Here is a 103,934-nt window from a genome sequence, read left to right as displayed (position 1 = left end):
CTCTATAACCACCACATTCCTCAGAGAGCACTACACCACAAAGCGCCTATAGCAGCAATGAAGGAGTGGCAGGTCGAACGACCTGAGCTGTTTACGCAAGCTATAGTCAATCAGACGGAACCCGACACATAATAAAAGTGATTATAAGTTCAAAAAGCACCCGTTGAATGCATTTGGTTTTCTGAGGATTGCAAGGCACTTTTTTAATGATTATGAGTTTGAACCACATAAAGTTGATGAGTTTACTTCAGTCATAGTTAAAAGAGATTCTAGCATCACTAGGGGTAAGTTTAATTTTTATCTCCGAGAAAATATAGCGACTGTGAAAAGATTTAAAGAGGTTTATGAGCAGCACAACCCTGAGAGCTATCTAACGCCTTATGATATTATTTGCTTATGTTTGTATGCTGGAGATCCTGAAAGCTTTGGGAATTTACTTACACAGATGGTCCGTGACAGTTTCGATGAGTGGAAGGAGTCAGGACAGTAAATTGCTCTTTCTTTGATGTAGAATCTACCGAAGTTAGATGCTTTCATAATTTGTGAGGTTTTTGATAAGTGGAGATGGCGTTTTGAATTAAGGGGGGGATCCGATAGCCGATTCTGAAAGTTAGCCTTTGGTGCTTAGCTAATTTTATGAATTTACTCGCATGGCAATCGTTAGCTTGGTATGGAGAGTCTGTAGTGGCAACGAGCATCAAGCTATACAGATCAGAAATTACTGGCAATAAAATTTCGTGCTATTTTATGAATCGCCCTCGTAGAGGGCGATTTTTGGGATGTTAATGTATGCTATGACAAATTACAGACGCGAATATTGATCAGCTCAACCCTTATACAACTGATTGAAGCCTTTGACGCTGAAACCCTTCAGGAATTGATCGCCAATCTTCAGGACAGGCACGCTGCGAAAGCCGGTCTTGGCGAATTCCTTCTGTCCTGCCGGTGATTTGACATCCACCAGGCGGAAGCCGATCTTCTGCTGCTCCAGATACTGCTTGGCTGTCTTGCAGTGGGGGCAGTTGGCCATGCTGTAGAGAGACACCCGTTTCATTGCTGTTGCTCCCGTGTTGATCGTTCCCGCGCGTAGCAGGCACCTGGCCTGAGATGATGGTGGGCAATGATAGCAGTCAGCTTTAGTGCCCTGAAAATCAGCCCTTGCGCGGGATATGACTCATCGCATGTTCCGCCAGTGCCGTGATGGTCAGGCTGGGATTGACGCCCAGGTTGGCGGCGAGCATCGAGCTGTCGCAGATCAGCATGTTGCGGTAATGGAAGACGCGATTCTGGCCATCGCAGACGCCGTCCTCGGGGGAGGCTGCCATGGCCGCGCCGCCCATGCAGTGCGCCGTGGTCGGGATGTTGAAGAGTATCTCGGGGATGCTGCTGCCGGGGATGGCGCCGATGGCCTCTGCGCCACGCGTGACGAAATCATTCGCCTCGGGAATGAAGGTCGGGATGCGCTTGCCCTCGGTGACCAGCGCCTTGCGTAGCGGCCAGTACCACAGGCGTTTGAGCGTCATGTTGAGGTGGCCATCCGCTGTCTGCATACACAGAAAGATGATCGTCTCCTTCGCGAAGCCCCACGGCAGCTGGAATTTCAGCGCGCGGCGCGGATTGGCCGCCACCACCTTCGCCATGGCCTTAAGCCACGAGAAGGGGCGTGTCCAGCCGGGCTTGCCCCTGGCCATCGCGGTGAACAGCAGCCCCATGAAATCGGAGCCCGCCGGATAGCGCGTGGCTTCGATATGGGTGTGCTCATCGATATGAATGCCGGAGCCGATGGCGATGCCCTTGGACATGTCATCGTGGCTGTCCGGCATGCGACAGCTGATCAGCGACTCCGCATTGGTGCGCACCCGCTTGCCCAGCGCGTTCGAGAGGTTCGGCAATGAGCCCTTGTCCCTGAGGTGGAACAGCAACTCCTGGGTGCCGAGCGACGAGCCCGCGAAGACGATGGACTGACAGGTGACACGGCGCTTGCCCAAGCCAAGATAGAGGCCGGCGAAGGTGGAGGGCACCGTCGTCACCGCATAGCCATCGGCCCCATCCGCCTTGCCATTGAGCGGCACGACATCGATCACCTTGGTCTCGGCGTGCACCTGGGCACCGTGCTTCTCGGCCAGGTACAGATAGTTCTTGTCGAGACTGTTCTTTGCGCCATGTCGGCAGCCCATCATGCAGCCCCCGCAGCCGATGCAGCTTTTCCGTTCAGGCCCTTCGCCAGCGAAGTAGGGGTCTGGATGCGCGCTACCAGCGGCTGGCGTGGCGCTTTCTCCCTCGGGGCCGAAGAAGATGCCGACCTCGGTGGGGTACCAGGTGTCTTCGCAGCCGGCGACTTCCGCCATGCGTTTCAGGTGGTGATCCGCCGGCGCGATGATCCGATTGGTCGTCACGCCGAGCATCTGCTTCGCCGTGGCGTAGTGCGCCGGCATCACCGCATGCCAGTCGTTGAGTCCCGCCCACTGGCCGTTGTCCCACACCCTGTCGGGCGGCACCAGCAGCGTCTGCGCATAGGTGATGGAGCCGCCGCCCACCGCGTTGCCATGCAGCACGATGACATGGCGGAAGAAGCTCATGGTGAAGAAGCCGCGCAGGCCCAGCATCGGCCGCCACAACCAGCGGCTCAGACGCCAGTTGGAGCGTGGCATGTTGTCCGGTGACCAGCGCTTGCCCTGTTCCATGACCGCCACGCGATAGCCTTTCTCGGTCAGGCGATGCGCGCATACCGAGCCGCCAAAGCCCGAGCCCACGATCAGGTAGTCGTGGTCGTGGCCGTGCTTGTAGCCATGGCCGTGCTCTTGTGGCGCAGCGGTACTGGCGTGGCGATCAGCGGTAGTCATCAGTAGTCACCAATGGTCATCGATAGCGCTTGAGCTGTTGCGCGAGCAGATCAACGAAGCCTTGGCGGTCGATATCGAACAGCACCTTGGCGTTGTGCGGTTTGCCGGTGAGCTGATAGCGGTCCACCACCGTCATGCCCTGGGTATGCTCGCCCTGTGTCTCGACCCCGACCCAGCACTCCACCGTGGTGAACAGCTCCGGCGCCAGCAGCCAGGTGATGGTGCAGGGATCATGCAATGGCGCGCCGTTGAAGCCCCACTTCGGATCGCGATGGTAAATCATGAAGAAGTCGAGCAGCTCCGCGACACACTGGGCGACGGGATTGTCGATGGTGCGGATGCGCGCGATGTCCTCATCCATGATCTGCGCCTGATGGGTGACATCCAGCCCGCACATGACGATGGGCAGGCCGGACTTGAACACCATGTCGGCGGCTTCGGGGTCGACGAAGATGTTGAACTCGGCGGCGGGCGTCCAGTTGCCGACACCGGCGGCGCCGCCCATCAGCACGATGCTGTCGATGCGCGGGTGCAGCTCAGGGTAGGCTGAGAGAAACAGCGCGATGTTGGTCAGCGGCCGGAGGGCACCAGCGTGACCTTCTGCTCACAGGCGCGGACCTTCTCGGCCATCAGCTCGATGGCGCTCTGGGTGGCAGGGGCAAAGCCGGGCTCTGGCAATTCAGGGCCATCCAGGCCACTTTCGCCATGCACGTTGTCGGCGATGATCAGCTCGCGCGCCAATGGCTTGGGCGCACCGCCCGCCACCGGGATATCATGGCGGCCCAGCAGGGTGAGCACCCGCAATGCGTTGTTGAGCGTCTTGTCGGGCGTCTGATTGCCGGCGCTGGTGGTGACGGCGAGTACGTCGAGCGCGTCTGAGCTGAGGGCCAGAATCAGCGAGATGGCATCGTCGTGGCCGGGATCGCAATCGAGAATGATGGGGCGCGGCATGCAGCAGTCCTTGTCGTGAGTCGTCTTGTTGTCGTGACCTGCTTCAATCAGCCTTTCCTTTATGCCTGAACGCAAAACGACACGCCATCCTGACCATTGGCGTGTCGTCTGTCTGTTCATGGCATTCGTGTCTGGTGCAAGCGCCCGGTGTCAGCGCTTGGTGTCAGCGCGTGGCAGATCAATCCGTCTGCTTGGCGCGCGCCTCATTGAGCATCTGTACCAGCACTTCCACCGGCTGTGCGCCGGGCACGTAGTACTGGCCGACGATGGTGCTGGGCACCGACTGGATACCGGCGTTGCGCAGCGCCTCCTGCTGGGCGGCGACTTCCTGCTCGCCCGCGTCGGAATCGAGGAAGGCCAGCGCCTGCTCGATGCTCAGGTCATCATCGTGCTGGCTTGCGATCTCGGCCAGTACCTGCCGGTCACCCACGTCCTTGCCATCGTGGAAGTAGGCGCTGAAGAGGGCTTCCAGCAATGGGCGCTCCGCCAGGCCCCTGGATTGCTGGCGCCAGACGATACGCTGGGCATCAGTGGAGTTGGGGGTGCGCTCCATCAGAGCATGACGGAAGGTGACGCCACTCTGCGCGCCGGCCTGGGCCACCTGGGCATCCAGTTCCGCGCCGCGCTCGACACTGCCGAACTTCTGCGCGCGGTAGTCGGCCCGCAGCATGCCTTCACGTGGCACCCACGGATTGAGCTGGAAGGGCAGGTAGTTCACGCGCACATCATCCTTGAAGTCGAGCTGCGCGATGGCGTCATCGAGATGGCGCTTGCCGATCCAGCACCAGGGGCAGACCACGTCGTAGGCGATCTGGATATCGAGCTGTGACATGGGGATTCTCCTGCTGATCTTTCATGCGCTCTTCACTACAGCGTGAAGGGCGCTGTGAGAGCACGTCGGAATGATTTTGAGCAATCGCTCATCAGTGTCCTGCCATCCTAGCGATTCGGGGCGCGGGACGCTAGCGAAAACGCCCTGACCGATCATGCGACATGACCGGGCAGGGCGTTCGGGTTCAGTGCTTGCTTGTCAGCGTCTGGCGCTTCGGGGATTGCTGTTTCAGCTCAGTGCCTTGCGCAGATCCGCCAGGGCGCGGATGTCGTCCGGGCCGGTGCGGCAGCAGCCACCGATGGCCGTGGCGCCGGCGGCCAGCCAGCGCGGTGTCCAGCCGGCGAGATCATGATCGTGATCAAAGCTGTGGCCATCAGAATCTACCGAAACGGCGCAGGCGGCAGACCAGGTCTTGGTGACCGGGTCATAGACCTCGCCGGAGTTCGGGTAGATGACGATGTCCTTGTCGGTCTCGCCTCTAATCTCACGCACCAGCGATTCGATGTGCTCAAGCGCGGTGCAGTTGACGCCGATGGCGACCACCTGCTCGCAGTCGGCGATGGCGCGCACGGCGTCACGGATCGGCGTGCCGTCGCTCAATTCGGTGGCGTTGCGCGCGCTGAAGGCGATCCAGGCACGCGCCGTGGGGAAGTCATCGCGCAGCAGGTTACACACGGCCTGGGCTTCCTCGGCACAGGGCAGCGTCTCGACGGCGAGCACGTCCGGCTTGGCATCCAGCAGCGTGGCGAGGCGGGCACGGTGGAAGTCGCGCAGGCCGGCGCGGTCCAGCGCGTAGCCGCCACGGTATTCGCTGCCATCGGCGAGCCAGGCGCCATAGGGGCCGACGGAGGCCGCGACCAGCGGTGGGCAGTCCAGGCGCTCCGGATGGGCGGCCAGATAGTCGCTGCGGGCCTGCGCGGCCAGGGTCACGGAGCGCTGGATCAAGGCGCTGGCCTGGGTCTCGCTCAGACTGCGTGCCATCAGGCCCTCGAGCGTTGCCTGATAGCTGGCCGTGGTGGCGACATCGGCACCGGCCTCGAAGTAGGCGCGGTGGACATCGACGATCGCCTGCGGATTATCGGCGAGCACCTTGGCGGACCACAGCGAGTCGTTGAGATCGAACCCGGCACGCTCAAGCTCGGTGGCCAGGGCGCCATCGACGATCATGAAGGGCTTTCGCGCGGTGATGGCGCTCAGCGGATTGCGGGTGGCATCAGCGGGCATCGAGGGCCTCCTGCGGAGTCGGGTTGGCAGAATTCGCGGCGTCGGCAGACGTGCGATAGGTCAGATAGTGCACCAGATAGCACAGCGCCACGAAGGGCACGCCGAAGTAGAGCGCGATGCGCTGGTTGGGGTCAAAGGCGATGCCGATGCAGGCCAGCGCGCAGAACAGGAAGGCGGCAATCGGCACGACGGGATACAGCGGCGCGCGGTAGGTCAGCTCGCTGGCACTATGGCCGGCCTTCCGCCACTGGCGGCGGAAGCTGAACTGACTGGCGGCGATCGCCATCCACACCAGCACCACGGCCAGCCCGGAAATCGACACCAGCGCCAGATAGAGTGTGTCCTCGGCATACACGCTGGAGAGCAGCGACAGCAGGCCGCCGAGCATGGTGATCAGCAGTGCGGGCACCGGAATGCCGCGCTGATTGACGCGACTGAACACGCGGGGCAGCGTCTTCTGGTCGGCCAAGGTCCACAGCATGCGTGAGGCGGCGTAGAGGCCGGAATTGGCCGCCGACAGCAGTGCGGTGATGATCACGAAGTTCATGATGTCCGCCGCGTAGGGAATGCCGGTGAGCTGGAAGACCGCCACGAAGGGGCTTTCCTTGAGGCCGGCGCTGTCCTGCGGCAACAGGGCGGCGATGACGATGATGGTACCGATGAAGAAGACGATCAGTCGCCATAGGGTGGCGCGGATCGCCAGCGGCACGTTCTTCTCGGGGTTCTCGCTTTCGCCGGCGGCGATGCCGATCAGCTCGGTGCCGGAGAAGGCGAAGCTGACGGCCAGCAGCGTCATCAGGATCGGCATCACGCCGTGATCGAACACCCCCTCCTGCAGGATACGCGTGACGCCCGGCGCCTCGACGTTACCCGCCAGGGGCGTGAAGCCGAACATGGCGGCGGCGCCCACCGCGATGAACACGATCACCGCGGCGACCTTGATCAACGACAACCAGAATTCGGATTCGGCGAAGAAGCGCGCCGAGACGATGTTCATGCCGAACACGATCAGCGAGAAGATGGCGCACCAGATCCACGGTTCGACACCGGGGAACCAGCGTCCCATGAACACGGCGGAGGCGGTGAATTCCGACCCCAGCGCCACGGCCCAGGTCAGCCAGTAGAGCCAGGCCACGGTATAGCCGGTGGCAGGACCCAGATAAAGAGTGGCGTGGGCGCTGAAGGCACCGGGTTCCGGGTGATGCACGGCCAGTTCGCCGAGACACATCATCACCAGATAGACCACCAGGCCGCCGATCAGATAGGCGAGTACCGCACCCGCCGGGCCCGCCTGCTGGATGGTATAGCCGGAGCTGAGAAACAGGCCGGTGCCAATGACACCGCCCAGTGACAACATCACCAGATGGCGCTGCTGCATGCTGCGTTTGAAGTCGGTGGCGTTGCTGTCAGACATGGGAAGGGATACTCGAGGTGCTGCCGTGAAGAAGACCTTCGTCAAGGCAGCCGTCTTTCAGAATGGCGTATTGCATGGCAGTTACCCGCCAGAGTGGATAGGGATTCGCCGAATATCATAATTTAATCAATGATTTGCCTCAAAAGACGGCTTGGGTTGATTGGCTATATGGTTAGATGGGTAACGAGGTGGTGATCCAGGGCTCTCGACCGGGCTTTCTTGTGACCTCTCGATTACTGATCTCGGTAGGGGTTGAAAATTCAGAACGGCCACCCGAAGGTGGCCGCTGTTTTTGTACATGCTTGCGCTAGACGTTCTGCGTCAGGCAAGTGATCAGGCGAGGCTTTCCAGCGCCTTCTCGACGATGTCGAGACCTTCTTCCAGCACTTCAGGCTCGACCGTCAACGGCACCAGCACGCGGATGGAGTTGGAGTAGAAGCCACAGGACAGCAGGATCAGTCCCAGCTCCTTGGCTTTGGCACACACGGCCGCCGTTGCGGCGGGGTCTGGCTTGCCATCGGCGTCCACCAGCTCGAAGGCCGCCATGGAGCCCTGGTTGCGTGAGTGCGCGACATGCGCGAAGCGTTCTTCCCACTTGGCGAAACGCGCGGCCAGTTGCTCGCCCATCTGGGTGCTGCGCTCCAGGATGTTCTCTTCGCGAATGACGTCGATCACGGCCAGGGCCGCGGCGCAGGACAGCGGGTTGCCGCTGTAGGTGCCGCCCAGCGACCCCGGACCGGAGGAGTCCATCACCTCGGCGGTACCGACGACGGCCGACAGCGGCATGCCGTTGGCCAGACTCTTGGCCATGGTCATGATGTCGGCTTCGACGCCACTGTGTTCCATCGCGAACAGCTTGCCGGTACGTGCGAAGCCGGACTGCACTTCATCGGCGATCAGCAGGATGCCGTGCTCGTCACACAGCTCACGCAGGGCGGTCAGGAAGCTGGGTGAGGCGATGTAGAAGCCGCCTTCGCCCTGTACCGGCTCGATGACGATGGCCGCAGTACGATGCGGTGCGATGTCAGTCTTGAACAGGGTGCGGATGGCGTTCAGGGACTGCTCTTCGCTGATGCCGTGAATCGGGTTCGGGTAGGGCGCACGGAAGATGTCACCCGGCATCGGGCCGAAGTCGTTCTTGTACGGCAGCACCTTGCCGGTCATCGCCAGGGTCATCATGGTGCGGCCGTGGAAGGCGCCGTCGAAGGTGATGACGCCGCTGCGTCCGGTGGCGGCACGCGCGATCTTGATGGCGTTCTCGACCGCTTCCGCGCCGGAGTTGACCAGCAGGGTCTTGCGTTCCGGGCCACGTACCGGCGTCAGCTCGGCCAGCTTCTGGCTCAGTTGCACATACGGCGCGTAGGAGATGACGCCCGCGGCAGTGTGCATGACCTTGTCGAGCTGCGCCTTGACGGCGGCGACGACCTTCGGATGACGATGACCCAGGTTGAGTACACCGATACCGCCCGCGAAGTCGATCCAGCGATTGCCATCCGCGTCCCAGATTTCCGCGTTCAGTGCGGTATCGGCGAACTGTGGTGTGGCGGTGACGGCACCCTTGGCGACGTACTTGTGCTTGAGGACGTCGAGTTGTTCGTTGCTCAGCTGAGAGTGGCTCATGTCAGGCTCCTTTTCTTGTTGCCGGTGGCATGGTGCGGGCCATGCCACCATTGTCTTGTAAACGTGGTGGGATAACGTCGCGAGACGTCCCCCGAGGCATCGTCGCGAGGCGTCTTCACAACATCAGAGGCCGCCGATGCAGACGTACTTCAGCTCGGTGAACTCTTCCAGACCGTGGTGCGAGCCTTCGCGACCCAGACCGGATTCCTTGATGCCACCGAAGGGGGCGAGTTCGGTGGAGATCAGGCCTTCATTGACGCCGACCATGCCGTATTCCAGCGCTTCCAGCGTGTGCCAGATACGACGGTAATCGTTGGCGTAGAAATACGCGGCCAGCCCGAACGGGGTGTCGTTGGCCATCGCGATGGCTTCCTCGTCCTTGCCAAAGCGGAACACCGGCGCCAGCGGGCCGAAGGTTTCTTCCTCCGCGACGACCATGTCGGTGGTGACATCGGCCAGCACGGTCGGCTCGAAGAAGCTGTGACCGAGAGTGTGCTTCTTGCCGCCGGTGACCAGGCGCGCGCCCTTGCTGACGGCATCATCGACGTGGCTCTGCACCTTGTTGACGGCCGCGTCATTGATCAGCGGGCCGATGGTGTTGCCTTCGACCAGGCCATCACCGACCTGCATGCTCTCGACACGTGCCGCGAGCTTCTCGACGAAGGCGTCGTAGACACCGTCCTGAACGAGGAAGCGGTTGGTGCACACGCAGGTCTGGCCGGCGTTGCGGAACTTGGAGGCGATGGCGCCATCGACGGCCGCATCCAGGTCGGCATCATCGAAGACGATGAAGGGTGCGTTGCCGCCCAGCTCCATCGCGGTCTTCTTGACGGTGGAGGCACACTGCGCCATCAACGTCTTGCCCACCGGCGTGGAGCCGGTGAAGGACACCTTGCGGATGCGCGGATCGGTGGTCAGCACTTCCCCGATGGCGATCGGCTTCATGGCGGTGACGACACTGATCAGGCCCTTCGGCAGGCCGGCTTCCAACGCCAGGTCCGCCAATGCCAGTGCGGTCAGCGGCGTGGCTTCGGCCGGCTTGATGACTACCGCGCAGCCAGCGGCGATCGCCGGGGCGCACTTGCGGGTGATCATCGCCAGCGGGAAGTTCCACGGCGTGATCGCGGCCACCACACCGATCGGCTCGCGCAGTACCATCAGGCGCTTGTCGGCGCCGTGGGACGGCAGGGTCTCACCGGCCATGCGCTTGGCTTCTTCGGCGAAGAATTCGATGAAGGAGGCACCGTAGGTCACCTCGCCACGCGACTCCGCCATCGGCTTGCCCTGTTCCAGCGTCATCAGCTGGGCGAGGTCTTCACGGTGCGCCAGCACCAGATCGAACCAGCGGCGCAGCAGCGCGGAACGCTCCTTCACCGGCACCTTCTTCCATGCGTTGCCGGCGATCTCGGCTGCGGCGACGGCGTCACGGGTGTCATCGGCGCTGACCTCGGCGACACGCGCCAGCTGCTCGCCGGTGGCCGGATTGGTCACGTTGAAGGTGGTGCCGGTCTCGCGGTGCTCGGTACCGATGAGCGCCGGGACGAAGACGTCGCTGCTGGTTTCCGAGTTGACGTAGCGCTTCAGGAAGTCGCTGATCGGGAGGGCGGAACGGGACATGTGAAGCTCCTGCTGCTGGCGATTGTTGTTGGACACGAATATTGACCTGCGGGAATGGGTGCGATGCCCGCCTGAACTGATGAAACACACGCTACCAGTACCATGCCCGATGGCGAATAGACCAATTTTGCGTTTGACTGGACCAATCGGCAGGGGCTGCGGATAATCAGGGCTGAATGGGCGCTGCGCGCCGTCTGTCAAGCGAGTGACTGGCGGGGGGTTGGACAACCTCGGGAAGCTGCGTGACAGCACTACGACAACGTCAACGACAACGGGAGACCGGGATGGAACTGGCCGCGCTGGAGCCGCTGATCGAATGTTACCGCCGCCAGTCCGAGACGTTGGGCAAGCAGGTGAGGCTGGAGCAGGCGTTGCTCGAGGTGATTCGTGAGCAATGGCCGCTGGGCGCACGGCTGCCGCCGCATCGCAAGCTGTGTGAGGCGCTGGGGGTGGCGCGCAATACGCTGGCCTTGGCGATCAAGTCGCTGATCGAGGAGGGCTATCTGCACACTGGACAGGGGCAGGGCACCTGGACGCGTCGCCCGCATGCTGCCAAGGCCCGCAGTGGCTCTCTGGAGGCTGCGACGGCTCCATTGCCGCTTTCGCATCGTGCCCGCCGAGTGCTGGGCGGGCAGGGGGCGAGTCTGATCCAGAGTGGCGCCTTCGTGCCGGGCATTCCGGACATCGCGCGCTTTCCGATGCGCAAGTGGCGTCAGCTGTATGCCAGCGTTACGGTGCCGCACAACGCGTTGCTGCTGTCGTATTCCAGCGGTGGCTATGGCCCGCTCAAGCGGGAGATTCGGGATTTTCTGCGCCGCTGGCGCAACATCGATTGCGATACCCAGCAGATCATCATCACCGAGGGTACCCACCACGGCATCGAGCTGTGCGCGCTGGCGCTGGCGGATGCCGGGCAGCGGGTGGTGATGGAGTCACCGTGTTACTGGGGGGCGCGCAATGTCTTTCTGGCCGCAGGCCTGGAGACCCGGCAGGTTGCCTGGCGACCGCTGGGCGATACCACCGGCTCGGCAGGGCATGATCTCGCCGCGCTTGGCGAGGGGACGGTGCAGATCGCCTACTTTACCGGCTCGCATCATTATCCGCTGAGTGTGCCCACCTCGCGGCGTGACAAGCAGAGACTGTGCGAGGCCTGTCAGCCCGCCTATATCCTCGAGGATGATTACGAGTTCAGCGGTGATGATCACGGTGAGCTGCTGTTTGATCCCGATTCCGGCAATCGCCTGCTGGTGGGGTCGTTCTCCAAGCTGATGTTTCCCGGGCTGCGGCTGGGCTATCTGGTGGTGCCGCGCGCACTGGCCGGGCCGATGAACCGCCTGCGCAGCGAGGTGTTTCGTGAAGGGCGCATGCTGGATCAGGCGGTGTTGGCGCAGTTCATCGCCGATGGCGACCTCGATGCCTGGTATCAGCGTATCCAGCGCGATTATCTCGGTCGGCAGCAGGTGGTGCACGACCAGCTGAGTCAGGTGAAAGGGATCATCAGTGTCTCGCCGCCATCGCGGGGTATCAGCCTGTGCGTGCAGTTCGCCCCGGAGATCGACGATCAGCGCGTCGCGCAGCTGATGGTCAAGGAGCATCTGATCGTACGGCCACTGAGCATGGTCTGCAGCGGCGAGGATTCGCGGCGCGGACTGGTGCTGGGAGTCGGCATGCTGGCGGGCGAGAGTCTGGTCAGTGAGGTGGCGCGTCTGAGGCGCACCCTGGAGAGCATCCTGAGTATGCGGGATATTCGGCGGCACAACTGAAAACGCCTTCGCCGGACCGGCGAAGGCGTGGTATCGACACCGGTTGCGGGCGTTATTTTGCCTGCTGCATGCGCTCGGTCAGCTTGCGGAATTCCTCGCGCATGGCGCTGTTCTCGAAGCTGGTGGCGACCGGTACCTGCAGGCCGGCCAAGGTGTCGAAGGTCTTGACGCCCTGGCGGATCAGGTCGGCGACGTGGGCGCTGAGCTTGACGGTGCGATAGGTATTGGTCGCCACCGCAAGCTCGCGCTGGCTCTTGGTCAGAGAGGTCGTGACGCGGTCGCGCTGCTCGGTGACCAGCGAGCGATACAGGTTGATCGTCTTGAGCGTCAGCGCATTGGCGCGGATGTTGTTCTCAAGGCTCTCGCGGGATCCGCCTTGCTTGATCAGCGTGTGGGCTTCTCGCGTGGTGGCCTCGGCTTCGTCGGCGAAGCCTTGCAGTTGCGGCAATACCTCATCATTCACGCGCGTGATGAAGTCCTGCTGCATGGTCACGATCATGCGGTGAAGCATGACGACCATGCCGTAATAACGGCGCGCGTAGTCGAGGTTCTCGCCACTGTCGCGGGTCAGCTCGGCGAGCTGCTGGGCCACCGACTTGATGCTGGCGAACACGACACTCATGGTCAGCACATCATCGCCGACTATCGAGGACAGCCACACCTGGACCTGGTCCGGCGTCAGGGTGATGCCGATCTCCTCGAGTCGCGCGGCCAGCTTGCCTTCCAGCGTGGTCAGCTCGCCCTGGTAGGCTGCGATGTTCTTCTCATGCGCGGCGATCAGCAGATCATAATCGCCGCGCGTGCTGGCGGTGAATTCGCGCAAGGTATCGGTGGGCGTGAGGCGCGTCAGCGTCGAGACATCGGTGTCCGGCGCGAGGATGCGCTTTTCCTTCAACTCGGAAATCTCGCTGCGCGATTCGCGAATCTTCTCCTCGACCTGGCGGTAGGTGCTGCGCAGTGTCGAGAGTTGTGGCACGTCGAGGGCCTGCATGGCTTCCTCGATCATCTCGTCCATATCGCTGCGCGCAGACGCTTGATCGCGGCTGATCCATGCCTCTTCCGGCAAGGTATCCATTTCATCGAAATAGCTGACCGCCTTCTTCAGGGTGGCGAAGGCTTCCGGCTGGTCGTAATCCATGTCCTGTGCAGCAAGTGCCGGCGAGGCGGCCAACGTCGTCATCGTCAGGCCAAGCCCGACCAGCCAGGCGCGCAGGGAAGGGATGGGGAAATCATCAGGCGCTTTGGGCATGCAAGGGTCTCGATTGATCAAACTGCTCGGCAGCGCAGGGTAGCAAAATCGCTGACAGGCGTCTTGCGACGCCCGAAGCGCTTGGTCATCACTCCTGGTCAGCATCTGGCGCAGGCACGACCTCTTCCTCGAGCCCGATACAGCACTCGTTGCACAGAAATTCGATCACCGCCTGCAGGTGCCCGTACTGCGGCACGCAGATGATGCTGCGCCCCTGTTTCTTCTGGGTGATCAGGCCGACGGCGGCCATGCGACTGAGGTGATGCGAGAGCGTGGAGCCCGGGATTTCCAACGCATGCTGGATGTTGCCCACCGTGGCACCGTCGAAGCCGGCCCTCACCAGAAAGCGGAAGATCGCCAGGCGGTGAGGGTTGCCCAACTCGGCAAGGCTGGCGGCAGCGGCATCATGTTCCATGGCAGTCATCCTGTTAAGCGTGTCGTCTGAGGAGGTGAAAGCATATATTTCGATATTTCCGGAATTGTAGTTGACACAAGCGTGAGCTGCAATCTAGGCTTTGCATCGTTTCCACGTTTCTAGAAATATAGAGTTTGGAAGCGAAAGTTCTGGAAATATACATCCTGGTATGTAGGGCCTAGCAATTTAGAGGTATGCAATGTCTGACTCACTGTACGACGCCCTGGGCATGTTTGCCTTCCTGGCGGTAGAACTCTCGGTATTGTTCCTGTTGATCAGCCTGCTGGTCGGGGTGTTGCAGCGACATATCCCGCCATCCCGGGTCGAGGCGCTGCTGAGCGCCAGTCGCCGCAGCAGTTACTTCATGGCCGCTGGCCTTGGTGCCATCACGCCATTCTGCAGCTGCTCGACCATTCCGATGCTCAAGGGCTTGATACGTGCCCGCGCCGGCTTCGGGCCGATGATGGTCTTCCTGTTCTCATCACCGCTGCTCAACCCGATCATCATCGGCCTGTTGCTGGCCACCTTCGGCGCCAGACTCACCGCCGTCTATGTGACGGCCGCGCTGGGCGTGGCACTGGGGGCGGGCTGGTTGCTGCAGGCGCTGGGGTTCGAGCGCTTCATCCGCCAGGACAAGGTGCAGGACGTCTCGAGCTGTGGCACCAAGGAGCAAGCCACCGGCGGTCGTGGTTCAGACGTCGCCAGTACCAGCAGCTGTGGGGCGGCGGTGGTCGCGGAGGCAACGCGCAAGCCCGAGGGGCGTTATCACGGCCTGGTGCGTGAGGCCTGGAATGACTTCGTGAAGGTGATTCCGTATCTGTTGATCGGCATCGCCATCGGCAGTGTCATCTATGGCTTCATGCCGACGGAGCTGCTGGTGCAGTACGCCGGCCCGAGCAACCCGTTGGCCATTCCGGTCGCGGCGGTGATCGGCGTGCCACTCTATATTCGCGCGGAAGCGGTGATTCCGCTGGCCTCGGCATTGATGGCCAAGGGCGTGGGGGCGGGGACGGTGCTATCGTTGATCATCGGCAGTGCGGGCGCCAGCCTGACCGAGCTGGTGCTGCTGCGCTCATTGTTCGGTATCAAGCTGATCCTGGCCTTCGTGACGGTGATCTTCGCGATGGCGATGATCGCCGGTTACGCCACCTATCTATTGTTCTGACCGCTGCTGTGCTGACGGCTGGCGTTCCAGCGGCAGGCGTTCGAGAGAAGATCATTCGGGTTGATAGGCTTGCGGCCGGCCGGTGAGTGGGTCGATGCGATCAAGTGAGGGCCCTTGATAGCGGTCGGTGATCAGGGCCACCACGGCGTCACCATATTGCTCGAACCAGAAATCGCCCATGGCCTTCAGATGCTTGATGTTGGTGGGGCTGATGTCATCCATCGCGTCATCAGGCGCCTTGAGCATGCCGGGCTGTGGGCGCATCTCGGCATTGACGCGGATGTAGCTGCCCGGCGGCGAGAGGGTGATGGCCTGATAGCCGACCACCTTCTCATCGGAGAGCACGTCGATCAGGCTGCCTTCCAGTACCCACTGCACTGCGCCCCAGTGCTGTGAATCCGGGCCATTGATCTTGCGCGTGCGTGTTCCGGTGCCGATCGACAGCACGCGACGCGGCTCATGCGGCCACAGGCGACAGGCTTCGGCGATGGCGCACATGGTGGGGTTGTTGGCGATGACGCCGCCATCGATCAGCCAGGTCTGCTCGTTGTCCGGCCCGAGCTTCATGTCGCGGGTCGGGAAGTAGGTGGGCGCCGCGCTGGAGGCGTCCGCGACCTGCCAGGCCAGCAGCTTGTGATGCTCGCGCTTGCTCGACTTCAAGACATGCGGGCGGCGTCGCTCGATGCCGTAGGTGACGACAAGCACCTGTTTGCCAGCGGGGACATCCCTGAGCTTGGCCTGGCCGAGATGCTTCTTGAGCATTGCGCTCTTGCCCTTGGCCTCGTACTTGGGCGCATTGATGCCATCGAGTTCGAACCAGCCGCGGTTGTCGGCGAAGATCTGCCTGGCGCTGGTCACGCTGTAGAGCCCGTTGATGTCCTCGAGGCTCATGTTGGTGGTGGCCAGCGCCAGCGCGATCAGGCTGCCGGTACTGGTGCCCGCATAGAAATTGACCTGCTCACGCAGACTGGTCTGGTGGGCATTTCTGAGTGTCGCATCGACACGCATCAGGAATTGCGCGGTGGCCGCCCCGCGTATGCCGCCGCCATCCAGTGAAAGAATCAGCTTGGACAAGCTTGCCTCCTGCAGAGCGGGTAACGCTCAGTCCTGTCAATGGCAACGCCTGTGGCTGCTATCCGCATAGAACGCCCGTGGCTGCTTTCAGAATAGAGAGGCCACTGGCTTTCAGCCGACTGAAATGACTGATGCGGACAAACAGCAGGGCCTGATACTGGCAGTGAGAGCAGAGGTGACAGGCCAGCGAGGCACTGAAGACGAGACAAGGGGGGAGGCGGAAAGAGAAGAGAAAAGAAGAGAGAAAAGAGGAGAGAGGAGAGAGGAGAGAGGAGAGAGGAGAGAGGGGAACAGAAGAGGAGAGAAGAGAGGCGTGTCGAGGAAAGCCGCGATTATCTCCCATGCAGCGGGCTGATCGCTCACTGCATGGGAGGCAAGCCGTTGGCGGCCGGAGTCAGTGTTAGAGGGTGTAGTCGACGCCGACCCACAGGCGGCGGCCATCTTCCACGTAGCCGAAGTCGTCGTAGCGCACACGCTTGTCGAACAGGTTGTAGAGGCCGGCGCTAAGTGTCAGCTGAGTGGTGGCATCGAAGCTGACGCCGGTATCGACGATCGTGTAGGACGGCGCGATGACGGTACGACTGGTGACACCGGTAGCTGGCTGGGTCTCTTCGCCACGCCAGTCGACTCGTGTCCAGTGATTGAGGCGATGGTTGAGCTGCCAGTCCAGCTGAGCCGTGGCTTGGTGGCGGGGAATCTGGGTCAGCGGTTGGCCCTTGTTCTCGCCACTGGTCTGCTCGGAATCGGTATAGGTGTAGCTGAGTGCCAGCGCGAGGTCGTGACTCAGCTCCTGATTGAGACTCAGCTCGACGCCCTGGGTGACGGCACTGTCGACGTTGTTGTACCAGCGCGCATCATCCGCGCCGCCGGCGCAGGCGCCATCCGGGCACAGTTCGGTGACGATCTTGTCATCGAAGTCGCTGCGGAACAGGGTCACGCCCGCCTGGGTGCCTCTGGCATTGTCATACAGCAGGCCGATCTCGCGGCTGAGAGAGGTCTCGGCTTCCAGACCCGGATTGCCGTAGATATCGCCGCCGCGACTGTCCTGTACCCAGTTGTCGGCGACCTGACGCAGACTCGGCGCCTTGTAACCGGTCGCTACGCCCGTCTTGAGTGTCCAGTTGTCGGCCAGTTGATAGACGCTGTAAAGACGCGGTGACAGGTGGCTGCCGTAGTTCTCGTCTTCATCCAGACGTACGCCACCGGTCAGCGCCCAGTCGTCGGTCAAGAGCCATTCGTCCTCGGCGAACAGCGACCAGCGGCTGTTGCGGATCTCGTTGATGTCGCTCAGGGCGTTGGTGTCGTTGTCCTCGAGGTGCTCCTCCTCGAAGCTCACGCCCAGGGTTGTTAGGTGATCGCCCAGCGGAATCAGCGCGTTGCTGCTCGCCTTGGTATTGTTCAGGGTGATGTCACGGCTATCGTTGCGTGACGTCTCGTACTGAACGTAGGAATTGGTGCTGGCGCTGGCCCAGTCACCCTGATGACTCAGGCTGAAGCGGCGAGTATCCCAATCACGATCACTGTCCTGGCCCTGACTGCGGCCTTCCTCGGTCTGGCGATTCTGGTCGTGATAGGCGAATTCGGCCTCGATGCGCTGGTTGTCGTCCGGCGTGAGGCTGAGCTTGGTGTCGAGGTCCTGACGCTTGCGCTGTGGGTAGCCGCGCGTGATGTCATCTTCCTGGCGCGTGGTCTGTCCGGCGCTGACGCTCAGGCCCAGCAACCCATCGATGAGCGGGCCCGAGGTGCGAATGCGGCTCTGGCGTTCATGTCCCGACACGCTGTGCTGAGGGATGAAGGTGTCATAGTGCAGATTGGTGACCCATTCCTCCTGTGTCTTGCGGGTGATGATATTGATGACCCCGCCGATGGCATCGGAGCCATAACGCGTCGACATCGGGCCACGTACTACCTCGATACGCTCGATCGCTTCAAGTGACGGCAGCCAATCCTGCTCGAAGCCACCACTGCCGCTCGGTCGCGTATCACGGCTATCGATCGGGCGGCCATCCACCAGAATCAGCGTGTATTCACCGGGCATGCCACGAATGCTGATGTCCTTGGAGTATCCGCCGCTGGATACCGTCACGCCGGGTAAGCCGCGCAGCGCATCGGTGAGGTCGCTGTAATGACGGCCTTCAAGGCTCTCACGCGTGATCACGCTCATGGAGGCCGGGGCATCCTTGACCATCTGATCATGCCCGGACGCGGTGACGACGATGTCTTCCAACTGGTCGGAGGCATGGCTCGGGAGTGCTACTAGAGAGGGAAGCGTCGCCAGCGCCAACAAGACTGCTGAGCGTGAAGCCGAGAAATGGCCAGGTGCAGATGGGTTATGAGCGGGTAGGAGCGCTGGCATCGATTGGAGTTCCCCAGATTATCTTTATGTATGTGCATCATTCGTGCACTTTTTGAATGATAATGCTTTGCATTGATGCTGCGCAACGCACTGTTGCGAAAAAGTGACGTTGGTGACAGTCTTCAGTTGCTGAATCCATTCATCTTGGTGAGATAGGGCTATCTATGTGGAATTCTCGGCGAGTTACGGCAGGGCTGTTGGCTGGGGTGATCGGCCTGCCGCTGTCAAGTGTTGCCTTGGCCAGCGCGGCATCGCAGCCAGTCGATGCTCCTGCTGCGACGGCGATGTCGCCGCTTGCGACTCAGCTTGCGCAACGGGGATTGGCGGCGGGTGAGGGATATCCGGGCCTTCACAGTCTATGTAGCCTCGAAGCTCCCTTGGTTGACGCCAGCAAGCGCCATCGACACTCGGAGGGTGAGACTGCCAAACCCAAACCCAGATCGAAGCCCTCCGCTGACAAGCGCAAGTCGCTGGGGCCGCACAAGGTATTCGACAATCTCTACTTCGTCGGCAATGGCCAGGTTTCGAGCTGGGCCTTGACCACCTCCGAGGGCATCATCCTCATCGATGCGATGAACACCCCGAATCAGGCCGAGACCATCATCGCGCCGGGCATGCGCGAGCTGGGTCTGGACCCTGCCGATATTCGCTATCTGGTGATTACCCATGGCCATGGCGACCATTACGGCGGTCAGTCCTGGATCGTGGAGCAGTATGCGCCCGAGGTGATCATGACCAAGATCGATTGGGACATGCTGGATGACCCCGAGCAACGCATCGACAACCCGCGCTGGGGGGAGCCGCCAGAGCGGGATCATCAAGTCACCGACGATGAGAGGCTGACGCTGGGTGACACCACACTCGGCATGTACATCACGCCCGGGCATACTCCCGGCACGCTGTCGTTGGTGTTCCCGGTCAAGGATGGCGATGAGGTGCATCACGCTGTGCTGTGGGGCGGGACTGGCTTCAACTTCGGGCCGGACGAAGCCAGATTGCGCGGCTACTCTGCCTCGGCGTCACGCATGCATCAGATTGCACAAGAGGCAGGTGTCGACGTCTTCCTGTCAAATCATCCCAAGCGAGATGGCACCCCCGGACGAATCGCGGCGCTCGAGACTCGCAAGCCAGGCGGTGCACACCCCTTCGTGACCGGCGATCAGGCACTGGGCTCGCTGGATCTGCTCAGTGATTGCACGCTGGCTCAGGCCGAGCGTCTGCGTGCCGCTCGCTGAACCATCTCTGCGGACATAGCCCACGACATACAAAACGGGCCGCCTATTTTGGGCGGCCCGTTTTGTATCGACAAAGGCGCATAGAGATAGAGCATGTCGCATCAGCATGTCGTATCACATCCGGTTTGCTCAGGTGCGTGCTGAAGGTCTGCGATCAGGTGTTGAGCACGACGCCACCATTGAGATGAATCGTCTGGCCTGTCATGTAGCTTGAGTCTTCGCTGGCCAGATAGACGTAGGCAGGGCCCATTTCGCTTGGCTGGCCTGGGCGTTCCATCGGTACCTGCTGGCCGAAGTTGGCGACCTTTTCATCCTCGAAGCTGGCGGGGATCAAGGGAGTCCACACCGGGCCGGGCGCGACGGCATTGACGCGAATACCGCGGTCCATCAGCGTGCCGGACAGTGAACGTACCAGTCCCTGGATGGCGCCCTTGGTGGCGCTGTAATCGATCAGGCTGTCATTGCCCTTGAAGGCGTTGACGGATGAGGTGGCGATGATGGAATCGCCTTTGGAGAGGTGTGGCACGGCGGCCTTGATCATGTAGAAGTGACTGAACAGATTGGTCTTGAAGGTACGCTCGATCTGCTCATCATCGATCTCGGTCACGTCATCCCAGTCGTACTGCTCGGCGGCATTGTTGACCAGAATATTGATCTGTCCGAATTCCCCCATCGCGCCCTCGACGACCTTGCGGCAGAAGGCCGGGTCGCCGATATCCCCTGCGATGCGGCGTCCGCGTCTGCCCTCGGCTTCGATCAATCGGATGGTCTCCTGGGCATCGACTTCTTCACTGCCCAGGTGCGTGATCAGACAATCGGCACCCTCGCGTGCGAAGTGCACGGCGGCGGCGCGACCGATACCGCTGTCACCACCGGTGATGACTGCCACCTTGCCCGTGAGCTTGCCACTGCCGCGATAGCTCTCGCGGATGTACTCAGGCTTGGGGTCCATGCGATGTTCATCGCCCGGTTGATGGTTCTGATGCTGTGGGGGCTGTTGCTGAGTCATGCCGTCACCTTTGGTTCGTTGATCGTGAATGCGCTGGTGCGCGTTCAGACGCTGAACGTCTACCCACAGATCTGTGGACGATCGCGACGGATTAAACCCTTCATGATGATTTTCTTGTTTAGCAATATTAAAACGCCCAGTTCCGCATGAAAGGGACTGGGCGTCGGAGTTAAGCGTCATCAGCAGACCTGGCGGTTGTCAGGAGGCGATATCCTCATGCTTGTCATGTATGGTGGCTGGCGTACTGGCGCCCGCTGCCATGGCCTGCGCAAGTGGAACACGCGGCTCGCTTTCCTCGGTCTGTTCTATTCCGTGCAGGCTCGGCAGATTGGCAGGATCATGCCCGGGGCCGGTTTCGAGGCTGGGCAATGCCTTGCGAATGATGCTGGCGCACAGAGCACGGTGTGCATGCAGTGTCAGACCTTCCCGCTCGAGGAATTGCAGCAGCCGAGTGGCTGAGACCAACGCGACGATGGGATGGAGATCACGAAAGTGTTCCTCGACCTGGCTGGCACTGATCGTCGCGAGTTGCTCCGGATGGGTATGCGGCATCGAAATATCCTCTTTGCGAGTTCCGATGAGTCGGAATCTTGAATGATTCTCTATGTATCACGCTGTGATGATGGCCGTAGGCTGACCTGCCTGCATCGTGACCCAAGTGCCGTCCCTTGCATGACAACCATCGATCAGAGTGAAGATTCATACTGAGAGTGTTCGCTTTGAGCGAGTGCTGCGTTCTTCAATGGGTAGTATTAGAGAATTCGCGAATATCTTCCAGCCTTGATGCGCGCATGTTCTCATTTTTTATCGTGGTTTCGCGAAACTTCATGCCTTCGCGCAGGCGGATACCTGCCACGGGGTTCCGACTGTTAGACTAACGCTCCCCCATGTCGTACAGATGTCCGTCATGTTGAATATAGTCAGGATGGCCACCAAGCCACCTGACAGATGATCATTTTTCCTTCTATGGATGTGCCATGAAACGCTTTGTGCTGCTCGATACCGCGCCGATCCCCGGCACGACGGATTCGTTGTGTCTGTTCGAGTATGGCGAGGACTTCGTCATCAAGATCGAGAGCGGCAAGGGCGGGCAGCTGATGAATACCCGCATGCATGGTTCGGAAGATGCGCTGGCAGAGATTCCTGCCGGTCTGCTCAAGAGTCGCGGCACGGCCTCGGCGCCGCAGCGCGTTCTGATCGGCGGACTGGGGATGGGCTTCACGCTGGCCGCCGCACTCAAGCACTTCAAGGCCGATGCCGAGGTGGTCGTCGCCGAGCTGGTGCCGGGAGTGGTGGCCTGGAATGATGGCCCGCTGGGGGCCAAGGCGGGCTACCCGATTCGGGATCCGCGCACGACCGTCGAGAATCGCGATGTGGCCGAGGTGCTGCGTGAAGCGCCCGGCGGCTTCGATGCCATCATGCTGGACGTGGACAATGGCCCGGAAGGCCTGACCGCGGATGAAAATGACTGGCTCTACAGTACCGAGGGGCTGGCGGTATGCGCCAGGGCGTTGCGACCGGCTGGCATTCTGGCGGTGTGGTCGGCCACGGCCGATGCGCGCTTCTCGCAGCGTCTGTCGCGGGCCGGTTTCAAGGCCGATGCGCGTCAGGTGTACGCGCATGGCACGTCCGGAGCCAAGCATACGATCTGGATCGCCCGCCATGTCGGACGTTCCGCGACCTCCGAGGCCAGGCCAGCGGCGGGCAAGGGTGAGAAGAAGGGCAAGCGTGCTGGTGGCATGTTCAAGGGTGCTGGGGGGAAAGGCAGTCGCCGCCGGTAAGGTCGTGTGGCCGGGCGTCAGACTCTTTTGCTTAACATCTCGACCACCATCAACGACAACGGGCTGGCCACTGCATGTGGCCAGCCCGTTTCATATCCTGCTGGTCTACTGTCGCGCGTCAGGCGCTAGGCATCAGGAGACGTATCAGGCTGCTTCGCGCGCCTTCATGTCCTGATGATATTCCTCGGCAAGCTGTTTCTTGGTGGCCTCATCGAAGACACGGCCTGCCAGCTGGAAGACTTCCTGCTCTTCCTCATCCAGGTGGTGGGTGACCAGGTGCTGTAGCTGCTTGGCGGCGGCCAGCCAGCCGGGAGAGCTGTAATCGGTCGCTTCCAGCTTCTCTACCAGCTCGTCGATCTCGTGATGCTCGGCCACGCTGTGACGCGCTTTCTCCTGCGTCATGTCGTGTTCCATCATCGGAATGTAGAGCGCTCGTTCCTCTGCTCCCGCGTGGTGGGTCAGCGACTCCTTGAGGCGCTTGAACAGGTCATCGCGCGGCTCGCTGTCGCCTTCGGTCTGTACCAGCATGTCCAGCAGGTGGCGCTGTTCGTCGTGGGTCTCGCGCAGGGCTTCAAAAATGGTCATGGTCCGGCTCCTCATCAGCTTTGGCTTCTTGAGTTGCTTGGCAAGGCCAATGGCACATCCTGATCAATGGCTTTCCTGGTCGGGAGGACTTGCTTGCATCAGGAGGTCTTGCTTGCGCCGAAAGGCCTTGCTTGTGTCAGGTTTGTACAACTCTGGTGGCGGATCGGCGGAAGTTCAAGTGCGCAACGCCGATCGACCTTGAAAAAGGGTCTCGTCGAGGCAAGTGATGAATCATTGCCCACCTTTTGCCTGCCTCTCTTCCCGGGTCGATGTCTTGTGACTGACGCCGATGAAGTGAGCGAGCGCCGCCAGGAGCCACGACATGTCACACGATGAGACCACGCCAGTCGATTCATTCAGCTCGAAGGGGTCGCACGCGCCGGCGTTGTCCGCTTCACTTGCGGGCAGCCAACTGAACCGGCCGCCGGGTGGCGGCTGGCCATCGCTCAAGGCGGTGGAGACCTTCATCTGGCAGGAGCATCTGCCCGTCAAGGGCCACCTCAGCCTGATGAAGATGAACAAGCCGGATGGCTTCATCTGTCCGAGCTGTGCCTGGCCGAATGGGGACAAGCCCAAGGGGGCCAATTTCTGTGAGAATGGTGCCAAGGCACTGGCATGGGAGGCCACGCGTGAGCGCGTGAGCGATGAACTCTTCGCTCAGAACACCGTGAGCCAGCTTCGTGAGTGGGCGGATCATCATCTGGAGAAGGAAGGGCGCCTGACGCATCCGCTGCGCTACAACGCAGCTGAGGATCGCTATGAGGTCACCAGCTGGGAGGCGGCCTACGCCGAGATTGGTGAGCGTCTCAAACAGTATGATGACCCGAATCAGGTCGAGTTCTATACCTCGGGGCGTACCTCCAACGAGGCGGCCTTCCTGTTCTCGCTGTTCGGGCGCATGTACGGCACCAACAACTTCCCGGATTGCTCGAACATGTGTCACGAGACCACCTCGCGGGCACTGCCGGAGTCCATCGGCATCGGCAAGGCGACGGTGAATCTCGAAGACTTCAAGCAGGCCGATGCCATCTTCATCTTCGGCCAGAACAGCGGCACCAACAGCCCCCGCATGCTGGGGGATCTGCATGAGGCGCGGGGACGCGGTGCCGAGGTGGTCAGTTTCAATCCACTGCGCGAGCGGGCGCTGGTGAGCTTCGCCGACCCCCAGTCGCCGAAGGACATGCTGAGCGGCAAGGGCGTCGAGATCAGTACTCAGTATCATCAGTTGCGCATTGGCGGTGATCTCGCTGCCGTGCAGGCGATGTGCAAGTACGTGATCGAGGCCGACGATGCGCTGCGTGAGCGCAATCCGCATGCGGTGGGGCTGCTGGATCACGACTTCATCGCGCAGCATACCCATGGCTTCGACGCCTTCGCTGATCACTGCCGTGGACTCGACTGGCAGGAGCTGGTCGAGATGTCGGGCCTGACACGTGAGTCGCTGGAGCAGGCCGCGCAGACCTATCTTGAGGCGGAGCGCGTCATCTGCTGCTGGGGCATGGGTATCACCCAGCATGCTCGGGGTGGCGATACCATCCAGCAGATCGTCAACCTGCTGCTGTTGCGCGGCAATATCGGCAAGCCGGGTGCCGGGCCCTGTCCGGTGCGCGGACATTCCAATGTGCAGGGCGACCGCACCGTGGGGATCGAGAATCTGCCCACTGATGCCATGCTTGACGCCTTCGATCGAGTCTTCGATATCCAGTGTCCGCGCGAGAATGGTCATGATGTCGCTGAATGCTGTGAAGCGATCCTGCGCGGCGAGGTGCGCGCCTTCATCGGCATGGGCGGCAATTTCTTCCGCGCGATTCCTGATCAGAAGCGTGTGGTGGAAAAGGTGCGCGAGCTGGACATGACGGTGCATGTCGCCACCAAGCTCAATCGCAGCCATCTGCACCCCGGCAAGCATGGCTGGGTACTGCCGACCCTGGGGCACAGCGAGCGCGATCTCCAGGCAGGTGCCGATGGCAAGGGGGCCGAGCAGGTCACCAGTGTCGAGGACGGCATGTGCAATGTCTCGCCCTCGCGCGGTGTAATGGCGCCGGCGGACCCAGGTCTGCACTCCGAGATCGCCATCACCTGTCAGTTGGCCAAGGCGACGTTGCCGCCGCATCCCACCCTGGATTGGGATTGGCTGCAGGCGGATTACGCTCGGATCCGTGATCGCATCGAGCAGGTCTTCCCGCAGATCTTCCCCGACTACAATGCGCGCCTGGCTCAGGGCGGCTTCCATATCCGCATCGCCCCGCGTGAGCGCATCTGGCACACGGACACGGGGCGCGCCAACTTCCTGTTCCCTGAGGGGCTGGGCACCGATGAGGAGGGGTTGAACAAGGTCACCCATGAGACGCTGGACATGGATAGCACCTTCCTGCTCAGCACCATGCGGGGCCATGACCAGTTCAATACCACCGTCTACTCCAATGATGACCGCTATCGCGACGTCTACGGCACGCGCATGGTGGTGATGATCAGCCCACGGGACCTCGAGACGCTGGGCCTTCACGAGGGGCAGCGGGTGCGGCTGGAGACCGTGAGCGAGGATGGTGTCGAGCGCAGCATGGCCGGCTTCAAGCTCAAGGAATACGACATCCCTACCGGCTGTCTGGCAGCGTACTACCCGGAAACCAATGATCTGATTCCGCTGGATCACCGTGATGCGCGTAGCAACACGCCCGCCTCGAAATCGGTGCCGGTCCGGTTGCGCCTGATGGACAGCGAAGAGGTCAATGCCACGGAGGGTGTGTTGGCGAGCAGTTGAAGGGCTTCAGCATGAACCGCTAAACAAGGAAAGACTTGAAAAAATTTGCATCCTGTACTTGGCGTCAGGTTTTGATGTCAGTGAAGGAGGGCGAGAGCCGCGCCACGCGCTGCACTGAAAGAGTGCGCCGCGTGGCGTTCTTGTGTCTGGCGCTCAAGATGATGCCAACGTCGGCGTACCTGAGGGGTTCGTAGGTGTTGCGCCGGGCTAGCCGCGAAATCTTTCTGGAGATGGCCTTGCGCTCACCTGCGCCTGTAGCCAGGCCGGATCCTGACGCCTGTGTCAGCTTCATGGCACAGGCGGTGAGCTGGTTTGTTGCGCGGCGTGAGGATGGGTGGCGTGAATCTTGCGTGGTGGTAGGGTAGCGACCGCCGCTCTGACCTCCGCCCTGCCCGCCACCTTGCCCGCGGGGCGGTGCCCGGCGTTCAGGCAGGCTGACACCCCCACAAGACTCGACGACTCACGACCGAGCTCCAGGAAGGCACTCATGGCAGAACACTCCTCACCTCATTCCGCAGACCGCACTTCAGGTCATGCTTCAGACCATGCCTCGATGGCAGGCGAATCCGGCAATGATTATCCCTTGAGCGAAGTCCCCGCTTCTGCACGACGTGGGCTGCTTTCCACCTCGATGGTGCTGCTCGGCTTCACCTTCTTCACCGCCACCATGTGGGCCGGTGGGTCACTGGGCGCGGCCTTCGAACTCAATGAGCTGATGTGGATCATCGTGATCGGCAATCTGCTGCTGGGGAGCTATGCGGCGGCGCTGGCCTACATCGCCTGCAAGAGCGGCCTCAACTCGGTATTGATGGGCCGCCTGTGCTTTGGCGAGAAGGGCAGCCGTCTGTCCGACTTCGTGCTCGGCTTCACCCAGATCGGCTGGTACGCCTGGGGCACCGCGACCATCGCCATCGTGCTGGTCAAGACACTCGGCCTGCCGGAATGGCTGACCACGCCGCTGATGGTCATCTTCGGCTTTGCTTTCTGTCTGACGGCGATGATCGGCTATCGCGGCCTGGACATGCTGTCACGTGTCGCCGTGCCGGCCATGCTGCTGTTCATCCTGTTCAGCCTCTACACCGGCATGGTCGATGTCGGCGGCATGGCGGGACTTGCGGCACTGACGCCGACGGATTCCATGAGCTGGACCGCCGCCATCACCGCGGTGATCGGCACCTTCATCAGTGGCGGCACTCAGGCGACCAACTGGAGCCGCTTCGCGCGCTCGCCGAAGATCGCCGTGATCGCCACGCTGGCGGCCTTCTTCGTCGGCAATGGCTTGATGGTGCTGACCGGTGCGCTGGGCGCGATGATCTATCAGCAGGCTGATATCGTCGATGTGATGATCGCCCAGGGGCTGGTCAGCCTCGCCGTGCTGATGCTGTTTCTCAATATCTGGACCACCCAGGACAATACCATCTACAACTTCGCGATCGCCGGCTGCAATCTGCTGCGCACGCCGCATCGTCAGCGCGTCACCCTGGGCGGCGCGGCTATCGGCACGGTGCTGGCGGTACTCGGCATGTATGAGTGGCTGATCCCATTCCTGATTCTGCTCGGCACCTTCATCCCGCCGATCGGCGGCGTGATAATGGCCAACTTCTGGCTCGGTCACAAAGGACAGTATCCGCGCCTCGCCGAGATGCCCAAGGTCGATTACCACTGGCCGGGCCTTGCCGCCTACGCCATCGCCTGCCTGTGTGCCTGGAGCTCACCCTTCATGCCGCCGGTCGTGGGTGTCGTGATCGCCTTCGTCGTCTACGGCGGACTGATCAAGCTTGCCAGGGTGGAGCTGGTCAACAAGACGGCAGCGTGAGTCGTTGAGCGTCTGGTGTGAAGGCCAGAGGAATATGAAGCGCCCAACGAGTCTTGGACTCGTTGGGCGCTTTTCATGTGTGAAGAAGCTTCAGGGTGGAGCCACCTCAGGGAGGGCCACTTGATGCACAACATGGTTGTGCATAGAATGAGGGGAAAAAGGTGCTGCCATGGCGGTGGAATTCAGGGATGAGTGGCTCGAGAGCTTCTACGAGCGAGATGTTGGTCACCGCAAGATACCTGCGGCGCTCTCCAGTTCGCTCTATCGCAAGTTGCAGATTCTCGATGCCGCAAGCCAGGAGTCTGATCTGAGGATTCCGCCAGGCAATCGTTTCGAGCATCTACAGGGCAATCTCGCAGGTTATTGCTCGATTCGCGTCAACAAGCAGTATCGACTCATCTTTCGATGGGAGGCAGGGATTGCCCATCAAACATATCTAGACCCGCATGCTTACAAGGGCTAGAGGAGGTAGCAGTGATGAGAAATACTCAGCGGCGACCACTGACGGTAGGCGAGATGTTGACGGCAGAGTTTCTGGAGCCGATGGACATCGACATTCGCACCCTGGCCGAGGCGATGGGAGTGCACAGAAATACCTTGAGTCGTATCGTGCATGACAAGGGCACCTTGACGGCCCCGATGGCCATCAAGCTGGCGGCTGCGCTAGGCAATACGCCGGAGTTCTGGCTCAACATCCAGCATGCCGTAGAGCTCTGGGATGTGCGACATCGTGCCTACGCGCAGGATGCCAAGGGCGTGCGTCGCATAACGCCGCAAGTTGATGCCACCGAGCTTGCCTCGCATTGACGTCCTGCGCGCTTCACGGCGAGTGATTGAGATGGCGTGAGCCCGAGAGCTTATGCCCAGCAATACAAAGCCCCAGCCTGACACTCAGGCTGGGGCTTTGTGCTTTTTGCATTCGGTAACACCTCGTCGTGCCGCTCGGTTAGATCAGGCGGTTGCTGGCTTCACCTGAATTACCAGACAGACAGCGATCAGCGCCATGCCGAGCCAGCCGAGCGGTGCGATATGTTCCCCGACGAAGGTCACGGCGAGCAGCGCGGCGACCAGCGGTTCGAACAGGGTGAGCAGGGTGGCCTTGCTGGCGGCGACGGTCTTCAAGCCGTAGCCGAAGGCGATATAGCCGAGGAACATCGGCACCAGTGCCATGTAGAGCGCGACCGATGTGTTGCCGGGGGTGGCGAACAGGCGCGGGTCGGCCACCAGCATGCTGAGGCCCAGGCCTGCGATCAACGCGATACCGGCGACGCCGAACAGGCTGCCCATGGCAGCGCGGGCGTGGGTGCCATGGTCCATCATGCGCCGGGCGATCAGTGAATAGGCGGCGTAGGTCGTGCCGGCGATGATGCCCAGCACGATGCCGGCCAGGCGTTGCCAGTCAGCGTCAGGCACGCTCACTGACCCTGTCGCCATCGGGTCGCCGCTGGCGCTGATGGTGGCAATGTCTCCGCCATGAGTGGCCGTTTCGCCCATCGCCATCATCACCACACCGGCAATGCCCAGCGCGAGGCTGAGATACCAGCTCAGCGTGAGTCGGTGGTGGCCGAACAGGCGCTCCAGAATCGCCGCGGCCAGTGGTGCCGTGGCGATGGTGATCACCGTGCCGATGGCGACGCCGGCCAGATGCATCGAGGAATAGAAGGCCAGCGGGTAGATGACGACACACACGGCGCCGAGCAACACCCGGCTCTTCTGCGCCAGCAACAGGCCCAGACAGCCCATGATATTGGGCCGCGCGATCACTGCCTGTAGCAAGCCGCCGACGCCCATGGCGAAGGCGCCAGTCGCCAGCGGACTGACATCCTGATTGAAGTGGGCCGCCGTGCCGGTGGTACCCCACAGCAGCGCGGCAAACAGAACGGCCAGGCTACCCATGCCGGTCGACCTTGAAGAGGCCGCGATATCAGTGCGAGTGGTTGTCATGGTGATGTCCTTGCGTATCTTGCCAATCCCTTGGCCGTTCTCAGTCGCCGCATGAGTCTTGGCAAAAGTGTGCTGAAACCACTTTCGGGGAGTTGAGTTGCCGCGCCAGCTGGCTGCCGATCAGGGCGCTCACTCCCACTTGCCAACAAATCCCTGGTCGTCAGGCGTCGTGACGCTGCCATGGCGCCGTTTCTTGCTCCGACCCTTGCTTGGTATCGCGGCCATGCTCGGTATCGCTCCACGGATCACGCTTACCCCAGTGGGCAGTGTCGACGTGTGTATCAGCTTGAGCGTCGCAGGCCGTGTCAGGTGTCGTCCAGGCCGCGAGGTCTGCCTGCGGGCTGGCCATCGGCGCCTGCGTTGCCTGCGGACGCAGTTGCAGCATCAGGCAGGTCATGATCAGCACCATGCCGATGGCCCCCATCAGTGTGAACTGCTCGCCGACCACGATGACGGCCAACAGGCCCGCCACCAATGGCTCGAACATGGTCAGGACTGTCACCCGGCTGATTGGCACGCTGGCGAGCCCGCGTCCGAATATGAGGCTGGCCAGCAGCATCGGGATCAGCGCCATGTAGATGGCAACCGCCGAATTCACCGGCGTGGCAAACAGGCGCGGATCGAGGAACAGGCAGCTGATGACCAGGCCGATCAACAGCAGGACGCCGGCACAGCCGAACATCGCCCCCATGGCTGCACGGCGATGCACGCCCAGCAGCATCATGCGTCTGGCAAGCAGCGAATAGGTGGCGTAGCTCGCGCCGGCCAGCACGCCCAGCCCGATACCGATGAGCTTGCGGCTCTCGCTGGCAACGCCGCTGGCAGTGGCGTTTGCCGCCGTGTCCGCCAGGCGTGTCTCCCCCATGGCCATCAGCCCCACGCCGGCCATGCCCAGCATCAGCGCCGCGTACCAGCGCGCACTGACGCGCTTGCGATCCAGCACATATTCCAGCACCGCTGCCGCCAACGGCGCCGTGGCGATGGTGATCACGGTGCCCATCGCGACGCCGGTGTATTCCATGGCCGAATAGAAGGCCAGCGGGTAGACGATGATGAACAGTGCTGCCCACAGCACGAGATGCTTGTTGACCAGCAGGGCGGCCAGCTCCTCATGGAGGATTCGTCGCGACAGCACAGCCTGCAGAATGCCGCCAAAGCCCATGGCGAAGGCGCCGGTGACCAACGGGCTGACATCCTGATTGAAGTGGGCGGCGGTGCCGGTCGTGCCCCATAGCAGGGCGGCCGTGAGGACGGAAAGATTGCCGATCTGGCGTTCCAGCGCTGGGCGGAAGGGCGTCCGGGAGAAGGAGTGCTGCATGGTGGATGGCTCGCAATGAAGTGTGTCTCGGTGTGCACGAGATTACGCCTCATCGCGAGGATATATTGTGCTGAAACTACGCTCTTATCTGCCAGGAGAAGCAAAACATCATATACCACCGGAGTGCGGTGATTGACTGTCGGGCTCGGGTACCCAATTGGTTGTTCAGATGATCGAGTCGGTCATTCAGTCAGTCATCCGGGGGAGTGAGGCTCGAATACTGGCGCGTCATCTCGCGTGGCGACTGGCCGAAGTAGCAGGAAAAGCGCCGCGAGAAGGCGGAAAGGTTCTGATAGCCGACGGCCTCGGCGACCTGCTGGACGCTGAGATCGGTGTGGATCAACTGCGCCCGCGCGCGCTCCATGCGTCTGGCGGTCAGGTACTGCTTGACGCTGACGCCCAGATTGTCGCGAAACACCTTGTGAAACTGGGTCGGGCTCAGGTGGGCGAGTCTGGCCAGTGATGCCACGTCGTGGGGCTGGGCCAGCTGCGCGTTCATGACGTCGAGCACTCTGAGCAGACGACGATCGACGCGCTGATCACAGGTCTGCTTCTCCAGCAGGCCGAGAAACAGCGCGATGGAGAGCTGATCGATGTGCTTGTCGACCTCACCCTGCAGCTGCGCTTCGAGAAACAGCAGGTAGTTCATCAGCAGGGTGCTGATCGAGAACACCACGCGTTGTGAAGCCGCGAGATTGTCGGGCAGGGTGTCCAGGTCAGCGACGATGAAACGCGCGGCGTCCTTGGCATGAAACAGGTGCGATTCCCTGGGGCGAATGATGACGCACTCGCCGGTGACCACGGTGCCGTGATGGCTGCCGACCTGGATATCGAGATGGCCGCGGATCGGCAGCACCAGCTGGTGGTGGTCGTGGTCATGGACCGTGGCCTGTGGGGTATAGGCGCGCAGCGAGAGTGTCGTCATCGAGCGGTGGCCATCATCCGGCGATACAAGGGCAGCATGGAGAGCAAGAGGGTATCAGCGGCTCAGCTCGATGCTGCGGGTCTGGCCGCGACCGACCTGCACTTGACTGAGAATCAGCGGGCTGCGTGTGCCGTCCGGCAACTGGATGACACCGGCGACATAGAAGGTGCCGGATGGCAGGCCAGTGGCATTGAAGTAGCCATTGCTGTCAGTGCGCACGATGTGGGTATAGGCCTGGGCACGCGGGTCGGCGCGAGACGCCGTCTTGCCCGCCAGCGCCAGTTCCGCGGCTTCTGCGGAGTAGGTGGTGACCGGCGCGATCGAGATGCCCGCCCGGTTGGCGTAGATTGTCTGGCCCTGCCACTCATAGGACATGCGGCCCTTGATCACCGAGGTGCCGGTCTTGTCGAGCTTGGCGTACTCCGCCTCCGGGAAGGCGACCGTGCGCTGGACGCGCTGCTCGCCCTGTTCGGACTGCGAAGAGCCGAAGTCCGGCAGCGAAATGCTGTCGGCCATGCGCGAGGCGCTTTCACACCCGGCAAGAACGGCGGTGCTCATGAGCAGAGCGAGTGGAGTACGCAAGTGACGAAGCATGGCGAGTCTTCCCTGAAGTCGAGTGATGGGCGGCGCGTGCGTCGGCGCGTGAGCGAGCCAGTCTGGCCACAGCTGCTGCCTTTGCCCCACATCCTACTGCGCCGAGCACAGTCAGGGAACTGCCGGTGAGCGAGAGACAGGCGCGGATGATTCTTCCGTCAGGCATCGGCATCCGTAGGCATCCGCTGATAACTCTCGCGGTTTCGACCGACCCTTGTCGGTAGGCCAACAGCAAGCGTTTGCTTGTGAGCGCGCTGGGTTGCGCGAAGCAAGCCTCTGGAGTTGCTTAAACAGGAATTCCTTGTTCATTATACGTTTGTCTATAACGTGATGGCGCTTGTTACCATGCTATTCATCAAACCCTGTGCAAGGGCTTCGCAAGAGCTGTTCAAAACCGCTCAAAATCTGCCTGTGTGCTGTTCGAGTGCAGCTTAGATGGCATGACCGCCTAGCGCGCGGTGCGCTGGCGTCGGGTGAACCATTCATTGTCCGGGAGGGCCGCATGTCGACATCCCAGAGCGCTACTGATTCTTCACGTCGCCAGCTATTGAAGCTGGGGCTTGGTGGGGCAGGCATTGCCGTGTTTGGCGGCCTGTCCCTTCAGGCCCTAGCCGATACAGTCGCTGACGAGCAACAGACGCAGGATGACAGTGCCTTCGCGACGTTCATGGTCCTGTCGCGCTGGCTGCTCAGCGACAAGGCCCTGGATGAGCGGCTGGGCCAGCGCTACTTCGAGGCGCTGGCGAGAATTCCGGCCGAGGGAGTGCCCGGTGTCGGCAGGTTGCCGGCCCTCAAGACCCGCTTGCTGGCCCTGGGCGAGTCGCGAGAGTACGTGACAAAGGAAGACCTGAGCGACGGCGAAATGGCGCTGGTGCGCCGTCTGCTGCAGGCCTGGATGCTCGGCACGGTCGGCAAGTCGATCAGTGACCCCGCCGCCGAGGTCATCGCCTTCGAGCGCGCTGGCATGTATGCCGGGCCGCGCGATGTGCAGGTGGTGCGTACCTATTGCCCCAACCGTCCGGGGTTCTGGGCCGAGGCACCCAAGGCCTGACTGGCACGCTTTCTTCAGATCTGCGCGTGACGGATGGTAGGGCCTCGGGTCCGTGCTGAGACCTCCGCTTCTGACATCGCCTGCGTGCCAGATCTTCCAGGGGCGTCCTGACCGCTCCTGTTGCTGTTCCCAATTTCCCGAGGAGAATCCTGCATGGCCGAGGAATCCCGTGCGTATGATGCCGATGTGATCGTGGTGGGGTCCGGCGTCGCCGGTGCCCTGATCGCACATCGCCTGGCCGAGGCCGGCAAGTCGGTCATCATGCTGGAAGCCGGCCCGCGCATGCAGCGCTGGCAGATCGTCGAGCGCTTCCGCAACCAGGCCAACAAGATGGACTTCATGGGGCCCTATCCTGCCAGCAAGGCGGCGCCCCATCCGATGCTCTACGGCAAGAATGCCGACTATCTGGTGCAGAAGGGCGAGCAGCCCTATGACGCCCAGTATATCCGCGCCGTCGGCGGTACCACTTGGCATTGGGCGGCCTCGGCCTGGCGCTTCCTGCCCAGTGATTTCCGTATGAAGAGCGAGTATGGCGTCGGGCGTGACTGGCCGATCGGCTATGACGATCTGGAAGACTATTACTTCCGCGCCGAGGTCGCGCTGGGTGTGTGGGGGCCGAATGATGTCGATCTGGGCAGCCCGCGCAGCGCCGAGTATCCGATGGCACCGCTGCCGCTGTCGTGGAACGAGCGGCGGGTCAGCGAGCGCATCAATCCCCACGGCTTCGACATGGTCACCGAGCCGGTGGCGCGCAACAGCCGCCCCTATGATGAGCGCCCGACCTGCTGCGGCAACAACAACTGCATGCCTATCTGCCCGATCGGTGCTATGTACTCCGGCATCATCCATGTCGAGAAGGCCGAACGTGCCGGCGCCAGGTTGATCGACAATGCCATCGTGCATCATCTGGAAAGCGACGCCAGTGGCAAGATTCGCGAGGTGCGCTATCTGGACCCCGACGGCAAGCAGCATCGCCTGAGTGCGGCGCGGGTGGTGCTGGCGGCCAATGGCATCGAGACGCCCAAGCTGATGCAGATGTCGGTCAACGCCCATACCCCCGATGGGGTGGGTAACCAGAACGACATGGTCGGTCGGCATCTTATGGACCATCCTGGCACCGGGGTGAGCTTTCTGGCCGATGAGCCGCTGTGGGCCGGGCGTGGCCCTCAGGAGATGACCTCGATCATCACCTGGCGCGACGGCGACTTCCGCAAGGACTTCGCATCCAAGAAGCTGCATCTGTCCAACATTGCCCGCACGCAACAGATGACGACGGAGGTGCTGTCGGAAACACCGCTCAGGCTCGGTGCGGATCTGCAGGCGCAGATCAATAACCGCGCCAGCCGCTATGTGCAGTTCGATAGCTTCCACGAGCTGTTGCCAGAGGCTGTCAATCGCATCACGCCGTCAAAAAAACGCGACGCTCTGGGCCTGCCGCGCCCGGAATTCCGTTATGCTATCGATGAGTACGTCAAGCGAAGCGCCGCGCATACCCGAGAACAATATGCGCGTATCGCTCAGTTGATGGGAGGTACCGACATCGCGTTTCGTGATGAGTTCTCCAACAACCAGCATATCTGCGGTACGACCCTGATGGGAGACAACCCCAAAGACTCCGTGGTGGATCGCGATTGCCGAGTGCATGGCCATGACAACCTGTTTGTCGCCAGCTCGGGCAGCATGCCCACCGTCGGGTCGGTCAATTGCACTCTGACCATCGCGGCGTTGTCTCTGCGTATTGCCGATCTGCTCGAACAGGAAATATAAGCATGGTCCCGCACGTCCGTACTGCTGGCACCCGTGATGCCATTGATGAGAAAGGTCGCGGTGCCCGCCCGACCCTTCGCCCCGCACGCCTGACCCGTGCCGTCCGCCTGGCCGCCATTGTGGGCACCAGCGCCTTGTTGCTCAGCGCCTGTGGTAGCGGCGAGGACGAGCACGCCAGACAGGTGGAAGCCGACAAGGCCGCCACCAATGACCCCGCGCTGATCGAGAAGGGGCTGTACATGGCACGCGCCAGTGATTGTGCGGCCTGTCACAGCACCGAGGACGGCGATGAATACGCCGGTGGTCTCGGCTTCGAGACCCCGGTGGGTGAGATCTACGCCACCAACATTACCCCGGACACCGAGCACGGCATCGGCAACTACACCCTCGAGGAGTACACCCGTGTGCTTCGCGAGGGCGAGGCTGCCGATGGCCACAACCTCTATCCGGCGATGCCGTTCCCGTCCTATGCCCGTCTGACGGATGAGGACATCAAGGCGCTCTACGCCTGGAACATGCATGAAGTCACGCCGAGCGGCACGCCCAACCGCGAAAGCGAGATTCCGTTCCCGCTCAACATGCGCTGGCCGATGGCGCTGTGGGAAGAGATCTTCTCGCCGCTGGAGCCGTGGCAGGATGACCCCGAGAAGAGTGCCGACTGGAACCGTGGCGCCTACCTCGTCCAGGGGCCGGGCCACTGTGGCAGCTGTCACACCGAGCGTGGCTTCGCCTTCCAGGAAAAAGCACTGACCGGTGAAGAAGAAGGCTATCTGGGTGGGGCGATGATTGAAGGCTGGCGCGCCTTCAATCTGACACCTGATCACAAGGACGGCTTGGGCAGCTGGAGCGAGCAGGATATCCAGACCTATCTGGCGACCGGCAACCTCAAGGGCAAGGCGCAGGCTGGCGGCCCGATGGCGGATGTGGTCGAACACTCCATGCGTTACATGAGTGAAGATGACCTGCGCGCCATCGCGGTCTATCTGAAGTCGATTCCGGCGGTGGATGGCAAGGGCGAGCAGGGCGAGGCGGTCAATGACGGCGATCGCAAGGCCGAAAGCGAGCCGCAGGTCGCCACGCGCTTCAATCAGGGCGCACCGGCCGATGACGTGCTGTTGCTGCGCGGTCAGCCGCTGGACAAGCGCCCCGATGATGAAGATCTGATAGGTCAGCTGACCGATGCAACTCCTGGCGTGCGTCTGTATCTGGGCCACTGCGCCATGTGTCACGGCGCGGATGGTGCCGGCACCCAGGATGGCTACTACCCGTCGCTGTTCCACAACAGCGTGACCGGCAGTGTCTATCCGGACAATCTGGCTCAGGCGATCCTCAATGGCGTGCAGCGTGAGAACAACGGCCACAGTGTCTTCATGCCGGCCTTCAATGACAGCCTGACCGACGATGAGCTGATCAACCTAATGGACTATCTCGAGAATCGCTTCGGGGAAGGTCATCAGTCCGAGACGCTGGCATCGCCCGAAGCGCGTCGTCAGCAGCTGAGCGACAAGCTCGAGGACTGGCGCAAGCACTGAGTCAGGTGAAGGCCTGAGTCCGGTGCAGGCGCTGAGGTCTGTGCTGACAGGCCTGCGCAAGTGCTGGGTAACCGCGAAAAAAGACAGCCTCTCAAAGCGGGCTGTCTCTTTCGTGACCTGCGCCACGGTGCCGACGTGCGGTTGTCGTGTGCGTTCAGGCCGTCTCATCCCGCGCTCGGTATCATCCTCGATTGGATCAACCATGACTGGTTCATCCGTGACTGGCGATGTCACACAGTTGGGGTAATATTGCCCCATGCAGGACCCCCGATTCACATTCATCCCGCTCGTGTTGCGCTCAAATGCAGCACAAACTGAAGAACTGCGGTAGAATGTGTGCCCAGACTTTAGCTCTTTATCAATTATTCGAGGCAACATAGCAGTATGACCGACGCTAATCTTGACGACCAGCTTGCATCCCTGTTTCAGGAGCAGGACATCAAGCAGGACCAGAACGCCCGCATCAAGGAGCTGGAGCGTCAGCTGCGTGAAGCCAGCAAGGAAGCCGACAAGCTCCGTAATGCCCGTGACAAGGCAAAGAAGGAAGTCGAAGACCTGCGCGCTCGCAACGAACGCCTGAGCGAGAAAGCCGCAGCCTCTGACAAGCACCGCAAGCAGGTCGAGCACGAGTTCAACCAGAAGCTGGTGCAGTACAAGGCACGTCTTGCACGCGAACAGGCCATCGCCCAGTCTCGCATGATGCCGATGGGCGCAGCCGTCGAGGAAGCGACCGAAGAAGCCGATGCGGCCTCTCTGGAAGACCTCGGCCTCAATGCTGCCGCTATCCGTGCCCTGACTGATGCTGGCTACGACGACGTCGCCAAGGTTCGCAAGGCTCACGCCGATGGCGTGATCTCTGAAGTCAAGGGCATCGGCCCGAAGGCTCAGTCCCAGATCGCTGAAGCCCTCGACGCCTGATCGTTGCCCTTGATCGAAAAAACCCGCCAATCGGCGGGTTTTTTTGTGTCTGTCATTCGCCCTGTGGCGGGCATGACCGCTGGATCTAGTGCTGGGCCTGCGGCCGGGTCTACACCTGGGCCTACTGCTGGGTCTACTGCTGGAGCTTAGGCCAGCTGACCGCTGACTGCTGCTCGCCCAGCCAGTCCTCGAGGGCGGTGCGCATGTCGGCGGTCGGGATCGAGCGCCCGTTCAGCGCATGCACCACCCTGGGCAGACTCGGCGCCTCACCGGCATCCGCCGGCCAGGCCTGCTTGAGCGTGAAGGCGAGCTTCAGCGGCTCCTCGCCATGCAGGCTCTGCTGCATGCGGGCGTGTTCGGCGGCCAGCGACTCGAGCTCGGCCTCAAGGCTCGCATCCTCGATATCGGCACGACTGACCAGCAGCATGCGCGGCAGGTCGAGCATGTCGGCGCGCGGCAGCCAGTCCTTGGACAGCGGATGCAAGGCCACCAGACGCGTCGCGTCATCGCCGTTGAGGAAGGCCGCGTGCATCTTGCGGCTGTTGATCAGCGCCTGGGGCGCATCCCCGACATATTCATCGCCTTCGAGCTCTTCCAGCGAGCGCGGGCTGACCAGCTGCATGCTGGAGCCGACCTTGACCTCGACCCACTGCTTCAGCGCTAGATGCGAGCGTGCATCGTCATCGCGCATCACCACTCGCACAGCACGCGTGGTGTCGTTGAGGAAGCGGATCAGCAGCTCCTGCGGCTCGAACAACTCGGTGTAGCGGATCAGCTCGTCACGCGCGACCAGGCTGACATCGTCGAGATCCGCGCCATCCAGCACTCGCAGTGACATGCCGCTTTCGGCCAGAGCCTTGAGCATCTGCGGCGTCAGGTAGGCAGCGTCGAGGCTACCATCGCTCAGCCCTTGCTCCACGGCCTCAGGGCTTGAGAACTGCTTGAGCATCAGCGGGCTGCTCAGTTGGTCATCGAGGGTGCCCTTGGCTTCGAGCATCACGGCGGGGCTGACGCTGACACCGCCATCGGCGGGCATGCCGATCTCCAGCGCGCTGGCGTGCTGGGCGAGGGTCAGGCTGGCAGTGGTGAGCGACAGGGTGGCGAACATGCGTGCCAGGCGCGGGCGAGATATCGGTAGTGATATCGAAGGACAGAACAGTGCAGGGGGAAGCAGGGACATCTGGCACTCCGGCAACGGTAACAGGGTGATGACGTACGGCAGCGATGACAGCGCTCGCGCGTGGGCGCCAATGGTAGCCGTTTGGCTTGTGGGTGTCAGGCACGGCGCGGCGTCATGTCTCACCTCCCGCCGGCACGCCATCCTGCGGGGTGATTGAGAGGATAGCCGTGAGGATAGCCGTGGAGATGAGCGTATGGATGGCCGCGGGCATGAAAAAGCCCCGTCTCCGAAAGGAGGCGGGGCTTTTGACGACTGTCAGCGCAGGTGGCTCAGCTCACTTCTTGCACGGCTCAGAGCATGCGACTGCTCACGGCTCAGCACATAGGGCAGCTCACGGCTGTGAGCGTGCCACTGGTGCTTCGCTGGTCGCGGCATCCAGTTCCTGCGTAGTCACCACACCATCGCGGCGCGCGAAGTGATCGACCCACAGCGCGATCACGCCATCGCCGGTGACGTTAGTGGCGGTGCCGAAGCTGTCCTGGGCCAGATACAGCGCGATCATCAGGCCAAGTTCCGCCTCGCCAAAGCCGAGCATGCTGCCCAGCACGCCCAGCGCCGCCATCACCGCGCCACCCGGTGCTCCGGGCGCGGCGATCATGGTCAGGCCCAGCATGATCAAGAACGGAATCACTTCGCCGAGGCTTGCGAGTGCCAGGTTGTGGCTCATCATCATCACGGCAGTGGCGCAGGTGACGATGGTGATGGTGGAACCGGACAGGTGGATGGTGGCGCACAGCGGCACGCTGAAGTTGGCCACTTCATCGCTGACGCCGTTGGCCTTGGTCTGACGCAGGCTGACCGGGATGGTCGCCGCCGACGACATGGTGCCCAGCGCCGTCAGGTAGGCCGGCAGCATGTTGCGCAAGAGGCCCAGCGGAGAACGACGCTGGATCAGGCCGGTGATCAGGTAGGCCGTGCTCAGCCAGATCCAGTGCATCACGATCGCCAGCACCAGCACCTTCCAGAAGGTATCCAGTGTCGACAGCGCCTTGCCCTCGTAGGCCATCTCGGCAAAGGTGCCGGCGATGAACAGGGGCAGCAGCGGGATGATGACGCGATTGAGGAATACCTCGACCACTTCACGCGATTCGAAGACGGCGCTTTTCAGGGTCGGCAGTTCGCGGCGGCTGATGACCACGCCGAACACGAAGGCCAGCACCAGGGCTGTCATCACCGGCAGTGCCGCGGGGATTTCGAGATCAAGAAAGGGAGTCAGGGCATCGCGGCCTTCAGCGACCGGCGCCATGCCGGACAGCATGCCGGGCAGCAGGTTGCTGGCCACCAGGAAGGCGAAGATGCCGGCCAGAATCGTCGACCCGTAGGCCATGCCGACGGTGCGACCGAGCATGGCGCCGGAATTCTTCGGCAGCGACGCGATGCCGCTCATGACGTAGAACAGGATGATCAACGGGATGGTGAAGTTGATCAGCTGGCCGATGATGACCTTGGCGGTCAGCGCGGCACGTACGAGGGCATCCGGGGCCATCAGGCCGATCAGCAGGCCGGCAATGATGCCGAGGATAAGTTTGACGATGAGCTTCATGTGGATCTCGAGGGTTTGACGGGTTCTTGCCCCGATAACGGGTCGTGAATCGCGTACCACCTCGGCGACGCACCGAAATGGCGCGCAGAGTTTACCTGAATTGCCTCACCATTTCAGGCGCTCTCCCAGACGCCGAATCCTGCGGCTCGTGCGCGGGGATTCGGCGTGCTGATCGGCTGCCATTTCAGACGTTCAACTGGCCCCCGTGTGGCGTTGCTTCACACGATGATGAACCAGTGCCAGCGCTGCCAGTGCCAGCCCGAACAGCGACATGCCCTGCCAGCCATAGATGCTCATCATCTTGACGCCGATGGCGGAACCGGCTGCCGCACCGAGGTAGTAGCACAGCATGTAGACGGCGTTCATGCGGCTCTGGGCCTTGGGGTCGATCGAGAATACGCGCACCTGGTTGGGAATCTGGGCCGCGAAGACGCCCAGGTCCAGCAGGATGATGCCGACGATCAGTCCGGCCAGGCTGTCGCTCCACACGCTGAGTACCGCGAAGGATGCCAGCACCGTCACCAAGGCGAAGCTGATCAGGCGCCCCGCGCCGACACGATTGACCAGTCGGCCCGCCGCCTTGGCACCGAAGATGCCCGCCAGTCCGATGATGCCGAACAGTCCCGCCTGCTGGACGCTGTAGTCAAACGGCGCATCAGTGACATGAATGGCCAGCGACGCCCACATGGCATTGAAGGCCGCGAACCATAGCGCGCCGGTCAGTGCGGACTCTCGCAGCAGGGCATGTTGCTTGAACAGCGTGCCCATCGAGGCGATCAGTCTGGGGTAGGCCATCTGCACGGCAGGCGCACGGCTGGGCAGGTGACGATGCAGCAGCACACCGATGATGACGGTGAGGATGGCCGCGACCAGGAAGACGCTGCGCCAGCCCCAGTATCCGCCGATGCTGCCGCTCAGGGTGCGTGACAGCAGTATGCCGATGGTCAGCCCCGTCATCAGGGTGGCGATGTTCTTGCCGCGCGCCTTGGGGGTGGACAGCGAGGCGGTCAGCGGAATCAGCTGCTGGGTGATGTTGGCGCCCAGCCCGGCCACGAAGCTTGCCAGCAACAGCGGCCAGAAGCTGGGGGCCAGGAAGATGCCCAGTGAGGCCAGTGCCAAGGTGATGGACAGATTGCGGATCAGCTGGCGCCTGTCCATGGTGTCGCCCAGCGGCGAGATCAGCAGGATGGCTGCGGCGTAGCCGAATTGGGTCGCGGAGGGGATCAGGCCGATCATGCCCTGGCTCACGCCCAGTGAGCGGGCCATCTCCGCCAGCAGCGGCTGGTTGTAGTACAGATTGGCGGCGGTCGCGGCGACCGCGATCGCCATCAGCCACAACAACCCGCGGCCAATGGCGGGCGTGCTGTCAGCCTCTGGTGTCGATGTCGGCGTGTCAGTGCCTGCCTGGACAGTATCTGATCGCGCAGTGTCCGATGGGGAAGTGCTTGAAGGGGAAGTGCCTGTCACCTGGGTGTCCTCATGTGCGTGCTGCCAGCCGTGGCAGCGGTGATTCACGAGGGGCAGGGTAGGCAGTGTTCACCTATAAGAGAAATGTTGGTGTTTGATATGTTTGATGCTCACCCGGTATAGATCTGTGATCTAGCCTGAAGGCGCTCAATCCTGGCTGTGCTCAAGCGTGGCTGTGCTCAAACACGGCTGCGCTCAAGCCTGACCCTGAAGGCGCTGGTCTGGCCGCGCGACACTGTCGCGTTCCACCAGCCTCGGGGCCAGTTGGGTCTGGCCCGGGAAGGGAGTGCCTTCCAGACGTGCGATCAGCTGGTCTACCGCCGTGGTGCCCAACGCATATATCGGCTGGCGGATGGTGGTCAGGGCGGGTGAGAGGTAGGCACTGATCTCGATATCGTCGTAGCCGATGATCGAGAGTTGCTGAGGTACCTCAAGGCCCAGGTCCTGGGCGGCGCGCAGACAGCCCAGCGCCAGCAGGTCATTGAAGGCGAAGATGGCATCGGGTCTGTCGGCCGGATTGGCCAGCAGCAGGTGGGCCGCGCGATGACCGTCGGCCAGCATCAACTGGGTCGCGATCTGCCAGTCCTCGGCGAGTCCCAGGCCAGCGGCGTGCAGGGCGTCCAGTGCGCCGCTCAGGCGCTCGCGGGAACGGGGATGATCATGAGGCCCGGTCAGCAGGGCGATGCGCTCGATCCCCTGCCCCAGCAGGTGCTCGATGGCAAGTTTCCCCCCCAGGCGTGAATCGTCATTGACCACCGTCATGTCCCAGCCTGGCTGGGGCTCGGCGTCCATCATCACCGTCGGCAGTGGCAGGGCGCTGAGCGCCTCGAGAAAGCCGGCACCGTTCTCGGCGGTCATCACCACCAGTCCATCGATGCGTCGGTCCCGCAGTGTCTCGAGATAGCTGAGCTGCTTGGCGTCGATATCGTCGCTGTTGCACAGAATCAGGCTGTAGCCCGCCTGGTAGCAGCGGTCCTCGACGCCGCGGATCACCTCGGCGAAGAAGGGGTTGTGCGCACTGGTGACGATCATCCCCAGGGTGCGGCTGCGGTTGGATTTCAGGGCGCGGGCGACGCTGTCCGGTCGATAGCCGAGCGCGGCGATCGATTCGCGTACCCGGGCTTCGGTCGCGCTGGCCACCGGACGGGTGGCATTCACGACATGCGACACCGTGGTCACCGAAACACCGGCGTGTGCCGCCACATCCTTGAGTCGAATCACTTTTCTATCCCTGGTGGTGAGCCTGATGATGAAAGTCGAGCGGGCGTCACTGGCCCTGCAGGGCGAGCAAGACACGCCATTGATGGGAAGACGAAAAAACGCCGGCCAGTGGCCGGCGTCCTGTTTCGCGATGCAGGCGGCGTGAGCCGTGGGATCGCTTATTCGGTGATCAGCTTGAGCGGCACGGAGATGGTCTTCTCGACGTCCTCGTCCTTGAGCAGCTTGTCGGCGGTATCGACGCCGAGGCTGCCGATCAGCGCCGGCTGCTGGGCGACGGTGGCGTCCATCTTGCCGGCCTGCACGGCCTTGATGCCTTCATCGGTGCCATCGAAGCCGACCAGCAGGGTGTCCTTGCCGGCGGCCTGCAAGGCACGCTGGGCGCCCAGCGCCATCTCGTCGTTCTGGGCGAACACGGCATTCACGCCCGGGTGCGCCTGCAGCAGGTTTTCCATCACGTTCAGGCCCTGGGTGCGATTGAAGTTGGCCGGCTGAGTGGCCACCAGGCTGAGGCCTGACTGGCCGTCGATGGCCTTCATGAAGCCTTCACCGCGATCACGCGTGGCCGAGGCGCCGGCGACGCCTTCCAGCTGCACGATTTCACCCTTGCCTGCGAGTTTCTCGGCGATGAAATTGCCTGCCAGTTCGCCACCGGCGACGTTGTCGGAGGCGACGTGCGCCGCGACGCGACCGCCGTTGGCGCTACGATCCAGTGTCACCACCGGCACATCACGGCCATTGGCGGTGCGCACGCTTGAGACCACGGCATCGGAGTCGGTCGGGTTGATCAGCAGCAGATCGACGCCGCGGGACAGGGCGTCCTCGACGTTGGACAGCTCACGCGCAGCGTCATCGCCGGAATCCAGCACGATCAGTTCGTGGCCCAGTTCCTCGGCCTTGTCCTTGGCACCCTGCTGGAGGCTGACGAAGAACGGGTTGTTCAGCGTCGAGACCACCAGCGCGATCTTGTCGGCCATGGCGGATTGTACCGGCATCATGCTCAGGCCTGCGGCAGTGATGGCGGTGGTCAGCGTGGAGGTGAGCAGTTTTTTCATGGCGATGGTCCTTTCGTTGTTGTCGGCGACCCGCTGGAGGGCCCCCGTGGTTGGCGCACGGGGGCGAGGGTCTTCGATGCTGCCGGGAATGAAACCGTATCGTGTATTACGTACTTGCTCTTCTATTTCTTCGGTACTTGCGCTTCTATTTCTGCGCGCGGCTGTCGATCAGTACCGCGAGCAGTATGACGGCGCCCTTGGCGATCATCTGGTAGTAGCTGGAGACGCCCATGATGTTCAGCGCATTGTTGAGCACGCCGATCACCAGTGCTCCGATCAAGGTGCCGAAGATGCGCCCGCGGCCACCCATCAGGCTGGTGCCGCCGATGACGACTGCTGCGATGGCGTCCAGCTCATAGCCGGTACCGGCATTCGGCTGTGCCGAGCCGAGACGCGCGGCGAGGATGGCGCCGGCCAGTGCCGCGAAGGCACCCGCGATGGCATAGACGCTGATCTTGATGCGATTGACGTTGATGCCGGACAGGCGCGCGACCTTCTCACCACCCCCGACCGCATAGACGTGGCGCCCGAAGCGGGTGTGATGCAGCACGCCCCAGCACAGCACGTAGACGAAGAACATCATGTAGATCGGAATCGGCACGCCGAGCCAGTAACCGCCGCCCAGATTCCAGAAGCTGTCCGCGGCTTCGCTGACGCCGATGGAGACCGGACGGCCATCGGTGTAGACGAGCGTGGCACCGCGCAGCACCGTCATCGCCACCAGGGTGACGATAAAGGCCTGGATGCGACCGAAGGCGACGAAAAGGCCGGAAATGGCGCCCAGGCCAGCACCGGCGATGATGGTGCCCGGCACGCTCAGCCAGGGGGAGAGGCCGGCGGCGGTCATCGAGGCCGCGAAAGCGCCGGTCAGCGCCAGTACCGCGCCAACAGACAGATCGATGCCCGCGGTGAGAATGACGAAGGTCACGCCCATGGCGATGATGGCATTGATGCTGGTCTGGCGAAGCACGTTGAGCAGGTTGTCAGATGACAGGAAGTTGTCGGACAGGCCGGCACTCACGGCGATCAACAGGGCCAGCGCGATCAGCGCCTTGTTGTCGACCAGCAGACGCATGACGTCGAGGCGGCGGCCGCTGGCGGCAGAGGAAGAAGGAGTAGACATCAGTTCGGCATCTCGTGGCGGGAAGCGGAGGAATCGGGGGTAGAAGACGGGCGGGTCGCACCGCGTGGTGCAGCGCTGGACGTTGACGTGCCATTCGCGGCGTCGTTGCCACTGCTGAGGGGGCTCTCGAGGCCGGAGGCCGCGGTCATGATCGCTTCCTGGGTCGCGTTCTCTCGGCTGAACTCGCCGGAGATGCGCCCGTCGGCGACCACCAGAATGCGATCGGCCAGGCCGAGCAGTTCGGGCATCTCCGAGGAGATAAGCAGTACGCACTTGCCCTGGCGCTTGAGCTCGTTGATCAGCAGGTAAATCTCGCGCTTGGCACCGACATCCACGCCACGGGTCGGTTCATCGAGAATTACCAGCTCCGGCGCCGGCATCAATGCCTTGGCCAGTGATACCTTCTGCTGGTTGCCGCCGGACAGCGTATCGACCGGCTGGTCGGTATTGCTGACCTTGATCTGCATGCTCTTGACGAAGCTTTCGACGGCGGCGGCTTCCTCGCCATGGCGTATGCGCCCGAACGCACCACAGAAGCTGGGCAGGGCGCTCAACGACATGTTGCTGGCCACCGAGTGAGGGAGAATCAGGCCCGCCTGCTTGCGGTCTTCCGGCACATACACCAGGCCCGCGGCCAATGCCTCGGCCGGCGAGGCGAAGCGCACCGGCTGGCCATGCAGCTTCACGCTGCCGGCGTTGATACGGGTATCGCCGCACAGGGCGCGGGCCAGTTCGGTGCGCCCGGCGCCCATCAGGCCGCCAAAGCCGAGCACTTCCCCGCGACGGGCCGAGAAGCTGATGCCCTTGACGCCCGGCGCCTCGAGATCCTCGACCTCGAGCATCGCTTCGCCATCAGGGGTGGCGGGCGTATAAGGGTAGCGCTCGGCCAGCTCGCGGCCGACCATCAGGCGAATCAGGCCATCCTCATCCAGTTCCGCCGTCGGGCCCTGGTGGATCATCTGGCCATCGCGCAGCACGGCGACTTCATCGCACATGCTGAAGATCTCGTTCAGGCGGTGGGTGATCAGGACCAGCGAGCGGCCCTCGGCGCGCAGCTCGGCCACGACCTCAGCGAGAATCTCGGTCTCGATGTCGGTCAGCGCATCGGTGGGCTCATCCATGATGATGATCTCGGCGTCCAGCGACAGCGCACGCGCGATCTCGACCATCTGCTGCTGACCGATGCTCAGCTCGCTGACTGCGGTGCGGGAATCCAGCGATTGGCGCAGGCGGTCGAGCAGCTGGCGGGCATCGCGGTGTAGACGCTTCCAGTCGACGGTGCCCAGCGCGGTACGTGGCTCACGGCCGAGAAAGATGTTCTCGCCGGCGGACAGGCCCGGCACCAGATTGAGTTCCTGATGGATAATGGCGATGCGGCTGTCCATTGCCTGACGTGGAGTGGTGAAGACCACTTCCTCGTCACGCAGCCACAGCGTGCCGGCGTCATAGCGATAGACGCCGGAGAGAATCTTCATCAGCGTCGACTTGCCTGCGCCATTCTCACCGGCCAGCGCATGCACGCGCCCCGCGCGCAGGGTCAAGTCGACACCCTTGAGTACGCTGACCCCTGAGAAGCCCTTGTCGATGCCCTTGAGTGCCATCAGCACTCTCGGTTGTGCATGGCTCTGCATCAGAAGGGCACCCCACAGTGCAGGATCACGTTGGCGTACGGCGTGCACTCGCCCGTGCGCACGATGACGCTCGCCTCGGGCAACGCCGCCTTGAAGGCTTCATGACTGAGTTGCTGGCGAGCGATCGGCGTGAGTGACAGACGATCCAGTGTATCCAGGCGTTCGACGACGGCGTTGTGGAAGGAGGGACTCTTGACCGGCAGCTCCTCGGCCAGGGTCGTGGCCTCGATGCACAGCTCGGCCAGCAGGGCGTCCAGCACCGGCAGCATGGCGGGCAGGCCGGGGACCACCGCGAGATCGACACAGGGCACGCCCTCGGGAATCGGCAGGCCGGCGTCGGCGATCACCACGGTGTGGGTATGGCCGAGACGGGCGAGGTGGCCACTGAGAGGTCCGTTCAAGATGCCGTGTCGTTTCACGTCGCAGTCCTTGGGTAAAGCAGGAATGAGTCGATCCAGTGTCTGAATCCGCTGGTTCACAATGGCGCCAATTATGAACCGCAAACGTTTGCGGTGCGGTAAGCGATACGTCGTAGGCGCTGTAGGGTGGCTACCTTTCTGTAGTCTGAGGTCTAGTGCGGGGTGTTCTCGGGAGGTGAGCGTTAAAGAGAAGGCGCTCATGCAAGAGAATGTGTGAACAAGAAAGTCCTCAAGTTCACCAGGCCCGTGCCGATAGCCCCAACACTCAGACAGACAAATACGCCCGGTATGCGTGCTTTTTCGCCTGATGGCGACTCTGCGGGCATGTAAAAATACCTTCACCCTATCGAGAGGTGCATATGGCGACGATTTCATCGCTGGGGATTGGCTCTGGGCTCGACCTCAACAGTCTGCTGACGGATTTGGAGACGGCAGAGCGTCAGAAGCTCACGCCGATCGAGAACCAGCAGGCAAGTTACGAAGCCGAGTTGTCGGCCTGGGGCACGATTCAAAGTCGCCTGGAATCCCTGGATACCGCCGCCGCGGCGTTGGCCGATGCCGAGACCTATGCCGGCATGACGACCACTGCCAGTGGCTCGGGCGTCAGTGCCACGGCAACCTCGGAAGTGAGTGCGGGCAGTTATTCGGTGGCTGTCACCCAGCTGGCACAGGCGCAGAGTCTGGCGACGGCGGGGCAGGCGAGCCGCGATGAGGCCATCGGTGATGGCACCGCGACCACGCTGACGCTGTCATTGGGCACGCTGGCCAGTGACGGCAGCTATGCGGCGGACGCCGAGCGCAGCGCCGGCATCGTCATCGACGAGAGTAACAACACGCTGGAAGGCATTCGTGATGCCATCAATGAGGCGGGTCTCGGGGTCACGGCCTCGATCGTCAATGATGGTTCCGACACGCCGTATCGCCTGGTGATGACCTCGGATGAGACGGGCAACGAGGCGGTGATGAGCCTCGCGACCAGCGGCGAGGTGGCAGAGCTCGAGAGCCTGCTCAGCCATGACCCGGCGAGCTATGACGCGACAAGCAGTGACCCGGCCGCCAGCGGGATGGAGCAAGTCGTCGCGGCGCGCAATGCCGAATTCAGCGTCAACGGCATCAGCATGCAAGCCACCTCCAATGACATTGATGATGCCGTGGATGGTTTGACCCTGACGCTGAGCGAGACGAATACGACTGCGAGCGTGATCACCGTCAAGGAGAACGCCGAGTCTGTGAGCAAGGCGATGGAGACCTTCGTCAATGCCTACAACGATCTTCAGGACACCATCGACAATTACACCGCCTTCAATGCCGATGAAGGGACCGCGGGGGAACTGCTGGGGGACTCGACGCTGCGCACCATCGAGAGCCGCCTGACCTCGGCGCTGAATTTCACCAGTGAGGGCGATTTCTATGCGCTCTCCTCGCTGGGAGTGAGCCGTACCAACGATGGCAAGCTCGAATTCGACAGCGCCGTGATCGAGGCCGCCGACAGTGTTCAGCTGGCGGCGATGTCGGGGTTCTTCATCTCCGATGATGAGGCGGGTACCAGCGGCTTCGCCAGCCAGATGTCCAGTCTGCTGGAAGAGGTGGTCGGGGAAGACGGCACGCTGGAAGGCACCACGGAAGGCATCGAGGGGTCGCTCGAGAGTCTCGCCAGTCAGTATGAGCAGACCGAAGACACCATCGAGGCCACCATCGAGCGTTATCGGGAACAGTTCACGAAACTCGACATCCTGGTGGCCAACCTGACATCTACCAGTGATTACCTGACCAGTCAGCTGGAAACGCTGGAAAACAGCTGGGACATGACGGGCTGATCGGTAGCTGATGCCCCGAGACATTGGTCTTTGGCCACTGGGCCCAGGCCTGGACCATCCGCCATCTGCCATCCGCCATGCGCCTGCGAGATTCGATGAGTCCGGCCATGCCCGCAGTCGAGGCCACGTGCCGTCGACGGCTCCACATCTGACAGAGATACTGACAAACGTCATGAACAAGGGAAACCAATCACCATGAGTCGCTATCGTGGCGCCAATGCCTATGCCCGTGTCGGCGTGGAATCCGGTGTGCTTTCCGCCAGCCCGCACCAGTTGATCGTGATGTTGTTCGAGGGAGCAGACCGCGCGCTGGCGGCGGGGCGTCTGCAGATGGAGGCCGGCGACGTGGCCGCCAAGGGACAGTCGCTGGCCAAGGCGACCAGCATCGTCACCGAAGGTCTGCGTGCCTGCCTGGATCATGAGCAGGGCAATGAGGTCGCGACCAATCTCGATCGCATGTATGACTACATCGCGCGCCTGATCATGCAGGCCAACCTGAGCAACAGCCCGGAAAAGCTCGACGAGGCACGTCGCCTGCTCAACGAGCTGGGAGACGCCTGGCGTCAGATTGCCGTACACGACAAGGGAATGGGCTGACCATGGACAGCAATGCACTGCTCGCTGATGACACCTTCCAGCAATGCGATGAGCTGCTGGAGCAGATGAATGCCATGCTGCGCTCAGCGCGCCTGGGTGACTGGCCCGCGGTACTCGGCGGGCAGGCCAGCTATATCGAGAAGATGCAGCAGCTGCGCATGCCGCGAGGGGGCAACGCCGAGACGCGCAGGGCGCTGGAACAACGCCTGCGCACGCTGACCACGCTGGAGTCCGAGCTGACCGTCCAGCTCAAGGCGCGCCAGAGCCAGTTGCAGGAAGTGCTCGGGGACGTGAGTGCGCGCCGCAAGCTGGCCCGCAGCTATGGCCAGGGCAGCTGAAGCCAGCACAGCCAAGCTCGAGGAAGCTGCGACAAGGGCCGAGTCGCCGAGGCTGCGCGCATGACTCCCTGACGGCCTCTTTGGCAATGAGGATCGCACGACATGAGCGGCATCAATCCCTTGATCGATAGTCTGCTCCATCAGGTATTGGGGAGGGCGGCACAACCCCCGCCGCCGGCGGACTCCGGTGTCGTCTTCCCGACCTCCGCTCTCCAGTCGCGTCAGGGGTTGGGGGCGGAAGATGGCAAGGGAAGTGGTGGCCAGAATGGCGCCAATCCGCTCTTACAGATAGGCGCGGGAACAGGCTCAGGCGCAAGGCCTGCGGCCCCGTCATTGGATGCCAGTGCAGCGTTGCTGACAGCCACGCAAGCCTCCACTTCTCCCACTGGCGCCCTCGCGTCAGCTTCTTCCTCCCTCCCACCGTCCGGTGCTTACGTCGAGCTGACGACGCAGACACAGACGATGTCGCATTTGCTCGATGCTTTGTCACAGCTGGTGGCCAGCGGCTCGCCGTCCGCGCGGGTCGGGTTGGCGCTGCCGGAAGGGCAATCGCTGGCTTCTCTGCTGGCGCGCGGCCAGCCCTTGACCGGTCTTCTGGCCCCCATGGCGTTGTCCAGCGCATCACTTCACAGTCTGTCGGCGGCCTTGAGCCAGCAGATTCACCAGAGCGGGCTCTTCTACGAAGCGGACCTGCTCGCCTGGGTCGAGAATCGGGTGGGATTGGCCGACCTCGCCGGGCATCCTCAGCTTGCCAATGCCCGATTGGAGGCTCTGTTGGCCTGGCGGCAATGGCCGGTGCTGGCGGAGGCGCACTTCACCCCCTGGGAAGAGACGCGCGAGGGCGCCTTTGTCTGGCGCATGCGAGACATGCGAGAAGAGCTGCGCCGTGAGCCTCGCGCAGGCATGGCGCGGCCGAGCGGTGACATGCTGTTGTCGGCAGGTAGTGTGGACGTGGCCCGACATGGCGCCAGCGCCCATGAAGCCAGTGCGCTGGGTGCCTATCGCGCCAACATGCAATTGGGCGTCGCTCAACCTGCCGCCTCTGATGTGTCTCGCCAGGTGATTGGTTCAGATGCCCTTGCCAGCGGGCTGGTACAGCAACAGCTGTTGTTGATACTGGGTCAGCCCTTCAATTGGCAGGGGCTGTTGATGCCCGGGCTGCATGTCTTCTTCAGCCTCTATTTCCCGGGGCCGCCTTATCGGCACCGCTCGCGGGATGAGGGGGAGCGACGTGCAGCGCCATTGGCCGTGATACCCGTGGCTGCGCATGACGCTACACCTGACAGTCGCCGCAGTGATCACGGCGAGGCTCAGCAGTGGAAGATGTCGCTCACCCTGGTGGCAGGCGACAGCGATGGCGAGGAGGGCAGCGATCGCAAGTCACAGGTGACTTCCGAGCAGAGAAATCTTGCCGCGAAGGACAATGCGGAGCAGGGCGAAGATCAGACGCAAGCGTCAGCGCCAGCCAGTGCGGAAAGTGAGGGTGGTGAGAAGAGCAGGAGCAGTGATGCTTCAGAGAGGGCAACGCTTGCACTGAAGCTGACCTGGTATCAGCTCGCTGCGCCTGTGGCCTTGGTGGTCGAGATAGAGCGACTGACGCAACCCTCCAGCAACGCAGGCCAGCGTGATGCGGCCTTGCGCGAACTGCAGCATGCGCTCGCGCAAGGTCTGGCCGGGATGGCGCCCAGGGTGCACGTACGCCCCGTCGATGCAGTATCTGATCATGAGGCGCCCGCGTCTTCTGATGGCACATCTGTCGATGCCCCTCGGGCCACGGCAGAGCAAGCGACGGATTTCATGCATACCCAGGGTGAGAGGCTGGGGCAGCGCATCCAGCAGCGGGCCAACTCGCTGGGTCTGAGCGTGCATGAAATGCCCGAGCTGGTCGAAATGCTGGCCACCGGCCTGCCGGCACGCAAGGAATTGCCTACAGCCTTGATGCAGGTCGTCGTCAAGATCGCCGAGCTATGGGCCGAGAGGTATCGCTCACAGAAGGCGCCTCGCGAGTAAAATCCTCAAAATGTCCCGCCCTGCAGGGTGATGTTTCATCCTTGTACGATTCTTGCTCATTGAGCCCTGACGAATGTTTTTATGGCATGCCACTGCATGGCGACTGTGGAGGTGTGAAGTGACACTTCAGGCGTCACGCCATAGACCAGGATAGCGAGAAATATAATTTATTTATAATATTTAAATAAAGCGTCACTCAGGCGAACTGCTTGCGTGGATACGGTATTGAAACTCCGCCGAGGGTCGCCCTGTAAATGCAGCTCGATCCTGCATGTTGTTTGTGCCAGAACCCCCATATGCAGTGTTTTATTGTGTTGAAGCGGCGAGAGAAGCCCATTTGGGCGAGCCGCTGGCGGGTCCTCTCGCAGCGTTGAAATAGCAGATAGCCCGCCTTGGTCAAGTACTGACATCGCATTATCCCTCGCCTTTACGCAGGGGTAACTTGCTGTCTGTTGGCGGCCCGTTCGGGGCAATTGCTCGATATTGTACAAGGCATGCCCCGGGTGGCGGGAAAGGGGCAGGCCTGCCTTTCACGAAAATGCAACATCCTGTGCGCACCATCCGCTTGCTATTGATTTGTATGACAAATCTGGTGCATCGTGATTATGCAAGTCGTCTTGAAGACAAGATTGAGGGCTTTTCTGACGCACCTTGCTGCCATTTCGGCGGCTTGATGCAGCTTTTGTGCATATAGCGTAGTGGTATGTAAAAAAATGTTGATGAAGAGTCTGGTCCATTACGTGATTAAGTATTAGAATCGCCATCTTAAAGTGGGTGGCTCATCTGGTCATGAAGCCGCAAGCCCGCATGGTGCCACTGGCCCGGCGCCATTGAGTATTTCGTTACATCACATCAAAATCATAAGGAATGACGGTCGAGCGCCAGGGTTGGCGGTAGCTCGGGACGATCAGACCACTCAGGGAATCATGATGTCCTCACTGCTCAATGATATACAGAGTGTCAATCTGTCGTATCTTCTGCTTGTGCAGCGCTTGTTGGTCGAAGATACGGAAATGGCGCTGGTACGCCTGGGTCTCGATCAAGAGATGGCGGATCTATTGTCTGGCATGAGTGTCAGTCAGCTGGTGTCGTTGTCGTCCTGCAATCAACTGCTGTGCGAGCTGGCGTTGGATGATGCCTCGCAGCTCAAGGGAGTATTGCAGGGTGGGCGCGACCAGGATTTCAGCGCGATGCACACTGCCATGCTGCTGAATGCGCGTCAGAACGATGCTGGACTTCGCCAGGTGGGAGTCAGCTGATGACCCAGAAAAGTCTCGTCGATGAACTGCAACAGCTGCAGTTGGCAGTAGAGTTGATCGAACTGGGGGCCCGCCTGCAGGTGCTCGAGACGGAAACGGAGATCAGCCGCGCGCGTCTGGTCAAGCTGTACAAGGAAGTTCGTGGTGTCTCGCCGCCCAAGGGCATGCTGCCGTTTTCCACCGACTGGTTCATGACCTGGCAGCCCAATCTGCATGCATCGCTGTTCCACGGTTTCTACCGTCGGCTCAAGGCGCAGGGCGCGTCGCGCATGAATGCTTTCGTCAAGGCTTATCGCTTCTACCTGGAGCATGTCGGCGAAGACGAGCCGGTGCTGGCGCTCACGCGCGCCTGGACACTGGTGCGCTTTTTCGAAAGCGATCTGCTGGAAGTGGCCAGCTGCAAGACCTGCAGTGGTCATTTCGTGGTGCACGCCCACACGCCATCACACGATTACGTGTGTGGCATCTGTCAGCCGCCATCGCGTGCCGGCAAGACGGCCGCCCGTCGCAAGGCCCGTGAAGAACTGGCACTGGAGCAGTCGGCAGCCGTCGCCAGTCTCGGCTGATAGCTGTCTTCTGTCTCGTGTCAGTGAAGGCGCCAGGCGAACGAGCAAGACGAGTGTGCAAAGATCAGAAGGCTTGCCCATCCCCGGGCAAGCCTTCTTGCGTTTTGCGGCAGTGATTACCCGGCTGTCTCGATGCCGACTGTTTCGACCCTGACTGTTTCGACCATGGCTCATTCGGCCATTGTGCTTTCCACAGCGACTGCCTCAACGAATAATCCGCCGTGACCCTAAAGACATGCTCAGCGACGCCGATAGTCAGACTCATGCGACGTTGACCGAATGCCAAGGGGGTTATTGTGTTGTTGTTCATAGGCTATCTAGTGGTCATCGGGTCCACCCTGGGCGGGTATCTGATGGTGGGCGGGCACCTGGCGGTGCTGATGCAGCCCGCGGAATTGCTCATCATCTGCGGCTCTGCCGTCGGCGCCTTTCTGGCCGGCAACAACGGCAAGGCCATCAAGGCCACCGGCAAGGCATTCTCGAAGTTGAAGCGCACGCGTGGCTACAACAAGTCCCTGTACATGGAAGTCATCGGGCTGCTGTATCTGCTGCTGTCACGTGCCCGTCAGCAGGGCATGCTGGCGATCGAGCAGGACATCGACAACCCGCAGGAAAGCGCCTTGTTCGCCGAGTATCCGCGCCTGCTCTCCGACCCCATTCTGATGAATTTCATCACCGACTACCTGCGCCTGATGGTCAGCGGCAACATGGACCCCTTCGAGCTCGAGTCGCTGATGGAGCACGAGATCGAGACCTTCAAGCACGAGACCGAGATTCCGGTGCATTCCCTCTCGGCGGTGGCCGATGGCCTGCCGGCCTTCGGGATCGTTGCCGCCGTGATGGGGGTGGTGCATGCGCTGGCCTCGGCGGACCAGGGCGCCGCCCAGCTGGGCGTGTTGATCGCCAATGCCATGGTCGGCACCTTCCTCGGCATCCTGCTGGCCTATGGCTTCGTCACGCCGGTCGCCAACAAGATCCAGCACGAGGTGCACGAGGCCGTGAAGATGATGCAGTGCATTCGCGTCATCCTGATGGCCTCACTCAATGGCTACGCTCCGCAGGTCGCGGTGGAATTCGGCCGCAAGGCGTTGTTCACCGCCGAGCGTCCCAGCTTCAACGAGCTGGAAGAGCATGTGCGCGAGATCAAGAACAAGGGTGCGGGCTGATATGGCGTTGCAGTCTCTCGCAAGTGCGTCAGTCGCAAGTGCATCACTCACAAATGCGGCAGTCTCAAGTGCGCCCGTCACTTGCGTGTCAGTGACACAGGTGTCGCTGGCTGTCCTGGTCGAGGCAGTGGGTGTCTCTGGACTGAAGCTCGGAGGTCTCGATGAGTGAAGAGCGCAGACCCATCGTCATCAAGCGGCCGCGTATCGTCAAAGGCCATCATGGCGGTGGCTGGAAGATCGCCTACGCCGACTTCATGACCGCGATGATGGCCTTCTTCCTGGTCATGTGGGTGATCTCGAATGCCTCGGATGAGGACCTGCGGGAAATCTCCGATTATTTCGGTGCGCCGCTGGAAGTCTCGCTGCTGGGGGGCGATCGCAGTTCGGCCTCCAGCAGTGCCATTCCCGGCGGCGGCTTCATGGCCGAGCAGACCCAGGGCGAGAAGGGCGCTGATCTGCAACGCCTGCAGCGTCAGGCGCTGGCCGATGATTCTCGCATGGCCGCCCTTCGCGACGAGATCGACACCACCATGGCGCAGCGCATGGCCGATGACGCGGACCTGGCCGAACTGCGAGAACAGCTGCAGATCGAGCTGACCTCCGAAGGCTTGCGTATCCAGATCACCGATAGCGATCAGCACCCGATGTTCGCGTTGGGCAGCAAGCAACCTTCGCCACAGCTTTCGCAGCTGCTTGGCTTGCTGGCGCCGATTCTCAAGCGGCTGCCCAATCATCTGAGCATCACCGGGCATACCGATAATCGCCCCTTCGTCGGCGAAGGCGGCTACGGCAACTGGGAGCTCTCCACCGATCGCGCCAATGCCGCCCGCCGCGTGCTCGGAAACAGTGGGCTGCCCTATGAGCGCATCGTGCGCGTGGTTGGCATGGGCTCGCGCATCAGCCTCGACAGCCAGAATCCCGAGGCCGCCATCAATCGTCGCATCAGCCTGATGGTGCTCAGCCAGTCGGCCTATCGCGATATCACCGACAGCAACGGCGTCAATCCCCAGCCCGCCGAGGACATCAACAGCCTGCGCGAGCGTCTCGAGCAACTGGCAAGCCCGGTGCGCGTGACGAATCCCGTCGCTGGCAGTCCCGTCACCGACAGTTCCGTCGCCTTCGAGCTGGACAGCTGAGTGCTGAGTGCCTTGCAGCAGTATGAGGTCGGTGACCTGCTAGATAGCCTCCGTTTCTAGCCTTCCGCGGAGTGGCTCCTGATGGTCCTTGTTCTTCATCCCCTTGCCTGTCCACTACCCGTGTGGCGGGCAAGGGCGTTTTTGGGCGCTATTCCGCGCTTTGATCCCCGCTGTACTTGTCACAATGAGGCCCATTCTCGGCATGATGCGTTCGCCGTGCGCGCCAGTTTGAGTGAGCGTCATGCTCCCAGGCAGCCCAGGCAGATGCGATCCCAGGCAAATGGAGTAGCCGGTGGCTGATGAGCAAAGCAGCGACGACAAGACGGAAGAGGCCACTCCCCACCGAATACAGAAGGCCCGCGAGGAAGGGCAGGTGCCCCGTTCGCGGGAGCTTGCGACCTTTCTGTTGCTGGGCGGAGGTGCTGCAGGCCTGTGGCTGTTGGCGGGGCCGCTTGGTAACACCCTGGAGCGTGTGCTGGGCGCCTCGTTCGGCTTTGATCGCGCTCAGGCACTCGACAGTCGCGTGATGCTTGCCAATGCCTTGATGCTGGGCCAGGAGGCCTTGCTGGCTCTGTTGCCGTTGTTCGCCCTGCTGATGGTGCTGGCGCTGGTCGGCCCGGTGTTGCTGGGCGGCTGGATGTTCTCCACCAAGTCGCTGGCTCCGTCGCTGGGCAAGCTCAATCCCGTCAAGGGGCTGGGCCGGATGGTCTCCTCCCAGGCGCTGGCCGAGCTGCTCAAGACCATCGCCAAGTCGATACTGGTCGGTGGCGTGGTGGTGATGTATCTGCATGCCCAGCGCCAGGAATTGATGGCGTTGATGATGATGCCGCTGGGCAACGCCATGGCGGATTCACTGGCGATCGTGGCGCGCTGCACGGCGCTGGCGATATTGATGCTGATCGTGCCGACGCTGATGGATGTGCCGTATCAGTTGTGGAGCCACGCCAGGAAGCTGCGCATGAGCCTCGAGGAGATCAAGCGCGAGCACAAGGAGACGGATGGCGACCCGCAGATCAAGGCGCGCATTCGTCAGCAGCAGCAGGCGATGGCGCGCGCGCGCATGATGAGCGCCGTGCCCACTGCCGATGTCATCGTCAACAACCCGACGCACTACTCGGTGGCGCTGGTCTATCACGAGGGCGACATGCGCGCACCGCGGGTGGTGGCCAAGGGGCGTGATGAAGTGGCGCTGCGCATTCGCGAAGTGGGCGAGGCGAACGGGGTGCCGATGCTGAGTGCGCCGCCCTTGGCGCGTGCCTTGCACACCCATGTCGATCTCGAGCAGGAAATTCCCATTGCGCTCTATCAGGTGATCGCCGAGGTGCTGGCCTGGGCGATGCGACTCAAGCGGGCCCGCCAGCAGGGTGGCCTGCGCCCGAGTCTGCCGACAGATCTGTCCGTTCCCGATGAGTATCAGGTGCCCGAGGAGGTGCAAGGGACGGCTGAGGGGGCTGGCCCGCCAGGCATCCAGCGTGATGGCGGTGAGTCGACAGCCGAAGCTGACGCGTTAGCCTCAGGCGCGCCGCCCTCTGACGCAATGTCTTCTGATCATGATTCTGATGATGCCGATGCCGGGGCGGTCTTCCAGCCCAGCGCCAAGCCTGTACCGGACGCGGACGCGACGACGGATCCTCGTGCCGGAAGTTGAAGTCTGAAGTTGATTACCGAAGTTGATGACCGTGCCTGGCAGCTGATGCTGCAAGCCGAATTCCATGACTGACCGCCATTTCTGCACCCCAAGCCCGGGCCGCTGCGCAGCACGCGCAACGTCCTCCACGATCGATGAGCCGCTTGCATGAATACCTTGCTGACACTGTTTGACCGAGTGGGGCTCAACACCTCCAGCCAGCTGAAGGTGCTCGCCGGGCCGCTGCTGATCATGATGATCCTGTCGATGATGGTGTTGCCGCTGGCGCCCTTCATCCTCGACCTGCTGTTCACCTTCAATATCGCGCTGTCGATCATGATCTTGATGGTCAGCATGTTTGCGCAGAAGCCACTGGATTTCTCGGCCTTCCCCGCGGTGCTGCTGTTCTCGACCTTGCTGCGCCTGTCCCTCAATGTCGCCTCGACGCGGGTGGTGCTGATGGAGGGTCACAATGGCGGTGGCTCTGCGGGCAAGGTCATCGAGGCCTTCGGGCAGTTTCTGGTCGGCGGCAACTTCGCCGTTGGCCTGGTGGTGTTCTCGATTCTGGTCATCATCAACTTCATGGTCATCACCAAGGGCGCCGGGCGTATTGCCGAGGTCGGTGCACGCTTCACGCTGGACGCCATGCCCGGCAAGCAGATGGCGATCGATGCCGACCTCAACGCCGGCCTGATCGGCGAAGATCAGGCCCGCGAGCGTCGCCGGGAAGTGTCGCAGGAATCCGATTTCTTCGGATCGATGGACGGTGCCAGCAAGTTCGTGCGTGGCGATGCGGTGGCGGGGCTGGTGATCATGGTGATCAATATCATCGGCGGGTTGATCATCGGGGTCGGTCAGCACGACCTGAGCATGTCCGATGCGGCGCGCACCTATACGTTGCTGACCATCGGCGATGGCCTGGTGGCCCAGATTCCGTCGCTGATCATCTCGACCGCCGCGGGCGTGATGGTGTCGCGGGTCAACACCAATGAAGACGTCGGTCAGCAGATGATCGGCCAGCTGTTCAAGAGCTCGCAGGTGCTGTGGTTGGCGGCTGGCGTGATGGGGCTGCTGGGCCTGGTACCGGGCATGCCCAACATGGTCTTCATTCTCTTCACCTTGTTGCTGGCGGGGCTTGGGTGGTGGGCCTCCCAGCGCGAGAAGGAGATCAGCAGCGAGGCGAAGGAAGAGGCGGCGCCCGCGCCTGCGGCGGCCGTGCAGGAGGTCAGCGAGGCCAGCTGGGATGACGTGCGACTGGTGGAGCCGCTGGCGATGGAGGTCGGTCACCGCCTGATCGCGATGGTCGACATGCGTCAGGGCGGTGAGTTGCTGGCGCGCATCAAGGGGGTGCGTCGCAAGTACGCCCAGGAGATCGGGTTCCTGCCGCCGGTGGTACATATCCGCGACAACCTTGAGCTTGGGCCCAATCAGTATGTCATCAGCCTCAAGGGTGCCGAGGTCGGGCGGGGCGAGGCCTATCCGGGCCGCTGGCTGGCGATCAATCCGGGCAAGGTGTCCGGGAAGCTGCCGGGCGTGGCCACCACCGAGCCGGCCTTCGGCCTGGCCGCCACCTGGATCGAGCCGGAAACCCGCGAGCAGGCCCAGGTCTATGGCTACACGGTGGTCGACACCCCGACCGTGATCACGACCCACCTCAATCATCTGATGACTCGCCATGCCGATCAGCTGCTCGGGCGCAGTGAGGTCAGCAAGCTGCTCGAGAAGCTGGGCCCGCAGGATGGCGGTCTGGTGGAGGAAGTGGTGCCGGCCCTGATCAGTCAGGGCACCCTGCAGCGCATCCTGCACAACTTGCTGGATGAGGAGGTCTCGATTCGCGACATGCGTACCATCCTCGAGGCGCTTGCGGAACATGCCCCGCACAGCAAGGACCCCAACGACCTGACTGCCATGGTGCGCGTCGCGCTAGGGCGCGCCATCACCCAGTACTGGTTCGGCGCCGAGCGCGTCTTGCGCGTGATCGGCCTGGAAGCGCAGCTTGAGCAGGTGCTGATGCAGGCCTTGAGCAGCGGCAATGCGCTGGAGCCCGGTCTTGCCGATACCTTGATGCAGCATGCCAAGAATGCCGTCGCTGCGCAGGATGCCAATGGGGAGCCCAGCGTATTGGTGGTCGGGCATGCGCTGCGACCCTTGGTGGGGCGTTTCCTGCGTCGTCGTTTCAAGAGTCTGGCGGTGCTTTCCCAGGCAGAGATCCCCGATGACCGCGAGCTGCGAGTCACCCAGATGATCGGGGGTCGTGCTGCGTGACGCCAGGGTAGCGCGACTCATCACCGGGCAAGACAACAACATGCCGCAAAGGCAGATAAGTGGGACAGGGAAGGCGACGGCATGGGGGTGTCGAGCGTCTGCAACAAGACGGATCTGAAGGAGTCAGTGGTGCAGAGAAGAATGCGAGTGGCGGCAGAGTGCAGTACGGCCTGGGCGGGAATGGCGTCGAGTGTGAAGCTAAGTGCGGAGCCCAAAAGCAGGACGGCACCGATGGCGGCCTTGATGACGGCAGCAGCGCTGTGGGCCACGACGCTGGCCGCGCCGGTGCAGGCAGCCAGCGCGGCGGTGATGATGTCTGTCGAGTCGCTGACCATCGCTCAGCGGGGGCATTGGTATATGCGCCCTCTGGCAGTGGCAGATGCCGTGCGTGATTCAGGGCTGATGGCGCCTGACAGGACGCGCGTCACCGCGATTCATTGGCGCTATTCGCTCACGCGTGCGCCGGGGGAATGGCAGATCATGCTCTGCCTGGAAGAGCGCTGCGCCATGCTCGAGGCGAGGCGTGGCAAGTTGACCCTGCCGACCCGAGAGCTGGCGACGGCGCCATTCTCGCTGAAGGTCTATCGCAATGGGCGTGGCGTACTCAAGCCGGCGGCGCATCTGGATGACATCCAGCTGGTGATCGACGTCGAGAGTCTGGAAGGTGCGTGACAGGCGGCGTTGTCAGCGAAACGGGACTGGCTTTGAGTGGCTGGCGATGAATGACTGGCGATTGGAATGAATCAGCAGTGTCTGGAGGCTCGGCAGAATGCCGGGCCTCGCGTGTTTCTGGGGCAGTAAAAGAAAATACAGTCAGGTCAGGACAGTCAGGCCGAGACGTTCAGGCGTGAGGCTCCCGCTGCCGGGCGTCCATCGGCGCCGTAATGGCCGGGGGAGCGTTGATGCAGGCTGTCGAGAATCTTGCTGTGCAGTGCCATGCGCTGACCGATCAGTTCACCATTCAAGCGATTGCGCGCCTGGGCGCGGCGCGTCAGCGTCACCAGATGCCACCACTGGGTAGCCAGTACCGGCTGGCTGGCGAGCACCGTATGCAGTTCAAGTGGGTCGTTGGTAAGCCCGGCGTTGCTCAGCCAGCTACGTCGGCGGCTCTCCAGCGCTTCCAGGCGGGCGGCGTTGGCCAGCTTGGCTTCGCGCGAGGCCTCAAGGTCTGCCGCGCTCGGCAGGCGTTGACCCAGCAGGCGCTGTTCTTCCTCGAGCAGGGCAATGAAGTCATTCAGCTCCTGCTCGAGGCCGGAAAAGATCTCGCCCAGCAAGGCTGTCGAGGCGTCATCGAGTGTCATGCGTCACCTTCGAAGGCATCGATCAGCCCTTGTGCGATGCGGTCGACATCGATCTTGATGCTGCCATCGGCGATGGCTTGCTTGAGGCTGTCGACGCGCGCCTGGTCGATGTCCTGGCTCGCATCGATCGCGCTGCTGGAAAGCTCGACCTGAGTGGAGTCGGCCGTGGAGGTCGCCGCCGTAGTGGCGGTGGTGTCCTTGGCCGCCTCGGGGCGCATTTCGCGCGGGGCTTGAGTGTCGCTGCGCTGTATCGGGCCGCCATGTTCAATCTTCATTGACTGTCCTCTCTGGCCGTCGGGCCGGGCTCGACGACGAGCCTGTCATGGATGGGTTGCGTGCGTCATCTGCGCGCTTGAATCGACTATCGGCCATGCCAGCCCAAGCTTTACCCCACACAGGCAATATGGTCCCTCAGGACTGAGGTATCTGGTGTGGGCGGCGGCTTGTCAGTACCAAGCTCTTCGGCCTTTGAGCGTCAGCATGTCTTTCCGGTGCGTCAGCGTGTCGTGGCTGGGCGTGCACAGTCAACAGGATGACTCGGGTTGGCCCGGTGCGGCTCAGCTCGCTCATCTCATCTGAAGTCATCATGGCGCTACACGCCGTGGCCCGATGACGCGGGCGCGCACCCAGTCGCCCGGGGCGAGTTCGATGCGGATGCGCTCATCGAGCCCCCCAGCCTCCAGTGCCCGCGCACTGCGCTGCATGCTGAAGCCTGTGCCGCTGACCTGATAGGTCACGGTATCGCCGAAGTTTACCAGCGGGATGGCGCGCACGCTGTTGCGGGTGAGGACCTCGCCGGCGTGCAGGCGGCGGCGTACCTCGAAGCCCGACAGTGCCGCGGCGCTCTCGAAACCATTGCCACGCAACTTGCCCAGTGGTGTCAGCACCGGCGTCAATCTCGCGGGTGCCAGCGGGGTGCCGCTCGCGAGCGGCTGTGGCGTGCTCAGGCGCCAGGCATAGCGTTCCATGCGAACGCTGACGATATGTTGCTGACCGTTCGCGCACAGTAGCTGCAGGCGTTTGAGGCCCGGTGTATGGCGGTCACTGCGCGCGGCGTTGAGGCTCATTTGGGGTGCCGAGCAGTCTTTCAGGCGGGCGGGCAGGCGACGCAGCTCGAGTTGTACGGAGGCCTCGCTGGGCGCGCCCAGTGGTGGCTCACCCGGCATGCGCACTCTGACGGGGCCGCTGTCCTCGGCGGTGAAAAAGTCGCTCAATTGCCAGCGCAGGGCCTCGACGGCGCGTGTCTGCGCGTCTTTGGTTGATGGCGCTGTTGTTGAGACTGATGCTGATGCCTGGGCGGCAGGCGGCTGAATGGCAGAGCTCACCGCGTCTGAGGTGCTGGCATGCACAGCGGCCCCCGCGGGCACCATCGCCAACAGCCCGCTGCTGGCGATGGTGCGCCACAGTCCTCTTGTCACCGCCATTCCTCTAGTCACAGACAGTCCTCTTGCCACAGACAGACCCTTCGCTACGCAGATTTTCGGTATGCAGTCTCTCATCGCGAGTGGCGTCCGGGGTGGAAGGCGGGAACAAGCCCCATTGGTTCAGAGCGCAGGGTCAGGGTGCTGGATCAGTATCGCGAGAGATTGTAAGCCGCCCCCGACACCGGCATGGCCAGAAATAGCCGCGATAAAGTGGCTTGTTCTTACCTTCATCCTGGCGCTGGCTGACTATTCTCAGTCCTGCTTTCCGTCATGCTCCCCTACGCGTGAGCTGATCGATGGATGTTCCCTCGCCCACATCAGGGCGAGGTGCTGACAGCGGGGCACTTCCATGTTTGATCGACTTGATTCCCTCATGAGCTTTCATCAGCAGGCGCTGGGCCTTCGTGCCGAGCGGCAGCAGGTGCTGGCCACCAATATCGCCAATGCCGACACGCCGGGCTATCTGGCGCGCGATATCGACTTCTCCGCCACCCTGGCCAAGGCGACGGCGGGCAATGCCGCCCCTGGGCCGCTTGCGCTGAACACGACCCAGCCAGGCCACCAGGCAGCCAGCGGGGCCGGGCTGTCGCTGGGTGCGGACCTGCTCTATCGCGTGCCGACACAGCCGAGTCTGGACGGCAATACCGTCGACATGGATGTGGAGCGGGTAAATTTCGCGGACAACAGTCTGCATTACGAGGCCAGCCTTGAGCTTCTGACCGGCAAGATCCAGGGCCTGCGTCTGGCCATGCAATCGGAGAACAGTTGATGGCAGCGTTCAGCATCTTGAACGTCGCGGGTTCCGCGATGGCGGCCCAGTCGCAGCGCATCAATGCCGTGGCCAGCAACATGGCCAACGCCGACAGCGTGGCGGGCCCGGATGGCAAGCCCTATCAGGCGCGGCAGGTGGTGTTCGAGTACGCGCCCTTGGCGCGTCAGGCCAATGCCTCGCTGGCGACGGCCAACCTGGCCGGTGGCGGTCTGGCGACACAGATGGCGTCACGCAGTGCAGGCCTCGGGGGTGTCAGGGTCAGCTCGGTGGAACTGAGCGATGCTCCGGCGCGCCAGGAGTATCGCCCCGATCATCCCCTCGCCGACGAGCAGGGCTATGTGACCTTCTCCAATGTCGATCCGGTTGCCGAGATGGTCGACATGATCGCGGCCTCCAAGTCCTACGAGGCCAATGTCGAGGTCTTCAATACCTCCAAGTCCCTGCTGCGCAAGACATTGACGCTGGGGGAATGACCCTCGCTCAGGGCTTTGGCCTTCTGACCGCTTATTCTGATTTCGGGTAACCGCATGGCGACGCTAGACACCAGTGTGCTCAACAGCATCAACCAGACCACCACGACCTCCGGTGTCACCGATAGCACGCAGTCGGTGAGCAGTACCGAGGAGCTCAATGATCAGTTCATGACCCTGCTGGTGGCGCAGATGCAGAACCAGGACCCGATGGACCCAGTGTCGAATTCCGACCTGACCGCGCAGTTGGCCCAGATCAGCACCGTCAGCGGTATCGAAGAACTCAACACCACGCTTGAGGGCATCACGGCGCAGATTTCCAGCAGTGAAGCGCTGCAGGCGGCCAGTCTGCTCGATCAGGGCGTGTTGGTCGGCGGCAATGCGGTGCTGGTGGGCAACGCGACCTCGACACCCTTCGGCCTTGAGCTGGCCGACGACGTCGACAACGCCACTGTCGAGGTGCTGGGCGCGGATGGCAGTGTGGTCAAGACCTTCGAGTTGGGCGCATTGGAGGCGGGTATTCATGGCTTCGTCTGGGACGGTTTGCTGGATGATGGCACTGAAGCCGCCGATGGCGCCTACCAGCTGGCCGTGACGGCCGAGCGGGCAGGCGAGCGCTATGACGACCTGCAGACGCTGAGTTATGGCGTGGTCAGTGGCGTCAATCAGACTGACAGCGGCGCTCAGCTGGACCTGGGCCCGGCATTGGGTGTCGTCAGTCTGGACGCCGTGCGTCAGGTGCTTTGAGCTGAGCCCATGGCGCCGGGATAGCGCCAGCGAGCCCGCCGGACGGGCCAACAGTTTCAGGCCGTTTGGCCGCCCCCGAGCTCGCTGACAGGTCTCGGGCTTTCATCTTCATCGCGATCAAAGGGACAGACCATGGCGTTTTCACAGGCATTGAGCGGCTTGAGTGCGGCGGCAACCAATCTGGATGTGATCGGCAACAACATCGCCAACTCGGAAACGGTAGGCTTCAAGTCCTCCGAGACCCAGTTCGCGGATCTTTATGCCAGTTCTCAGGCGGCGGGTATCGGGGTCCAGGTGGCCGCCATCTCCCAGGACTTCTCGACCGGTTCGCTGGAAACCACCGGGCGGGATCTCGATATCGCGATTTCCGGCGAAGGCTTCCTGCGCTTTGCCGACAGCAGCGGTCAGGTGGTCTATTCGCGCAATGGCCAGCTCAATGTCGATGCCGATGGCTATCTCGTCAATACGCAGGGTGCCCAGCTGACGGGCTATGCCGGCGAGCGGGTCACCGGCGAGCCCGTGGTGCTGCAGGTGCCGACTGCCCCGCTGGCGGCCAGTGCGACCCAGGACAACCTGGCCAACAGCATCTACGGCGCGCAGATATCCATCAATCTGGATTCCGAAGCCGAGCCGACCACCACGACCTTCGACCCGATGGATCCGCTCAGCTATGACTACGCCTCGTCGATGAGCGTATTTGACAGCCAGGGCAGCGAGCATGTGGTGACGTCGTTCTATACCAAGACCGGCAGCAATACCTGGGACGTGCAGCATGTGATGGACTTCGCCGGCAAGTCGGCCGAATACCAGTCGGATGTGAATGCGGGGATCACCCCGACAGTGGATTTCGATGTCCAGGTGGAGCAGATCAGCTTCGGTACCAATGGTCAGCTGAGCAACGACTATACCCAGACCGCCATGACCTACGCCCTTTCCAATGGTGCCGAGGACATGAGCTTCAGCATCGATCTGACGGGCAGCACCCAGTACGCCAATGACTACGAAGTCACCTCGCTATCCCAGAACGGCTACACCTCGGGTAGCCTGGTGGGCATCTCCATCGACGGTGACGGGCGGGTGATCGGCAGCTACTCCAATGAACTGACCCAGACGCTGGGCACCATTTCGCTGGCCAACTTCGCCAACGATCAGGGCCTCAAGCCCAATGGCGACAACAGCTGGCTGGCGACCGCGGAATCCGGTGAGCCGCTGGTCGGCGTGCCGGGCGAGGGGGTATTCGGTGATGTGGTCTCGGGGGCGGTGGAAGCCTCCAACGTCGACCTGACCACCGAGCTGGTCGATCTGATCATCGCCCAGCGCAACTACCAGTCGAATGCCCAGACCATCTCGGTGCAGGACGAAGTCCAGCAGACCGTGATCAACCTGCGTTGATCCGGGCGGACTGATGCCATGTCGCCTGACAGCGCCAGCGTTGTACGCGTTATCTGACCAGATTGGAGTCGGCTGATGGACAGAATGCTCTACACCGCCATGAGCGGCGCCCAGCGCAGCCTGGCGGCTCAGGATGTCGCCAGTCATAACCTGGCCAACCTCTCGACCACCGGCTTTCGCGAGATGCTGACACTGTCGAGGGCGGTGGATGTGCAGGGCGAAGGGCTGGCGACACGCGTCTCCAGTCAGCTGACTACCGCGGGGGCCTCGATGGCCCAGGGCACGATCCAGACCACGGATCGCGCCCTGGATGTCGCACTCGACGGCCCCGGCATGCTGGCCGTGCAGGGCGCGAATGGCGAGGAGCTCTACACCCGCAACGGCGCGCTGCAGATCGATGCCGATGGTGTCCTGACCTCCGGCGGCTTGCCGGTGCTGGGCGATGGCGGGCCGATCGAGCTGCCGCTCAACGCCATCGTGCATATCTCCGCTGATGGCAGCGTAAGTGCGCGCTCGGCGGCGGATGCGCCTGACACCATGGTGCTGCAGGCCCAGCTCAAGCTGGTCAATCCCGAGGCCATTCCCGGCAGTCCGGCGCTTGTGCGCAGCGAGGACGGCTATTTCCGTCAGCCGCCGACTGAGGCCGGGGAGGCCGCGCCACCGCTGGCTGCCGACCCGCTGGTGCGCGTCGTCTCCGGCGCCCTGGAGAGCAGCAACGTCTCGGCGACCGACGCGATGGTCGCCATGATCAACAACGCGCGCAGTTTCGAGATGCAGATGAAGAGCATCGATACGGCAGAGCGCATGGCCGAGCGTGGCAACAGCCTGCTTGGTACCGACTGACCCCGTAATCACGGCGGAGCCCCCTGATGATTCGTGCCCTATGGACAGCCAAGAGCGGCCTTGAAGCTCAGCAGATGCAGATGGACGTCACGGCCAACAACCTGGCCAACGTCTCGACCAATGGTTTCAAGCAGTCGCGCGCGGTATTTGAAGATCTGCTCTATCAGAACATGCGCCAGCCCGGCGCTGCCTCCTCTGCCACCACCGAGCTGCCCTCGGGGCTGCAGGTGGGCACCGGGGTGCGCACCGTGGCCACCGAGCGTCTGCACATCCAGGGCAATCTGGAGCAGACCGATAACTCCAAGGATGTCGCGATCAATGGTCAGGGCTTTTTCGCGGTGATGCTGCCGGATGGCACCAATGCCTATACCCGCGATGGCTCCTTCCAGCTCGACAGCACTGGCCAGATGGTCACCGCCAGTGGCTACCCGCTGGACCCGGCGATCGTCATTCCGGCCAATGCCCTGAGTGTCGATATTGCCTCCGATGGCGTGGTCAGCGTCACCCAGCCCGGTTCCACCAACAGCACCGAGGTCGGTCAGCTGCAGCTGTCCACCTTCATCAACCCGACGGGCCTGTTCAGTCGCGGCGAGAATCTGTATTCCGAGACCGACGCCTCCGGGCCGCGCAGTGACAACGTGCCGGGCTTCAATGGTGCGGGCACTCTCTATCAGGGCTTCGTCGAGACCTCCAACGTCAACGTGGTGGAAGAGATGGTGGGCATGATCCAGAACCAGCGTGCCTACGAGATCAATTCCAAGGCCGTGACCACCACCGATCAGATGCTGGAGCGTCTGGTCCAGATGTAAGGGTTGTCGCATGTCGCTTTCGCGTGATCTCCCGGTGGTGGCGTTGCCATCCCTGTCAGCTGTTTGCCCACGCCAGATTGGCTTGGCGAAGCCCGGATTGACGTTGCCTGGCTGGCGTCGCCTGCGCCGCGCGCTGGCCGGATTGGCGATGCTGGCCGTGACGCTGGTAGCCGCCGGGTGTGCCCATATCCCCAGCGAGCCGCTGGTCGATACCACGCCAATGGAATCGACGATGCAGCCGCGCCCGGAACCGATGGCCAATGGCGCCATCTTCCAACCGCTGTATGGCAACCAGCCGCTGTTCGAGGATCGCCGCCCGCGTGCCATCGGCGACATCATCACCATCCTGCTCGACGAGAATGTCAGCGCCAGCAAGAGCTCGGCCAGCAATGCCAGCCGTGACGGCAGCCTCGGCTTCTCGCTGACCGCCATCCCCGATTTCATGACGGGCCTGCTGGATGGCACCGATGCCGATATCGAGGGCGAGAATGATTTCACCGGCAGTGGTGGCTCGAATGCCAACAACAGTTTTACCGGCACCATCACCGTGACGGTCAGTCAGGTGCAACCCAACGGCAATCTGGAGGTGCGCGGCGAGAAGCGCATCGCGATCAATCAGGGCACCGAGTCGATTCGCTTCTCCGGAGTGGTCAATCCGCGCACGATTTCCTCGGCCAATACGGTGCAGTCCACCCAGGTGGCCAGTGCACGCATCGAATACGTCGGTGATGGCTATATCAACGAGGCACAGAACATGGGCTGGATGCAGCGCTTCTTCCTCAATCTGGCGCCGTTCTGAGCCTGGCGTGGCGATTGCCGCGGCTTGTTCTGTAGAGGATTGCCCTGTTTTGAATGCTTCGTCCCGATTTCTCACCACGCTGTCCCATCATGAGTCGCTATCCGATGCCTGAGATGCTCCCTTATCCCCGCTGGCGCGCTGCGCTGGCCGCCTGCCTGATGCTGGTGAGCTGCCTGACCTTGACGCTGCAGTCGGCGCAGGCCGATCGCATCAAGGACCTCGCCCAGGTGCGCGGCGTGCGCGACAACCCGCTGGTCGGCTACGGCCTGGTGGTGGGGCTGGATGGCAGTGGGGACCAGACCACCCAGGCGCCGTTCACTGGCCAGAGTCTGACCAACATGCTGTCCCAGCTGGGCGTGACGGTGCCGTCGGGTACCAACATGCAGCTCAAGAACGTGGCGGCGGTCATGGTCACCGCCAGTCTGCCGGCCTTTGCAAGCTCCGGTCAGCCCATCGATGTCGTGGTGTCGTCGCTGGGCAATGCCAAGAGTCTGCGCGGTGGCACCCTGTTGATGACGCCGCTCAAGGGCGTGGATGGCCAGGTCTACGCGCTGGCGCAGGGCAATCTGATCATCGGTGGCGCCGGTGCCTCGGCCGGCGGTTCCAGCGTGCAGGTCAACCAGCTGACCGCTGGGCGCATTCCCAGTGGCGCGACGGTGGAGCGCGGCGTGCCGACGCGTCTCGGGGATGAGAATGGCGTGATCCATCTCGATCTGTTCGAGGGCGATTTCAATCATGCCCAGAACGTCGCCAGCGCCATCAACCGCAACTTCGGGGGCTCGCTGGCCTCGCCGCTCAGCAGCCGCGATATCGTGGTGCAGGCACCGCGTGATCTCAGTCAGCGTGTCGGGTTCATCGCCAGGCTCGAGAACATCGAGGTCGCCCTGGGCGTGCCGCGTGCGCGTGTGGTGGTCAATGCGCGGACCGGCTCGGTGGTGATGAACTCCGAAGTGCGCCTGGCGCGCGCCGCGGTTACCCACGGCAATCTGTCGGTGGTGATCGACGCCAATCCGGTGATCAGTCAGCCTGCGCCGCTGTCCCAGGGGCAGACGGCAGTGGTCAACGACCCCGATATCAGCGTGAATCAGCAGGGCGGTGCGCTGCGCATGGTCGAGGGGACTGCCAGTCTGCAGGAGGTCGTCGATGGCCTGAATGCGCTGGGCGCCACGCCGCAGGACCTGGTCTCGATTCTGGAAGCGCTCAAGGCAGCCGGTGCGCTGCGTGCTGATCTCGAGGTGATCTGATGAGTGTGCTTGGTAGCGGTGCCAACGTGGATGCCGGTCGTCTGGCCTTCGATACCCAGGGTCTGGCGAGCCTCAAGGGGGCGGCCAGCAGTGGCGGCGAGCGCCAGCAGGAGGCACTGGAGGAGAGTGCGCGCCAATTCGAGGCCTTGATGCTCAACATGATGCTCAAGCAGATGCGCTCGGCGACCGAGAATTCAGCGCTGAGTGGCTCCCAGCAACAAGAGATGATGACCTCGATGCTGGACCAGCAGCTCTCCCAGCAACTGGCCAGTGTCGGCGACGGTATCGGCTTGTCGAAGATCCTGATTCAGCAGTTGTCTTCCAGCTCGGCGCCGGGCACGAACACGGATAGCAGCACTGCAATGTCCCCCAGTGCAGCAGTGGAGGGCGAGCCGGTCGCTGAACAGGGGGCCGGTGGCTGGTTGTCGGCGGTGGGTCTGACCCCGGAGGGGGGCGCGGCTCGCGAGGATGACTGGCAGGCGGCGGTGGAGACACGCGACGCAGACGAGGTCACCGGTTTCATGGCGATACTCGATACGCTGGCCCCCGGCGACACGGCGCGAGGGGTCTATGCCGAGCTGCCGATGGCGACGACAGGCAAGGATGACGTGTCTGACACCGTCAGCCCGGTGGCAGTGACCGACATGGCAGCGCTCAGCGAGCAACAACGTCGTCAGCCGGAGAATGTACAGCGCTTCGTGGCGGAATTTGGTCCCGCCGCTCAGGCGGCCAGTCTTGAAAGCGGGCTGCCCGCAGAATTGATTCTGGCGCAGGCCGCGCTGGAGACGGGCTGGGGGCAGCGTCGTATCCACACCGAGGCCGGCACCGACAGCCATAACCTGTTCGGCATCAAGGCCGGCAGCAGCTGGCAGGGCGACAGCACCACGGTGCTGACCACCGAATACCGCGATGGGCGCCGCATGCGTCTCGAGGACAGCTTTCGCGTCTATCCCGATCAGGCCAGTGCGCTGCGCGATCATGCCTCACTACTGACCGGCGCCCAGCGTTATGCCCACGTGAAGCAGTCTCCGGACGCCGAGAGTGCGGCGCGTGCCTTGCAGGAGGCGGGCTACGCCACTGACCCGCACTATGCCGACAAGCTGATCTCGATCATGAGTCGGGTCGGCCCGCTGGAGGCCAGCGGCACTCGCGAGACAGCGGAGACCCGCCTGGCGTCACGCGATGCCGTGCCTGCGTCAGCGTCTGTCGCAACCGCCAACTCAAGCTCCACGCGCGGGCTGCTTGAGCCTTCTGCGCCGCTGTTTGCCCTCGATGCGCGCGATGCTCAGCCGCTGGTCCAGATGGCGGCAGCGACGGAGGCGGTGTCAGAGACGGGTGTGGCGTCTGTGGCGTCTGCGACGGATATGGCGCCTGCGGCGGATAAAGAGATCGGTACTGGCAGTGAAGGCGCTACATCAGGTGCCATCCAGTTGGCGATGGGCCGTTCGGAGCCGCTGTTCCGCTAGCGCCGCTTATGACGATTCACTGTTGATGAATCGCTGGCAACTATTGCTGCCTGCGGCATCAAGTTGGCGTCTGACGCGCCGATAATCACAGCATCCGTACGCCGGTATGGCGTCATTCACCTTCTCCCTTTTCCCATTGTTCCTTTCAGGTAAACGCCATGGCCAGCAGCATGTTGAGTATCGGTGTCAGTGGTCTGCAAGCCGCCCAGACGGCGCTTGCCACCAACAGCAACAACATCGCCAACGTCTACACGCCGGGCTATAGCCGTGAAACGGTCGAACTGAGTGGCAGCAGTGGTGGTGGTGTCAGCGTGGCGTCGATCAGTCGTCAGACCGACAGCTATCTCTCGGCGCAGCTGGACAGCGCCATGAGCGCCAGCACGGCGCTTGAGACCCACGAAGCCAACATCAGTCAGATCGACAATCTGCTCGCCGATGACGAGGCGGGCCTGGCGCCCTTGATGCAGGAGTTCTTTGGCGCCATCGAAGGCGTGGCCAGTCAGCCGAGTGATCCGGCGGCGCGCGAGAGCCTGCTGGGCAGCGCCGAGAGCCTGGCCGGGCAGTTCAATGCCTTCTCCGCCTATCTGGATGACATGGACTCTGCGGTCAATTCACGGCTCGGCGATGTGGTCGGCGACATCAACACTGCCACCAGCCAGATCGCCTCGCTCAACGAGCAGATTTCCCTGACGCGTGCGCGTACCGGCGAAGAGCCACTGGGCCTGCTGGACCAGCGCGATCAGGCGGTGACCGACCTGCAGACGCTGGTCGGCGTCGAGGTGCAGGATCAGGATGGCCGGCTGAGCGTCAGCCTCGGCAATGGCCAGCTGCTGGTCAACGGCAGCAGCAATCATGAACTGGCCGTGGAGCCAGACCCGCAGGACCTGAGCCGTTCGGTGGTCACCTACAGCGTGGCGCCGGGCGTGACCAGCGCCATCGATGAGGGGCAGCTCGAAGGCGGCACCCTGGGCGGGCTGTTGAGCTTCCGCGCCGACAGCCTCGAGCCGACCCAGAATCAGCTCGGCCAGCTGGCCGCGGGTCTGGCGTTGACCTTCAATGCCCAGCACGCCGACGGTGTCGACGCCAATGGCAACACGGGGGGCGACTTCTTCACCCTCGGTGATCCGGAAGTGCTGCCGGCCAGCGGCAACGCCGCCGGAGCGGACCTTGAGGTGTCATTCGCCCCCGCCACCCAGCAGGACGGTGACGACTTCTACAGCGTCGCGCTGACCGGCGATGACTACCGCCTGAGCCTTGGCGGCGGCACCTACCAGCTGGAAAACCTCAGCAGCGGCGCCGTGCAGACCCTGACCCCGGACAGCGAAGGCGTGATGCGCCAGGATGGCCTGGTGTTCACCGCCACCGGCATGGCGGACGGTGACAGCTTCACCATCCAGCCGACGCGCAATATCGCCGATACCTTCGGGGTCGCGATCGACGAGGGCGCCGAGATCGCCGCTGGCTCAAGCGACGCCAGTCTCGACAACCGCAACATTCTCGCCCTGCAGTCACTGCAGAGCAGCGACGCCCTGGGCAGCGCCGGCAGCTTCAATGATCACTACGCGTCACTGGTCAGCCAGGTCGGCAACCAGACCCGTCAGGTGCAGGTCAACCTGGAGGCTCAGCAGGGCCTGACCGAGCAGCTGTCGGCGGCAGACCAGTCGATCTCGGGGGTCAATCTGGATGAAGAAGCCGCGGACCTGATCCGTTATCAGCAGTATTACCAGGCCAACGCCCAGGTCATCCAGACCGCGTCGACGGTGCTGGATACCATTCTGAACATCCGCTAACGAGGCCGTGATGCGCATCAGTACCCAAACCCTCTATGCCCAGGGCGTCACCTCGATGCTGGATCAGCAGGCGGCGTTCTCCAGGGTGTCCGAGCAGCTGGCCACCGGCAAGCGCGTGGTCAATCCCTCGGATGACCCGAGTGCGGCCAGCCAGGCGGTGACGATCTCGCAGTCCCAGGCCGTCAATGAGCAGTTCAGTGACAGCCGCACCACGGCGCGCAACAACCTCTCCATCGAGGAAAGCGCGCTCAATCAGGTCACCGACACCATCACGCGAGTCCAGAGCCTGATCGTGCAGGCGGGCAACGGCACCCTCAGTGACAGTGACCGTGATGCGCTGGCCACCGAGCTTGAAGGCAGCCGCGAAGTGCTGCTGGGACTGGCCAACAGCACCGACGGCAACGGCAACTATCTGTTCGGCGGCATGAGCGGTGATACGGCGCCCTTTGGTGAGGATGGCAGCTATCGCGGCGATGGTCAGCAGCGCCAGCAACGCGTCGACAGCTCGCGCCTGATGGAGGTCAATCATACCGGCAGCCAGATCTTTGGCGGCGTGGCATCCGGCAATCAGCAGCTGGCCCGCCAGACCAGCGAAAGCGAGTCGTCACTGCCGATCACCTTCAAGGGGCCGGACGTCGTCGACGTCTCGGCGCGGGTCGATGGCGCGGGCTATAGCATCAGCATCGATGCCGCCGGTGTCACGATCAGTGGCACCGATGCCGAAGGCAATGATCTCCCGATCCTGGATGGCGAAGGCAATCCGCTGCCATCGCCTGTGGCGTTCAGCAATGGCATGACCCTTGCGTTCAATGGCCTGTCGATGACGCTGTCCGGTGATGAGCAGCAGGTGTCTGAGGCCCAGGCCTCCGGCAAGGCAACGCAGCTGGTGGTCGAGGAGGGTGAGGCCAGCGCCGATCTGTTCGCCAATCTGGATGGCCTGATCAGCGCGCTGAGCACGCCGATCGAGAGTGAGGCCGATCAGACCGCCTTCAACAACGCCATCTCGACCGCCAGTCGCCAGTTCAGCAACAGTCTCGACAATGTGCTGACGGTGCGTGCCGATGTCGGCACCAAGCTCAACGAGCTGGATTCACTGGATATCATCGGGGATGACCGTGAGCTCAACTATGCCTCGACCCGCTCGGACCTGATCGATCTGGATTACAACGAGGCGATCTCCGACTACTCGCTGACCCAGGTGGGGCTGCAGGCCTCACAGCAGGCGTTCTCGGATATCGCGGGCATGTCGCTGTTCGACTATCTGCGCTGAGTGATGACGTGACCCCCGTTCGAGGAATGATGAAAAAGCCGCACTGGATACTCGCTCTCGCGATGGCATCCGGTGTGGCTCTTGCGTTCTGGTCTTTGCTTTTCAGATCTTTGCTTTTCAGATCCTTGCTTGCATGTCATGGCATCGTGCCCAGGCCTTCATGCACGGCCTGGAAGGCGCCCAGCGCCTGACGGAACAGCAGCGACAGCCAGTCCGTCATGCCCGGCATCATCAGCCACAGCATCGCGATGCCCAGCAGCAGGGTCAGCGGGAAGCCGATCGAGAACACCGACAGCTGCGGTGCCGAGCGGTTGAGTACGCCCATCGCGAGGTTGATCGCCAGCAGCGAGGCCACCAGCGGCAGGGCCAGCAGCAGGCCGGCGCTGAACAGGCTGGCGCTCCACAGCAACAGATTCTCGAGCCCGACGGGACCCATGCGGCGCAGGTCGAGGGGAATCTCGTGGAAGTGAGTGACCAGGATTTCCAGTACCAGCAGATGGCCATTGAAGGCCAGAAACAGCAGCATGGCGAGCATGCCCAGCAGGCGCGACAGCACCTGGGTATTGGTGCCGGTGTCAGCCGAGAAGAAGCTGGCGAAGGCCAGACCCATCTGCAAGCCGATGAATTCCCCGGCCGCCTCGACGATGGCGAAGGTGATGCGCATCACCAGACCCAGTGCCAGGCCGACGCCCATCTGCAAGGCCAGCTGCCAGATGGCGGCCGTGCCGAGCACATCCACCGGCGGCGGGCTCTCGACCAGTGGCGCGATGATCAGCGCCAGGCCAAAGGCCATCAACAGGCGCACCGGTGTGGGCAGGCTGCGGTGACCGAACAGCGGCGCGCTGATCATGAAACCGGACAGGCGCGCGAAGGGCCACATCACGCTCAGCAGCAGGGTCTGGAGGTGTTCGGGGGACAGCAGGTCAATCGGCAAGGGAGTGTCCTCCCGCCGGGCTTGCGTCGAGCCAGTTGCCGATGCTCATGCAGGTGTCGCTCATCCGATCAGGTGCGGGAAGCCGGTGAAGACGCTGCGCGTGAAGTCGATCAGCGTCTCCAGCAACCAGGGGCCGGCCAGTACCAGGGTGCCGAACACGCCGAGAATCTTGGGGATGAAGGACAGGGTCATCTCGTTGATCTGGGTCGCGGCCTGGAACAGGCTGACGATCAGGCCGATGAACAGGGCGCTGGCCAGCAGCGGGCTTGCCACCAACAGGGTGATGTACATGGCATGCGAGGCCAGGCTGGTGATGACTTCAGGGGTCATGGCGGCGCGTTCTCGGTGGGCAGATGGGAGGCGTCGAGGCTGGCAGTGCACGGTTGCGCGTCACGACGAGAAAGCTCGGCGCCTGCGTGATGCCAAGGGCTGGCTCAGTAGATGATCTGTCAGTAGAAGTTCTCTCAGTAGAAGCTCTCGGCCAGCGACCCCAGCAGCAGCTGCCAGCCATCGACCATCACGAACAGCATCAACTTGAAGGGCAGCGAGATGGTGGCGGGTGGCACCATCATCATCCCCAGCGCCATCAGTACGCTGGCGACCACCAGGTCGATGATCAGGAAGGGCACGAACAGGCTGAAGCCGATCTGGAAGGCCGTCTTCAGCTCGCTGGTGACGAAGGCCGGCAGCAGCACGCGCCACGGCACGTCCTGCGGGGTCTGGATTTCCTCGACCTTGGCCAGGCGCGCGAACAGGGCGATATCCGGCTCACGCACCTGACCTAGCATGAACTCGCGCAGCGGATCGCCGCCGCGTTCGATGGCTTCCTGCAGGCTGATGGCCTGGCTGTCATAGGGTTGCCAGGCCTCGTCGTAAATACGTTCCAGCACCGGCGACATCACGAAGAAGGTTAGAAACAGCGCGATGCCGACCAGTACCTGATTGGGCGGCGCAGACGCGGTACCCAGCGCGGTGCGCAGCAGGCCGAGCACGATGATGATGCGGGTAAAGGCACTCATCATCAGCAAGGCCGCCGGCAGCAGGGCGAGGCCACTGAGCAGGATCAGCGTCTGGATATTCAGCGACCAGGACTCGCCGCCGTCCGGCAGTGGCTGGCTGGTCAGGCCGTTGAGTACATCGGCGTGCGCCGCCTGGCTGGTCAGCAGACATGCCGACAATACGATCAAGAGTCCTGTCAGCAGCACTCTTGTCTTCAGCCTTCCTGCATTCTTCAAGCCCGGCGACAACCTCACCAGCCCCGTCATGAGCGAGGCTCCGCGTCATCTGTCTTGTCTGGGGTAGTCGTTTGCGTCACATCAGAGGGCATCGTGGCGGATGTAGCAGTCGGCGAGCGTCTGGCGAGTCGGTCGCGCAGCAGCTCGGCAAAGCCTGCCGCGGCACCGCTCCCGCCGGTTGGGGAGGCAGGCGAGGCCAGCGATGCGTCATTCAGAGTACTGCCATCGTCTGCGGGCACCAGGCCGCCATTCTCGGCCGTCAGCTCACCGAGGGAGGTGATACCCGCCGGTCCGACGCCCAGCAGCAATTGCTGGTTGCCCACCGCTACCACCACCAGGCTCTGCTTGTGACCCAGCGCCAACCGCGCCAGCGGGCGCAGGGCAATGCGATTGCCGCGCAGTGTCTGGGCACTCCCGAACGTCTTCATCAGCCATGCCAGCAGCAGGATCACGCCGATCACGCCGGCAAGCGCCAGCCCGGTATTGACCAGGCTGGCTGCGCCCAGCGGTGAGCTGTGGCCTGTGTCGGCAGTCAGGTTGGCGTCGCTACCGAGAAAGGCCGGTGACGGCGCCTGAGTGCTGGCGCTGGTATTGGAAATGGCGCTGGCAGCGCTGTAGAGTGCTGTCTCGGCATCCGGCAGCAGGATCGCGCCGTCAGGGGCATCGGAGGTCATGACATGAACAGCCTTAGCGGTTGAGCTTCTGAACCCGCTCATTGGGGGTGATGATTTCCGTGATGCGGATACCGTACTTGTCCTCGACCACGACCACCTCGCCCTGGGCGATCAGGTAGCCGTTGATCAGGATGTCCATCGGCTCACCGGCCAGGCCATCCAGTTCGATCACCGAGCCCTGCGACAGCTCCAGCAGCTGCTTGATGGTCAGGCGCGTGCGCCCCAGCTCCACGGTCATCTTGACCGGGATGTCCATGATCATGTCCAGCTCGCGCGGGCGTGCGCCGCCACCGCTGCCATCGAGGGGCTCGAAGATGTCGCCGCCCTGCGGGGCAGCCTCGCTATGCTGTTCTTCCAGCGCCTTGGCCCACTCGTCGCCCATCTGCTCGGTCATCGCATCGGCCCAGGGGTCGTCAGTACCGGATGTCGGGGAATTCGGGGTGGCCTTGGGCGCGGGCGCGTCTGGCGAATTGGGCTCACTCATCGCCGCTGTCCTCGCTGGCAGTGTTGATCGGATGATTGATGATGCGGGTCACGCGCAGGGCGCGGTGGCCATTGGCGCGACCGAAACCGGCTTCGAGAACCGGCACATTGTTGACGTAGGCGTTGACGCGCTCGGGCTTCTCGATGGGCAGCACATCGCCCACGGCAAGTTCGGCCAGCGCGCCCAGCGTGGTGGTGATGCTGGCAAAGTCGGCGTGCAGCTCGACATCGGTGGCGCGCACTTCCTTGCGCAGGCGCTCGCCCCAACGGCTGTCACCCTCGGCGCTGGTTTCCTGCAGCGGGCTCGAGAGCAGCTCGCGGTGCGGCTCGATCATCGAGTAGGGCAGGCAGATCTGGAAGTCGCTGCTGTGATTGCCGACCTCCAGATGGAAGCTGGTGCACACCACGATCTCGTTGGGAGAGCTGGTGATATTGGCGAACTTGACCTGCATCTCGCTGCGTAGATAGTCGGTTTCCACGGCGTAGACCGCCGACCAGGCGTCGCGGTAGGCATTCAAGGCCAGCTGCATCAGGCGCTGGATGACGCGTTGTTCGGTGCGCGTGAATTCGCGGCCCTCTGACTTGGTCACGAAGCGGCCGTCACCGCCGAACAGGCTGTCGACCACCATGAACACGAGACTGGGCGGAAACACCAGCATCGAGGTGCCGCGCAGCGGCTTCATGGTGAACAGGTTGATGTTGGTCGGCGCCGGCACGTTGCGAGAAAATTCGTTGTAGCTCAGGAACTGCACCGGCCCGGTGGTGATATCGGCGCCGCGGCGGATCAGGTTGAACAGCCCCATGCGGAACTGACGACTGAATCGTGAGTTGATGATATCCAGGGCATGCAGGCGATCCCGGATGATGCGGTGCTGGCTCGCCGGGTCGAAGGGGCGAATGCGCGCTTCGCCGGGCGTGCTCGAGGCGTCAGCCGTTGCACCGCTGTCACCGTTCACGCCGGAGAGCAGAGCATCGATTTCGTCCTGTGACAGCAGATCGTCTTGAGCCATGGCCAGTTATTGCACGATGAAGTCGTTGTACAGCACGCCGGAGATGGCCAGTGGCTGGCCGCCTTCACTGTAGGGGCGCGACAGCGCCTCGGTCAGGGTGCCTTGCAGCGCCTGCTTGCCGGCCTGGGTGATCAGCTCGTCCGGGCTCTGGCCTGACAGCAACAGCAGCAGGCGGCTCTTGAGTTCGGGCTTGAGTTCTTCCACGCGCGCTACCGCGTCCTGGTCGGCCATCTTGAGCGTGATGCCGATATAGAGCAGGCGATTGCCGCGCGGGCTTTCCAGGTTGACCGTGAAAGGTGCCAGCGGCATGAAGACCGGCGGTGGCACGATCACGACTTCCGGCTCGGCGTCCTGTGCGGCCTTCTGATCACTGAGCATCGGCAGTGCGAAATAGACGGCCACTAGCGCCGCGATCACGGCACTCATCAGGCTGATGACCCCGATCAGCAGCCAGGAACGACGCTGACTGGCGGAGGTGGTGATAATCGTTGACATCGTGGTGCGGTGTCCCTGGAGTCGGTGGCGGGGTCAGTATGACCGAAGGCGTGGTTATCGAACGGCGGAATAACGCCACGTGCGAGCGCTTACTTGAATGATGACGCGCCAGGCGGGCTCATCTGACAGCTACCTGACGGGAGCCGCTGACACAAGCACCTGGCAAGCGCCAGGCCCGTCATGCCTGCCATTCACGCTGCCCCCAGGCTGCCTGGGTTGCACTTGCAAGATTGCTTGTGAGATTTCCCGCGGCGAGACTTCCCTCCATGGCGTCAGCGCTTGTGCTGGTATCACTCGCCGGCTGATCCTCGAGGTGCTGGGCGAACTGCCCTTGATTGGCCGAGTTGTCCGCCGCCTCGCCCGGTGTGTTGTCAGGTGTGTCGTCCTGAGCACTGAAGCTGATCGCCGTCAGCTCGTGCCCCCGGGATTCCAGCGCCTGACGCAGCTCGCTCAGGGATGACTCGACCGCCGAGCGCACCTGTTGGTGGCCCGCGACGAAGTGTGCACTGGTGCCCTGTTCGCCAATGTTGAGGCGAATGGTCAGCTTGCCCAGATTGGCTGGATTGAGCGCGATCTCGGCCTGTGGCGACTTGCTCAGCTGCATGCGTACCACCTGCTCGCTGAGTGCCTGTTGCCAGGCCTGAGTGCCGACGCTTGCGGGAATCAAGGTGCCAGCCTGTGGTGCCATACCTGTTGCATTGACCGCTGGATTGCCCGTGCCATTGAGCATGGCACCGCTGCCTGCAGCGCTCGAACTCGATGCGCCGGCTGACACGCCAGCTGTTGACGCACCCGAGAGCTGGGACTGATCGGCACCGGCGCGTGAGCCGTTGGCATCAAGCAGGACGCCGTCGGCCTTGGCGATGACGCCTTCAATGGCCTCCTCGGTCAGCGGGCCCAGCGCGCCATCCGTCAGCGAGGAGGGCGCAGCCGTGCTCAGGCTGCCTGCCGCTGTCGCGGAGCTCCTGTTGCTGGGCGACTGATCCGCAATGGCGCCATCCAGTCCCGCCGCAGCAGGATTGCGCAGCGTGGCGAGCCAGTCACCTTGCAGCGCCGTGCTGCCTGCCGTGTTGGCCGCTGTAGAGAGCGCCTGCGCGCCAGCGAGCGTTGCCGTTCCTGCTGTTGTAGAAAATGTCGCGGCAGATGTCGTGTTCAGCGCTGCATCGCCGCCGCCAGAGGCGCCTTGGCCGCCTTGCGTGAGTTGCTGCAGCTGTTGCATGCGCGAGATGCCGCGCTCGACGCTGCTATCCAGTCGTGAGGCCTCGAGTGACTGTGCTGATCGCTGTCCGTTTCCCGATGAGGGCTGGGCAGGCGGGAGGTTGCCGTTCTGGATGGCGGCAGCGACCGGGTCCGGAGTGGGCGATGTCTCTGACGACGCTGCCTGAGCCTGCTCGAGGTGCTGGGCATGCTTGTCTTCGGCGGCCTCGCGACGCTCGATTCGCTGTTGCTGGGCGTCTTGCGCTTGCGTCTGCACCTGCGCCGCTTGCCTGTCCTGCTGGCGATCCTCGCGCTTTGCGCGTGACAGATGTGCCTCGAAGGTGCTCTCTGAGGAAGCCGAGCTGACGTCGTCGCGCGAGCGAGCCTCCTCGGAGGAGACCAGGGCGCTGGTCGGTGCCCTTGTTGGCGAGAGGGTTGGCGAGGTGGCCGACAACATCGAGATGCGTGCAGTGTCCGTCATGGTGTCACTCCTTCGACTGGCCGTCTTCAGCCATTGGCACGGCGTAACCAGGCCTGGGTGGCTTGTTCATCACTCTGACGTTGCTCGGCGGTGCGCGCCTGCAGCGCGGCGCTCAGGCTGGCGCGATCCGCCAGGCCCTGCCACGCCGCGTAGGTCTGCTGTTCCTTCACCAGACGCTGATGCTGATGGTGCGTCTGGGTCTTTTCCTGGACTACCCGCGCGCGACACTGGGCAATCGCCTTGTCCAGCGAGGCGATGAAGGCCTGATAGTTGTGCCAGCTGGCCGGGTCCAGCCCCTGAGTCAGGCGTGCCTGCATCTGCTGGCAGTAGTCGAGGCGGTATTGCTCGAGGGTGACCAGTTGCTGGGCGGCGGTTTCCTGACGCTGGCGCTGGCTGGTGAGCTGGCGCGCAGCGCCATCACGCCGGCGTTCGCTCAGCTGGGTCAGGGTGTCGAAACGTGACGATGAGATGGCCATTCAGTAAGGGTTCCCGATCAATGACAGGTGAAGGCGGCCATCATGGCTGGGCCAGCAATTGTTCGAGCATGTTCGTACTATCGGCAAGGCTTGCGTGCTGTGTAGTGCCTTGTTGCAGGAAACGTCCCATCGGCTCGTGCAGGCGCACCGCGGCGTCGAGCACCTTGTCGTTGCCGGGCTGGTAGGCGCCGATGGCGATCAGATCCTGATTGCGCTGATAACTGGAATAGAACTGCTTGAAGCGACGGGCGCGGGTGAGCTGACGCTCCGGCGCCACCGCCGACATGGCACGGCTGATCGAGGCTTCGATATCGATGGCCGGGTAGTGGCCGCTTTCCGCGATGCGTCGCGACAGCACGATATGCCCATCCAGAATCGCGCGCGCACTGTCGGCGATGGGGTCCTGCTGGTCATCGCCTTCGGTCAGCACGGTATAGAAGGCGGTGATCGACCCGCCGCCACGCCGGCCGTTGCCGGTGCGTTCCACCAGCGCCGGCAGCTTGGCGAATACCGAAGGCGGATAGCCCTTGGTGGCCGGTGGCTCACCGATGGCCAGAGCGATCTCGCGCTGGGCCATCGCGTAGCGGGTCAGTGAATCCATGATCAGCAGCACATTCTGGCCCTTGTCACGCAGGGATTCGGCGATGCGCGTCGCGTAGCTGGCGCCCTTGAGGCGATGCAGCGGCGTCATGTCAGCCGGCGTGGCCACGACCACGGCGCGCTTGAGACCTTGTTCGCCGAGAATGTTCTCGATGAATTCCTGCACCTCACGCCCGCGCTCGCCGATCAGGCCGACCACGATCACATCGGCATCGGTGAAGCGCGCCATCATGCCCAGCAGCACACTCTTGCCGACGCCAGAACCGGCGAACAACCCCATGCGCTGGCCACGGCCGACGCTCAACAAGGCATTGATGGCGCGAATGCCCACATCCAGCGGCGTGTCGATGGGCGCGCGCTCCAGCGGATTGAGCGGACGGCTCTCCAGCGGCGCATGTTCGACATCTTCCAGCGGGCCGAGGCCATCCAGCGGGCGACCCACGCCGTCGACGACCCGCCCGAGCAGCGCTTCACCGACCGGATAGCGTCGCTCGCCGACATTGCCATGCCCGAGGGGAAACACCCGCGCGCCCGGTGCGACGCCACTGAGTGGGTCGATGGGCATCAGGTAGAGGGTCTGATCGGCGAAGCCGACCACCTCGGCCTCGGCCGGCGGCAGCTTCGCGCCCAGCTCGATCAGGCAGCTGGCGCCCACCGGCAGGCGCAGACCGACCGCTTCCAGCACCAGGCCGGTCGCGCGCACCAGGCGGCCATTGCTGCGCTGGGGCTCTAGGCTCTCGACGCGCTCACGAATGGCGCCCAGCGCGCTGCGCCATTGCTGTGCGGAAGAGGTGCTCATGGCGTGTCACTCATGCGCGATCTCCTGCCAGCTCAGTGCGTGCCTGCTCTGGCGGTACATGTTCTGACGACTGGCGGTGCACCATGCGCGACCCGCTGGCCTCGTCCTTGCCATGCAGGCTGCCGTCGGCGCTGCCGCGATGGCGCAGCTGGCGTGACAGCATGTCCAGGCGACTCTCGAGGCTGGCATCGTGACAACCGCTGTCGGCTTCGGCGCGACATCCGCCGAGGCTCAGGCTGGCGTCCGGCAGACACTGCCAACCCAGCCTGGTGAGCTGCTCGCCCATTGCCTGCTCGACGCGCGGCAGGTCGTCCGGATTCAGGTAAAGACGCGGACGGCCGATCAGCGGCGGATCCGCCGCCAGCAGGCTGCGCACGCTGTCGATGATGTGCTCCGGATGGGCACGAAATGCCTCACGGGCCAGATGCTGACCGACGCTGATGGCCAGTGCTGCCAGCTCATCGCTGATCTGCTCATCCAGGCACGCCAGTGACTGCTGCAGGTTCTCGATCAGCGGTGCCAGCTGGGCGGCCTGTTGTTCGAGCGCCTGCCGGGCGGCCTCGGCCTGACGCGCCGCCTGCTCGGCGGCTTCCTGCCTTGCACGCGCCAGACCCGCTTCATAACCGGCCTTCTCGCCCGCGGCATAGCCTTCGTCACGCGCCGCCTGTTGCTGCTGTAGCGTCTCCTGCTCGAAGGTCGAGCGAGCACGCTGCGCCATGCGCCGAATCAGGCCGACATCCGGTGCCGCCGTGTGCGGCATGCCGGCTTGAAAGCCGCCACCCGACTGGGGCGATGCGGACTTGCCATCCAGCGCGTCGAGTTCCAGCGGTTGCCACTGATGCATGTCATCGCTGCCTGCCACCTCGCGCTCGGCCCACGAGGCAGACGCGTCATGATGCGGATCAGAACTAGACATAGTCCTCGCCACCGCTGTTGATCACGATCTCGCCGCTGTCGGCCAGTCGACGCACCGTCTGCAGGATGCTCTTCTGCTCGGCCTCGACCTGGCTGACACGCACCGGGCCGCGCGCCTCCATGTCATCACGCAGCATCTCGGCAGCACGCTGCGACATGTTCTGCAGGAATTTCTGGATGATCGCCTCGGGGGAGCCCTTTAGCGCCGTGACCAGCGTCTCGTTGTCGATTTCCTTGAGCAGCAGCTGGATGGAGCGGTCCTCGAGCCCGACCAGGTTCTCGAACACGAACATCTCGTCGATGATCTGCTGCGCCAGACTCTCGTCGTGGTGGCGCATTGCCTCGAGGACCTGCTCTTCCTGCTGCCCCGGCATCAGGTTGAGTATCTCGGCCGCGGTACGAATGCCGCCCATCTTGCTGCGCTTGAGGTTCTGGCCACTGAGCATGTTGCTCAGCACTTCGGTCAGTTCCTGCAGGGCTGCCGGCTGCACGCCACTGAAGGTGGCGATACGCAGCAGCACATCGTTGCGCAGGGTGTCGGAGAAGTGCTCGAGAATCTGCGAGGCCTGATGGCGCTCCAGGTGCACCATGATGGTGGCGATGATCTGCGGATGTTCGTCGCGGATCATCTCGGCCACCAGCGGCGGCTCCATCAGGTTCAGCGTCTCGATGCCATTGTTCTGACCGGAGCTCTCGTAGATGTCTTCGAGCAGCGAGCTGGCACGCTCCTGACCCAGCGCCTTCACCAGCACCGAGCGGATATGGTCGGTGGAGAGCAGATTGACGGCGCTGAACTGCTCGCTGTCGGCGTGGAATATCTCCAACGTCTTCGCCATCTGCTCCTGGGTGACCTGCGGCATGTTGGTCATCGTCGCGCTGAGCTGCTGGATCTCCTGGGCAGACAGGAACTTGAAGACCTCTGCGGCGCTGTCCTCGTCGAGGCTCATGATCAGGGCCGCACTGCGTTCCATGTTCGTCAGTGTCTTACTCATGGTGACTCATCCAGTTCTTGAGGATCATGGCGACCATGCGCGGGTCATCGCGGGCCATGTCACGTGCATCCTTGAGGTTCTGCTGATAGGTGGTCGGCGTGCGCGGGCCACTGGCAGGCGCTGTCTGGCTCGCCATCATGTTGCTTAGCTCACTGTTGGTCGTCGCCAGGCCAGACTCCATGCCGGCGATGCCACCCGCGGCGCTGCCGGCTGCCTGAGTGCCGGGCGGCTGACCGATGGTCTGGTAGGCTTCCTGCGGACGCAACAGCGGGCGCAGCAACTTGCGATACAGCAGCCAGGCGATGAAGCCGATGATCAGGTAGCGGCCAAGCTCGATGGCCAGCGCCTGCAGCTCGGGATTGTTGAGCCACTTCTCCCACCACTGCTGCGGCGGGCCGGCGTTCTGCTGTTCGGCGGTCATGAAGGGCGCATTGATCACGCTCAGGCTGTCGCCACGTTCGGCATTGAAGCCCATCGCCTCGCGCACCAGCGAATCGATCTGTGCCAGCTGGTCGTCTGCCAGCGGCTCGCTGATCGGGTTGCCGTCACTGTCCATGCTGCGACGGTGATTGATCACCACCGCCACCGAGAGATTGTCGAGGCGACCCAGGCGAGCGCGGGTGTGGCGCACACGCTTGTTGACTTCATAGTTGATGGTGCTGCTGCGCTGATAGTTGCTCAGGCCGCTGGCCGCGTTGTCTGTCTGTGTGCTGCCATCAGCATTCGCCGCGTCATCGGCATTGATGGGCGAGGCGGCAATTCCCGGGGGCGTGTTGGAGAGGGCGCCCGGCACGCCGCCGCTGCCGAGCATCTCGCCGGCGCCGGTGTTGTTGAGCTGTTCACTGCGCACCGCTGCGCTGCCCGGCTGCTGGTTGGGCGTGTAGTGCTCTTCGGTCTCTTCGGCGTGGGAGAAATCGAGCTGGGCGCTGACCTCTGCGCGGAAGTTGTCGCGTCCCACCAGTGGCGTCAGCAGGGCATTTATGCGCGATTGATAGCTGCGCTCCAGGGCCTGGGCGTATTCCAGCGCACTGCCATCGAGGTTGAGCGCATCGCCCGCCGGGCGCGACAGCGGATTGCCGTCCTGATCGACGACAGTGATATCTTCGCTGGCCAGGCCCTGCACGCTGCCGGCCACCAGATGCTGGATGGCTTGGATCTGACGTGCCTTGAGCTGCTGGCCGCCCTTGAGTTCGACCACGACGGAGGCCGTCGCTGGGCGACGCTCGCGCACGAAGACGGAATCTTCCGGCAGTGCCAGGTGCACACGGGCGCTGGAGACCGGCTCGAGACTGGCGATGGTGCGCGACAGCTCGCCGGACAGGGCGCGCTGGTAATTGACGTGTTCGGTGAACTGGCTGATGCCGAAGGCCTGGGTATCCATCAGTTCGAAGCCGGAACCGCCCTGGCTGGGCAGGCCCTGCTGGGCAAGTGCCAGACGCAGGCGATAGACATCCTGCTTGGGGACCTCGATGGTGGCGCCTTCATTGCTCAATCGGTAGGGCACGCCGGTCTGCTCCAGCTGCGCGACGATCTCGCCGCCTTCGCTGGCGGGTAGATCACGATAGAGCACACTCCACTGGGTGCCAGCGCCCCACAGCAACAACGCGACGATGACGGCCACGCTGAAGGCAGCCGCCATGATGAGCGGCAGGCGCGGCAATGCCGCCAGGCGTGCCAACAAGGGGTTGGCTGGCTTGTCCGATGATTCTGATGTCGTCGAGGTGCCCGACTGGGGCGCTGTCTGGCTGGGTGTACTCATGCAGATGTCCGATAAGCGCCGTGGTCTGAACTCGCAGCGGGTGATTCCAGCAAGCAGGGCGAAACAAGAAAATGATGGATCAACAATGTCGCGTTCCGCAGCGCCTTCTTGCGTAGGCTGGCCATTATCGAAGCTGAGCGCATATCCAATCAGACGAATAGCGTCGCAAAACAGGGGTATTAGTCACCTTCAGCCACTCGACTGACTGGTAGTCTGAGCCCCACTGAAAGCGGCAGATGAATGGCGCGCGTTGAGAAAGGAGAGACGAGATGGCGATTGAGGCAGTCGGCGCGGCGATGTCGTCCGCGATGACGGGCAGTCTGCAGCAGCTCGATCAGATGGCGGCGCAGGCGGCCGGGAGCAACGCTCAGCCGGTAGGCGCAGTGTCAGAGGCCAGCGGCACTGATGCACAGGGCTTTGCCGGCATGCTCAAGGATTCGCTGGCGCGCGTCAGCCAGTCACAACAGGTCGCGGCAGGCCAGGCCAAGGCCTTCGAGCTGGGCAGCCCGGATGTCAGCCTCGATCAGGTCATGGTGGCAGGCCAGAAGGCCTCGCTGGAATTCGAGATGACCGTGCAGGTGCGCAACAAGTTGCTCAGCGCCTACAAGGAAATCATGAACATGGCGGTGTGATTCATGTCCGCATTCCAATGAAAAAGGGCAGACGCGATGCGTCTGCCCTTTTTGTTTGCTGCTGCTTGATATCGCTGGCGGAGGTTGAAATGCACGAGCGATGTTAGCTAAAAGGAGCAATATCAACAAGGCCACCATCCTCTGCCAACGACCGGCCTGCCACTCTTGCTGAATGACAGGCCTATGCAGCATGTGAGCCAGAGATCAGCCCAGCAGAGACAGCACGTTCTGCGGCACCTGGTTGGCCTGGGTCAGCATGGAAGTTCCCGCCTGCTGCAGAATCTGTGCAGTGGTCATGCTGGAGACTTCTTCCGCGTAATCGGCATCCTGGATGCGCGACTGGGCAGACGCCAGGTTGGTTTCAGTGGTTGCCAGGTTGGTGATGGCAGAATCGAAACGGTTCTGCACGGCACCGAGGGCGGAACGCTGGCTATCGACCTGGGCCAATGCTTTATCAATTGCATCGAGAGGATTAGCTTGCGCCAAATCCGTAGTGCTAGTTTGGCCAACTTCACCATCAAATTCTTCGAGTTCATCCACTTCTGCTGTATCAGCGGCATCTACAGAAGCTACGTCAGCTACTGCTACATTGACGGCGCCGTTACTTCCACTCAATGTGACATACTCGCCATCTGTAGAGTATTTGACCTTCTGGTCTACGCTTTCGGAATCAGCGGTAGTTTTAATTCCTGCAGCAGTGGAGCTTGCTATATTAAATGTATCTTCTGTAGCAAACAATTCTCCATTTGTATCCTTGATAACATAGGTTCCAGTGCCTTCACCATCATTATCAAGTACTTCGTGGAGTGTGCCGCCACTTGGGGCTATGGCTCCATCCGCATCATTTTCAGTAATAGCTTCACTTAACGCGACATCGAATTGCTGTGTGACATCAAATGTATCCAAGCCAAGAGTTGACTTGTTGGTTTGTTGCAGTTTGATACTGATGGTTTCACCATCATTTGCACCTACTTGAATACTTAAAGAGTCATCGGTGTTCAGTACATCAACACCATTGAAGCTGGTTTGTTCAGAGATTCTGTCGATCTCTTCCATTCTCAGGGTGATCTCATCCTGAATGGACTGAAGATCTTCAGCATTGTTGGTGCCATTCTGTGCCTGGACAGTCAGTTCACGCACACGCTGCAGGTTATCGTTGACCTGATTCAAAGCACCTTCAGCGGTCTGGGCGACAGAGATGCCGTCGTTGGCGTTACGCTGCGCCTGGGACAGGCCGGTGATCTGGGAGTCCATGCGGTTGGCGATGGCCTGACCGGCGGCGTCGTCCTTGGCGCTGTTGATACGCATGCCGGAGGACAGACGTTCCATGGAGGTGTTCAGGGCGTTCTGGGACTGATTCAGGTTCTGCTGAGTCACCATGGAAAGGGTGTTGGTATTGATCACTGAAGCCATGTGTCACTTCCTGTCGTAATGGGGAGATAGATGGCGTGTCGCCAGTAACGACTCCTGTGCCGTTGCTTCAGTTATCGTCGCGGCGCGACAGAACTTTAGAAATTTTTTGCGGCCTTTTGACCTTTCTCATTTTGGCTGTTCCGCTGGCTTTCCTTGGGGGTTCTTCTTACGGGCGCTTCTCGTGACATCCTTGCTCCATCTTTGCTTCTTCCCCGCGACATTCTGTCGACCTGCTGGCGGGTGCCCTGCGTGTCTCGTCTTCTCTCGCTGTTTCCTCATATATGCCTACATGTCCGCCACTCCGAAGCACAATGGCGACGTAAGGCAGGAAAGCCGTCGCTGAGGGTAGCTATTCGAGCGAATGGTTTGTGGCGGGGGCGCGACAATACGCTGGGAACAGGAGTCCCGAGGATGGGGGCATGACCCTGAGTCAAACGACCCCGAGGGATGCAAGCGAGGACCAGGACGCCGATGTATACCGCCAATGGGCGCATGGCCCAGCAGGATATCTACACCGAGTATCAGCCGCTGGTGCGCCGCATCGCGCTGCAGTTGCAGGTGCGCTTGCCAGCGAGCGTCGATCTCGAGGATCTGATTCAGGCCGGCATGTTGGGGCTTTGTGAATGCGTGGGCCGCTATGAGCAGGGCCACGGCGCCAGCTTTGCCACCTACGCCAGTCAGCGCATCCGCGGCGCGATGCTCGATGAGCTGCGCTCGCGCGACTGGTTGCCGCGCAGTGTGCGCCGGGCTGGGCGCGAGCTTGAGAGCGTGATCCAGCAGCTGGAACAGAGCCTGGGCTATTCGCCCGAGGAGACCCAGATCGCCGCCGCCATGGGGCTTGAGCTGGAGGACTATCGCCGCCTGCTGCTGGACACCAACAACGGCATGGTGATGTCGCTGGACGAGATGATGGATGAGGAAGGCGGGCTGGCAGGTAGTCATGCCTCGCCTGAAGCGACGCCCTTCGCCACGCCGTTTGCCTTGCCGCATGATGCGCTGGAAGTGGCCGATACGCGGCGGGCCTTGAATGAGGCCATCGCGCGGCTGCCGGAGCGCGAGAAACTGTTGATGGCGCTCTATTATCAGGAGAAGCTCAACCTCAAGGAGATCGGCGCGGTACTCGATGTCACCGAGTCGCGTGTCTCGCAGCTGCATTCCCAGGCCGTGCGCCGTCTGCAGGGTGTGCTGGCACCGCATTTGGTGGCGCGGGCGGGCAAGCGTCGTTGCTGAGCCTCTATCCTGAGTCTCTATCGTTGTGAGTCTCCTTCGTTTCCCGAACAATATTCTCTCGCTGATCCGTCTTGCTGTTACGCCTGCCTTGTGCCTCCTGGCTCAGTTTCTCCTGTCTTAGTTTCGCTAGCCGCTATTTCGCCCGCTCCAACCAAGAACACCGCCCTGAGAGGCGGTGTTCTTGTGTATCACTCGAGCATGTCGTCAGACGTGATCAGTAGCTCTCACGCTCCGGCTCCGACTTGACGCGACGTTCCTCTTCGCTGAGATGCTGGGCCTGCTCGTCGATATGGCCATCCAGGTGCCAGTCGTCTTCCATGCCGGTGACGCGGTCGTTCATCACGCCTTCCTCATTGTCGACCTGCTGAACGACGCCTCCTTCTGCTTCGGAGGCCGCTTCCTGTTGCTGGGCAGCGAGCTCTTCCTCGCTGGGCTCCGGCTCAGGTTCGGCATCGAAGTCGAATTCCAGCTGACCGGTCTCTGGCTCGGTGATGGCTTCCTCGACCCAGGCGGCACTCAGCGGACTGGTGGTGGAGGGCGCCACCACATAGTGGCCGGGGTGATCGCCTTCCTCGGCCTCCAGCTCCTGACGCGGCTTGCTGGTGACACTGGCGGCCAGAATCACGATCAGCACGTGAATGGCGGTCAAGGTATAGAGGAAGCCGACGGCTCCGAAGCGCTCCATCAGTAGCCCCGCGGTGAGCGGGCCCAGAATCGCGCCGGCACCATGCATCAGCACCAGCGTGCCGCTGGCGGAGATGATCTGGGCCGTTGTCAGCAGATTGTTGGCGGCGGCAAGGAACAGCGAGTACTGGGTCAGGATCAGCCCGCCGAGGCCTGCACCCAGCAGCACCATGGTCATCATGCTGCCGCCACTGAACGGCACGCCACCGATGGACAACGCGATCGCCCCGAGACTGCAGCCCAGAATCACCTTCTTGGCCGACAGCTTGTCGGAGAGCTTGCCCAGCGGCCATTGCAGCAGTGCGGCCCCCAGAATGAAGGCGCCCATGAACCAGGAGACTTCCTGCACCGGCAGGCCGGCGCGGTCGGCATACACCGCGCCCATGCCGAAGACGGTGCCGTTGGCGATACCGGTGGCAAAGCCGCCCAGGGTGCCCAGCGGTGCCAGGCGCAGTAGACGCACCAGTCCCATGGCCTCCGGCTGCGCGCCTTCCGGTTGCGGTGAGGCGGACAGCAGCATCGGCACCAGCGCCAAGGACATGATCACCGATACCAGAATGAACAGCAGGTAGGTCTCCGGGTTGGCGACGTTGAGCAGCAACTGTCCGCCGCCCATGCCCAGATAGGTGATCACCATGTAGATGGCCAGCAGACGGCCACGCATCTGGTTGGTCGCCTGACTGTTGAGCCAGCTCTCCGCCACCACGTAGAGACCGGCGAAGGCGAAGCCGGTGATGAAGCGCATGGCGATCCATACCTCGGGCACCACATAGAGTGCGTGGATCAGAATGCACACCGAGGTGATGGAGGCCAGCGCCGCGAAGGTGCGCACATGGCCGACCCGACGCAGTTTGCGCGGTGCAAGCGTCGAGCCGAGCAGGAAGCCGGCGAAGTACGCCGACATGATGATGCCCGTCATGGTGTTGCTGAAGCCTTCCGAGGAGGCACGAATCCCCAACAGACTGCCCTGCAGTCCGTTGGCCAGCATCAGCATCCCCATTCCCAGCAGCAGCGACCACAGAACGACCGCTGCGCCGAGACTGCTGGTCGGCTGCAGTCGTTTGCGCGAGGTGTCGAGAGGCTCGGTCTCGAAGGTGGGAGTGGGTACGGCTTCCTGCTGGGGGTGCGGCATGGAAGGGGCCTCATCGGTCGGGGTCGGGACCGTGGGAGCGGTGCCGACGAGATGTCAGGTACGACACTTGCGTGCGTGATGTTGGTCAGTCGTGGTTGGTCCTTGCGGGAACGGCGCTCAGTCTACCGGCCGAATCCGGAGTCTGCGACCCGTGGTACGCCATTGCGTGGTTGAAAGGCGACATATCGTGAAATTTGTCTCAAGGATGTAATGGGGTGGATGAATATACAGTCCCTCATGAAATCATGACCCGACCCGGACTCGGGACACGCTGGCGCTGTAAAGGCACGGCATCATGCGAAGGAAAATATCGTCAAACTCCCTGCTGGCGGGGCCTGTGCGAGGGTTGGCCCTCTTGCATCGTTGGATACACTCCTTGGTGACACACGCTGATGACATCACATGGTCGAGCGTTTCGTACGCAAGAGGTCTCGGAAAATCCGTTGGGTGGATAGATATACAGTAATCGGTAATGCAGCGAGACAGCCTATGAGCGTCGAAAAAGCACCGATCTGTCGCATGGTCGAATGGTCAGCGACCAAAGTAGATGCGAATCTGCCTCTGGACACACTCAACAACATCATAATCAAGAGGTTATTCATGACCCTGACCGCTGTACACGCCAACGCTGGCCCCGCCCCTCGTCATCTGCATCACTGCACTTCGGATCATTCTCCAGCCCTTTCTCAAAGCCAGACCGCGCGCCCGCGTGTCACTGCCACGAGTCGCTCCGCCTTGATGGCTGGCGTGCTTGGCCTGGCCTTGCTGTCACCGCTGATGGCGAGTGATGCCGAGGCGCGCGAGCTGTCCGTCTCCACTGTGCTGTCGGATGCCTTCCCGTGGGGACAGGCGGCCGAGAAGTGGGCGGAGCTGGTAGAGGAGCGCTCCGGTGGTGAGCTCACCCTGCGCGTCTATCCGAACGCTCAGCTGGTGGCGGGGGACCAGACCAAGGAGTTCTCGGCCATGCGTCAGGGGCTGATCGATCTCGCGGTGGGCTCGACCATCAACTGGTCGCCCCAGGTACCGGAGCTCAATCTGTTCTCGCTGCCATTCCTGATGCCGGACCACGCCGCCATCGATGCGCTGACCCAGGGCGAGTCGGGCAAGCAGGTCTTCGCCACGATTGAGTCCAAGGGCATCAAGCCGCTGGCGTGGGGCGAGAACGGCTTCCGTGAGGTGTCCAACTCCTCGAAATCGATCACCTCGCCGGACGACTTGAAGGGTCTGAAGATTCGTGTAGTGGGCTCGCCGCTGTTCCAGGACACCTTCACGGCGCTGGGCGCCAACCCGACCCAGATGAGCTGGGCGGATGCCAAGCCGGCACTCACCACCGGCGCGGTGGATGGGCAGGAGAACCCGCTGTCAGTGTTCGATGTCGCGCGCATCGATCAGGTCGGTCAGACCCACCTGACCCTCTGGCACTACATGGCGGACCCGCTGATCTTCGCCGCCAACCAGCGTGTGTGGAAGTCGCTCAGTGAACAGGAGCGCACGCTGCTGACCGAGACGGCCAAGGAAGCGGGTGCCTGGGAGATCGCCATGAGTCGTGAAGGCAATGCCCAGCGGCTGGCGGACATCGAGGCGCGCGGCGTGAATGTCGTCAAGCTCGATGAGGATGCGATGCAGACCTTCCGTGACGCCACCCAGTCGGTCTACGAAAGCTGGACACCGAAGATCGGTGAGGCGCTGGTCGAGACGGCACGTGCCGAGGTCGAGGCCTCGCGCTGAGTCTGCCAGGGCCATCATCGCCGCTGCTCACTGAGCAGATGACATCGGGAATAATGCGGTCTGTGCGCGTTATTGAGTGAAGAACCACGCCGGGGCCTGACAGCCTCGGCGTTCGTGTGGATCGCGCGTCATGTCGCAAAAGTCGCAACAAACCTCTCAACAAGCATCACCGCAAACGTCGCAACGAGCTCTGCAAGACAGCGCCAACGGAGCGCCTGCCCCCGCGGACAGGCCACCGCCACGCGTGCGGCCGGAGTCCTGGCTGGCGGCGTTGGCGCTGGGACTGATCGGTATCATCAGTCTGGCCAATGTGGTGGTGCGTTATGCCACCGATGCCTCCTTTGCCTTTACCGAGGAATTCTCGGTCTTCCTGCTGGTGTTGTTGACGCTGGCGGGCGCCTCGGTAGCGATTCGCCGTCAAGCGCATATTCGTATCGCATTGCTGGAAGACGTGCTGCCGTTGCCGCTCTGGCGATTGGTCGTGGTAGTGCAGACCCTGGCAGTACTGGTCGTACTGGGGCTGGTGGTGTGGTTCGGAGGCACCTTCGCGCTGGAGGAGTATCAGTGGAACTCGCTGTCACCGGGGCTGGGTCTGCCCAACTGGTGGTATGTGATCTGGCTGCCGATATTGGCGCTGGCGATGGCCTGGCGTCAGCTGCAGCAGTGTGTCGAGCGTCTTTCGCAGGGACCCGGTCAGAATGCGTTGTCAGAGCACAAGGAGTCAGATCATGAGTCCTGATCTCTGGTTGCTCGCAAGCTTTGCCGCCCTGTTGATACTCGGCGTGCCGGTGGCCTTCGCGCTGGGGCTCTCGGGTGCGGTGGGTATCGTCGCGGGGCTGCCGGTCAGCATGCTGGCCACCCTCGGGACCAATACCTACAACAGCATCGCCAAGTATCCGCTGATCGCCATTCCGCTGTTCATCCTGACGGGGCTGGTGTTCGAGCGTGCCGGTGTGGCAGCGCGGCTGGTTCGCTTCGCCCAGGCGCTGATCGGCCCGCGTCACGGGGGGCTCGCGTTAGTGGCGGTGCTGGTGTGTCTGATCATGGGCGGCATGAGTGGTTCCGGCCCGGCGGATGCCGCCGCGGTGGCGATGGTGATGATTCCCAGCATGACACGGGCGGGCTATCCCAAGGCGTTCTCGGCGACGCTGATTGCGGCCTCGGCCTCCACGGCGATCCTGATCCCGCCGTCCATCGCGTTGATCCTCTATTCCATCGTGGTGCCGGGGGTGGATCTACGTGCGCTGTTTGCTGCGGGCCTGACTCCGGGCTTGCTGGTGGGTGTGGCCTTGCTGCTGCCGGCCTGGTTCCTCTCGCGTCGCTATCGCTGGGAAGACCCGACTCAGGTCGAGCGTATCGCGCTGGGTCCGGCGTTCCGCGCAGCGATCCCGGCCCTGCTGGCACCGGTGATCATCCTCGGCGGACTGCGCTCAGGCCTCTTCACGCCCACGGAAGCGGCGGTGGTCGCGGCCGCCTACGGGCTGTGTGTGGGGCTCTTCATCACCCGTGAGCTCAAGCTCTCCCAGGTGTGGGAACTGCTCAGGGAAGCAGCGGTGATCTCGGGGGTGGTGATGCTCATCATTGCGCTGGCGGGCATATTTGCCTGGGCGGGCACCATGCTGGGCACCTTCCGCCATCTCGCTGAATGGCTGATCACGCTGTCGGATAGTGGAACGACGCTGCTGATTCTGGTGATGGTGGCAGTGCTGATCGCCGGGATGCTGCTGGATGCGGTCTCCATCTACCTGATCCTGATGCCGGTGCTGATTCCGGTGATGCAGCACTTCGGCTGGCATCCGGTGTGGTTCGGTATCCTGCTGGCGATGAACATCGCGATCGGGCAGTTCACCCCGCCAGTCGCGGTCAACCTGATGGTGACCAGTAGCGTAGCCGGAGTAAGACTCGAGAAGACGGTCGGGTGGGCGATGGTCTTCGTGGTAGCGATGCTGGCGGCGTTGGCGGTGGTGATGCTATTCCCTGAGCTCGCCTTGTGGCTGCCACGCGTGCTCGGCTACGCGGTGTAGTAGACCCTCACGATCATCAACTGATGTCTTCACTGTGCGAAATGAAACGGCTTGCCTTATGGGCAAGCCGTTTTGCGTTTCAGGCCACCTTGGCCGCTGCTACCACCTGAATACCTGGTGTCCAGGCTGATTGTCCCGGTTAGCGCTCAGCCAAATGGAGAGCGGATTCTGGTCGCGCGCTGTGCAAGGAATGGGGTGATTCTTCTCACGCAACGGTGCACGGCGGTGAAAAATGTTAGCCTGCATATATTCTCAGCGATGAAGCTGCCCTCAAGATTCGCGCAGTGGAACAGTTCACCCGCGGGCCTTGAATGAACGCCAGGCAGCCACCATCGTTGAACGCTGATTGCACGCATGGCAGTCGCTATACAGCTATCGCTTAAAGAAAGCCCGCTCTCGCATACGCAAGCCAGCTCTCGCATAACGCAAGTCAAGGACATCTCGATGAAGGAAATCTCCGCAGGCAATGATGTTGGGTCTGGCTTCAATGCGCTGCATGAAATGGTGGTCGGGGAATTCCTGATCAGCCCGATGTTGGTCTATGCCCTGGTCGCCTTGCTGGCGGCGGGTATCATTCGCACGCTGCTGCATCGTCTGCTGGCCAATCACGAGCTCTGGTTCGAGGCCTGGTTCGATATCTCGCTGTTTGTCATCTGTCTGGCGGCGGTGGTAGCCCTCGTGACGTGACGTACGTCATTGCCCCAGCGTCTCGCCATTCGTCATCTCGATTTCCCCGCGAACCCTTTCGTGCCACCCATTTTCCCCAGCCCCTCTATTCCCCAAGGAAACCGCATGCGCAACCTGCGACACAAAGCCGTCAAATGGATCATTACTCTCTGTCTGGTGGCGGCTGCAGCCTGGTGTGCCGTGTGGCTGTGGAATACCTACATGTACAGTCCCTGGACGCGTGACGCCCGGGTGCGTGCCGAGGTGATCACGCTGAGCTCGGATGTCTCCGGCTGGGTGCGTGAGCTGAATGTGGCGGATACCACGCGGGTCAAGGAAGGGGACGTCATCCTTCAGGTCGATCGTGCGCGCTACGAGGCCGCGCTCGCCAAGGCCAAGGCCAGTCTGGCCAGTGCCAAGGCGACCCTGAGCCTGAAGGAGCATGAGGCCAATCGTCGTGGTCGCTTGACCAATCGTGCCATCAGTGAGGAAGAACGCGACAGTGCGCGCCTGGAAGCCGAGGTTGCCCGCGCTGATGTGCAACAGGCCGAAGCCGCGGTGCAATCCGCGCAGCTGGATCTCGATCGTACGCGTTTGGTGGCACCCGCCGACGGCAGTATCCTCAACATGCATCTCAGTCAGGGCAATTACGTCACGGCAGGAACGTCGGTGATGGCACTGATCAAGGATGACTCCTTCTACCTGAGCGCCTACTTCCAGGAGACCAAGCTGCAGCATGTGCGTCCAGGCGATCCGGTCCAGATCACGCTGATGAGCGGCAATGAAGACTTCAAGGGGCGAGTCGTGGGGATCGGTCAGGGCATCGCCGATGACAATACCGCGACCAATGCCCAGCAGCTGCCTCAGGTCAGTGCCACCTTCAGTTGGGTGCGTCTGGCGCAGCGCATTCCGGTGCGGGTGGAGTTCGATGATATCGAGGCGGTGCGTGCCTCAGGTGTCAATCTTGCCGCCGGCATGACGGCGAGTGTCAGGCTGATCACTGCCGAAGATGGCAATGATGAGACGACGCAGGCCAAGGCGGCACCTGTCGAGGCGGAATCGGTCGAGACAGCTCAGGCCGTCCAAGACGAAGACGGGAAGCACTGATCCATGTCTCCCGCTCTGGCTGCCTTCCTCAGGCCTTCGCCGTTCGCGCTCAAGTTTGCCACCAAGGGTGTGCTGGCGATGGCGCTGGCCCTCTACGCTGCCTTCTTCTTTGATCTCGATCGACCCTATTGGGCGCTGATCTCGGCGGCGTTTCTGCAGACACGTCCGATGTCGGGCATGGTGGTCGAGAAGGGCATCTGTCAGGTTACGGGAACCTTCGTCGGTACCTGTGTGGCCGTGGTGATCATGGGCTGCTTTGCCCAGGTGCCCGAACTGGCGCTGGGTTCGGTCACGCTATGGATCGGGCTATGCATCTATGGCGCCTCGCTGACACACAATAATCTGTCCTATGGCTGTGTGATGGCGGCGGTGGCCTGCATGATCATCGTGGTGCTGACGTCCTCGGCGCCGGATGACTTCTTCTCGGTGGCACTGGCACGTCTCAGTGAGCTGAGTCTTGGCGCGTTGTGTGCCGTCGTCGTGAGTGCGCTGGTCTGGCCGATCCGCGTGCGCGATCATCTCGGCAAGCTGTCGGATACGGCGGTGAACGCCACCTTCCGCTATATGGCGCTGGCCTTCTCGATGCCGTTAGAGGTAGGCAAGACTACTGGACGGCAAAAGGATCAGCATCAGGAACGCATGGCGATGCTCGAGCAGATGATGACCGGGCTGGATGCGCTCAACAATCTCGAGATCGATGCCCACTCAGCGCGTTATGAAGGCCCCCAGGGCAAGGGGCGCATACGTGGTGTACACCTGCTGACGCGGCGAAGCATGCGTCTCTACGCGACCCTCAAGGCCCTGCACCAGCTGCGTCATCCCGAGTTCTTCGTGCCATCACAGCGCGATGACGGTGAGAAAAGCGCAGCGCCTGGTGAGCTTGGCCAGACCCGGAGACAGGAAGCCGAACGCTTCAGCCAGCCGACGCAGGAGCTGATGCAACGCCTGGGTGCGGCCTTTCAGAGCATGGCAGACAGCCAGGGCACGGCTCAGGCCCGCAAGACGCTCAGGGAGCTGCGCGGCGAATGTCTACGGCTGTCACGCGGTCAGCGAAGCATTACCGCGCTGGAGGCTCGGCTGCTGTTCAGTCTGCGTGAGGTACTGGGGCATGCGCTGGTCATCTTGCAGGCACGTGAGGTCATCAATCATCCCGGCCGACATCAGCTGCGTCAGCCGAGCATGAGTTGGCACCGCGATCATGGTCGCGCCGCCATCGATGCGCTGCGTGCGATGACCATCTTCAGTGCCACGGCGATCTTCTGGCTTGCGACGGCATGGGACAACGGTGCGGTGGCCATGCTGCTGGGCACGCTGTTCTCGGGTATCTTCGTCAGTCGCGGTGATCCGGCACCGATCATTCCGATGGTGCTCAAGGGCTTGCTGCTGGCGGTCCCGAGCGTATTGCTGTTCGGCAATGTCATGCTCAGTCACGCCCAGCATTTCGTGCCCTTCGTGATCATCTTCAGTATTCCCCTGTTCCTCGGCCTGATGGGCTCCGTCGTGCCGGCGCTGGCGGGGATCGCCTTGCCCTTCGTGGTATTCAATATTCTGCTGGTGATGCCGGACAACGGTATGACCTTCGATGTCGCCTATACCCTCAATCGGAGTCTGGCAGCCGGGATCGGTCTGATCGTGACCATCATTGGATTCCGCCTGATCCCTGTGCCGGGAGCCGGTTGGGACAAGCGCCAGCTGATTCGCGCCACGGCGAGTGATATTCGTGAGCTGGCGGAGCGCTCTACCGAACGCCTGGACAGCTGGTTCGGCGGCCGTATGGGCGACAGGCTGTTGCGGCTGGCCCGGCATGAGCAGACTCGCAGTCGTGAACAGGAAGCGCGCCGCAGTGGCGAAACGGCAAACGGCCAGCCCGATGCTGCACAGGAGCAAGTGCTCGGAATGCCGCTACTGACGCTGGGCCTGACAGGGATGGATATCGGACGCGGCATAGGCTTCGTGCGGCGGGAATTGGGCAACGATGTGCCGCGCCCGGTACAGCACGCCTTGCGCGAATTGATCCATGCGCTGGCGGATGACTATCAGCGCTGTGCCCGAGGGGAGAGCCCTACCAGAATGCGTGCGGCCGGCGATCGATTATGCGAACTGATCGAGCAACATCACACCATGAGTCGCCACAAGCAGGCGCTGCTGGCGGGCTGGCTGACGCGGATTCATCTGACTCTGCAAAGCGATGCATTGCGTCAGCAGCAACAGTGATATCGGCTGCTATCTGACAGTAACTTGCCAGGATATTGAGTTGATAACCGGTTGAAGGATGTTGTTTGCAGGTTGCATTAAAATATCTGCATAAATCAGCAGGAAGTATGTCCTATGAGCTATGATTAAGTGGCAAAGCTCAAGAATGGGCAAAACGGTGAGCGCCTTGATTCAGGAGAGAGCCATGGCTTTCATGAACGATATCAGTAAGAGTGGGCGCAATGTTCCCGAGCGTTTTCGGCGCGTGACCTTCACGACGCAATATCTGCATGAGTTGAATCTCTATGTATTGCCGGCAAGTGAGGTATTGTTGCGCATCTCCCAGGCGGGCGAGGACCTGATGCTGCTGCAGTTCGACGATGAGTTTCATGCCGAATTCATTGCCTCGCGTATCGTCGAGTGGGTCGCCGAGAATCCCGGCGCCGACCGCGATGACTTGACGCTGTGGATCAAAACGCGGGCACGTCATGAGACGCTGGACCCGAAGCGGGCTCACCACGTCTATTGAGATGTCGGCGCGTCGCTGGCCAGCGTGATTGCTCAACAAGAAGGCCACCCATTCGGGTGGCCTTCTTGTCATTGGCCTGGCCTCACTTTGCTCCACTCATGTTCGAAAACTTCCCACAGTTGTGGAGCTTTAGGGCTCAGAAGCTTCCGACCAGGCTGCCCAGGGTCACGACGGCAATCAGGGCCAGCATCGGGAAGGCGACCGTCATCATGAACATTTGGCCGTAGGATTGGCGGTGAGTCAGCTTGCAGATCGCCAGCAGGGTGATGACCGCGCCGGAGTGCGGCAAGGTGTCCATACTACCTGCCGCCAGGGCCGCCACGCGATGCATCAGCTCCAGGTCGATGCCGGCATTGACGGCCATCTCGCGGTAGGTCTCGCCCAGAGTCGAAAGCGCAATGCTCATGCCGCCGGATGACGAGCCGGTGATGCCGGCCAGCACGTTGACTGCCACCGCTTCCGAGATCAGCGGGTTGGCCGGATACAGGCCGAGCACTGCCTCCTTGACCATCGCGAAACCGGCCAGGCTGGCGATCACCGCGCCATATCCCACCTCTGAGGCAGTATTGAAGACAGGCAGCATGGCGCCGAAGCAGCCATTGTTGACGGTGGTCTTCAGGTCGGCCCACTGCTTCCAGCGTGAAATGACCAGCCAGGTGGAGGCGAAGGCCAGCGCGATCAGGATCGACCACATGCCGGTGGCGCCCGCCGGGTCAAGCTCCGGGAAGGCCTCGCTCAGGTAGGAGAAATCGATGCGCGGGAAGACGAAATAGGTCAGCAGGGCATTCAGGCCGATGACCATCACCAGCGGAATCAGCGCCGTGATCATGCCCATCTGTGCGGCGGGCGCCGGGGATTCCTCAAGCGCTTCGTCCTTATGGACCCCGTAGCCTTCCCCCTGTGCCTGAGCCTTGCTGGCACGTCCCTTCAGCCACCAGGTACCCAGCCCCAGCATGATCAGGCCTGCGATGATGCCCAGGCCTGGCGCTGCAAAGCTGTTGGTCTGGAAGTAGGGGATCGGGATGGCATTCTGGATGGCAGGCGTGCCGGGGAGTGCCGTCATGGTGAAGGTGAAGGAGCCGAGAGCGATGGCCGCGGGCAGCAGTCGCTTGGGCGTGCCGGTGCGCTGGAAGAGCTGGGCGCCAATCGGGTAGACGGCGAAGGCAACCACGAACAGCGAGACGCCCCCATAGGTGAGTAGTGCACAGGCCAGGACCACAGTCAGGATCACATGGCGCGTCCCCAGGCGTTTGACCAGACCTTCGGAGATGGCATGCGCGGCCCCGGAATCGGCCATCAGCTGGCCGAACAGGGCGCCGAGGATGAACAGCGGGAAGAACTTGGCCAGATAGCCGCCCAGCTGGCTCATGAAGGTCACGGTGTAGCTGGGCAGCAGGACGGCTGCATCTCCGGACAGTACTACGGCGAGGGCGGCCATCAGAGGGGCAAGCAAGAGAACGGTGATACCGCGGTAGGCCAGGAACATCAGCAGCCCGAGCGATATCAGAATGGCAAGAATACTCATGGGGGTATCTCGTAGTTGGCGTTATCGTAGTCGTGGGTCGTCTGCCATGAACGACGGTTGTCCTGTCTACAGGTGCGTGGCCTGTTGTTTTTGCTATTTATTGGCTTATATACAGAGACATCCAGCACACTAGAGATTGTCTGACATGAGAACAATTCGCCTTAAGTGGCAGCGCTGTGCGGTCAGTGAGCACACAAGGGTAAACTCCATCTGGCCTTGCGCTGCGAATGAAAGGCCATTTCACATAAAAAATATACCGTTATCTTTGGTCTGCTTTATATCGACGATGTGGCAACCTTAATCGGCCGGTAAGCAGGGGGGCAGCACGCTGTTGTAATCACTCATGAAGCCTGGGTAGGTGACATGCGGACTCAGAATAGCTGTCCAGAATAGTTGTACAAAAAAGCGGCGCCCGAAGGCGCCGCGGCAAGTGATCGAACAGTCTGCCGGTCGCGAAATCCGAGAGATGTCCTGCTTTCAAGCAAAGTCGATTTTCGCGTTGAATGAGTGGGCAGTAGTCGCCTCACTCAGGGGCGCTGTTCGTCACTGAACCAGATACAGACATCAGCGGGTGCCAGCGCCCGGTTACCGGCCAGCAGCCCGCTGTCATTGACGAGGCCTTCCGGCAGCCAGCGCGGCTCGGGGGCATAGTTGAAGGCGAAGCAGAGCGGCCCGCGACGCCGCAGACGCACGCCATCGGGCAGCGCATGGGTGGTGATGCCGCAGGCCTGACACTCCGCCTGCAGCATCGCCACCAGGCTGTCTTCACTCAACCATGCGGTCAGATAGCTGACACCGCGCTGATGCAGGATGGCGGGTTCGCCATCCTCGAAGCGCGTTACCACCTGTGCGCGGGTGCGCTGATGATCAAGCAGATCGCGCCAGCGCAGGGCATGACCGCGTGCGCCGTTGCTCAGGGTGATGGCGGGCTCAGCGCCTGGCCGCAGGCCATCGACTCGATCGACCGTGATGCCCGTCAGCTCGCTGAGTGCGCCGGGTGCCAGTTGCGTGGGTATCTGAAACTGCGGCGTACGCGAGCCGGAGCGTGCGCCGATCATCACGCGACTGCCTGAATCGCGCGCCGCGCTCAGACGTGCCGCCAGTGCCTCATCGGCGATCACCTGACAGGGCAGCACGACCAGCGGATAGCCACTGAGCGCATCGCTCGGTGAGACGATATCGACATCAAGCCCGAGTCGCCGCAGTGCGCTGTACCAGCTCAGGTACAGCTCAAGCGGGTTGAAGTTCTCGGAGTGGGGTTGGATCTGACAGGCCCAGATGGAGGCGTAATCGAACATCAGGGCGACGGGCGCCTGCTGGGCAGCCGTCGAGTTGTGTTCTGCCAGTACTTGAAGCTCATCGCGCACCTGCAATAGTTCCGGCCAGGCCGAGGCAGGCGAACCATCCGGGCGTAGCAGACCAGCATGCATCTGCTCCTGGGCGAAGGGTGCCTGACGCCAGCGGAAATAGGAGACGACTTCGGCACCATGCGCGAAGGCTTCGTGGCTCCACAGTCGTACCATGCCGGGCAAGGGCGCGGCGTTGCTGATCGCCCAGTTGACCGGGCCGGGCTGCTGCTCCATCACCCACCAGCGGCCCTTGCACATGGCGCGGTAGAGGTCGTGATGAAAGCCGGCAAAGTCCGGGTGACCTTGCTGACGATAATGGGCCTTGGTGGCACCGTCATGGGCGCCACGTTCCAGAAAGCCCAACGGGTAGCTGTCCCAGCTGGCGATATCCAGATCACGGGCGACATCGAAGTGATCGAATTCGGTGAACAGGCCCATGAAGTTGTGCACGATATCGCCGCTGACGCCCGCGGCACGCAGGGTGTCGACCTGCAGGCGGTTGTATTGGACCACCATGTCGGAGCAGAAGCGTCGATAATCGAGCACGATGGCCGGATGCGGTTCGGTCACGGTGCCGACGGGCGCCTCGACCTGGGAAAACTCGCTGACCTCCATGCTCCAGAACACCGTGCCCCAAGCCTCATTGAGGGCCTCGACCGAGCCATAACGCGCCTCGAGCCATTCTGGGAAGCGGGCGCGGGCGGCCGCGGAGTAGCTGAGGATGGTGTCATGACAGCCGTACTCGTTGTCGGTCTGCCAGGCGATGATCGCGGGATGGTTTGCGTAGCGCTCGCCCATCAGGCGCACGATGCGCTCACTCAAGGTACGAAACGTCGGCGAAGAAAAGCAGTAATGACGACGCGAGCCATAGCCACGCGTGTCGCCATTCTCATCGACGGCCAGAATTTCCGGGTGGGCGTCCACCAGCCACTTGGGCGGTGTCGCCGTGGGCGTGCCCATCACGATCTTGAGACCGGCCGCCGCCAGAACCTCGACAGCCTCATCCAGCCACTCGAAGCGCAGGTCACCCGCGCTGGGTTCCAGGCGACTCCAGGCGAATTCGCCGATACGCACGACACGAATGCCGGCTTCCATCATGTCGCGAGCATCCTGCGGCCAGCGATCACGTGGCCAGTGTTCCGGGTAGTAGCAGACACCGAGCTGCATGG

Annotated in this window: 89 protein-coding genes and 3 pseudogenes; 45 read left to right on the top strand and 47 right to left on the bottom strand. The window is 62.3% G+C overall.

What is annotated here, in order from left to right:
* Positions 1–132: pseudogene (locus tag NH396_RS12240) on the top strand (IS481 family transposase); the annotation flags it as partial.
* A 694-nt stretch (positions 133–826) separates the two neighbouring features.
* Here the strand turns inward: NH396_RS12240 and NH396_RS12235 are convergent.
* From NH396_RS12235 to NH396_RS12200, 8 genes and pseudogenes are all read right to left on the bottom strand, one after another.
* A complete protein-coding gene (locus tag NH396_RS12235; protein WP_253064031.1) occupies positions 827–1,054 on the bottom strand; it encodes a glutaredoxin family protein in 228 nt (75 codons plus the stop codon).
* 97 nt (positions 1,055–1,151) lie between these two features.
* Positions 1,152–2,843 carry a GMC family oxidoreductase gene (locus tag NH396_RS12230; protein WP_253064029.1) on the bottom strand — a complete coding sequence of 564 codons (1,692 nt, stop codon included), beginning with the start codon at positions 2,841–2,843 and terminating at the stop codon, positions 1,152–1,154.
* 16 nt (positions 2,844–2,859) lie between these two features.
* A pseudogene (rihA, locus tag NH396_RS12225) lies at positions 2,860–3,794 on the bottom strand (pyrimidine-specific ribonucleoside hydrolase RihA).
* 178 nt (positions 3,795–3,972) lie between these two features.
* Positions 3,973–4,626 (bottom strand): DsbA family oxidoreductase, encoded by a 654-nt coding sequence (locus tag NH396_RS12220; RefSeq protein WP_253064028.1) that lies wholly within the window; start codon positions 4,624–4,626, stop codon positions 3,973–3,975.
* A 228-nt stretch (positions 4,627–4,854) separates the two neighbouring features.
* Positions 4,855–5,850, bottom strand: a complete 996-nt coding sequence (gene mmuM / locus NH396_RS12215) for a homocysteine S-methyltransferase (RefSeq protein WP_253064027.1) — start codon at positions 5,848–5,850, stop codon at positions 4,855–4,857.
* Entirely contained in the window at positions 5,840–7,264 is a 1,425-nt protein-coding gene (locus tag NH396_RS12210; protein WP_253064025.1) for an amino acid permease, read from the bottom strand. Before NH396_RS12210 ends, mmuM begins: the two co-directional genes overlap by 11 nt.
* A gap of 333 nt (positions 7,265–7,597) precedes the next feature.
* Positions 7,598–8,869: a 4-aminobutyrate--2-oxoglutarate transaminase gene (gene gabT, locus NH396_RS12205; protein ID WP_253064049.1), complete on the bottom strand. Its 1,272-nt coding sequence runs from the start codon at positions 8,867–8,869 to the stop codon at positions 7,598–7,600.
* Between the two features lie 138 nt (positions 8,870–9,007).
* Positions 9,008–10,501, bottom strand: a complete 1,494-nt coding sequence (locus tag NH396_RS12200) for an NAD-dependent succinate-semialdehyde dehydrogenase (protein ID WP_253064023.1) — start codon at positions 10,499–10,501, stop codon at positions 9,008–9,010.
* A gap of 284 nt (positions 10,502–10,785) precedes the next feature.
* Between NH396_RS12200 and NH396_RS12195 the strand changes: the two genes are divergently transcribed.
* Positions 10,786–12,264: a PLP-dependent aminotransferase family protein gene (locus NH396_RS12195; RefSeq protein WP_253064021.1), complete on the top strand. Its 1,479-nt coding sequence runs from the start codon at positions 10,786–10,788 to the stop codon at positions 12,262–12,264.
* 52 nt (positions 12,265–12,316) lie between these two features.
* Here the strand turns inward: NH396_RS12195 and NH396_RS12190 are convergent, their stop codons facing one another.
* Both NH396_RS12190 and NH396_RS12185 read right to left on the bottom strand, forming a co-directional pair.
* On the bottom strand, positions 12,317–13,513 hold the full coding sequence (locus tag NH396_RS12190; RefSeq protein ID WP_253064019.1) for a hypothetical protein: 1,197 nt from the start codon (positions 13,511–13,513) through the stop codon (positions 12,317–12,319).
* Between the two features lie 88 nt (positions 13,514–13,601).
* Complete coding sequence (locus NH396_RS12185) at positions 13,602–13,928, bottom strand: helix-turn-helix transcriptional regulator (protein ID WP_253064017.1); 327 nt, start codon at positions 13,926–13,928, stop codon at positions 13,602–13,604.
* A gap of 199 nt (positions 13,929–14,127) precedes the next feature.
* Here NH396_RS12185 and NH396_RS12180 point away from each other — a divergent pair, with 199 nt between their 5' ends.
* Positions 14,128–15,093 carry a permease gene (locus tag NH396_RS12180; protein ID WP_253064015.1) on the top strand — a complete coding sequence of 322 codons (966 nt, stop codon included), beginning with the start codon at positions 14,128–14,130 and terminating at the stop codon, positions 15,091–15,093.
* Between the two features lie 51 nt (positions 15,094–15,144).
* Here NH396_RS12180 and NH396_RS12175 read toward each other — a convergent pair whose 3' ends face one another.
* Entirely contained in the window at positions 15,145–16,167 is a 1,023-nt protein-coding gene (locus NH396_RS12175) for a patatin-like phospholipase family protein (RefSeq protein WP_253064004.1), read from the bottom strand.
* Between the two features lie 124 nt (positions 16,168–16,291).
* Between NH396_RS12175 and NH396_RS12170 the strand changes: the two genes are divergently transcribed.
* Complete coding sequence (locus NH396_RS12170) at positions 16,292–16,522, top strand: hypothetical protein (RefSeq protein WP_253064002.1); 231 nt, start codon at positions 16,292–16,294, stop codon at positions 16,520–16,522.
* A 45-nt stretch (positions 16,523–16,567) separates the two neighbouring features.
* On the opposite strand, the gene NH396_RS12165 is transcribed toward NH396_RS12170, so the two are convergent.
* Complete coding sequence (locus NH396_RS12165) at positions 16,568–18,451, bottom strand: TonB-dependent receptor (RefSeq protein WP_253064000.1); 1,884 nt, start codon at positions 18,449–18,451, stop codon at positions 16,568–16,570.
* A 449-nt stretch (positions 18,452–18,900) separates the two neighbouring features.
* Between NH396_RS12165 and NH396_RS12160 the strand changes: the two genes are divergently transcribed.
* Entirely contained in the window at positions 18,901–19,758 is an 858-nt protein-coding gene (locus NH396_RS12160) for an MBL fold metallo-hydrolase (RefSeq protein WP_253063998.1), read from the top strand.
* A gap of 154 nt (positions 19,759–19,912) precedes the next feature.
* Here NH396_RS12160 and NH396_RS12155 read toward each other — a convergent pair whose 3' ends face one another.
* Positions 19,913–20,767: an SDR family oxidoreductase gene (locus tag NH396_RS12155; protein WP_253063996.1), complete on the bottom strand. Its 855-nt coding sequence runs from the start codon at positions 20,765–20,767 to the stop codon at positions 19,913–19,915.
* A gap of 198 nt (positions 20,768–20,965) precedes the next feature.
* Positions 20,966–21,319 carry a hypothetical protein gene (locus tag NH396_RS12150; protein ID WP_176677196.1) on the bottom strand — a complete coding sequence of 118 codons (354 nt, stop codon included), beginning with the start codon at positions 21,317–21,319 and terminating at the stop codon, positions 20,966–20,968.
* A 425-nt stretch (positions 21,320–21,744) separates the two neighbouring features.
* Between NH396_RS12150 and NH396_RS12145 the strand changes: the two are divergent.
* Positions 21,745–22,425, top strand: a pseudogene (locus NH396_RS12145) (hypothetical protein); the annotation flags it as partial.
* A 267-nt stretch (positions 22,426–22,692) separates the two neighbouring features.
* On the opposite strand, the gene NH396_RS12140 reads toward NH396_RS12145, so the two are convergent.
* Positions 22,693–23,133, bottom strand: coding sequence for a hemerythrin domain-containing protein (locus tag NH396_RS12140; protein ID WP_176677195.1), 441 nt, complete (start codon positions 23,131–23,133; stop codon positions 22,693–22,695).
* A 322-nt stretch (positions 23,134–23,455) separates the two neighbouring features.
* Between NH396_RS12140 and NH396_RS12135 the strand changes: the two genes are divergently transcribed.
* From NH396_RS12135 to NH396_RS12120, 4 genes are all read left to right on the top strand, one after another.
* Complete coding sequence (locus NH396_RS12135; RefSeq protein ID WP_176677194.1) at positions 23,456–25,894, top strand: FdhF/YdeP family oxidoreductase; 2,439 nt, start codon at positions 23,456–23,458, stop codon at positions 25,892–25,894.
* A gap of 553 nt (positions 25,895–26,447) precedes the next feature.
* Entirely contained in the window at positions 26,448–27,710 is a 1,263-nt protein-coding gene (gene codB / locus NH396_RS12130) for a cytosine permease (RefSeq protein ID WP_176678375.1), read from the top strand.
* 169 nt (positions 27,711–27,879) lie between these two features.
* Positions 27,880–28,173 carry a type II toxin-antitoxin system RelE/ParE family toxin gene (locus tag NH396_RS12125; RefSeq protein WP_176677193.1) on the top strand — a complete coding sequence of 98 codons (294 nt, stop codon included), beginning with the start codon at positions 27,880–27,882 and terminating at the stop codon, positions 28,171–28,173.
* A gap of 14 nt (positions 28,174–28,187) precedes the next feature.
* Positions 28,188–28,517, top strand: coding sequence for a HigA family addiction module antitoxin (locus NH396_RS12120; protein WP_215822795.1), 330 nt, complete (start codon positions 28,188–28,190; stop codon positions 28,515–28,517).
* A gap of 144 nt (positions 28,518–28,661) precedes the next feature.
* Here the strand turns inward: NH396_RS12120 and NH396_RS12115 are convergent, their stop codons facing one another.
* The 4 genes from NH396_RS12115 to NH396_RS12100 all read right to left on the bottom strand — a co-directional run bounded on the left by NH396_RS12115 (position 28,662) and on the right by NH396_RS12100 (position 32,413).
* On the bottom strand, positions 28,662–29,654 hold the full coding sequence (locus NH396_RS12115; RefSeq protein WP_176677191.1) for an EamA family transporter: 993 nt from the start codon (positions 29,652–29,654) through the stop codon (positions 28,662–28,664).
* Between the two features lie 160 nt (positions 29,655–29,814).
* A complete protein-coding gene (locus tag NH396_RS12110) occupies positions 29,815–30,972 on the bottom strand; it encodes a DMT family transporter (RefSeq protein ID WP_176677190.1) in 1,158 nt (385 codons plus the stop codon).
* 190 nt (positions 30,973–31,162) lie between these two features.
* Positions 31,163–31,897: an AraC family transcriptional regulator gene (locus tag NH396_RS12105; protein WP_253063992.1), complete on the bottom strand. Its 735-nt coding sequence runs from the start codon at positions 31,895–31,897 to the stop codon at positions 31,163–31,165.
* 54 nt (positions 31,898–31,951) lie between these two features.
* Positions 31,952–32,413, bottom strand: coding sequence for a carboxypeptidase regulatory-like domain-containing protein (locus tag NH396_RS12100; protein WP_176677188.1), 462 nt, complete (start codon positions 32,411–32,413; stop codon positions 31,952–31,954).
* Between the two features lie 580 nt (positions 32,414–32,993).
* Here NH396_RS12100 and NH396_RS12095 point away from each other — a divergent pair.
* The 4 genes from NH396_RS12095 (at position 32,994) to NH396_RS12080 (ending at position 37,759) form a co-directional block, all read left to right on the top strand.
* Positions 32,994–33,542, top strand: a complete 549-nt coding sequence (locus NH396_RS12095) for a sugar dehydrogenase complex small subunit (protein WP_176677187.1) — start codon at positions 32,994–32,996, stop codon at positions 33,540–33,542.
* 153 nt (positions 33,543–33,695) lie between these two features.
* Positions 33,696–35,309: a GMC family oxidoreductase gene (locus NH396_RS12090; protein ID WP_176677186.1), complete on the top strand. Its 1,614-nt coding sequence runs from the start codon at positions 33,696–33,698 to the stop codon at positions 35,307–35,309.
* Between the two features lie 2 nt (positions 35,310–35,311).
* Positions 35,312–36,841 carry a cytochrome c gene (locus NH396_RS12085; RefSeq protein WP_253063990.1) on the top strand — a complete coding sequence of 510 codons (1,530 nt, stop codon included), beginning with the start codon at positions 35,312–35,314 and terminating at the stop codon, positions 36,839–36,841.
* Positions 36,842–37,225: 384 nt separating this feature from the next.
* Positions 37,226–37,759, top strand: a complete 534-nt coding sequence (locus NH396_RS12080; RefSeq protein WP_176677185.1) for a hypothetical protein — start codon at positions 37,226–37,228, stop codon at positions 37,757–37,759.
* Between the two features lie 133 nt (positions 37,760–37,892).
* Here NH396_RS12080 and NH396_RS12075 read toward each other — a convergent pair whose 3' ends face one another.
* The 8 genes from NH396_RS12075 to rbsD form a co-directional block, all read right to left on the bottom strand.
* The gene (locus tag NH396_RS12075; protein ID WP_176677184.1) at positions 37,893–38,939 is read right to left on the bottom strand and encodes a hypothetical protein; all 1,047 of its coding nucleotides are present in this window, start codon (positions 38,937–38,939) and stop codon (positions 37,893–37,895) included.
* Between the two features lie 331 nt (positions 38,940–39,270).
* Positions 39,271–40,482 (bottom strand): dicarboxylate/amino acid:cation symporter, encoded by a 1,212-nt coding sequence (locus NH396_RS12070; RefSeq protein ID WP_176677183.1) that lies wholly within the window; start codon positions 40,480–40,482, stop codon positions 39,271–39,273.
* Positions 40,483–40,674: 192 nt separating this feature from the next.
* Positions 40,675–41,811, bottom strand: a complete 1,137-nt coding sequence (locus NH396_RS12065; RefSeq protein WP_176677182.1) for an MFS transporter — start codon at positions 41,809–41,811, stop codon at positions 40,675–40,677.
* A 333-nt stretch (positions 41,812–42,144) separates the two neighbouring features.
* Positions 42,145–43,170: a LacI family DNA-binding transcriptional regulator gene (locus tag NH396_RS12060; protein WP_253063988.1), complete on the bottom strand. Its 1,026-nt coding sequence runs from the start codon at positions 43,168–43,170 to the stop codon at positions 42,145–42,147.
* Positions 43,171–43,328: 158 nt separating this feature from the next.
* Positions 43,329–44,222, bottom strand: coding sequence for a ribose ABC transporter substrate-binding protein RbsB (rbsB, locus tag NH396_RS12055; RefSeq protein ID WP_176677180.1), 894 nt, complete (start codon positions 44,220–44,222; stop codon positions 43,329–43,331).
* 145 nt (positions 44,223–44,367) lie between these two features.
* Positions 44,368–45,345 (bottom strand): ribose ABC transporter permease, encoded by a 978-nt coding sequence (gene rbsC / locus NH396_RS12050; RefSeq protein WP_107334720.1) that lies wholly within the window; start codon positions 45,343–45,345, stop codon positions 44,368–44,370.
* On the bottom strand, positions 45,345–46,976 hold the full coding sequence (locus NH396_RS12045) for a sugar ABC transporter ATP-binding protein (RefSeq protein WP_176677179.1): 1,632 nt from the start codon (positions 46,974–46,976) through the stop codon (positions 45,345–45,347). The genes rbsC and NH396_RS12045 overlap by 1 nt, the downstream gene beginning before the upstream one ends.
* The gene (rbsD, locus tag NH396_RS12040; RefSeq protein ID WP_366071727.1) at positions 46,976–47,596 is read right to left on the bottom strand and encodes a D-ribose pyranase; all 621 of its coding nucleotides are present in this window, start codon (positions 47,594–47,596) and stop codon (positions 46,976–46,978) included. Before rbsD ends, NH396_RS12045 begins: the two co-directional genes overlap by 1 nt.
* A gap of 158 nt (positions 47,597–47,754) precedes the next feature.
* Here rbsD and fliD point away from each other — a divergent pair, with 158 nt between their 5' ends.
* The 11 genes from fliD (at position 47,755) to NH396_RS11985 (ending at position 60,848) form a co-directional block, all read left to right on the top strand.
* Positions 47,755–49,212, top strand: coding sequence for a flagellar filament capping protein FliD (fliD, locus tag NH396_RS12035; protein ID WP_176677177.1), 1,458 nt, complete (start codon positions 47,755–47,757; stop codon positions 49,210–49,212).
* Positions 49,213–49,407: 195 nt separating this feature from the next.
* Entirely contained in the window at positions 49,408–49,809 is a 402-nt protein-coding gene (gene fliS / locus NH396_RS12030; protein ID WP_176677176.1) for a flagellar export chaperone FliS, read from the top strand.
* Positions 49,810–49,811: 2 nt separating this feature from the next.
* Positions 49,812–50,147 (top strand): flagellar protein FliT, encoded by a 336-nt coding sequence (locus NH396_RS12025; RefSeq protein ID WP_176677175.1) that lies wholly within the window; start codon positions 49,812–49,814, stop codon positions 50,145–50,147.
* Between the two features lie 102 nt (positions 50,148–50,249).
* Positions 50,250–52,157, top strand: coding sequence for a hypothetical protein (locus NH396_RS12020; protein ID WP_176677174.1), 1,908 nt, complete (start codon positions 50,250–50,252; stop codon positions 52,155–52,157).
* Positions 52,158–53,083: 926 nt separating this feature from the next.
* Positions 53,084–53,416: a flagellar transcriptional regulator FlhD gene (gene flhD / locus NH396_RS12015; RefSeq protein WP_306424410.1), complete on the top strand. Its 333-nt coding sequence runs from the start codon at positions 53,084–53,086 to the stop codon at positions 53,414–53,416.
* Complete coding sequence (gene flhC / locus NH396_RS12010) at positions 53,416–53,982, top strand: flagellar transcriptional regulator FlhC (protein WP_054556600.1); 567 nt, start codon at positions 53,416–53,418, stop codon at positions 53,980–53,982. Before flhD ends, flhC begins: the two co-directional genes overlap by 1 nt.
* A 296-nt stretch (positions 53,983–54,278) precedes the next feature.
* Entirely contained in the window at positions 54,279–55,148 is an 870-nt protein-coding gene (gene motA, locus NH396_RS12005) for a flagellar motor stator protein MotA (RefSeq protein ID WP_176677172.1), read from the top strand.
* Positions 55,149–55,309: 161 nt separating this feature from the next.
* The gene (gene motB, locus NH396_RS12000) at positions 55,310–56,284 is read left to right on the top strand and encodes a flagellar motor protein MotB (RefSeq protein WP_176677171.1); all 975 of its coding nucleotides are present in this window, start codon (positions 55,310–55,312) and stop codon (positions 56,282–56,284) included.
* A gap of 292 nt (positions 56,285–56,576) precedes the next feature.
* On the top strand, positions 56,577–57,932 hold the full coding sequence (gene flhB / locus NH396_RS11995; RefSeq protein WP_176677170.1) for a flagellar biosynthesis protein FlhB: 1,356 nt from the start codon (positions 56,577–56,579) through the stop codon (positions 57,930–57,932).
* Positions 57,933–58,079: 147 nt separating this feature from the next.
* Entirely contained in the window at positions 58,080–60,176 is a 2,097-nt protein-coding gene (flhA, locus tag NH396_RS11990) for a flagellar biosynthesis protein FlhA (RefSeq protein WP_176677169.1), read from the top strand.
* 231 nt (positions 60,177–60,407) lie between these two features.
* Positions 60,408–60,848, top strand: a complete 441-nt coding sequence (locus tag NH396_RS11985) for a flagellar protein FlhE (RefSeq protein WP_176677168.1) — start codon at positions 60,408–60,410, stop codon at positions 60,846–60,848.
* Positions 60,849–61,003: 155 nt separating this feature from the next.
* On the opposite strand, the gene NH396_RS11980 is transcribed toward NH396_RS11985, so the two are convergent.
* The 3 genes from NH396_RS11980 to flgA form a co-directional block, all read right to left on the bottom strand.
* Complete coding sequence (locus NH396_RS11980; protein ID WP_176677167.1) at positions 61,004–61,477, bottom strand: flagellar protein FlgN; 474 nt, start codon at positions 61,475–61,477, stop codon at positions 61,004–61,006.
* Positions 61,474–61,752, bottom strand: coding sequence for a flagellar biosynthesis anti-sigma factor FlgM (gene flgM, locus NH396_RS11975; RefSeq protein WP_176677166.1), 279 nt, complete (start codon positions 61,750–61,752; stop codon positions 61,474–61,476). Before flgM ends, NH396_RS11980 begins: the two co-directional genes overlap by 4 nt.
* Before the next feature lie 309 nt (positions 61,753–62,061).
* Positions 62,062–62,895 (bottom strand): flagellar basal body P-ring formation chaperone FlgA, encoded by an 834-nt coding sequence (gene flgA, locus NH396_RS17185; RefSeq protein ID WP_176677165.1) that lies wholly within the window; start codon positions 62,893–62,895, stop codon positions 62,062–62,064.
* 379 nt (positions 62,896–63,274) lie between these two features.
* On the opposite strand from flgA, the gene flgB reads away from it, so the two are divergent.
* From flgB to flgL, 11 genes are all read left to right on the top strand, one after another.
* On the top strand, positions 63,275–63,670 hold the full coding sequence (gene flgB, locus NH396_RS11965; RefSeq protein WP_306424408.1) for a flagellar basal body rod protein FlgB: 396 nt from the start codon (positions 63,275–63,277) through the stop codon (positions 63,668–63,670).
* Entirely contained in the window at positions 63,670–64,146 is a 477-nt protein-coding gene (gene flgC / locus NH396_RS11960; protein ID WP_176677164.1) for a flagellar basal body rod protein FlgC, read from the top strand. The genes flgB and flgC overlap by 1 nt, the downstream gene beginning before the upstream one ends.
* Before the next feature lie 54 nt (positions 64,147–64,200).
* A complete protein-coding gene (locus NH396_RS11955) occupies positions 64,201–64,890 on the top strand; it encodes a flagellar hook assembly protein FlgD (RefSeq protein WP_176677163.1) in 690 nt (229 codons plus the stop codon).
* A gap of 132 nt (positions 64,891–65,022) precedes the next feature.
* Positions 65,023–66,282, top strand: coding sequence for a flagellar hook protein FlgE (gene flgE, locus NH396_RS11950; protein ID WP_176677162.1), 1,260 nt, complete (start codon positions 65,023–65,025; stop codon positions 66,280–66,282).
* A gap of 75 nt (positions 66,283–66,357) precedes the next feature.
* Positions 66,358–67,125, top strand: coding sequence for a flagellar basal body rod protein FlgF (locus tag NH396_RS11945; RefSeq protein ID WP_176677161.1), 768 nt, complete (start codon positions 66,358–66,360; stop codon positions 67,123–67,125).
* A gap of 26 nt (positions 67,126–67,151) precedes the next feature.
* Positions 67,152–67,934: a flagellar basal-body rod protein FlgG gene (gene flgG / locus NH396_RS11940; protein ID WP_176677160.1), complete on the top strand. Its 783-nt coding sequence runs from the start codon at positions 67,152–67,154 to the stop codon at positions 67,932–67,934.
* A 148-nt stretch (positions 67,935–68,082) separates the two neighbouring features.
* Positions 68,083–68,733: a flagellar basal body L-ring protein FlgH gene (locus NH396_RS11935; RefSeq protein WP_253064048.1), complete on the top strand. Its 651-nt coding sequence runs from the start codon at positions 68,083–68,085 to the stop codon at positions 68,731–68,733.
* A gap of 158 nt (positions 68,734–68,891) precedes the next feature.
* Positions 68,892–69,977, top strand: a complete 1,086-nt coding sequence (locus NH396_RS11930) for a flagellar basal body P-ring protein FlgI (RefSeq protein ID WP_176678373.1) — start codon at positions 68,892–68,894, stop codon at positions 69,975–69,977.
* Positions 69,977–71,443, top strand: a complete 1,467-nt coding sequence (gene flgJ, locus NH396_RS11925; protein ID WP_176677158.1) for a flagellar assembly peptidoglycan hydrolase FlgJ — start codon at positions 69,977–69,979, stop codon at positions 71,441–71,443. Before NH396_RS11930 ends, flgJ begins: the two co-directional genes overlap by 1 nt.
* Before the next feature lie 158 nt (positions 71,444–71,601).
* Positions 71,602–73,233 (top strand): flagellar hook-associated protein FlgK, encoded by a 1,632-nt coding sequence (gene flgK, locus NH396_RS11920; RefSeq protein WP_253063977.1) that lies wholly within the window; start codon positions 71,602–71,604, stop codon positions 73,231–73,233.
* Between the two features lie 10 nt (positions 73,234–73,243).
* Positions 73,244–74,503, top strand: coding sequence for a flagellar hook-associated protein FlgL (gene flgL / locus NH396_RS11915; RefSeq protein WP_253063945.1), 1,260 nt, complete (start codon positions 73,244–73,246; stop codon positions 74,501–74,503).
* Positions 74,504–74,639: 136 nt separating this feature from the next.
* Here the strand turns inward: flgL and fliR are convergent, their stop codons facing one another.
* The 13 genes from fliR to fliF all read right to left on the bottom strand — a co-directional run bounded on the left by fliR (position 74,640) and on the right by fliF (position 86,553).
* Positions 74,640–75,437: a flagellar biosynthetic protein FliR gene (gene fliR, locus NH396_RS11910; protein ID WP_253063943.1), complete on the bottom strand. Its 798-nt coding sequence runs from the start codon at positions 75,435–75,437 to the stop codon at positions 74,640–74,642.
* A 60-nt stretch (positions 75,438–75,497) separates the two neighbouring features.
* Positions 75,498–75,767, bottom strand: coding sequence for a flagellar biosynthesis protein FliQ (gene fliQ, locus NH396_RS11905; protein ID WP_166018069.1), 270 nt, complete (start codon positions 75,765–75,767; stop codon positions 75,498–75,500).
* Between the two features lie 134 nt (positions 75,768–75,901).
* Entirely contained in the window at positions 75,902–76,642 is a 741-nt protein-coding gene (fliP, locus tag NH396_RS11900; protein WP_253063941.1) for a flagellar type III secretion system pore protein FliP, read from the bottom strand.
* A gap of 56 nt (positions 76,643–76,698) precedes the next feature.
* Complete coding sequence (gene fliO, locus NH396_RS11895) at positions 76,699–77,346, bottom strand: flagellar biosynthetic protein FliO (protein ID WP_253063939.1); 648 nt, start codon at positions 77,344–77,346, stop codon at positions 76,699–76,701.
* Between the two features lie 13 nt (positions 77,347–77,359).
* A complete protein-coding gene (fliN, locus tag NH396_RS11890; RefSeq protein WP_253063937.1) occupies positions 77,360–77,830 on the bottom strand; it encodes a flagellar motor switch protein FliN in 471 nt (156 codons plus the stop codon).
* Complete coding sequence (gene fliM, locus NH396_RS11885; protein WP_253063935.1) at positions 77,823–78,839, bottom strand: flagellar motor switch protein FliM; 1,017 nt, start codon at positions 78,837–78,839, stop codon at positions 77,823–77,825. Before fliM ends, fliN begins: the two co-directional genes overlap by 8 nt.
* A gap of 6 nt (positions 78,840–78,845) precedes the next feature.
* The gene (gene fliL / locus NH396_RS11880; protein ID WP_253063933.1) at positions 78,846–79,334 is read right to left on the bottom strand and encodes a flagellar basal body-associated protein FliL; all 489 of its coding nucleotides are present in this window, start codon (positions 79,332–79,334) and stop codon (positions 78,846–78,848) included.
* Positions 79,335–79,512: 178 nt separating this feature from the next.
* Positions 79,513–81,012 (bottom strand): flagellar hook-length control protein FliK, encoded by a 1,500-nt coding sequence (locus NH396_RS11875; RefSeq protein ID WP_253063931.1) that lies wholly within the window; start codon positions 81,010–81,012, stop codon positions 79,513–79,515.
* A gap of 26 nt (positions 81,013–81,038) precedes the next feature.
* Positions 81,039–81,488 (bottom strand): flagellar export protein FliJ, encoded by a 450-nt coding sequence (gene fliJ / locus NH396_RS11870; RefSeq protein WP_253063929.1) that lies wholly within the window; start codon positions 81,486–81,488, stop codon positions 81,039–81,041.
* A 40-nt stretch (positions 81,489–81,528) separates the two neighbouring features.
* Positions 81,529–82,887, bottom strand: a complete 1,359-nt coding sequence (gene fliI / locus NH396_RS11865) for a flagellar protein export ATPase FliI (protein WP_253063927.1) — start codon at positions 82,885–82,887, stop codon at positions 81,529–81,531.
* A gap of 10 nt (positions 82,888–82,897) precedes the next feature.
* A complete protein-coding gene (locus NH396_RS11860) occupies positions 82,898–83,803 on the bottom strand; it encodes a flagellar assembly protein FliH (RefSeq protein ID WP_253063925.1) in 906 nt (301 codons plus the stop codon).
* On the bottom strand, positions 83,796–84,794 hold the full coding sequence (gene fliG / locus NH396_RS11855; protein WP_253063923.1) for a flagellar motor switch protein FliG: 999 nt from the start codon (positions 84,792–84,794) through the stop codon (positions 83,796–83,798). The genes NH396_RS11860 and fliG overlap by 8 nt, the downstream gene beginning before the upstream one ends.
* A complete protein-coding gene (gene fliF / locus NH396_RS11850) occupies positions 84,787–86,553 on the bottom strand; it encodes a flagellar basal-body MS-ring/collar protein FliF (RefSeq protein ID WP_253063921.1) in 1,767 nt (588 codons plus the stop codon). The genes fliG and fliF overlap by 8 nt, the downstream gene beginning before the upstream one ends.
* Before the next feature lie 269 nt (positions 86,554–86,822).
* On the opposite strand from fliF, the gene fliE reads away from it, so the two are divergent.
* Positions 86,823–87,185 (top strand): flagellar hook-basal body complex protein FliE, encoded by a 363-nt coding sequence (gene fliE, locus NH396_RS11845; RefSeq protein ID WP_253063919.1) that lies wholly within the window; start codon positions 86,823–86,825, stop codon positions 87,183–87,185.
* Between the two features lie 204 nt (positions 87,186–87,389).
* Here the strand turns inward: fliE and NH396_RS11840 are convergent, their stop codons facing one another.
* Positions 87,390–88,598: a FliC/FljB family flagellin gene (locus NH396_RS11840; RefSeq protein WP_253063917.1), complete on the bottom strand. Its 1,209-nt coding sequence runs from the start codon at positions 88,596–88,598 to the stop codon at positions 87,390–87,392.
* A 471-nt stretch (positions 88,599–89,069) separates the two neighbouring features.
* On the opposite strand from NH396_RS11840, the gene NH396_RS11835 reads away from it, so the two are divergent.
* Positions 89,070–89,828 (top strand): RNA polymerase sigma factor FliA, encoded by a 759-nt coding sequence (locus NH396_RS11835; RefSeq protein WP_253063915.1) that lies wholly within the window; start codon positions 89,070–89,072, stop codon positions 89,826–89,828.
* A 214-nt stretch (positions 89,829–90,042) separates the two neighbouring features.
* Here the strand turns inward: NH396_RS11835 and NH396_RS11830 are convergent, their stop codons facing one another.
* Positions 90,043–91,644, bottom strand: a complete 1,602-nt coding sequence (locus NH396_RS11830) for an MFS transporter (RefSeq protein WP_253063913.1) — start codon at positions 91,642–91,644, stop codon at positions 90,043–90,045.
* Positions 91,645–92,382: 738 nt separating this feature from the next.
* Here NH396_RS11830 and NH396_RS11825 point away from each other — a divergent pair.
* From NH396_RS11825 to NH396_RS11795, 7 genes are all read left to right on the top strand, one after another.
* The gene (locus tag NH396_RS11825; RefSeq protein WP_253064047.1) at positions 92,383–93,372 is read left to right on the top strand and encodes a DctP family TRAP transporter solute-binding subunit; all 990 of its coding nucleotides are present in this window, start codon (positions 92,383–92,385) and stop codon (positions 93,370–93,372) included.
* A gap of 244 nt (positions 93,373–93,616) precedes the next feature.
* On the top strand, positions 93,617–94,111 hold the full coding sequence (locus NH396_RS11820; protein ID WP_253063911.1) for a TRAP transporter small permease: 495 nt from the start codon (positions 93,617–93,619) through the stop codon (positions 94,109–94,111).
* Positions 94,101–95,396: a TRAP transporter large permease gene (locus tag NH396_RS11815; protein ID WP_253063909.1), complete on the top strand. Its 1,296-nt coding sequence runs from the start codon at positions 94,101–94,103 to the stop codon at positions 95,394–95,396. The genes NH396_RS11820 and NH396_RS11815 overlap by 11 nt, the downstream gene beginning before the upstream one ends.
* Before the next feature lie 444 nt (positions 95,397–95,840).
* Positions 95,841–96,083 carry a DUF1656 domain-containing protein gene (locus NH396_RS11810; RefSeq protein WP_253063907.1) on the top strand — a complete coding sequence of 81 codons (243 nt, stop codon included), beginning with the start codon at positions 95,841–95,843 and terminating at the stop codon, positions 96,081–96,083.
* A 105-nt stretch (positions 96,084–96,188) separates the two neighbouring features.
* A complete protein-coding gene (locus tag NH396_RS11805) occupies positions 96,189–97,169 on the top strand; it encodes an efflux RND transporter periplasmic adaptor subunit (protein WP_253063905.1) in 981 nt (326 codons plus the stop codon).
* A 3-nt stretch (positions 97,170–97,172) separates the two neighbouring features.
* Entirely contained in the window at positions 97,173–99,383 is a 2,211-nt protein-coding gene (locus tag NH396_RS11800) for an FUSC family protein (RefSeq protein WP_253063903.1), read from the top strand.
* 193 nt (positions 99,384–99,576) lie between these two features.
* Positions 99,577–99,891, top strand: a complete 315-nt coding sequence (locus NH396_RS11795; RefSeq protein ID WP_253063901.1) for a hypothetical protein — start codon at positions 99,577–99,579, stop codon at positions 99,889–99,891.
* A 136-nt stretch (positions 99,892–100,027) separates the two neighbouring features.
* Here the strand turns inward: NH396_RS11795 and NH396_RS11790 are convergent, their stop codons facing one another.
* Positions 100,028–101,416: a GntP family permease gene (locus NH396_RS11790; protein WP_253063899.1), complete on the bottom strand. Its 1,389-nt coding sequence runs from the start codon at positions 101,414–101,416 to the stop codon at positions 100,028–100,030.
* Between the two features lie 527 nt (positions 101,417–101,943).
* Positions 101,944–103,932 carry a beta-galactosidase gene (locus NH396_RS11785; RefSeq protein WP_253063897.1) on the bottom strand — a complete coding sequence of 663 codons (1,989 nt, stop codon included), beginning with the start codon at positions 103,930–103,932 and terminating at the stop codon, positions 101,944–101,946.
* Positions 103,933–103,934 lie beyond the last annotated feature (2 nt).

Origin of the sequence: Cobetia sp. Dlab-2-AX (assembly GCF_024124625.1) — a bacterium.
In the GTDB taxonomy this organism is placed as follows: Bacteria; Pseudomonadota; Gammaproteobacteria; order Pseudomonadales; family Halomonadaceae; genus Cobetia.
Note: the sequence above shows the minus strand (reverse complement) of the source record. Positions and strands in the feature narration are given on the sequence as shown.

Bases quoted from the DNA above. Each gene is read 5' to 3' on its own strand.
- NH396_RS12105 (WP_253063992.1), bottom strand. From the start codon at position 31,897: ATGACGACACTCTCGCTGCGCGCCTATACCCCACAGGCCACGGTCCAT.
- NH396_RS12210 (WP_253064025.1), bottom strand. From the start codon at position 7,264: ATGTCTGACAGCAACGCCACCGACTTCAAACGCAGCATGCAGCAGCGC.
- rbsC (WP_107334720.1), bottom strand. From the start codon at position 45,345: ATGTCTACTCCTTCTTCCTCTGCCGCCAGCGGCCGCCGCCTCGACGTC.
- NH396_RS12045 (WP_176677179.1), bottom strand. From the start codon at position 46,976: ATGCAGAGCCATGCACAACCGAGAGTGCTGATGGCACTCAAGGGCATC.
- fliJ (WP_253063929.1), bottom strand. From the start codon at position 81,488: ATGGCCATCTCATCGTCACGTTTCGACACCCTGACCCAGCTGAGCGAA.
- NH396_RS11840 (WP_253063917.1), bottom strand. From the start codon at position 88,598: ATGGCTTCAGTGATCAATACCAACACCCTTTCCATGGTGACTCAGCAG.
- NH396_RS11935 (WP_253064048.1), top strand. From the start codon at position 68,083: ATGCTGGCCGTGACGCTGGTAGCCGCCGGGTGTGCCCATATCCCCAGC.
- NH396_RS12220 (WP_253064028.1), bottom strand. From the start codon at position 4,626: ATGTCACAGCTCGATATCCAGATCGCCTACGACGTGGTCTGCCCCTGG.
- flgG (WP_176677160.1), top strand. From the start codon at position 67,152: ATGATTCGTGCCCTATGGACAGCCAAGAGCGGCCTTGAAGCTCAGCAG.
- NH396_RS11785 (WP_253063897.1), bottom strand. From the start codon at position 103,932: ATGCAGCTCGGTGTCTGCTACTACCCGGAACACTGGCCACGTGATCGC.
- NH396_RS12195 (WP_253064021.1), top strand. From the start codon at position 10,786: ATGGAACTGGCCGCGCTGGAGCCGCTGATCGAATGTTACCGCCGCCAG.
- fliG (WP_253063923.1), bottom strand. From the start codon at position 84,794: ATGAGTAAGACACTGACGAACATGGAACGCAGTGCGGCCCTGATCATG.
- NH396_RS12230 (WP_253064029.1), bottom strand. From the start codon at position 2,843: ATGACTACCGCTGATCGCCACGCCAGTACCGCTGCGCCACAAGAGCAC.
- NH396_RS11795 (WP_253063901.1), top strand. From the start codon at position 99,577: ATGAACGATATCAGTAAGAGTGGGCGCAATGTTCCCGAGCGTTTTCGG.
- flgK (WP_253063977.1), top strand. From the start codon at position 71,602: ATGGCCAGCAGCATGTTGAGTATCGGTGTCAGTGGTCTGCAAGCCGCC.
- NH396_RS11875 (WP_253063931.1), bottom strand. From the start codon at position 81,012: ATGACGGACACTGCACGCATCTCGATGTTGTCGGCCACCTCGCCAACC.
- motB (WP_176677171.1), top strand. From the start codon at position 55,310: ATGAGTGAAGAGCGCAGACCCATCGTCATCAAGCGGCCGCGTATCGTC.
- NH396_RS12135 (WP_176677194.1), top strand. From the start codon at position 23,456: ATGTCACACGATGAGACCACGCCAGTCGATTCATTCAGCTCGAAGGGG.
- NH396_RS11980 (WP_176677167.1), bottom strand. From the start codon at position 61,477: ATGACACTCGATGACGCCTCGACAGCCTTGCTGGGCGAGATCTTTTCC.
- NH396_RS12200 (WP_253064023.1), bottom strand. From the start codon at position 10,501: ATGTCCCGTTCCGCCCTCCCGATCAGCGACTTCCTGAAGCGCTACGTC.
- fliE (WP_253063919.1), top strand. From the start codon at position 86,823: ATGGCGATTGAGGCAGTCGGCGCGGCGATGTCGTCCGCGATGACGGGC.
- NH396_RS11815 (WP_253063909.1), top strand. From the start codon at position 94,101: ATGAGTCCTGATCTCTGGTTGCTCGCAAGCTTTGCCGCCCTGTTGATA.
- NH396_RS12070 (WP_176677183.1), bottom strand. From the start codon at position 40,482: ATGAAGCTCATCGTCAAACTTATCCTCGGCATCATTGCCGGCCTGCTG.
- NH396_RS12075 (WP_176677184.1), bottom strand. From the start codon at position 38,939: ATGTCCCTGCTTCCCCCTGCACTGTTCTGTCCTTCGATATCACTACCG.
- fliL (WP_253063933.1), bottom strand. From the start codon at position 79,334: ATGTCAACGATTATCACCACCTCCGCCAGTCAGCGTCGTTCCTGGCTG.
- flhA (WP_176677169.1), top strand. From the start codon at position 58,080: ATGAATACCTTGCTGACACTGTTTGACCGAGTGGGGCTCAACACCTCC.
- NH396_RS12115 (WP_176677191.1), bottom strand. From the start codon at position 29,654: ATGACAACCACTCGCACTGATATCGCGGCCTCTTCAAGGTCGACCGGC.
- NH396_RS12065 (WP_176677182.1), bottom strand. From the start codon at position 41,811: ATGGCGATCGCGGTCGCCGCGACCGCCGCCAATCTGTACTACAACCAG.
- fliD (WP_176677177.1), top strand. From the start codon at position 47,755: ATGGCGACGATTTCATCGCTGGGGATTGGCTCTGGGCTCGACCTCAAC.
- flhD (WP_306424410.1), top strand. From the start codon at position 53,084: ATGATGTCCTCACTGCTCAATGATATACAGAGTGTCAATCTGTCGTAT.
- NH396_RS12235 (WP_253064031.1), bottom strand. From the start codon at position 1,054: ATGAAACGGGTGTCTCTCTACAGCATGGCCAACTGCCCCCACTGCAAG.
- fliM (WP_253063935.1), bottom strand. From the start codon at position 78,839: ATGGCTCAAGACGATCTGCTGTCACAGGACGAAATCGATGCTCTGCTC.
- flhC (WP_054556600.1), top strand. From the start codon at position 53,416: ATGACCCAGAAAAGTCTCGTCGATGAACTGCAACAGCTGCAGTTGGCA.
- NH396_RS12080 (WP_176677185.1), top strand. From the start codon at position 37,226: ATGACCGACGCTAATCTTGACGACCAGCTTGCATCCCTGTTTCAGGAG.
- NH396_RS12190 (WP_253064019.1), bottom strand. From the start codon at position 13,513: ATGCCCAAAGCGCCTGATGATTTCCCCATCCCTTCCCTGCGCGCCTGG.
- NH396_RS11805 (WP_253063905.1), top strand. From the start codon at position 96,189: ATGCGCAACCTGCGACACAAAGCCGTCAAATGGATCATTACTCTCTGT.
- NH396_RS11860 (WP_253063925.1), bottom strand. From the start codon at position 83,803: ATGTCTAGTTCTGATCCGCATCATGACGCGTCTGCCTCGTGGGCCGAG.
- NH396_RS12150 (WP_176677196.1), bottom strand. From the start codon at position 21,319: ATGCCGCATACCCATCCGGAGCAACTCGCGACGATCAGTGCCAGCCAG.
- codB (WP_176678375.1), top strand. From the start codon at position 26,448: ATGGCAGGCGAATCCGGCAATGATTATCCCTTGAGCGAAGTCCCCGCT.
- NH396_RS12125 (WP_176677193.1), top strand. From the start codon at position 27,880: ATGGCGGTGGAATTCAGGGATGAGTGGCTCGAGAGCTTCTACGAGCGA.
- NH396_RS11985 (WP_176677168.1), top strand. From the start codon at position 60,408: ATGGCGGCCTTGATGACGGCAGCAGCGCTGTGGGCCACGACGCTGGCC.
- NH396_RS12120 (WP_215822795.1), top strand. From the start codon at position 28,188: ATGAGAAATACTCAGCGGCGACCACTGACGGTAGGCGAGATGTTGACG.
- NH396_RS12170 (WP_253064002.1), top strand. From the start codon at position 16,292: ATGACTGATGCGGACAAACAGCAGGGCCTGATACTGGCAGTGAGAGCA.
- flgL (WP_253063945.1), top strand. From the start codon at position 73,244: ATGCGCATCAGTACCCAAACCCTCTATGCCCAGGGCGTCACCTCGATG.
- NH396_RS11830 (WP_253063913.1), bottom strand. From the start codon at position 91,644: ATGCCGCACCCCCAGCAGGAAGCCGTACCCACTCCCACCTTCGAGACC.
- fliF (WP_253063921.1), bottom strand. From the start codon at position 86,553: ATGAGTACACCCAGCCAGACAGCGCCCCAGTCGGGCACCTCGACGACA.
- NH396_RS12095 (WP_176677187.1), top strand. From the start codon at position 32,994: ATGTCGACATCCCAGAGCGCTACTGATTCTTCACGTCGCCAGCTATTG.
- NH396_RS11810 (WP_253063907.1), top strand. From the start codon at position 95,841: ATGAAGGAAATCTCCGCAGGCAATGATGTTGGGTCTGGCTTCAATGCG.
- NH396_RS12020 (WP_176677174.1), top strand. From the start codon at position 50,250: ATGAGCGGCATCAATCCCTTGATCGATAGTCTGCTCCATCAGGTATTG.
- NH396_RS11930 (WP_176678373.1), top strand. From the start codon at position 68,892: ATGCTGGTGAGCTGCCTGACCTTGACGCTGCAGTCGGCGCAGGCCGAT.
- fliS (WP_176677176.1), top strand. From the start codon at position 49,408: ATGAGTCGCTATCGTGGCGCCAATGCCTATGCCCGTGTCGGCGTGGAA.
- flgB (WP_306424408.1), top strand. From the start codon at position 63,275: ATGAGCTTTCATCAGCAGGCGCTGGGCCTTCGTGCCGAGCGGCAGCAG.
- NH396_RS12090 (WP_176677186.1), top strand. From the start codon at position 33,696: ATGGCCGAGGAATCCCGTGCGTATGATGCCGATGTGATCGTGGTGGGG.
- rbsB (WP_176677180.1), bottom strand. From the start codon at position 44,222: ATGAAAAAACTGCTCACCTCCACGCTGACCACCGCCATCACTGCCGCA.
- NH396_RS12025 (WP_176677175.1), top strand. From the start codon at position 49,812: ATGGACAGCAATGCACTGCTCGCTGATGACACCTTCCAGCAATGCGAT.
- fliI (WP_253063927.1), bottom strand. From the start codon at position 82,887: ATGAGCACCTCTTCCGCACAGCAATGGCGCAGCGCGCTGGGCGCCATT.
- NH396_RS11835 (WP_253063915.1), top strand. From the start codon at position 89,070: ATGTATACCGCCAATGGGCGCATGGCCCAGCAGGATATCTACACCGAG.
- NH396_RS11945 (WP_176677161.1), top strand. From the start codon at position 66,358: ATGGACAGAATGCTCTACACCGCCATGAGCGGCGCCCAGCGCAGCCTG.
- NH396_RS11790 (WP_253063899.1), bottom strand. From the start codon at position 101,416: ATGAGTATTCTTGCCATTCTGATATCGCTCGGGCTGCTGATGTTCCTG.
- rbsD (WP_366071727.1), bottom strand. From the start codon at position 47,596: ATGAGCGCCTTCTCTTTAACGCTCACCTCCCGAGAACACCCCGCACTA.
- fliQ (WP_166018069.1), bottom strand. From the start codon at position 75,767: ATGACCCCTGAAGTCATCACCAGCCTGGCCTCGCATGCCATGTACATC.
- NH396_RS12100 (WP_176677188.1), bottom strand. From the start codon at position 32,413: ATGGCCGACAGCATTTCGCTGCCGGACTTCGGCTCTTCGCAGTCCGAA.
- NH396_RS11955 (WP_176677163.1), top strand. From the start codon at position 64,201: ATGGCGACGCTAGACACCAGTGTGCTCAACAGCATCAACCAGACCACC.
- flgJ (WP_176677158.1), top strand. From the start codon at position 69,977: ATGAGTGTGCTTGGTAGCGGTGCCAACGTGGATGCCGGTCGTCTGGCC.
- NH396_RS12110 (WP_176677190.1), bottom strand. From the start codon at position 30,972: ATGCAGCACTCCTTCTCCCGGACGCCCTTCCGCCCAGCGCTGGAACGC.
- flgM (WP_176677166.1), bottom strand. From the start codon at position 61,752: ATGAAGATTGAACATGGCGGCCCGATACAGCGCAGCGACACTCAAGCC.
- mmuM (WP_253064027.1), bottom strand. From the start codon at position 5,850: ATGCCCGCTGATGCCACCCGCAATCCGCTGAGCGCCATCACCGCGCGA.
- NH396_RS12185 (WP_253064017.1), bottom strand. From the start codon at position 13,928: ATGGAACATGATGCCGCTGCCGCCAGCCTTGCCGAGTTGGGCAACCCT.
- NH396_RS11800 (WP_253063903.1), top strand. From the start codon at position 97,173: ATGTCTCCCGCTCTGGCTGCCTTCCTCAGGCCTTCGCCGTTCGCGCTC.
- NH396_RS12155 (WP_253063996.1), bottom strand. From the start codon at position 20,767: ATGACTCAGCAACAGCCCCCACAGCATCAGAACCATCAACCGGGCGAT.
- fliN (WP_253063937.1), bottom strand. From the start codon at position 77,830: ATGAGTGAGCCCAATTCGCCAGACGCGCCCGCGCCCAAGGCCACCCCG.
- NH396_RS12085 (WP_253063990.1), top strand. From the start codon at position 35,312: ATGGTCCCGCACGTCCGTACTGCTGGCACCCGTGATGCCATTGATGAG.
- flgC (WP_176677164.1), top strand. From the start codon at position 63,670: ATGGCAGCGTTCAGCATCTTGAACGTCGCGGGTTCCGCGATGGCGGCC.
- NH396_RS11825 (WP_253064047.1), top strand. From the start codon at position 92,383: ATGGCTGGCGTGCTTGGCCTGGCCTTGCTGTCACCGCTGATGGCGAGT.
- NH396_RS12140 (WP_176677195.1), bottom strand. From the start codon at position 23,133: ATGACCATTTTTGAAGCCCTGCGCGAGACCCACGACGAACAGCGCCAC.
- NH396_RS12180 (WP_253064015.1), top strand. From the start codon at position 14,128: ATGTCTGACTCACTGTACGACGCCCTGGGCATGTTTGCCTTCCTGGCG.
- flgE (WP_176677162.1), top strand. From the start codon at position 65,023: ATGGCGTTTTCACAGGCATTGAGCGGCTTGAGTGCGGCGGCAACCAAT.
- fliO (WP_253063939.1), bottom strand. From the start codon at position 77,346: ATGACCTCCGATGCCCCTGACGGCGCGATCCTGCTGCCGGATGCCGAG.